Genomic DNA, 114,247 nt, shown 5'->3' on the forward strand with positions numbered 1-114,247 from the left:
AAACTGCGGCCGGGCGAGACGATCCTCGTCCATGCCGGCGGGTCAGGCATCGGTACGGCCGCCATCCAGCTGGCCCGGCGCATGGGCTGCACGGTCATCACCACCGTCGGTTCCGACGCCAAGATCGAGCCGGCCCGGGCACTGGGAGCCGACCACGTGATCAACTACCGTGAGGACCGGTTCGAGGGCGTCGTGCGCAAGCTGACCAGGAAAAAGGGTGTGGATGTGGTTTTCGAGCATGTCGGCGCCGACACCTGGGCCGGGTCCATGCTGTGCATGAAACGCGGTGGCCGGCTGGTCACCTGCGGCTCCACGTCAGGCGTCTCCACGCAGATGAACCTGATGCAGCTCTTCCAGCAGCAACTGAAGATATTCGGGTCCTTCGGCTGCCGCATGGAGAACATGGCCGATGCCATGGAGAAGATGGCCCGCGGCCTCGTTGCCCCCGTCATCGACACCGAATGCGGCTTCGAGGACATCGACCGGGCGCTCAAGCGCATGGAAACGCGCGACGTCTTCGGCAAGATCATCCTGCGCGTGGCGTGACCGGAGCCGGACGCGCGCCATGAAGATGTTCGTCTACCGCGTCCTGCGCCGCCTGAAGTTCGTCGAATACTGGATCGTCGCCCGGCTGACGCTTGGCCTGCTCTGGATCATCAAGCTCTTGCCGGCCGAAGGCTCGCTTGCCGCGCTGGAATGGCTCGCCCGCCGGTTCGGCCCCCTGTCCGGACGCCACAGGGTGGCACTCGACAATCTGCGCCACGCCTTCCCGGAAAAGACCGAAGCAGACCTCCAGGCGATTGCCCTCGACATGTGGGGCAACATGGGCCGTCTGATGGGCGAATACGTCTTCCTCGACGATATCTTTGACTACGATCCCGCACACCCGGAGAGCGGCCGCGTCACCGTCGACGGCGCCGAGGTCTTCGAGAAACTGCTGCGGGACAAGGACAGACCGGCGATTTTCTTCACCGCGCACATGGGCAATTTCGAGCTTCTCCCGGTGGCGGCCATGACCTATGGCCTCGAAGTCACCGCGCTGTTTCGTCCGCCCAACAACCCCTACCTTGCCGAGCGGCTCCTGGCCGCCCGCCATACGGCCATGGGAGCCCTCGTTCCCTCGCGGGCCGGCGCTTCCTTCGCCCTTGCCCGTGTCCTGGAAAACGGTGGCAAGGCGGGCATGCTGGTCGACCAGTTCTTCATCCGTGGCAGGATCGTCGAATTCTTCGGCCGCGAAGCATCGACCAGTCCCCTTCTGGGCAAGCTGGCGCGCCAGTTCGATTGTCCGATCCATCCCGCCCGTTGTGTCCGTCTCCCGGGCGGGCGCTTTCACCTCACCCTGTTTGACGCCATCGATCCGGTACGCGACGCATCCGGCCGGGTTGACGTCCATGGCGTGACGCAACAGGTGACCTCCATCGTGGAAGACTGGATCAGGCAGGATCCCGGCCAGTGGATGTGGTTTCACAAGCGCTGGAAGAATTCCCCCCGGGCACGGCGCTAGGGCAAATTCCTTGCTGTCAGGTCCGCAGGCAACAGCCCGGCAACCCGCTACAATAGCAATCCGCGCCGCGTTCCCGTGAGCAACCCCTGGCCGCATTAACAGGATGTAAACTGCTTTTGGTTGTATTTATCCATATATACAACCTGGAGTTTTTCCAAATGTCCGGATCAACCGAAGTCGGCGCGCCGCGGCCCGTTCCCGTTATCATTGCCTCCCACCCTCTCGCCGGCTTCTGGCCACGGTCGACACCGGAACGGCCATGGTGCTTCCGCCGTTCCGGCAAGGCCCAGTCACCGGTCGAGAGGCTCCTGGAACAATTCCTCGAAGATCCGAGGTTCTCCCCGCCGGTCCTCGTCGTGGGCGAACTCTCGGTCCGCGCCGCTACAGAACAGACGGCAAGCTGGCGTGAACGCGGCGTCCACGTGCTCGCCGTCCCTGCCGACACGCGCAACGGCACAGCGGCCGTGCTGGCAGCCCTCGAGATCGCGGCGCGCAAGCGGCGCGCCCTCGTCGCCTACCTTCCGGCGAGCCTTGAGATGGACGATGGCCTTTCGCCCGTCGATGCCTTGGCGCGGGGAACGGCCATGCTGCCCCGGAACAGGATGGCCATGATCTACACCCGCCATGCGCGACCGGGCGATCGCGGAATCGGCTACGTGACAGGCAGCTTCCTTGGCGGGAGCCTTCACGAAGCCCGATCCGTCCTGCCTCCCAGCGCGGCCGAATCGCGCGAACTGGCCATGGCCGCCAACGACCTGCACATCCCCACCGGACCGGTGGTCTGCCGCCTCGACACCCTGATCGAAATGGTCCAGCACGTCGCGCCCATGCTGTTCAAGTCGGCCATCAGCGCGCTTCAGCATGCCGACCGGACCGGCATGATCATCCGGCCGCACCCCGGGTTTCTTTCCCTCGTCGCCGGTTTCGGCGTCGGCGACATCATGGCGTCGCAGCGTTCCGGCGTCGTGCTGAACACGCTTGGAGAGCATATGCGGACACTTCGCGGCTGGGCAGACATCGATCCCGCTGAGGAAAGCGGCGCCGCCCCCATTCGGATCGGCGTCGCCGGCCTGCCGCAACACCGGATCATCCAAGGGTCGGCGGGGATATTCATTTGCGCGAAGGGCCAGGAATCCGAAGCCAGCCGCTTCTACCCGTCGCCCGGATCGAGCGACTTTGCCCGTTCGCCAGGCTCGCACCTGCGAAACTGGGGGACCGAACAACTCGTGGAAGAGGAATATGGCATCCGCATTCTCAGGCTCGAGGTCTCGCCGGGAATGGTGCTGCCGCCGGAATGCCATTTCAGGCGGCGCGAAACCTGGTCGATCAGTTCCGGCAACGCGATCGCCACTGTCGACAACCGGGTCGAGAGCATGGTGGCCGGCGACCATCTGACCATCCCACAGGGCGCCATTCACACCCTGCGCAATGTCGGGTCGGAACCGCTCGTGCTCTACGAGTGCCGGATCGGCGCATACCTCGAGGACGATGACCGCATTCGCACAACGTCCCTCTCCCGGATGGCAGAGGTATGAGACGTCATCGCCCGTCGCGGGACTATACCGCCTCCATGCAGAGGAGGCGGCAGTTCTTTCCGGGTCAGTTGGTGATCACGATCCGCACGTTGCGCGGGCCCACTTCCTTGGCCATGGAAAACAGCTTGGCTGCATTCCCGGGCGCGAGGCGTACGCAACCATGCGACGCCGGACGCCCCAACCGCTTGACGGCACCGGTTCCATGAATGGCATAGCCGCCGCGGAAGAAGATCGAGTGCGGCATCGGCGAGTTATGATATTTGCGCGAATACCACATCTTGTGCATGCGCGTGGGACGGTAGGTTCCTCGCGGCGTATAATAACCGGAGCGCGCGGTCGAAACCTTCCACCGGCCAACAACCGTGCCGTACTTCTTGACCGTCATCGTCTGCGAAGAGATGTCGATATGTGCAACAAGGCTCGCAGCGAGAGACGTTGCCACACCCCCCATGATCAACATGGCGGTGGCGACCAGGACTGCACCGAATTTACGCATGGACATACACCCTCTTACCTATCATCTTCTTTTCTCACCCTATCTAACGATACGCAAAATTGCTGTGATGATCATTACACAATTGGGTGACGTATCGCATTTGCGCTACAATTTTGCCGTCATGGTTACCATTGAAGGTTGATGAACGACGGGGCTTGAAAAAAATCCGGCGCCGCCGTCAAATCCCGCCATGACAGAACCGTTCAAGAAAAGAATCGCCGATCTGGTTGCCGAGCGGCGCGATGTGCTGGTCGATCTGACGCGCGACCTCATCCGCTTTCCCACGGTCAACCCGCCTGGCGAGGCCTATCGGCCCTGCGCCGAGTTTGTCGGGCGTGAAATGGAACGCCGCGGCTTTGCCGTCGAATATATCCGGGCCGAAGGGGAACCCGGGGATACCGACGCCTATCCGCGGGTGAACGTTGTCGCCAGGCGCGAGGGCGGCCGGCCGGGGCCGACCGTCCATTTCAACTCGCACATCGACGTCGTCGAAGCCGGCCACGGCTGGTCGGTCGATCCGTTCGAGGGCGTGGTCAAGGATGGCCGGGTCTATGGCCGGGGCGCCTGCGACATGAAGGGCGGACTGGCCGCGTCGATCGTCGCGGTCGATGCCTTCCTGGCCCTCTACCCCGAATTTCCCGGCGCCATCGAGATCTCGGGCACCGTCGACGAGGAGTCCGGCGGCTTCGGCGGCGTGGCCTATCTGGCCCGCAAGGGCTACTTCTCCCGCCCGAGGGTCGATCACGTCATCATTCCCGAACCGCTCAACAAGGATCGCATCTGCCTTGGCCATCGCGGCGTCTGGTGGGCGGAGATCGAGACCAAGGGCGAGATCGCCCACGGTTCCATGCCGTTCCTCGGCGATTGCGCGGTCCGGCACATGGGCGCCGTGCTGTCGGCCTTTGAGGAGGATCTCTTTCCCGCCCTCGACCGCAAGCAGACGCGCATGCCCGTCGTGCCGGAAGGCGCCCGACGGTCGACCCTGAACATCAATTCCATCCATGGCGGCCAGACCGACGACTACAGCGGCCTCCCCTCGCCAAATGTCCCCGACAGTTGCCGCCTGACCATCGATCGCCGGTTCCTGCTGGAAGAGGACATCGCCGAGGTCAAGCGCGAGGTTGTCGCCATCCTGGAAAGGCTGAAGCGGGAACGCCCGAAATTCGACTTCTCGATCCGCGACATCATGGAGGTCCTGCCGCTGATGACGGAAAAGGACGCCCCGGTGGTGCAGGCGGTGACGGAAGCCGTGCGCGAGGTGTTCGGCCGCGATCCCGACTACGTCATTTCACCTGGCACCTACGACCAGAAGCACATGGCCCGCATCGGCCATCTCCACGATGCCATCGCCTATGGTCCGGGCATTCTCGACCTGGCCCACAAGCCCGACGAGTGGGTCGGCATCGACGACATGGTCGAATCGGCGACCGTCATGGCGCTTGGCCTGGCTCGACTGCTGTTCGCCGGCCAGTCCGAGCGGCCGGGATGAATGACCCGTGCGGATTGAAATCCTGCTGACAATCACGCCCATTGCTGATTAACTTCGCGCCAGGGCCGCCTGACGGCCGCGGAAAAACAGGGGAAACAGGTGAGGTCTTCGATGAAACCGATGAAATCCATTCTGGCAGCAAGCCTTTTCGTGCTGGCAACCGGCGTGTCCGCCTTTGCCGCACGCAGCGATCTCGTTCTGGGCATCGTCCTGGAGCCGCCGCATCTCGACCCGACTGCATCGGCCGCTGCCGCGGTGGACGAAGTGGTCTACGCCAACGTGTTCGAAGGCCTCACGCGCATCGGGCCGAACGGCCAGGTGGAACCCGCCCTCGCCGAGAAATGGGACATCTCCGAGGACGGCAAGACCTACACCTTCCATCTTCACACCGGGGTGAAGTTCCACGATGGCACGGGCTTCGATGCGGAAGACGTGAAATTTTCTCTCGATCGCGCCCGTGCCGATGATTCCACCAACGCCCAGAAGGGTCTCTTCGCTGCCATTGACAGCGTCGAGGTGGTCGACCCTGCGACGGTGAAGGTCATGCTCAAGCAGCCGCAGGGCGCCTTCCTCTACAACATGGGCTGGGGCGACGCGGTCATGGTGGCGCCGGAATCCGCCGGAACCAACAAGGAAAAGCCGGTCGGCACCGGTCCGTTCAAGTTCGAGAACTGGGCGAAGGGCTCGTCCATCACCATCGTCAAGAACCCCGACTACTGGGGTGATGCGGTCGCACTCGACAAGGCGGAATTCCGCATCGTGCCGGATGCCGCGGCCGCCGTGCCGGCCCTGCTTTCGGGCGATGTGCAGGCCTTCCCGCAGTTCCCTGCGGGCGATGCCCTGCCGCAGGTCCAGGCCGACCCCCGCTTCAAGGTCGTGATCGGCGCCACCGAGGGCGAGACCATCCTCGCCACCAACAACAAGAAGCCGCCATTCGATAACATCAAGGTGCGTCAGGCCATTGCCCACACGCTCGACCGCAAGGCGATCATCGCCGGCGCTTCGGCTGGCGGCAACGGTGTGCCGATCGGCTCGCATTTCTCGCCGGCCAACAAGGATTACATCGACCTGACAGGCACCTACCCGCACGACATTGCCAAGGCCAAGGAACTGATGAAGGAAGCCGGGCTCGAGAACGGCTTCAAGGCCACGATCAAGCTGCCGCCTCCGGCCTATGCCCGCGATGGCGGCCAGATCATCGCCTCCGAGCTCAAGGAAATCGGCATCGACCTGGAAATCATCCCGGTGGAATGGGCGCAGTGGCTGGAGCAGGTCTTCAAGGGCAAGGACTACGACCTGACCATCGTTTCCCATACCGAGCCGAACGACATCGGCATCTACGCCCGCAAGGACTACTACTTCAACTATGACAATCCGGAGTTCGACAAGGTCATCGCCGACCTCGACGTGACGGCCGATCCGGCCAAGCGGTCCGAACTGCTCAAGACCGCCCAGACCATCCTGGCCAAGGATGCCGTGAACGGCTTCCTGTTCGAACTGCCGAAGGTCGGCGTCTGGGATGCCAAGGTCGAAGGCCTCTGGGAAAACTCCCCGATCCAGGCCAATGACCTGACCAAGGTCCACTGGGTCGACTGAGATCCGGCCATGAGACCGGCCGCCGCGCATCCAGCGGCGGCCGCTTGCAACGCTCCTTCCCGCCCGCGATGACCGCCTATCTGCTCAAGCGCCTTGCCATCGGCATTCTCACGCTGCTGTTCGCCTCCGTGGTTGTTTTCGCGGTGCTTGAAGTCGTGCCCGGCGATCCTGCGCGCCTGATGCTGGGCATGAACGCGACCGAGGATGCGGTCCAGGCCCTGCGCGAACAGATGGGCCTCAACCTCCCGCTCGTAACGCGCTACGTCACCTGGCTTGCGGCCTTCGCGACCGGCGATTTCGGCCGCTCGCTCACCTATTCGGTTCCCGTCATCGACCTCGTCGCCGAACGCCTCGTTGTCTCCCTGCCACTCGCCCTTCTGGCCCTGGCCCTTTCCACCGTGATCGCCATTCCCGCCGGACTGTTCGCCGCTGCCCGGCGGGGCCGCTTTGCCGACACGGCCACCATGGGACTGGCGCAGGTGGGAGTCGCCATTCCCAATTTCTGGCTGGCGCTGCTTCTCGTCTATGTCTTTGCCGTCTGGCTGCGCCTCGTGCCGGCCGGCGGCTTCCCGGGCTGGGGCAACGGCTTCTGGGCCGGCATCAAGGCACTGCTGATGCCCGCTGTCGCACTTGCCCTGCCCCAGGCAGCCATCCTGGCCCGCGTCACCCGATCCGCGCTCATCGAGGTGCTGGGCGAGGATTACATCCGCACCGCCCGCGCCAAGGGCCTGCCACGCAGGCGGGTGCTCTGGCGCCATGCCCTGCGCAACGCACTCATCCCGGTCCTCACCATCATGGGCCTGCAGTTTGCCTTCCTGCTCGCCGGCACGATCATCATCGAGAACGTCTTCTACCTGCCGGGCCTCGGCCGCCTGCTCTTCCAGGCCATCACCCAGCGCGACCTGATCGTGGTGGAAAGCGTCATCATGCTGCTGGTCGCCGCCGTCATCGTCGTCAATGTCCTCGTTGATCTCTCCTATGCCGCCGTCGACCCGCGCCTGAGGACCCGCCGATGACCACGACGACGCCCGACGAAGCCGAGAACTGGCAGGCGCTGGCCGTCAAGGCGCTGAAGAACCGTTCCTTCCTGCTCGGGCTGGTCATCACTCTTCTGGTCGCGCTGATGGCCTTGGTCTCCTTTTTCTGGACGCCCTTCGACGTCACCGACCTGCCGGTGACCAACCGCATGCAGCCGCCGACCGCCGAGCACTGGTTCGGAACGGACCATTTCGGCCGCGACATCTTCTCCATGATCATGGTCGGCGCCCGCAATTCCATCGCCGTCGCCTTCGTCGCCGTCGCCATCGGCATGGGACTCGGCGTGCCGCTCGGCTGCTGGGCCGCCGCCCGGCGCGGATGGGTCGACGAGGCGCTGATGCGCTTCAACGATGTCATCTTCGCCTTCCCCGCCCTGCTCTCGGCGGTCATGATCACGGCCATTTTCGGCCCCGGCGCGATCAATGCCATCATCGCCATCGGCATCTTCAACGTACCGGTCTTCGCCCGTGTCGCCCGGGCGGGTGCGCTGTCCATCTGGCCGCGTGAATACATACTTGCCGCCCGCGCATCAGGCAAGAACGCGACCCAGATCACCGTCGAGCACATCCTGCCGAACATCGCCTCCATCCTGCTGGTCCAGGGCACCATCCAGTTCGCCCTCGGCATCCTCGCCGAGGCCGGCTTGTCCTATGTCGGCTTTGGCGCACAGCCGCCGATGCCAAGTTGGGGGCGCATGCTGTTCGAGGCGCAGACACGGATGATCATCGCCCCTCACATGGCGATCTTCCCCGGCCTCGCCATTGTCGTCACGGTGCTGGGCCTCAACCTGCTTGGCGACGGTCTGCGCGACCTGCTCGACCCGAAGACCAGGCGGGAGCGCTGAGCGATGGCGCAAACCCTGCTGCATATCGAGAACCTCTCGCTTGCCATCGGAAAGGCAGACATCCTTTCCCATGTCGACATGCGCATCGACCGTGGCGAAGTGCTGGGACTGGTCGGCGAATCCGGTTCTGGCAAATCCATGACCGCGCTCGCCATCATGCAACTCCTGCCTCATGCCGCGCACGCGTCCGGGCGCATCCTTTTCGATGGCGCCGATCTGCTGACGCGCACCGAAGACCAGATGTGCGCCCTGCGTGGCGATGACATCGGCATGGTCTTCCAGGAACCGATGACGGCGCTGAACCCGGTCAAGACGATCGGCGAACAGGTGGCCGAAGGCATCCGCTGGCATACCCGCTGCTCGCGCGCCGAGGCTGAGGAGCGCACCCGTGCCATCCTCGACCGGGTCGGCCTGCCGCAGTCAAGATTCCCGCTCTCGCGCTTTCCCCACGAACTCTCCGGCGGCCAGCGCCAGCGCGTTGTCATCGCCATCGCCTGTGCCCTGAAGCCGCGGCTGCTCATCGCTGACGAGCCGACCACGGCGCTCGATGTCGTCCTGCAGGCGCAGATCCTCGACCTGCTGCGCGACCTTGTCGAGGAAAACCGCATGGGCCTGCTGCTGATCAGCCACGATCTGGCCGTGGTCGCCGACATGGCGGACCGGCTCGTCGTGATGCGCCATGGCAAGGTCATGGAACAGGGCGAGACGGCCTCGACGCTCAAGCGCCAGGAACATCCCTACACCCGCCAGCTCGCCGAGGCATCGATGCACGTGCCGGCGGCGCGCCAGGCTGCCCCGGCCCGTCCGCGAACGGACGATGCCGGTGGCAATGCATCGCCGGAAACTCCCCCGCTCCTCGCCGTCGACAAGGTCGTGCGCGACTACGCCGGCCGCCGTACGTCCCTTTTCTCCCGGCCGGCGCCTTTCCGCGCCGTCGATGATGTCTCATTTTCCATGGAGCCCGGCCATTCCGTGGCGCTGGTTGGCCGCTCGGGCTGCGGAAAATCGACGCTGGCCCGGATGATCCTGGCGCTGGACCAGCCAACCGGCGGCGCCATCCGCCTTGCCGGACAGGACCTCTCCCATCTTGAGGGCGAGGCGCTGCGCCCATTCCGCCGCCGCATGCAGGTGGTGTTCCAGGATCCCTACGGATCCTTCAACCCGCGACACAAGGTGGAACGCCTCGTCGCCGAACCGCTTCACCTGCTCGACAGCCAGCCGTCACGCAGCGAACGCCGCGAACGCGTGGCCGAAGCGCTTGCCGAAGTCCACATGCCGCCCGACAGCATGGATCGCTACCCGCACGAATTCTCCGGCGGGCAGCGTCAGCGCATCTCGATTGCCCGCGCCGTCATCACCCGGCCAGACCTGATTGTCGCCGACGAGCCTGTGTCGGCACTGGACGTTTCCATCCGCGCCCAGATCCTGGACCTCTTTGCCGAGTTGAACGGCAAGCTGCGCCTTGCCTACCTCTTCATCACCCACGACCTGACAGTCGCGCGTGCAATCACCGACGAGGTCATGGTCATGCATGAAGGCCGGATCGTGGAACGCGGCAGCACGGCGGACGTGCTGTCGGCGCCGCGCCATGAGGCGACAAGGGCGCTGGTGGACGCGGCACCGGATCTCGAGCGCGCGATAGCCCGGCGCCTGTCCCGCGCCTGACAGGTCAGGCCGCGCCGGAGTCCTCGTTGAGCTTCTCGATGGTCCGGCGGATCAGTGCCGCTTCGCGTTCGTCGAGATTGTGGTCGGAGCGCGCGATCGCTTCCATGTGCTCGACCAGCGCCTTCTTGCGCTCGTAGGGCATGGCCCTGAAGATCTCCGCCGCCTGCTTGCCGGATGTCTCGTAGCCGAATTCGTGCAGGTACCGGACCACTTCGGCGAAGCTGTCCGGCTCGATCCCGAACGCTTCCTTGGCGATGCGCTTGAGCATCTCCATTTCCGACTGTTCCACCTTTCCGTCGGCCAGCGCGACGCGGAACAGCAGCAGGAGTTCGGCCGTGATCGAGGGATCCCTCGCGACTTTCTTCACTGCCGGATCGCCTTCGAAAAAGGCCACCAGCTTTTCCAGGATTCCGGACGTCATGGACATGTCCCCCTCTTCCCGCGCGAACACGATTCCCCCCGAACCATGCTAACCGCTGTTTTCCCTTGCGCAAGATGGCCGGTCGTGCTGCAAACCGCCGTTCCGCGCGTTTCGTCGCGGCCACGGATGCATCATGATCGACCTGACCCTTGAAACCGCAGCCCTGCTTGCCGCTGCCGCCTTCGTGGCCGGCTTCATCGATGCCATTGCCGGCGGCGGCGGCCTGATCACGGTTCCCTCGCTTCTGCTGGCCGGCTTCGATCCCGTCGTAGCACTCGGCACGAACAAGCTGCAGAGCCTGTTCGGGTCCGGATCGGCGACGCTCGCCTATGCCTCGAAGGGCCACGTCGACCTGAAGCGGCAACTGCCGGCAGCGGTGGCGTCCTGCCTCGGCGCCATCGGCGGCGCGCTGCTGGCCACCGTGCTGCCCGGGTCGGTGCTCAAGGCCGTCCTTCCAGTCCTGCTGGTCGCCATCGCGCTCTATTTCGCCTTCAAGCCGGCCCTGTCCGACATCGACCGCGCCCAGCGCATCGCCCCCTTCCTGTTTTCCTTCACCGCGGTCCCGCTGATCGGGTTCTATGACGGCGTGTTCGGCCCGGGCACCGGGTCCTTCTTCATGCTCGCCTACGTCGGACTGGCCGGCTACGGCGTCTTGAAGGCGACCGCCCATACCAAGGTGATGAATTTCGCCTCGAACATCGGCGGCTTCGCTGCCTTCACCGCTGTTGGCGTGGTCGCGTGGAAAGCCGGTCTCGTCATGGGCGCCATGCAGTTTGCCGGCGCCCGCCTTGGCGCCCATTTCGCCATGCGGAACGGCGCCCGCATCATCAAGCCGCTTCTGGTCATAACCTGCACGGTGCTCGCCGCCCGCCTTGTCATGGATCCGGAAAACCCGTTGCGCCTCATCTTCTCCTGAGCGGGCGCACATCGGTTGTGCGGCAATTGTGTACGGGCAACCCATGTTGCTTGCCGCCCGCCTTGGTCTAGACTTGGCAACAAGAGGAATTCGACGTTCGGGAGGATGCCATGGACGCAAGTGTCGATATGAATGCCGGCCAGTTCGAACTGAACGAGGACCAGCGCGCCATCCAGGAAATGGCCCGCGCCTTCGCCGACGACCGCGTTGCCCCCAATGCGCTGGAATGGGACAAGGCCCGTCACTTCCCCGATGATGTCATCCGCGAGACCGGGCCCCTTGGCTTTGGCGGCATCTACGTGCGCGACGATGTCGGCGGCTCCGCCCTTTCGCGCCTGGACGCCGTGCTCGTCTTCGAGGCCCTGTCGACGGCCTGCCCGGCCTTTTCGTCCTTCATCTCGATCCACAATATGGCCGCCTGGATGATTGACACCTTCGGCAACGAGGAACAGCGGCAGCGCTTCCTGCCGAAACTGACGTCGATGGAACTGCTTGCCGGCTACTGCCTGACCGAGCCGGGTGCCGGGTCGGATGCAGCCGCGCTGAAGACGAAGGCCATCCGTGATGGCGACCATTACGTGATCAACGGTGCCAAGCAGTTCATTTCCGGCGCCGGCGCCAATGACATCTACGTCGCCATGGTCCGCACCGGCGGTGAAGGCCCGTCCGGCATTTCCACCATCGTCGTCGAGAAGGGAACGCCGGGTCTCTCCTTCGGTGCGCCCGAGAACAAGATGGGCTGGCACATGCAGCCTACCGCCCAGGTGATATTCGACGATTGCCGCGTCCCCGCGGAAAACCTGCTGTCAGACGAGGGAATGGGCTTCAAGATCGCCATGGCCGGCCTCGACGGCGGCCGGCTGAACATCGCCGCCTGTTCGCTGGGCGGCGCGACGAGCGCCATCGAGAAGGCCGTTCAATATGCCTCCGAGCGCAAGGCCTTCGGCAAGGCGATCAACCAGTTCCAGTCGCTGCAGTTCAAGCTGGCCGACATGGAGATCGACCTCGCAGCGGCCCGCCAGTTGCTTTACACCGCCGCCTCAAAGCTCGACCGCAAGACGCCTGACGCGTCGAAATGGTCCGCCATGGCCAAGCGGTTCGTTACCGACGCCGGGTTCCAGATCGCCAATGACGCGCTCCAGGTCCACGGCGGCTACGGCTATCTTCACGACTACGGCATGGAGAAGCTGGTGCGCGACCTGCGCGTTCACCAGATCCTCGAAGGCACCAACGAGATCATGCGCATGATCGTCGCCCGGCACATGATCGGCCGGTAAGCGAATCCAGGCGCGACAGGAGGAGACGAACATGACCACGATCGCATTCATCGGCCTCGGCAACATGGGCAACCCCATGGCCGCCAACCTCGTCAAGGCCGGCCACCAGGTCCAGGGCTTCGACCTTGTACCCGAGAACCTGCGCATCGCCGGCGAGAACGGCGTGACCGTCATGGCCAACGCCGCCGCCGCCGTGCGCGAGGCGGACGTCATCATCACCATGCTGCCGGCCGGCAAGCACGTGCTCGCCGTGTACAACGATATCGTCGCTGCAGCCGACCGCGCGGCCCTTTTCATCGATTCCTCCACGATTGACGTCGACTCCGCCCGCAAGGCGCATGCCATCGCCGATGCGGCCGGCATGCAGTCGCTGGACGCCCCGGTTTCCGGCGGTGTCGGCGGTGCAGAGGCCGGAACGCTCACCTTCATGTGCGGCGGCAGCGCCGAGGCTTTCAAGCGTGCCGAGGCCTATCTCTCCGTGATGGGCAAGAAGGTGGTTCATTGCGGCGATGCCGGCAACGGCCAGGCCGCGAAGATTTGCAACAACATGATCCTCGGCATCTCCATGATCGGCGTCGGCGAGGCGTTCGCGCTGGCCGAAAAGCTCGGCCTTTCCCACCAGGCGCTGTTCGACGTCGCCTCCACCTCCTCCGGCCAGTGCTGGTCGCTGACCACCTATTGCCCTGTTCCGGGACCGGTCCCCTCTTCACCCGCCAACAACGGCTACAAGCCTGGCTTTGCCGCCGCCCTGATGCTGAAGGATCTGCGCCTTGCCCAGGAAGCCGCGCAGGGCGCCGGTGCCTCCACGCCGCTCGGCGCCGAGGCTGCACAGCTCTATTCGCTGTTCAATGCGCAGGGCAACGGCGACACCGATTTCTCCGGGATCATCAACTTCCTGCGGGGCCGCGAAGGTTGACGGCCGTTAACCGTGGTAAACGGGAAAATCCTAAAAAAACGCGCGATTTAGATTTGCTTAAGCCCTCGCTAACCTGCCGGTAACAATACCCGTTTAAAAGGGACGTCAAGGCGGATGAACAACGCCTTGCCGCTCCGGATCAGGTACTGCGTACCGGAGCAAAGCGTTCCCTGGCCCAGCGTGTTTTTCGGGCGGGAGCCATGCGTAGAGAATGGCAAAGCCGCGCATCGTCGCCATTGGCACGGGCGCGGTTTTTGCCATCTCGCAACGCCCCCGCCATCGCCGGCCAGGCCATGTGCAGCCGAAGGCTATCGCCCGGAACCGGGCCGCTCAGCGCTTGCGCAAACGGTCATAGTTACGGCGCACCGTCTTGGACGCAGGCCGGACCGCCGCCTTGGATGCCCGCGTCACCGAATTGGCGACGAGGTCGGCCGGGTGGCGCCCGGCCAGGACGTGCGGCCAGAACTCCATGGTCGACCGCCACAGCGAGAATTGTGCCTCCCAGAGCCCTTCGATGCCGGCGCGCACCTTTTCGGCGACCGCCTTGCGCGCCTCCCCCTGGCAGAGGCTCCCCCCGGCCGCCTCGGCAAACAGCACCGGCAGCCGCAGGGAGATGACCAGGGGTGCTAGAAGCAGGTCGGCGGGTGCGCCACCTGGCAGGTTGACCTTTCCGGACGATGGTCTCACGCGCGTGTTTCCTTCTTCTTCGCAAGCGTCATGTGCCGCGTTTCCGTCAGGCGGCCTGGCCTGCGAGATCCGCGGCCGCCAGGTCCAGTGCCTTGAGGATCCTGTCGATCGCCAGGTCGATCGTTTCCCGCGTCCAGATCAGCGGCGGCGACAGGATCATCGTGTCACCGACAGCGCGCAGCATGAGGCCGTTGGCGATGGCATGGTCACGAATGCACACGGCAGCAACTCCCCCGCCTGGAAAGCGTTCCCGTGTCTGTTTGTCACGGACGATCTCGATCGCGCCCATGAGACCGGCCGACCGCGTTTCGCCGACGATCGCGTGCGGGGCGACCCGCTGTGCCAGTTGCTCGGCGAAATAAGGCCCGGTGTCGTCGCGCACCCGCTCGATCAGGCCTTCGCGCTCGATGATTTCCAGGTTCTTCAGCGCCACCGCGCAGGCCACCGGATGTCCCGAATAGGTGTAGCCGTGGAAGAATTCACCGCCCTTGTCGACCAGGCTCTTGGCGATCCTGTCGCCAACGAGCAGCGCCGACAGGGGCTGGTAGCCCGAGGTCAGGGCCTTGGCGGTGGTGATCGTGTCCGGTTCCAGTCCGTAAGTCTGCGCAGCGAACCAGTTTCCCGTCCGGCCATAGCCGGTGATGACCTCGTCGAGCATCAGCAGGATGTCGTGCTTGCGGCAGATCCGCTGGATTTCCGGCCAGTAGCTGTCCGGCGCGATCTTCACGCCGCCCGCCCCCATGACCGGTTCGCCGATGAAGGCGGCCACCTTGTCGGCGCCGTGCTCCAGGATGGCTTCCTCCACCGCCCGCGCCGCGCGCAGGCCGAAGTCGTGTTCGCTTTCGCCGGCCTGCCTGAGTTCGAAGCCATAGGGCGGCATCACGTGGACGATGCCCGGCACCGGCGCGCCGAGCTGGCCGTGCATCGCGCTCATGCCGCCAAGCGATGCACCCGCCACGGTGGAGCCGTGATAGGCCCATTGCCGCGAGATGATGATCTGCTTCTCCGGCTTTCCTTCCAGCGCCCAGAAATGCCGCACGAGGCGCAAGGCCGTGTCGTTGGATTCCGACCCGGACGATCCGTAGAAGACCTGGTTGACGTTTTTCGGCGCCAGTTCGGCCAGCTTTTCCGCCAGCAGGACAGGTGTCGGCGTCGTGCAGCGGAAGAAGGAATTGTAATAGGGCAGTTCCTTCATCTGCTCGAAGGCAGCCTGGGCCAGCTCGTCGCGGCCGTAGCCGACATTGACGCACCACAGGCCCGCCATGCCGTCGAGAATCGCGTGGCCCTCGCTATCGTGGATATAGGGACCATCGGCGCTGACGATCATGCGGCTCCCCGCGGCGCGCAGGTCCTTGTGATCGGTGAACGGATGGAGATGGTGGGCAGCATCCATGGCCTGAAGCTGCTCCAGGGAAAAATTCCGATATGTCATGGGGATATCCCCGCTGCTTGAATCAAGTCGACAGAAGGTGGATCAGGATGTCAGGCAGGGCTTCCGGGCGGGGAATAGCCGATGCGGGCGCAAAGGCGCAGCAGTTCGGCATGAAGCGTCCGCGACGAGGGTTTCGATGTCATGCTTGAAGTTTTACGGTCAAAACCCGGTGCGGGGCAAGGGACCCGACCGTCGCCGGCGTTTTCGGATCGATCCGCCAGTTCAAAGGAATGATCGCGGTACCGGCAGGTGAAATGCCCCCATTCCGGCCTGCCGGCCCCGCAACCCTTGCACACATCCGCCCGAACATGCCTTGCCCAGGCTCGTATCGCGGAGATCGCCGGCGGGCTGACTTGCCCCATACGCCCGCCGGCGCGCCCCCGCACGGGCCCGCACGCCCGTCCTGTCGGCTGGACTTCCGGATCGGAGAGATCCAGCCCTTCGCTAAATGCTAATCAAGGTTCATGCCAGAAAGGAATCCCGGGAATCCGGGCGTGACACCGCCTTTCCGCGCACCGATCCTTTGCAATTTGCAAAAGGCTTCGCGAATCGAAATGCGATTGGAAAATGAGCGCCGGTTCAGCCGCGCCGGATGAACGACTTGTAGACGAAGCCACGGCGTCCATTGTGCGTGATTTCGCACCACCCGCGGCAGCGGTGAATGGTGATCCGCGCTTTCGCCGGGATCACTTCGAGCACATCGGCGTCATTGTCCGGCTCGGCACGCATGTTGACATATTCGCGGATCGTGCCGTTCGTGGCGGGCTTCTTCACCGCGGGCCGTTCGGTCGGCGCGGGAACGGCGGCGTCCTGCGCGGCCGCCGGTTCCTGGTCGACCGGTGCCAGGGCCGAAGTAAGCGAGGCCTTGTCGACGCCGGGGCCGGCGTCCTGTGACGCGAGAACCTTCTCCAGTGCCCGCCGGCCGTTCGGTTTCGGTGCTGTCATGTTCTGGGCCCATCGCGGATCATCGGCCGACAGCCCGCCGGCCGGGTTGGCGATCGTGCCATCCGGCGACACCGCCACCGTCTTCACCGCCTTCGGGGTAAGCGTTCCGGAGGTCATCGCCGGTGCCTCGGTCCGCGCAGCCTTGGCCGGAACTTGCGCCGCGGCTTCCGCGTTCCGTTCGGCGGCCGGCGGAGAAGCCGGAACTGGGGCAGGCACCGGTTCGGCAGAAGCGGGCTCGACGGCCGTTGCGGCCACGGTGACCGACTGCTTGGCCATCATCACGTTGCCGCTTCCCTTCGGACTGCCACCGTTGACGAAGGCGATCGCCCCGAAACCCGCGAGAACGGCGAGCACCGCGCCCGTGGCAAGATATCCGGCAAAACCGAACCCCGGCGCTTCGGACGGTTCGGCCTTGGCATGGAAATGGTTCGGCCAGTGATTGGCGAAATCGGTCATAACGCAACTCCCTTGCACCCTGAGGGCGTCATTCTTCTCGACAGCTTCCCGCACCCGTTCGTGTTCGGTCGCACAGGAATATGGCGGCACAACGGACTCAATCGGGCAGCGAGACGGCAGAATCGTCTCTTTACTGTTTTTTAGGGCTTTGCCATCGTCGGACCTTCAAGGAGCATGAGCATGCACGACCCCCTCGGAAATCCCGTCAGTGCCGCAGGACCCGCCGCCCGGTCGGGAATCGACGACTTCGTGACCGGCTTCCTCGGCTATCATCCGCGCGCCGCCAACATCCTCGCCGCCGCGAACGAGGAACCGGAAAGTCCGCTCGCGCAGACCTATGCCGGCCTGCTGTGGATGTTCCTGGAAAGCCCGGAGGCGGCGGCCAGCGCCGCGCCCTTCATCGCGGCCGGAAAGGCGCTCGAGACCAAGGCCAACGCGCGCGAGATTTCGATGCATGCCGTCCTGACCGCATGGGCAGCCGGCGAGCTACTGGAAGCCGAGGCCCGCATCGCCGCCCATCTTGGCCACTGGCCGCGCGACCTGGTGGCCATGAAGCTCGGCCAGTATCTCGCCTTCAACCGCGGCGATGCACCCGCCATGCTGCGCCTGGCGCGATCCGTCGAGCGCGAGAACGGCGCCAACGCGAATTTTCACGCCATGGCGGCATTCGCCTTCGAGCAGTGCCACCTGCTCGACAGGGCGGAGGAAGCCGCCAGCCGTGCGCTGGAAATCGATCCGGCCGAGCCATGGGCCCATCATGCCCTCGCCCACGTCATGCTGACCCAGGGCCGCGTGCCGGAAGGAGCCCGTTTCCTGGACCGGGTCTCGTCCTCATGGAATGGCCTAAACTCCTTCATGTATACCCACAACTGGTGGCACCGCGCCCTCTTCGCCCTGTCGCTGGGCGATGAGGATGCCGTCTTCGCCATGTATGATGACCACTGCTGGACGATGGAAAAGGCCTATAGCCAGGACCAGATCGGCGCCGTCTCGCTGCTCGCCCGCATGGAAATGGCCGGGATGGATGTCGGGGACCGCTGGGCCGACCTCGCCGCCTGGCTGAAGCCGCGCCATGCCGACACGGTCAATGTCTTCCTGACCCTGCAGTATCTCTATGGCCTGAAGCGGGCCGGGCTGGCCGAGGCAACGGACCTGGCCCGTGCCATCGAGGAGCGCGCGATGGGCAGTCAGCCGGATCGCTCCAATGTCTGGCACGATGTCGCCCGCCCCGCCGCGCGCGCCATCCTCGCGCACCTGGAAGGCCGGCACCAGGAAGCGGTGAACGACATGCTTGTCGCCCTGCCCCGCATGGCGAGCGCGGGGGGCAGCCACGCCCAGCGCGACCTGTTCGAACAGATCCTTCTCGATGCGCACATCAAGGCCGGCAACCTGGTGGAGGCCCAGCAGATGATGGAAATGCGCCGCATCTGCGACCCCGCCGGCATCCCGCTGAATCGGGCGCTGGCGGGAACCTACCGGGGCCTGGGTCTCGAAACGGAAGCGCGCGAGGCCGAAGCCCGCCGTTACGCGGGAACCTGACAGGCAGGACGCCATCGCCTCCTTGCAATGATATAAAGACTTGTTTATGTGGTTATGACATTCTCCAGATTTCAGGATTACCGCGATGACCAATCCGCTTGCCGACCTGCTGGCCGAAAAGGGCGTTCTGCTCGCCGATGGCGCCACCGGCACCAATCTCTTCGCCATGGGGCTGGAATCCGGTGATGCTCCGGAGTTCTGGAACGCCGACCATCCCGATCGCATTACCAAGTTGCATCAGGATTTCGTCGATGCCGGCTCCGACATCATCCTGACCAACTCGTTCGGGGGAACCCGCCAGCGGCTCAAGCTCCACAACGGCCAGGACCGCGTCCACGAACTGAACATGAAGGCCGCGCTGATCGCCCGCGCCGTCGCAGACAAGGCCCCGCGCAAGGTGATCGTGGCCGGGTCTGTCGGTCCGACCGGTGAATTGCTGCAGCCGCTCGGCGCCCTGACCCACGACGACGCGGTGGATGCGTTCGCAGAGCAGATGCAGGGCCTCAAGGACGGTGGCATCGATGTCGCCTGGATCGAGACGATGAGCGCGCCCGAGGAGATCCGCGCCGCCGTGGAAGCGGCCAACCGCGTCGGCCTGCCCTACGTCTACACCGGCTCCTTCGACACCGCCGGCCGGACCATGATGGGCCTGCACCCGAAGGATATCCACCATGTCGCCGACGGGCTTGGCCAGGCACCGGTGGCTGTTGGCGCCAATTGTGGCGTCGGCGCCTCCGACATGCTCTCCACCCTTCTCGACATGTCCGCCTCCGACCCCGAGGCCGCCATCGTCGTCAAGGCAAACTGCGGCATTCCGGAATTCAAGGGCACCGAAATCGTCTACTCCGGCACGCCGGACCTGATGGCGGAATATGCCCGCCTTGCCATGGATGCCGGCGCCCGGATCATCGGCGGCTGCTGCGGCACGCGTTGCGAGCATCTGTCTGCCATGCGCCAGGCTATCGACAGCCATCGGACGGACCACCGCCCGACCATCGATGAGATCGTCGAGAAAGTCGGACCGATGCGCAACAAGCAGGCGGATGAAAGCGGTGCCGGCACCGGCGACAGCGGCGGGCGCGAACGGCGTGGCCGCCGCCGCGGCTGACGATTGAAAAATCTTGGGAAAGGCCGGCAGGACGCCGGCCTTTTTCATATGCGGATTTCAGCGCTGCAAAATGCCGAATGGCATGACGAACCGGCTGGACAGGGCCGCTCGAATGACTAACCTTCCGGTCAGGTCGAAACCAGTCGACCATGGGAGGTATGACAATGATCCTGAAGAAATCCGTCCTCGGACTTGCCGCTGCGGCCATGCTCGCCGTTTCGCCCGCCCTGGCCGAAGACCGTATTTCCATCGGCACCGGTGGCACCGGCGGCCTGTTCTACGTGATCGGCGCCGGCATGGCGGAGATCATCAACAAGCATATGGACGGCGCGACGGCCCGGGCCGAAGTCACCGGTGCGTCGGTGGAAAACATCCGCCGGGTTGCCGCTGACCAGCTCACCTTCGGCTTCTCCTCGGCATCAACCCTTTACGAATCGACCAAGGGAACCGGCCCCTTCTCCGACGGCGCGCTGCCCATGTCCGCCATCGCCTATCTCTATCCGGCCGTCATGCAGATCGCCACGCTGGAAGGAAACGGCATCAAGACGCTGGACGACATGGCCGGCAAGCGCATCAGCCTCGGCCCGCCCGGATCCAACTCGTCGGTCCTGTGCATGCGCATCCTCCAGGAAAAGGGCGTGTTCGACCAGGCCAACGCCCAGTTCCTCTCATATAACGAGAGCACCAAGGCACTCGTCGACGGCAACATCGACGCCGCCTGCGTCCTGGCTGGCGCACCGGTCGCCGCCCTAATCGATCTGGATGCCAAGGCCGACATGGTCATGGTGCCGGTGGATGACGCGACCATGAAGGGACTGGTCGGGAAATACCCGTTCTACCAGCCCTACGAGATCAAGGCCGGCACCTATTCCGACCAGAAGGAAGCCGTCGCTGTCGTCAACGACCCCGCCACGCTTTTCACCAAGACCGATGCCGACACGGGCCTCATCGAACGGATCACCGGAACGATCTTCTCCAACCTGGATGAACTGCACGCAGTGCATCCGGCAGCCAAGCGGATCCTGAGAGAAACGGCGACCAATGTCCCGGTCGCCCTGCATGCCGGTGCCAAGGCCTGGTACGACGCCAATCCCTGATCGGACGGGACCATGCTGAAGCAATGGATCGGGCGGATCGCGCTGGACGGCGCGATTCGCGGCAACCGGGCGGAGACGATCACCGTTTCCGCCCTTTTTGTCGTTCTCGCCGTCGCCATCACGGCGCTCGTCATCTACGGCGCCTACTTCGGCCTGATCACCGCGCTGATCCTGCGCTCGGCCTTCTTCTCGCTGGCGGCTTGCGCCGGCCTTCTCTGGTGCGGGCTCAAGACACGCCCGCTCCCCCTTGCCATCATGCTGTACGTGCTGGCGATCCTCGTGCTCCTGCCGGGCTACCATCTCCAGCAGTCCTACCTCGACATCATCATGCGCGGCGCCATGGCCACGCCGCCGGATCTCTGGCTGTTCGTCATCCTGATGGCTGCCATCCTGATCCTCACGCGCCTGACGCTCGGATGGGCGCTGGTATTCCTCGTGCTGGCCGCCCTCGCCTATGCCTGGTTCGGTGACCTCATCCCCGGCAAATACGGCCATGGCGGTTATGACTTGCGCCGTCTGACGTCCACCCTCATGCTCTCCACGGAAGGCATTTACGGCCTGCCCATGGGCGTGGCGGTGGAATACATCTTCCTGTTCGCCCTGTTCGGTGGCGTCCTCATGCGCATCGGCGCCGGCGAGGTCTTCGTCGATATCGCCCGCGGCCTGACCGGGCGCGTACAGGGTGGTCCTGGCCTCTCGGCGGCGCTGTCGAGTGCCCTGCTTGGCACGATCAACGGCTCGGCGGTCGCCAATGTCGTCACAACCGGCACCTTCACGATCCCGCTGATGAAACGGGCCGGTTACACGCCGCGCCTGGCAGGCGCTATCGAGGCCGCCGCCTCCTCGGCCGGCCAGATCCTGCCCCCTGTCATGGGCGCCGCGGCCTTCCTGATGGCCGAGATCCTCGGCGTTCCCTACGGCCAGATCGCGCTCGCAGCGCTCGTTCCAGGCCTCCTCTACGTGCTCGCCCTGATGATCGCCGTGCGCCTGGAAGCCGGCCGGCTCGATCTCCAGCGCGACCCCGGTGCCGGACTGGCGCTCCTCGTCGGGACATTGACCAAGCGTGGCTACCTGCTCGCGCCGCTGGTCGGCCTCATCGCCCTGCTCGTCATTGGCTTCACGCCGACGCGGGCCGCCGTCATCTGCATTGTCATCGCGCTGGCGCTGTCGCCGTGGCGAAAGGAGACCCGGATCGGGATCACCGACCTGCTCCTGATCTGCCGCGACACGCTGACGGCGACCCTCCCGATCATCGTCGCGGTCGCCGCCGCCGGCGTCATCATCGGTGTGCTCAACCTGACCGGGCTGGCCCTGATGATGTCCGGCATGATCCTGGAGGCTGGTGAAGGCAACATCTGGCTGATCCTCGTGCTGACAGCCGTGGCATCCTTCATTCTGGGCATGGGCCTGCCGACGTCCGCGGCCTACCTGCTCCTGGCTGTCCTCGTGGCACCGGCCCTGACCCGGCTCGGCGTCGAGCCGATCGTCGGCCACATGTTCATTTTCTACTACGGCCTCGTTTCGGCCATCACGCCGCCGGTGGCGCTGGCGGCCTACGCGGCAGCATCCATATCGGGCGCGGGTGCCAACGAGACCGCCGTGGAAGCGATCCGCCTGGGCTTCGTCAAGCTGCTGGCCCCCTTCCTGTTTGTCACCATGCCCGGTCTTCTGATGATCGGCGGGACGGTCGAGATCACCGCGTCCATCGTCCTGGCGGTTGCCGGCCTTTCAGCCCTGACGATCGCCTTCGCCGGCTGGATCAACCGGCCCATGGCCGGCTGGGAGCGACTGGCGCTGACAATGGGAGGTCTGGCCGCGCTGTGGCCCGTCCCCGTCGCCGACGTGAGTCCGGCCACGCTGCTGGTTCGCGCGGCCGGGCTGATCGTCGGCGGATACGTCGTCTGGCGCTGCGTCACTTCTCCCGGGCGTCCCGGCCGAACACCGGTACATCCGTGAATTCATGCAATAGCGTGTTTCCGCAAACGACGCGGACGGACTCGTAGGCTTCCTGCCCCGGCAGGATCACGCTGACGCCCCCCTGCACGACGACCTGGGAAACGATCCGGTTTTCCGGTTCGCGCGTTTCCAGCACCACGATCTGCGTCGGTGGCATGGACCTGGTCGTGGGGCCCGCACGCAGCGAGACCATGTAGCCAGGAGTTGGCAAGGACAGGGAACCACGGACGTACAGCATCAGGCGGCCGTTGGAGTATGGCGTCTCGGCAAGCCAGGCCTCCCAGCCCTGCGAGGAAACCACCGGGCAGATGTCATTGGCGGCCCGGGCTGGCAGGCTTCCCGCCGAACCTGAAAGAATGGCCAGCGCAGCAGCAGCGAGGACGATTTGTCTCTTGATCGGCATGGTCGTTATCTCTTTTCCGGTGTCGGCCGGAGACCTGTTTCATATTCGGCGCAACAGTCAGCAATGGAGAGGCGGCAACCGCATGTCGTGTCGCCGCCCCTCATCCCTGTCACTTCGCGCTGTCGAGCGTCTTGGCGATCTGGACCAGGCGCAGGAACTCCGACCGGTAGCCATAGGGATCGTCGCCGCGGGCACCGGCCGCCAGGGTGGCAATGGCGTCCCAGCCGGTATCCGCGACCTGGCTGGTCTTCCTCAGCTTCTGGCCGAAACCCGCCACGGCCACAGAGAACCGCAGGTCGTTCGACCCCTGGTCCAGCGAGGCGATCTCGTTGGCCGAGGTCACGGGCTGGGTGATCAGTTGCGACGTGTCGCTATCCGGCTTCTTGTAGCGGATCTTGACGAAGCCGTACTCGTCGCTGGAATTGCCTGCGCCTGCCTCCGCTGCATCGCTCTGGTAGCGAAGGTCGTCGATCTGTTGCGCCGGGCTGCCCTTGGGCGTGATCTCGTAGATCGCCGTCACCGAATGGCCGGACCCGATGTCGCCGGCATCCTTGCGGTCGTCATTGAAATCCTCGCGGTTCAGAGCCCGCGTTTCGTAACCGACGAGCCGGTATTCGGCGACGGTGGCCGGGTTGAACTCGACCTGGATCTTCACGTCCTTGGCGATCGGGAACAGCGTCGAGGTCGCCTCCTCGACCAGCGTTTTCTGCGCTTCGCCGAGCGTATCGATATAGGCCGCGGTGCCGTTTCCGTTCTGAGCCAGGACCTGCATAAGCTGGTCATTGTAGTTGCCGCGCCCGAAACCGAACACGGAAAGGAAGATGCCCTTCTCCCGCTCGGCCTCGATCATGGTCTTCAGATCCTTGTCGGACGAGGGACCGACGTTGAAATCGCCGTCGGTGGCGAGCATGACGCGGTTCACGCCGTCCTTGACGAAGTTCTCCTGCGCCAGCCGGTAGGCCGTCTCGATCCCGGCCGCGCCGGCCGTGGAGCCGCCTGCCCCGAGCGCGTCGATGGCAGCCAGGATCTTCGCCTTCTCGGAGACTGACGTCGGCTCCAGCGCGACGCCGGCCGATCCGGCATAGGTGACGATGGAGACCTTGTCCTTCGCATCAAGCTTGTCGAGCAGCAGCCGGAACGAGGTCTTGAGCAGCGGCAGCTTGTCCGGCGCGTTCATCGAGCCGGACGTATCGATGAGGAACACGAGATTGGCCTGCGGCCGCGTTGCCGGCTGCACGTCATACCCCTTGATGGCGATATGCATCAGCTTGCGATGCTCGTTCCAGGGCGACGGCGCCACCGTTACCGTCGGCTTGAACGGCTGCTCCGCGCTGTCGGCGGCAGGCCAGTCATAGGGGAAGTAGTTGACCAGTTCCTCGACCCGCACCGTGTCCGGCGCCGGCAGGCGCCCGGCATTCAGTTGCGAACGGACGAAGGCATAGGACGCCGTGTCCACGTCGATGGAGAAGGTGGAAACGGGGCTTTCAAGAACCGCGCGTACGGGATTGTTGTCAAAGGATTCCAGCCGGTCGCGATCTTCCATCGGCGTGGCCGTATCCGGACTGACCGGCAGGCCCTGAACCATTTGCTTCGCGGCTTCCCCGCCCTGGCGAGAACTCTTGGCAGCGCTATGCCCGACGCCCTGCTGCAGGAACGAATCGCGGGCAGCACCGGTTGCCCCGGGGGCCTGGCGCAGCATCACCCGCCCCGGGCCGAACGTGGAGACGCCTGGCGCCGGCGACGGCGCCGGTTCCGCCGCGATTTCGGGCGCTTGCGGCGTGGCGGCCGGCTGGCCGGAGTTGAGGTTCATCAGTCCGCCAATGCCGCCCGACTGCTGCTGCGTCTGGGTCAGCGGCGACGTGTCCATCATCTGCCAGGCGAAATAGCCGCCGAACGGCAGGACGAGGATGGCCGCGGCGATCGGGCCGGCGAGGGTCTTGGGGGTCATGACTTTTCTCCATGCTTGGGTTGCGATGGAGATGAGACGTCCCGGCTTTCCTGATCCTTGGGGCACGGCCTGATTTTTTTCGCCCGCCTCGTCGTCGGCCGCGGCATCGAACGCTTCCATGGCGGCCAGGACGGCGCGCTCGCGGGCTTCCGCGCGCGGCGCTTCGAGGCCGTGTCCGGCCAGTCGCTTGAGCTTGTCGTCGCCTGTCATGGCTGGGTCTCCCCGTCGGGCCGCAGCAGGGCGGCCAGACGCTTCTTGGCTTCGTGAATGTGCCAGGAGACCGTGGCCTCCTTGCATTCGAGCACGCGGGCGGCCTCCGCGTGGGTCATCTCCTCGGCATAGACGAGGAGGACGGCATCCCGCGTCTTGTCGGGCAAGTCATGAACGGCAGCCCAGAGCGCGCCCGTCTCGTCCTCCGGCGGCCAGTCGGGCTTGCCCGGCTGATGGTCGACGAGCGCCTGCACCGCCAGCGCATCAGCCCGCCGTGCCTCGCGGGCTACCATCCGGTGATGATCCCGCGCCGCGTTGATCGTCAGGCGGTAGAGCCAGGTCGAGAAACGCGATTCGCCGCGAAAGCCGCGGATCGCCTGGCCGAGCTTCATGCAGACGGACTGGGCGATATCCTCGGCGTCGTCGCGATTGCCCGTCCAGCGCAAGGCCACCCGGTGGATGATGTCGTAGTGATCGTTGACGAGGCGCGCAAAGGCGGCACGATCGCCCCTGGCAGCCGCCAGCGCCGTTCCCTGTGCATCCGGACCTTGCGCGGTTTCTTCCGTCATCACCTGCATCATCGAACATTGGACGCCACGGGCAAAGCGATCCTTGGGTTCAGGGTGAAAAATCTCCCTCAGCCGAGAAAGGCTGCCTGGTGGAACCGCTGCTGCACGCCGGAATAGCGATGGTCACGCCCCACAGGACAGGCGTTGCGCGCCAGGCAGCCGCTGTTCCGGCAGAGGCCGCCCGAAGCTCCGCGGACATGCGAGCGGCAGGTGTCCACCTCGAACCCCTGCGGCGAATAGGCGGCGACCGGGCATGTCGCGAGACAGGGCTTGGCGGCGCAGGAATCGCAGGCGTGGCTCACGGTCCCGGCGGGACTGATAGCAAGCGCCTGCGAAAACAGCAGTGCACCGCGATAGCCATGCCAGGGTCCGAATACCGGGTGCATGAGCACGCCGAGCGGTGACGGCCGCAAGCCCTCCGCCCGCATCGCCCATCGCTGGAACGGCAGGTAGGGCGGATCGGAGGGAAACACCGCGCGGGCATCGCAGTCGCGCGCCACGCTCTCGAGAACCTGTTTGGACCAGCCATCCAGCGGATGGGCCATCCCCTCCGGCTGCAGGTCCCGCCATCGCTCGAACGGCTCCCAGATCGTTCCGCCGCCATGTCCGACAAGCAGGACGCTTCCTGCCGGCCCGCCATCGGGACCGTCCGGCGGGATATCATGTGCGCCGAAATTGAACCCGCCGCGCAGGATCAGGCCGTGCGGCGACAGGGCAGCGCCAATTGTCTGCAGGAGGGACGCGGCCGCCGAAGATGCGGTAGGTATCCGGTTCACCCCTTCAGGGTTTCCTCGAAAAGGGTCAGCAGGCGTTTCCAGTGCCGCTCGGCACCCGGCTCGTCGTAGACGCCGTGGTCGGGAATGCACCAGCCGTGCCGGCACGTCGGGTAATTCTCCAGCAGGTAATCGACGCCGGCCTCACGGTAGACCTTCGCGAACAGGGCCGACTGGTCCGGCGGAAAACTGCCGTCATCGCCCGCGACGCCAACATGAATGCGCCCCTTGACCCGGTCTGCCGTAAGGTGCGGGCTGTCCGGAATGTCGCCGGCCAGGTTGCCGCCATGCCAGCTCGCAGCGGCCGCGATCCTGTCCGGGTAATGCGAGGCGGCATTGAGCGCCCGCGCCCCGCCCATGCAATACCCGGTCACACCGACGGGACCGGTCAGCCCTTCGGCGTCGAGCGCACGCAGGAAATAGGCCGTGTCCTCGATGGTCACCGCCTGCGGCGTCGCCGCCAGCATGGACTTCAGGAGCGGCCCGCGTTCCGGGTCCGAAAACGTGGTCTTGGCGTCGAACGGGGAGCGGTCCTCGCAGCGGTACAACAGGTCCGGCAGTAGAACCGCGTAGCCCTCTCCGACGAGCCGCCCGGCCATGGCATCGAGCGACGGCCGGGGTCCGAATGCATCCATGAAGAACAGCACACTCGCCGGCGAAGGGGTGTCCGGCAGGAACAGCTTGGCCTGGCAATGGCCGGCCGCGGTCTCGATGGAAAGTGTCTTCACATGCATCGGTCATCTCCGTTTCGCCCGGCCCGCGTTCATAGGGCGGGCCAGGGTGACGCGGAGACTAGAGCAATTCCAGCGAAAGTGGAAACCGGTTTCAGGCCCTAGTCCCGGACGGGCCGGCGCCAGACTTCATCGTGGATGATCGAAGCGATCCTGGCGCGGCCGTCGGCCTCACCCTTTCAGGTGAAGGCGTCGGGCATCGATTCCTTCTTCCTGGCAACGAAGTCGTTCAGCCCTTCCAAGAGGCCGGGATCGATGAACGGTGCCTCGTAGGAGTCCAGCCACTTCGCGGCCAGTTCGTTGGCGCGCTGATGCGCCGGCTTCTGCCCTTCGGCCTGCCATTGCTCGTAGGAATTGTTGTCGGCAATCGAGGAGCGGTAGAAGGCCTGCTGGAAATTGGCCTGGGTGTGGGCGCAACCGAGGTAATGCTGGCCCGGGCCGACCTCGCGGATGGCGTCCATGGCCTGGCCGTTCTCCGACAGGTCGACCCCCTCGGCCAGCCGCTGCATCATGCCGAGCTGGTCGATGTCCATCATGAATTTCTCGAAGGACGACACGAGACCGCCCTCCAGCCAGCCGGCCGAATGCAGCGCGAAGTTCGTTCCGGCGAGCACGGTGGAATTGAGGGTGTTGGCGCTTTCGTAGGCTGCCTGCGCATCGGCGACCTTCGAGGCGGTCAGCGATCCGCCGGTACGGAACGGCAGGCCCAGCCGGCGCGCAAGCTGCCCGGCGCCGAAGGAAACCAGCGACGGCTCCGGCGTGCCGAAGGTCGGTGCGCCCGACTGCATCGAGATCGAAGAGGCGAATGTGCCGAACAGGACCGGTGCGCCGGGACGGACAAGCTGCGTGAAAGCCGCGCCGGCCAGCACTTCGGCAAGCACCTGCGTCAGCGTTCCGGCGACTGTCACCGGGCTCATCGCACCGGCCAGGATGAAGGGCGTGACGATGCAGGCCTGGTTGTTGCGGGCATAGACCTTGGCCGCGCCGAGCATGGTCTCGTCGAAGACCATCGGCGAATTGGCGTTGATCAGGTTGATGACGACGGTGTTGTTGTCGACAAAGTCCTCGCCGAACAGGATCTTGCACATGTCGACGGTGTCCTGCGCCCGTTCGGGAGCCGTCACCGACCCCATGAATGGCTTGTCCGACAGCGTCATGTGCGCCAGCACCATGTCGAGATGGCGCTTGTTGACCGGCACGTCGACCGGCTCGCAGACCGTGCCGCCGGAATGGTGCATGGACGGTGCCATGTAAGCCAGCTTCACGAAATTGCGAAAGTCCTCGATGGTCGCATAACGGCGGTTGCCGTCCAGGTCGCGCACGAAGGGCGGACCGTAGACCGGCGCGAACACGGTCGCGTCACCGCCGATCTGCACCGACCTGGCGGGGTTGCGCGCGTGCTGAGTGAACTTGGATGGCGCCGTCTTCAGGAGCTCGCGGCACAACCCCTTGGGAAACCGCACCCGCTCGCCCTTCACGTCGGCGCCGGCATCGCGCCACATCTGCAGCGCCTCCGCATCGTCACGGAACTCGATGCCGATTTCCTCCAGGATCGTGTCGGCGTTGGCCTCGATCAACGAGAGGCCCTCCTCGCCGAGAACCTCGTAGACCGGGATCTTGCGGGTCACGTAGGTCAATGACAGGCCCGGCCCGCCGCCGGCACGCGCCGCGCGCCTTGCAGCCGCGCCGCCGCCACGCTCTGCGCGTCCGCCTCGTCCGCGCCGCTCGACGGCTGCTTCCGTCGTGATGTCGTCTGCCGAATTCTCTGTCATGGGGCGTCCGCTCCGTAAGATTCCGCGCCCGTTTGCACCGGGGCCTTCTGACCTGATTTTATGAAGGCGGGCGGGTCATTGCCTGCCCCAACCGCGTCAAGGACTGGCTGACAGGCGACACGGCCCGGATCACATGCTCTCTTGCAACATTCCACGCCGCGCGATATCCGAAAGAAGTGCATGGCGGTCGCAATTCGCATTCGCCTGCGTCGCATTTTGTGCATCGCGGACAGCCGCTTCGCCGGATAGTTGCGAAAATGCGCGGGCGCTGGGTCTGCGCAGGAATTTTTTGAGGGAATGTGACAATGGCCGGTGACGACGACATCATCCTGTCGGAACTCGATGACGAGGAACTCGTCCAGCAGATGATGGACGACCTCTACGATGGCCTGAAGGAGGAAATCGAGGAAGCCACGCAGATCCTGCTGGATCGCGGCTGGGTGCCTTACGATGTCCTGACCAAGGCGCTGGTCGAAGGCATGCGCATCGTCGGCGAGGACTTCCGCGACGGCATCCTGTTCGTGCCCGAGGTGCTTCTGTCGGCCAATGCCATGAAGGCCGGAATGACGATCCTGCGCCCGCTGCTCGCAGAGACCGGCGCGCCCAAGCTCGGCACCATGGTGATCGGAACCGTGAAGGGCGACATCCACGACATCGGCAAGAACCTCGTCGGCATGATGATGGAAGGCGCAGGCTTCGACGTCATCGACATTGGCATCAACAATCCCGTCGAGAACTATCTGGACGCCATCGAGAAGCACAACCCGGACATTCTCGGCATGTCGGCCCTCCTGACGACCACCATGCCCTACATGAAGGTCGTCATCGACACGCTGAAGGAAAAGGGCATCCGCGACGACTACGTGGTCCTGGTGGGCGGTGCGCCGCTCAACGAGGAGTTCGGCAAGGCCGTTGGCGCCGATGCCTATTGCCGCGACGCTGCCGTTGCCGTGGAAACGGCCAAGGACTTCATGAAGCGCAAGCACAACCAGGCCGCGGCCGGCTGAAAGGCGGACTGTCTCATCGCCTTGAGCCGTGCCGGTGCGCCGCTTGCGCCAACCGACGGGAGAATGATGCGATGACCAGAATGCCCCGAGTGCTTGTCACATTCGCCGTGGCGCTCGCCGCCACGGCTGCCATGGCGACCGGCGAAATCATGTCGCTGATGACGAAGTCGGACAGCCAGAGGCTGGAAAACTTCGATACCACGCGCGCCCGGGCCATCGCCGTGGCCAGATCCGAGGGTGCGCCGCAGGACATCAAGACCCTCAACCAGATCCTGGAAGGCAAGCCGCAACCCTTTTCCACGGCGGATCTGACGGGCAACTGGCAATGCCGGGTCACCAAGCTCGATGGCCCGGTCTCCCTCGTCGTCTATTCTTGGTTTCGCTGCCGCATCACCGATGACGGTTCAGGCTGGCGGCTGGAGAAGCTGACCGGGTCGCAGAGAACGACAGGCCGTTTCTTCACCGAGAGCGATACGCGCCTGGTTTACCTGGGTTCCGGCCATTATTCCTACGAGCAGCCGCTTGCCTACCCCCAGAACAACGAGCGCGACGAGGTCGCCTATGCCTATCTCCTGGATGACGGCCGGCTCCGCATGGAGTTTCCCGCCCCGCACCTGGAATCCAAGTTCGACATCCTGGAACTGAAACGGTGACGGACCAGCCGACCGGCCCCGGCCGTGACGGCATTCGCGTGATCGCCTGCGGCGCCATCGCACGGGAAATCGTGGCGATCTGCGAAGCCAACGGCCTCGACCACATCGACCTGACCTGTCTGCCCGCCATCTGGCACAACACCCCGCGCAAAATCGGCCCCGCCATGCGCCAGAAGATCGCCGAGGCGCGAGCCGAGGGCTTCGAGCGGATCTACATCGGCTATGCAGAATGCGGGACACAGGGCGAACTGGACCGAATTTGCGAGGAGGAAGGGCTGGAAAGGATTGCCGGCCCCCATTGCTATGCCTTCTATAGCGGCACCGAGAAATTCCTGCGCGACAGCGAACAGGATGTCACGGTCTTCTACCTGACCGACCTGATAGCCCGCCAGTTCGAGGCCTTCATCGTTGAACCTCTCAAGCTGGACCGCCATCCCGAACTGATCGCCATGATGTTTGGCAATTACACGAAGCTGGTCTATCTCGCCCAGACCGACGATCCCGCGCTGGATGCCAAGGCCCGGTGGGCTGCTGATTTCCTGGGACTGGATTACGAGCGCCGCCTCACCGGCTTCGGCGACCTCACCGGGGCGCTCCTCAACGCGGCATCAACCTGACTTGTGGTTTTCACAAACCGGGCCTATGTGACAATTCTCGTCGCCCTGCAGCAATTCCGGCGCAAGCGGGAACCGGTTTCGCAACCGGGATTGCGGAAAATGCGAGGCGATAGAGCATTGGGGCGATTCAACGGGGAGCGGAAACGCTCTTGAGCGTCCGGATTGGGAAGAGCCGGGAAGAGATGGACCACCACTTGCCAGCCGAGCAGCCGCGCCAGGATGCGCCACGCCGCCTCTCCACGGTTCTGCGCGACCTGGCGGCATCGACCGAGGGCCCAGTTTCGGTCGCGGCCATCCGCGATGCCCTGGGCGACCGGTCCTTTGCCGCCATGCTCATCGTCTGCGGCGCGGTCAATCTCCTGCCCCTCCCGCCGGGAACGTCGGTCGTGCTGGGAATCCCCCTCGCCATCGTGTCCGCCCAGATGATCTTCGCCCGCCAGACCGTCTGGCTACCAACTTTTGTCCTCTCCAAGAGCCTGACCCGCGACAAGGTTGACTACGCAGTGGCAAAGCTCATCCCGGGACTGGAGCGCCTCGAGCGGATCATCCGTCCTCGTTACTGGCCGATGTCGCGGGGCCAGGCAGACCGGATGCTGGGCCTCGCCATCTTCGTTCTCGCGGTCGCGGTCATCCTCCCGGTTCCCCTGGGCAACTGGCTCCCCGCCTTTGCCGCCACCCTTCTGTCGCTGGCGCTCTCCGAGAGAGACGGGATCCTGCTCGGCATAGGCGCCGCCATCGGCGTGGCTTCCATTGCCATCATCGTCGCGGTCATCGGGGCGGCTGGTGCAGCGGCCGGCTTCATTGCCGGCATGGTCGGCTGACGGCGCTTTCTTCATCCTGTCGCTTTTGAAATTTCACGCGTCGCGCCGCAACCAGCGACGGCGCTCTGCCTCCGCAATTGTCAACCTCGAAAGAAATGGATCCGGACCATGGCCGACCTCGTTATCGTATATTGGCGCGACATTCCCGCCCAGGTGATCGTGAAGCAGGGTCGCAAGACCGCGCGGCGGGAGCTGTCGCCGCGCTTTGCGGAGGCCATCGACATGGCCGCCATGCGCGCCGGCGCATCCGATACGGATGCCTACCTCGAAGAGTGGCGGCGGGCAGACCCCGTCGCCGTTGGAGACGACCTCGAAGCCGAGGCAGAAAAGGCCGCAGCCGACCTGGAAGCCGCATGGCCGAAGGACCGTCTCGTTTCACTGGTTCAATCGGGAGGCCGAAATGGCAGCTGAACCGGCGGCAGGGGCCGCAACCGCCAAGCCGAAAGCGGGCAAGAAGCCCGCGACCGCCTACGTTCCGGCCGGCGTTTCACCGGTTTCACGGGCGCGCAAGGCCTATACCATCCGCCTGTGGTCCGTGCGCCATGCCCGTTTCCTCGAATGGGTATATGCCAGGTTCTCGGGCATGTTTCTCACCCTCCACCCGCTCTGGAATGCCGTCGGCTACCAGCGCGCCGAAGCGCCGGTGAAGTTCGTCGAGAAACGGGTAAAGGGTCTTCTCTTCGACTGCCGCATGTGCGGCCAGTGCATCCTGTCCTCCACCGGCATGTCCTGCCCGATGAACTGCCCCAAGCAGTTGCGTAATGGGCCGTGCGGCGGTGTTCGCGCCAACGGCCACTGCGAGGTCGAGCCCGACATGCCCTGCGTCTGGGTACAGGCCTGGAAGGGCACGGAGCCGATGCGCGAGGGCCGGACCAACATCATGAACGTGCAGAAGCCGGTGGACCAGAGCCTGCGCGAAACCTCCGCCTGGCTGCGCGTGACCGCCAACGCCGCTGCCGGCAAGGAAGCCGCAAGGAATCCCGCGCAATGATCGACTCGCCCGACACCAACCCGCTGGACCCCTCCGCCCCGCTCGATCCCCTGCCCGGCCACGTCTCCCGCGGCCGACTGGAGCGCGTGCTGCGCCGTGGCGAATTCGCCGTGACGGCCGAACTCAACCCGCCCGACAGCGCAGACCCGCAGGAGGTCTATGACCGCGCCGCCATTTTCGACGGCTGGGTCGACGGCATCAACGCGGTCGATGCATCCGGCGCCAACTGCCACATGTCGTCGGTCGGCATTTGCGCCCTGCTGACACGGATGGGCTACGCGCCGATCATGCAGATCGCCTGCCGCGACAAGAACCGCATCGCCATCCAGGGCGATGTGCTGGGCGCGGCCGCCATGGGCGTGGCCAACATGCTCTGCCTGACAGGCGACGGCGTGCAGGCGGGCGACCAGCCCGGCGCCAAACCCGTGTTCGATCTCGACTGCATGTCCCTGCTCGAAACCGTTCGCACCATGCGGGATGAACAGCGGTTCCTGTCGGGCCGCCCCATCACTTCGCCGCCGCATGTCTTCCTCGGCGCCGCGATCAATCCCTTCGCGCCGCCCTACGACTTCCGCCCGCATCGCCTGGCCAAGAAGATCGCCGCCGGCGCCCAGTTCGTGCAAAGCCAGTACTGCTATGACGTGCCCATGCTGCGCGAATACATGAAGCGCGTCGTCGACATGGGCCTGCACGAGAAGTGCTTCATCCTGGTCGGTGTCGGTCCGCTCGCGTCGGCAAAGACGGCCAAGTGGATGCGGTCGAACGTTCCCGGCGTGCACATTCCGGACGCCGTCATCAAGCGCCTTGAGGGCGCGGAGAAGCAGAAACGCGAAGGCAAGCGCCTCTGCATCGACATCATGAACGAGGTCAAGGAAATCGAAGGCGTCTCCGGCGTTCACGTCATGGCCTACCGGCAGGAGGAATTCGTTGCCGAGATCGTGCATGAATCCGGCGTCCTGAAAGGCCGCAAGCCCTGGCACCGCGAAAGCCGGCCGGACGACGCGGTCATTGCCGAGCGCCTTGAGGAAATTATGGCGGAGGAAACCGAACGGCCCGCTGCCATCGTCGCCGACGTGGTCGACAGCAATTGACAACCCGTCCCGCAAGGGGCTTGAAGCTCAAGAGATAACGATATAAAGAAGTCTTTATATCAAAGGAGACACGCATGACCCGCACGATCGTTGCATCCGCGACCCGCGAAGTCGTCATCGGATTCGACCAGCCCTTCTGCGTCATCGGGGAACGGATCAATCCGACCGGACGAAAGAAACTGGCCGCCGAGATGGTGGAGGGAAACTTCGAGACGGTGAAGAAGGATGCGCTCGAACAGGTCGCCAACGGCGCGACGATGCTGGACGTCAACGCCGGCGTCACGGCGGTGGATCCGAACGCCACCGAGCCTGCGCTGCTCGTCCAGACGCTCGAGATCGTGCAGAGCCTCGTCGACGTGCCGCTGTCGATCGATTCGTCGGTATCGGCCGCCATCGAGGCAGCGCTGAAGGTCGCGAAAGGCCGCCCGCTGGTCAATTCCGTGACCGGCGAGGAGGAGAAACTCGAAGCAATCCTGCCGCTTTGCAAGAAGTACGACGTGCCCGTCGTCGCCATCTCGAATGACGAAACGGGCATTTCGCAGGACCCGGATGTCCGCTTTGCCGTCGCGAAGAAGATCGTCGAGCGTGCCGCCGACTATGGAATCCCGGCCCACGACATCGTCGTCGATCCGCTCGTCATGCCCATTGGCGCCATGGGCACCGCAGGCAAGCAGGTTTTCGCCCTGCTCCGCCGCCTGCGCGAGGAACTCAAGGTCAACACCACCTGCGGCCTGTCGAACATTTCCTTCGGCCTGCCCCACCGGCACGGCATCAATGCCGGCTTCATTCCGATGGTGATCGGCGCCGGCATGACGTCGGCCATCATGAACCCCTGCCGCCCGCAGGAGATGGAAATGGTGCGCGCGGCAAACGTGCTCAACGGCACGGACCCGGATTGCATGCACTGGATCCGCACCTACAAGGACTACAAGCCCCATGCCGGCGGCGCGCCGGCGCCCGCCCCTGCCGCGCCCGCGGCATCGGCCGGCGGTAGCGGACGCCGCGGTGGTCGTGCAGCGCGCCGCGCGGTTCAGGGCTGAGGCCGGACGGGTGGCAGCCCCTGCGTTTGATCCCGGTGATGGCCTGGACGGCGGAACCCTCCGCCCGTCAGGCCCCCATGACGAGATCGAACAGCGTGATGGTTGCCGCGCCGCCCACGAAGGTCGCCAGATTTCCGACGATCATGTCGTCTTCCATGCCCGGCGCGAACCGGGCCAGGGCGACGGTCGCCACCAGCGATCCGATCATCGCCAGCCCCAGGTAGTGGGGATGGCGGGCCCAGTGGCCCTTGATGACCCGCACGAGAAAGAACGCCGAGAAAATGGCGGACAGCATGGTGAATGGCATGGCGGTGCCTCCTCCGGAAAGGACGGCAGAATGCCGGAAAAACGCTGCGGATCGCTTAACCGGACCGTCGGGATTGTCTCGATGACCTGTTCGCACGCAGTGACGGCATGACCGGACAGGCCCCATTCGTTCTCTTCATGCCGTCGGGCAATCGCGGCCGCCTTGCCAAGGGCGCGTTCCTGCCCCGCACCGCGCACGGGGGACAGATATGACGAACCAGAAGAACAGCGCTTTCGAATACGCCAAGAAGATTTCCGACTATTTCGCGATGGCGTTGCGGGTCGGCATAGGCGCGGGCGCGGCGTTCGGCCTGTGGGAACTGGCCGGCCATGGAGGAGATACGCGGCTGCAAAACGAAGTGGCAGCGGTGGTCATCGGCGTTTGCACGGCCTACCTTGCCCTCGTCTTCATTGTCTCGGTATTCTATGATTTGCGCGGCATCGATTTCCACGCCGCCCGCCGCCGCGACATCTGGGTAGACGTCGTCGCGCCACTGGTGGCTCTTTGTCTGCTTGTTTCCCTCGTCTATTTCGCACGCACCTCCACCCAGATGATGATGTGAGCACCATGTCCGACCCTCTCGTTCTCTTCATGCCGTCGGGCAAGCGCGGCCGTTTCCCGAAGGGAACCCCGGTTCTTGATGCCGCCCGCGAACTCGGCGTCTACGTCGAAAGCGTCTGTGGCGGACGCGGCATCTGCGGGCGCTGCCAGGTGGAAGTGCAGACCGGCCAGTTTGCCAAGCACGGCATCACGTCGGAGGCCGGCAACATCTCCGCCTGGTCGGCCAAGGAAGCGCGCTACACGGAAAAGCGCGGTGCCCTCAAGGAAGGCCGCCGCCTCTCGTGCTCGGCGACGATCGAGGGCGATCTCGTCATCGACGTGCCGCAGGATGCCGTCGTCAACGCGCAGGTCGTTCGCAAGAAGGCGACCGACCGGATCATCGAGCGCAATCCCGCCATCAGCCTCTGCTACGTCGAGGTCGATGAACCCGACATGCACAAGCCGCTCGGCGACCTCGACCGTCTCAAGGCGGCCCTCGGCCGCGATTGGGGCTATGACGACCTCGTCGTCGACTTCCGTCTCGTTCCCCAGGTGCAGGCAATCCTGCGACAGGGCAAATGGGCGGTCACCGCGGCCATTCATCACGATGCCGACACCGACCGTCCGGTGCTGATCGCGCTCTGGCCAGGCCTCAAGAACGAGGCCTGGGGCATTGCCTGCGATATCGGATCAACCACCATCGCCATGCACCTGGTTTCGCTGCTGTCTGGCCGGATCGCGGCGTCCTCGGGCGCTTCGAATCCGCAGATCCGCTTCGGCGAGGATCTGATGAGCCGCGTCTCCTACGTCATGATGAATCCGGAAGGCCGGGAAGCGATGACCGTCGCCGTCCGCGACGCGATCAACGACCTGATCTCCAAGGTCTGCGAGGAGGCCGGAGCGGACCGCGCCGACATTCTTGACACCGTCTTCGTCGGCAACCCGGTCATGCACCACCTTTTCCTCGGCATCGACCCGACGGAGCTTGGCGGCGCGCCGTTCGCGCTTGCCGCGTCCGGCGCCCTTGCCCTGAAGGCGGCCGAGATCGGGATCGGCGTCAATGCAGGTGCCCGCACCTACATCCTGCCCTGTATCGCCGGCCATGTCGGCGCCGATGCCGCCGCGGCCACCCTTTCCGAGGGCCCCTACCGGCAGGATCGGGAAATGCTTCTGGTCGATGTCGGCACCAATGCCGAGATCGTGCTTGGAAATGATCGCCATACTGTCGCCTGCTCATCGCCCACCGGCCCCGCCTTCGAAGGCGCTGAGATTTCCGGCGGGCAGCGCGCGGCGCCCGGCGCCATCGAGCGCGTGCGTATCGACCCCGAAACGCTGGAGCCACGGTACCGCGTGATCGGCTCGGACCTCTGGTCCGACGAAGACGGCTTTGCCGCGTCGCTGAACGGCACCGGCGTCACGGGCATCTGCGGCTCGGGCATCATCGAGGTCATTGCCGAGATGTTCCTCGCCGGCGTCATCTCGGAAGACGGCGTGGTCGACGGATCGCTGGCCTCCCGGTCGCCGCGCATCGTCGAGCAGGGACGCACCTTCGGCTACGTGTTGCAGGAGGCCAATCCGCGCATCGTTGTCACGCAGAACGATGTCCGCGCCATCCAGCTCGCCAAGGCGGCGCTCTATGCCGGTATTCGCCTGCTGATGCAGAAGAAGGGCATCGACAGCGTCGACATGATCCGCTTCGCCGGCGCGTTCGGATCCTACATCGATCCGAAATACGCCATGGTGCTGGGCCTGATCCCTGATTGCGACCTCGACCAGGTCAAGGCCGTCGGCAACGCTGCTGGGGATGGTGCCCTGATGGCGCTGCTCAATCGCGGGCACCGCCGCGAAATCGAGACGGCCGTCTCGCGCATCGAGAAGATCGAAACCGCGCTGGAGCCCGATTTCCAGCAGCTCTTCGTCAACGCCATGGCGCTGCCCAACAAGGTCGATGCGTTCCCCCGCCTCGCCGCGGCGGTCAAGCTGCCCGAACGCAAGGTCCTTTCGGAGGTCTCCGACGGCGGCAGCCGCCGCCGTGGCGGAAGGCGCGCCCGCTGACGGTCAGGCGGGCGCCGTCATGCCGCCGCCTTCATCGCGAAACAGGCGCGCAGGTGATCCGCGGCAGCCGCGACGGCGGAATTGGCATCGTCGCGCACCATGAGGCCAAGCTGGTAGGTTCCCAGCGGCGGCAGGTTGTCGCCCGGGCGCGCTGCCACGATCGGGTCGGAGATCGATGACGCCGGCATCGGCGCCACCGCCAGATCGGCCAGGATGGCCGCACGCTGGCCCGAAATATAGGCCGTCTGGAAGGCAATCCGGTAGTCGCGGCCCATCTTCTCCAGCCCGCTCAGCGCTGCACCGCGCCAGGAACAGCCGTCTTCCCACACCGAAACCGGGACAGGTTCCCTCGATGCCGCGCAGCCGCCCTTGAGGCAGGCCCAGACCAGCGGTTCCTCCATCAGGAGTTCAACACGCTTGTCCGCGGTGTAGACCCCGCAGGTGACCATGGCGAGATCCAGTTCCCCCTTGCCCATCCGCTCGATCAGGTGGTTCGTGTTTTCCACCATCACGTTGACCGTCACGCCGGGATGGCTTTGCGCGAACCGGCGCAGCATGTCGGGCAGATAGCGTTCCGACACATCGTCCGGTGCGCCCAGGCGCACCTCGCCTGCCACTTCCGGCGCGACGAACTTGGCCACCGCTTCGGAATTGAGCGCAAGGATCCGCCGCGCATAGGCGAGCAGCATCTCGCCGTCGGCGGTCAGGTAGACCGAACGGCTGTCGCGCACGAACAGCGGCTTGCCAAGCAGATCCTCCAGCTTCCGGATCTGCATGGAAACGGCCGAGGGCGTACGAAGGACCTGGTCCGCGGCCTGCGAGAAGCTCCCCGTCTCGGAGATGGCAACGAAGGTCCGCAGGATATCCGTGTCGAGAAGAAGGGCATGCGGTCTCATGGGTCTATCTTTCAATTTTTCTGAATGAAGTGACGATATCTTTTCGTTTGATTGAATCGAAGTCAAGCACCATTCTTGGATCATCGAAAACGAACCGATGGAGAATTCGGATGCCCCGCACCAGCACCCTGTCGCAGCTTGTCCGGCGTTATCGCCAGTACCGCGAAAGCCGCCTTCTCGAAGGCCTGCCTGCCGAGATCAGGAAGGATTTCGGCTATCTGCCGGAAAGAAGCCGTCACGCCACGGGCCTGTGACGCCCTGCCGCAGGCACCACCAGCGCGACGTCGCAACGGGACGCTCCGGCGTCGCGGCAAATGCTCCCCGGGCCGCGAAATCGGCCTACTGGCAACGCCAATAATCCGGACCTGCGGCAAAACGAGCGCCAGGTAATGGTCCGGCACAAGATGACGGAGATGAACGATGTTTGACTTTCGCACGGCGCTGAAGCGCTACGAATCCTACCGCGCCCACAAGCGGACCCGCGAAATCCTGGAAAGGCTGCCCGCCCACCTGCAGAACGATGTCGGCTACCCGCATCGCCTGCGGAACATCCGTTGATGTTGAAAGGCACGCCGGGATATTGAAACGCCGCCCTTTCCGGGCGGCGTTTTCGGATCCGGCAGTCATTGGGAAGGACCCTCAGAGCCCCTGCCCGAACTCGTCGGCGAGAGATGCCACGACCTGGCACAATGCCTCCTGCCGGTCAGCCCCGGCGTCGATGGCCTGCGCGAAAACGGCACGCTGGCGATCGGACGAGGAACCGGAATCGAGCATCGTCCTCAAGTGGGCGACTTCCGCCTCGCAGCCGAAATGCGCCGCGTCCTCGGCCGTCAGTTCGATCATCTCCTCCAGCAGGTCCGCGAACGGCACGATCTCGCGCCGGCCGAAGTCGATCAGCCCTTCGGATGTGCCGTAGCGCTGGGCCCGCCACCGGTTTTCGCCGACAAGGAACCGGTCGTAGATCCGCCAGCGCTGGTTGCGGCGCCGAAGCCGGGTGAGTTTGCGGATCAGGCAACGCGCCATGGCCGCGATGGCAATGGCATCGTCCAGGCGCGGGCTGACATCGCAGATGCGCGACTCCAGCGTCGGAAACCGCGACGACGGGCGGACATCCCACCAGATCTTCGTCGCGTCCTCGATGATGCCGCACCCGGTGAGGATGCCGACCGACCGCTGGAATTCCGAGTACGAGGCGAAATCGGGCGGCATGCCCGTTCTTGGCAGGTTGTCGAAGACCGACAGCCTGTAGGACGACAGCCCCGTATCGTCTCCCTTCCAGAACGGCGAGGAACAGGACAGCGCCAGCAGGTGCGGCAGGAAATAGCTGAACTGTCCCATCAGGTCGATGCGCGCCTCGTCGTCGTCGATGCCGACATGGACATGCATGCCGCAGATGAGCATGCGCCGCACTACGCCCGCCAGGTCCCGCTCCAGCCCGCGGTAGCGCTCCTTGTCCGTGAAGTGCTGCTTGTGCCAGTCGGCAAAGGGATGGCAGGAGACGGCCAGCGGCCTGAGACCGTAGCGGGCGGCCACATCGGCAATGGTGCGTCGCAGGTGGGCCAGGTCGGCCCGTGCCTCCGCGACGGTCCCGCAGACGCGCGTCCCCACCTCGATCTGGCATTGCAGGAATTCCGGCGAGACCTGCGTATCCAGTTCTCTCGCACAGTCCAGCATCAGGGCATCGGGCGCCGCTGCCAGGTCCAGCGTCTCGCCGTCGACGAGGAGGTATTCCTCCTCGATTCCTATGGTGAAATCCCCGCCTGCATCCGCCATCGCAACCCCCTCCGGCTAATGAACAATATCGAGTTCCGCAGTTTTGCAGATTGTTCCGGATCGCCGCTTGACTCAGGACAATCGCACCGCCAAACCAGCCTTGACCATGCCCGAAAGATCAGGTGGACTCCAACTTTCGCCTGCTTCGCCAGGTTGCGGCAGCAGGAACGTCGACTCACGGGGGAGCAGGCCGAGTGGGCAAAACGACCAAACGGACAATCGTCTTTTTTCTCGTTCCGGAATTCTCCATGATCGCCTTCACGACAGCGATCGAACCGCTGCGGCTGGCAAACCGGATCCTCGGCGAGGAAGCCTACACCTGGCGCCTGTCATCGATCGACGGACATCCCGTTGCCGCCTCCAACCGCGTCGAATGTGCCGTGCAGACCAGCCTCGAGCAGGAACGCCGCCTGATGACCGGCGAAGGACGGCCGTCGATGATCTTCGTCTGCTCCGGCCTGAACGTGGAAACCCATGTCACGAAACCGGTCAACGCCTGGCTTCGCGAGGAATTCAACCGAAACGTGACCATCGGCGGCATGTGCACCGGCGCTCATATCCTCGCCTCCGCCGGCCTTCTGTCCGGCCGTCGCGCCGCCATCCACTGGGAGAACCTGCCCGGCTTTTCCGAAGCCTTCCCGAAGGTGGACGTGCACGCCGATCTCTTCGAGGTCGACGGCAACATCTGCACCTGCGCGGGCGGAACCGCATCCCTCGACATGATGCTCGATCTCATCCGGCAGGATTTCTCCGAGGGTCTCGTCAATTCGGTCTGCGAACAGCTGCTCACCGACCGTGTCCGCGCATCGACGGATCGCCAGCGCCTGCCGCTGCGGGCGCGCCTTGGCGTCCAGAATGCGAAGGTCCTGTCGATCATCGAACTGATGGAAGCGCATCTTTCCGAGCCGCTGTCCCTCGTCGAGATCGCGGACCACGCAGGGCTTTCGCGCCGCCAGATCGAGCGCCTTTTCCGGCTTGAGATGGGCCGCTCACCGGCCCGCTACTATCTGGAAATCCGCCTCGACAGGGCGCGCCATCTCCTCCTGCAATCCAACATGCCGGTCGTCGAGGTGGCGGTCGCCTGCGGCTTCGTATCGGCATCCCACTTCTCCAAGTGCTACCGCGAGGTCCACGGCCGGTCGCCCCAGCAGGAACGTGCCGAACGCAAGAGCCGCCAGACGACCAAGTCCGCCTCCTGACCGGTCCTGCATGCAAACCGCCGTAACGGCCCCGGAGGCATCACCGGCCTGTGCCGCTCATGCCGCTCTTGGCATGAACCTCAATTTTCCTGGTAGAGCTGGAACCGCCTCTGCCAGATCCTCTCGCCGATCAGGCAATCATAGGGTTCTGTATCCTCCAGCGCAGGGCCGGCAACCCGGATCACCGGGCTGCGCTGCACGCCGGCCAGTTCGAGCACCAGCTTGCGTCGGATCGCCTCGGGAAACTGCTCCCAGCCATCGACGGGCACCATGAAAGCCCCCGGTCCGCCGATGACGCACCGCGTGTAGTAACGGTCCAGGTCGGGAATATCGAACGAACCGTAGGGAGAGGAATCGAGTGTCATCAGCGGAAGGCCGTTGATGATGATACCGCGGTCGACCGCGTCGTCACGTGCTTCGGTCACCGGCCGGCCCTGGTTGTTGGGCCCGTCGCCGGAAATGTCGATGACACGTTTGAGGCCGCGAAATCCGTTGTCGTCGAAAAGCCCGGCGGAATAGGCGATGGCGCCGGAAATCGAGGTTCTCCGCATTCCACCGCCGGCATTGGCAGTCAGGGTCGAAGCGAACGCGCGCGCATCCTCTGCCGTCTCGATCATGGTCCACGGCACGACCTGGCGCTGGGTGTAATCCCCGGCCCACTCGATGTAAGTGACGGCGATGCGCCCATGCAGCCCCTGGCGAATGGCACCGACGACGGACGGGTCCGTAATGGCCGCTGCATAACCCTTGCGCTGGATCTCAAGTTCGAACGGCATCATCGAAAGAGACACATCGACGGCCAGGACGAGTTCCACGTCGACCACCTGCTCGCTGGCAGCCGCCGGACTGCTGCCCTGAGTGGCAGCAGCACCGAAGAGAAGGAAGGCGAACCGCAACAGCGTCTTCATTCAGGAATGATGCGCCGGATTCGCGATATTGACCATGGGAAATTGCATTGACAGCGGCGCCGCGCCTTTTCCCGTGATCACCGGTCAGCGGTCACGATGCCCTTCTGCCGTGAGAGCCGTCTGCGGCTCTGGCTGTCGCGGGCGCGCAAGGCGTCCTCGGCGCCGGGAATGTAATCGCGGGTCAGGGGAACAGCTGTCTTGTCGAGCGCCAGCTGGAATTGGAAGACACACAGGTCGCCCCAGCGGAAGGCAGCCTCCGACGCAGCCAGGTAAAAATCCCACATCCGGCAGAACCGCTCGTCGTACATGTCCTTGATCCTGTCCCGTGACGCCAGGAAATTGGCGCGCCAGGCCTTCAGCGTTTCCGCATAGTGCAGGCGCAGCACCTCCAGGTCAGTCAGCACGAGACCGGTTTTTTCGAGGATCGGCGCGACTTCCGACAAGGCCGGGATGTACCCCCCGGGGAAGATGTACTTGCGGATGAAACTGTCGGTGACGGTCGGCGGCCCGGAGCGCCCGATCGTGTGAACGAGCGCAACGCCGTCATTCTTCAGCAACTGGGCAATCTTTTCGAAATAGGTCCGGTAGTGGTTCACCCCGACATGCTCGAACATGCCGACCGAGACGATCCGGTCGAACTGGCGTGCCACGTCGCGGTAGTCCTGCATCTCGAAGCGGACATGGTCGTCCATGCCCTCGTCCTCCGCCCGCTGACGTGAAACGCTCAATTGCTCGGTCGAAAGCGTGACACCGAGGACGTCGCAGTTGAGGTGCTTCGCCAGGTAGAGGGCCAGGCCGCCCCAGCCGCTGCCGACTTCCAGCACGGATTGTCCCGGTTCAATGCAGAGCTTGGCGGCGATGTGACGCTTCTTGGCAAGCTGGGCATCCGCAAGCCCCTGCCCCGGATGCTCGAAATAGGCGCAGGAATACTGCAGGTCCGGATCGAGGAACAGGCGGTACAGTTCACCCGACAGGTCGTAGTGATGATGAACGTTCTTGACCGACTGCTTGGCGGTGTTGATCTGGAAAAGGCGCCGCATGACGTAATCGAGACCGGCCCGCAGGCGCGATGTCGATCCTGACATGTGGACATAGTCGCCGTTCGAGAAGGCCATCTGGAGCAGGTCGAGCAGGTCGCCCTCCAGCATGTCCGCATCGCCGTCCATGAAACCCTCGGCAAAGCCGAGCGAGGGCTCCGACATCATCCGGCGCAGGACCGAGCGCTTGCGAACGATCACCGCGACCGGAAGTCCGGAGCCGTCTCCGAACACACGTGTCTTGCCGGATGGGAAAGTGACCCGGAGATTGCCTTTACGGATGTAGCGCGACAGCGCGCCTGTGATCAGATGTTCCATGCCCACCTCCGAAACAGGGTCGGACGTTGAGGCCCCCTCTTCACAATAACGCTGGCAAGCAGAAATGTTCCGGTGCCGCACCATGCTTCCTGCTCACCGTATCGAAAAAGTTAACGCATCGGTTTCGGGCGTCAAGTCTGCGGCGAAGGCAAGCCGGCCGGCGGCCGGCCTGCGCATGGTGCGGATACGTCAGGTCTTGGGCTTGGCATTCTCCGGATCGTAGAGCGGCTCGTAGCCAACGCCCTGCACGGTCACGGGGTAGGTCTCGCCGAAATACTCGATCAGCAGTTGCCGCCCCTTCTCTGCATAGGCATGCGGAAGATAACCGAGGGCGATATTCTTGCCGATCGAGGGTCCGAACGCGATCGAGGTCGTGTAGGAGCGCCGGCCGGCACTGTCGACCAGCACGTCTTTCGTATCGGGGTCCATGATCGGGCAGGTCCCGACCGGGTAGCGGGCGACACCGTGGGAATCCACATTCTCGTCCATGACAAGCGTGCACAGGGTCGCCGGCTGATGCTCCCGCTCCCGGATCTTCAGGTAAGCCTCCTTGCCAACGAAGTCGGCCGGTTTCACCTTCGGTCGGGCCAGTCCACCCTCGATCAGGTTGTAGTCGGTCAAAAGGTCCGCGTTCTGCAGACGGAGGCTCTTCTCCATGCGCCGCGAGTTGGCATAGGTCTCCACGCCGAAGGGCATGATATCGATGGACCGGAGCGCATCCCAGACAGCCAGCCCGTCCTCGAACCGGAAGTGCAGTTCCCATCCCTGCTCACCGACATAGGAAATCCGGAAGGCCGTCACGGGCACACCGCCGATCCTGATCTGCTTGATCGTCGCAAAGGGAAAGTTGGCAACCTCCAGCGCGTCGGGGTCATCGACGACTTTCTGCAGGTTGACGCGCGCGTTCGGCCCCCAGACGCCGATGCACCCGTAATCCGTGGTCCGATCCTCGACGGTCACGTCGAAGCCCTTGTCCTGCGCCAGGCGTTTCAGATAGGCAAAGTCGCGCGGACCGGCGTCCGCGCCGTCGATGACGCGATAGCGGTCTTCCATGCGGATGACGGTCAGGTCTGCCCGCACGCCGCCGCGCTCGTCGAGGAAGTGCGTGTAGATGCCGCGCCCGACCGGCGTATTGCCGCCGACCTTGGCCACGCAGACATATTCCATGAAGGCTTCGTGATCGGGCCCGGACACGTCGTAGACTGCGAAATGCGACAGGTTGACCATGCCGCAATCGTCGCTCATCGCCAGGTGCTCGGCATTGGAGACGCGCCAGAAATGGCGGTTGTCCCACTCGTTTTCGCGCACGGGAACCCGGTCCGCGTACTTTTCAAGCAGATGGTTGTTGGCCGCGTAACCGTGCGCACGCTCCCAGCCGCCCAGTTCCATGAAATGCGCGCCAAGCTCCTTTTCCCGTTCCCAGAACGGCGACCGGCGGATGTTGCGGCCTTTGCTGAACGGCTCCCGCGGGTGAACCGCCGGATTGTAGACCTTCATCGCCGTTTCGGAGCAGCGGTCATGGATGAACTGCTCCTCCATCTGGTGCGGATAGAAGCGGGCGAAGTCCGCACCGTGGATGTCGATGTCGGTGTGGCCATCCGTCATCATGTCGGCGATCAGCTTGCCGTAGGCCGGTCCGTCCTTCACCCACACCGCCACGGCGTACCACAGGCCGCGCACCGTCTGGCTTTCGCCGAACGAGGCGCCGCCATCCGTGGTGACCTGCAGCAGGCCGTTGAACGAATGGCCTTCGTTGTAGCCCAGCTCGCCGAGGATCGGGGTCAGCTCGATCGCTCGCTCCAGCGGCTCGAGGATCTGTTCCATGTCGAGGTCGCGCTGCGACGGCGAAAGCCGCGCCTCGTGTTTCTGAAGGATGTCGCGCGGATGAACGAGACGCGGCTCCTTCTCTTCATAGTAGCCCCATTCGATCTGGCCGCCCTCCGGCGTCTTCGGATCGCCGGTATCGCGCATGTAGGCCGAGTTGCCCTGGTCGCGAAGAAGCGGCCAGCCAATGTCCTTGCCGGTCCCGGCAAACTCGTTGTACGGGCCGAAGAAGGTCAGCGGGTGGTCGATCGGCATCACCGGCAGGTCTTCACCGGCCATGGCGGCAATCAGGCGGCCCCAGAGGCCGGCGCAGACGACAACGTGATCGGCCATGATCGTGCCGCGTGCCGTCTGCACGCCCTTGATCCGCCCGTCCTCGATAACGAGCCCGGTGCAGGGCGTGTTGGCAAGAACATTGAGCTTGCCGCTCGCTTCGGCCGCATCGACGAGCTTGCCGACCACGGTCTGCGAACGCGGAATGACAAGCCCGGCATCGGGATCCCACATCGACCCCTGGACCATGCTTTCCTCGATCAGGGGAAACTTTTCCTTGGTCTCGGCGGCGCTGATCATCGACACCCGTGTGCCGAAGGCCTTGCCCGACGCAACCTTGCGCTTGAGTTCGGCCATGCGCTCGTCATCGCCGACCCGCGCCACCTCGAGCCCGCCGACGCGGGCGTAGTGCCCCATCTTCTCGTAGAAATCGATGGAGTAGAGCGTCGTCCAGGTGGAGAACAGGTCGTGCGAGGTCGTGTAGCAGAAATCCGACGCATGGCTCGTCGAGCCGACATCGGTGGGCACGGAAGACATGTCGATGCCGACGATGTCCGTCCAGCCCCGCTCGATCAGGTGGTGAGCGACGGATGCCCCCACGATCCCGCCCAGGCCGATGATGACGACTTGCGCTTTTTCTGGAAACTTGGCCATGCCCGCTGCTCCGCATTCGCAATGATGGTTTCGGCAGAGCATAGAGATCGACCGGCCCGTCCCAAATCCTGTTTGCGACACGCAAAAAACCTCTGGCGACTTTGCGCACGCCGTAAACCATTCCGGTTAACCGCCTTCCCAGTCGAAACTTTTTTGATACCGCTAAAATGTTAGTTTGAATGCATGCTCTCGACACTCGCACATGGCAGTCCAGCACCTGCGATCCGGGCCGGCCGGCTCGAAATCGCGATCGCTCCGGCAACCGACGTTGCGGGCGCGGGCTATGCCGACGTGTTCGGTGAATCCCGGGCGACAGCGTTCCAGCACCCGCTCTGGCTTTCGCATTTCTACGGCACGCTCGCGCCGGCACGGGAAGCCACGCCGGTACTCGTCGCCGGCATGCTGGACGGACGCCCGAGTTTCTACCTGCCGATGATCCGCCGCCGGATGTGGGGCACCACCTTGCTGGAAGCCGCCGACCTCGGCGTCTGCGACTACTGCGCGCCCGTCATTCGCGAATCCGATCGCGGCACCCTCGGGGAGACCGGCGATCTGGCGGCACGCGTGGCACAGGCCTCGGGCCATCATGACATCCTGCGCATCCGCAACATCCGGGAGGACCATTGCCCGGATTGGCGGCTGTTCTTTTCCGCCCCGGCGAGGCGCCTGGACTTCTCGTCCCACGAGACCGGCCTCGGCAGCGACCATGAGATCTGGTCCGGGCGGGCTTACACCGAAAGCTTCGCGAAATACCTGAAACGGCGGAAGAACCGGTTCTTCCGCCAGCCTGGCGCCCGCCTGGTCACCATCGGGAACGCGGCGGAGGCATGCGAGGCGATCGGGCGCCTGGCGGAACTGCGGCAGGGCCGTTTCGAGGGCGACATGATCGCCATACCCGCCGTCCGCAGGTTCTACGCGGAGATCGCCGAGGCCGGCGTGGAAAACGGCTTTGCGTCGGTCTACCGGCTCGAGGTCGGGAGCGAAACCATCGGGCTTGTCTTTGGCGTGAACCACGGCGGACGGTTCCTGTACCTGCTGATCGGATGCGACTACGAGAAGCACGGCCGGCACTCGCCGGGCCTCCTGATCTACGACGGCATCATCGAGCAACAGGGACGGTCGGGAGGCCATGTGTTCGATTTCACGATTGGCGACGAGCCGTTCAAGGCCGATTTCGGCACACGTGCCATCCCGATCCACGCGATGGAAGCGGCACGCACCGTCCAGGGGCGGCTGGCGCTCCTTCTGCAGCCGCTGCACCAGCAGGCGCGCCGGCGCCTGGCTGCTGCCATGCAGGGGGGCCATGCGTGACGACCCGTCCGGATTTTCTTGAGAACTCCATCATCATCGGCGCCCATCCCGACGATGAACTGTTGTGGTTCAACTCGATCCTCAGGCAGGCGGATAAGGTCGTGATCGTCTTCTGCGATTTCTGGGCCCATCCCGGACTGGGCGCCGCGCGCAAGCGCGTGCTGGCGGAATTTCCCCATCCCGATGTGCATTGTCTCGGCATCGATGAGCCGGGCAGCTACGGCTGCGCCGACTGGGTCCGCCCCACGCCGGACAGGTTCGGCCTGGCATTTCGCCAGCGCGCGGCGCTGCGCGATGTCAAGCGGCAGGTCAAACGGGCGGTCAACCGCCTCGTGCCGAGAGGCATTCCCGTCGCGCCGGGCCGCATTCGCACGATGTACGAGACCAATTACACCCTGATCCGCGACCGGCTGCGCCCTCTCCTCCGGCCTGGCATGAACTTGTTCACCCACAATCCCTGGGGCGAATATGGCCACGAGGACCACGTCCAGGTCTTCCGCGTCCTGCAGCATCTGCAGCGGGAGATCGGCTTTCAGCTTTGGATGTCGAACTACTGCACCGAGCGGTCTTTGCCGCTCGCCACGCGCTATTTCCGGTCTGCGCCGGACGGCTACATCCGCCTTCCGGCCGACAAGGCCTATGCGGACCAGGTTGCCGACCTCTACCGCAAGCACGGTTGCTGGACCTGGGCCGACGACTGGTCCTGGTTCGACGACGAATGCTTCATGAAAGCTCCGGCAGAGGGCGCTGCTCCCGCGGCGCACCGCCACCTGATGCCGCTGAACCTGTTCACCATTGAGGACGAGGCGCCGCGCTCGTGGTTCGGACGTGTCATCGGGCGCCCTCAGGCCACTGCAGGCGTTTGACGGTCCGGGCGTTCAGCCTGCGCGGCGCTGCGCGATCAGGTCGCGCGCGCGGTCGCGGGTTTCGGCGAGCATGAGCAGAAGGGCCGGCACCAGCATCGGGAAATAGGTCCGCCCGTCATGAAGCGGGAAGATGATGAACTTCAGGGCGATGGCGCCAAGCGCTGCGCCGATCAGAGCCGTGCGCATCCGGCTGAAACCGAGACCGCCCGACGTCAGCAGCGCCCACATGGCAAGCCCGCCGAGGTAGAGACCCAGCCAGGAATCCTCGAAGGCCGACCGGACGAGGTTCCATGCGAAGGCAATCCCGTAGACTGCCATGGAGAACCCGGGCTGGAACCCCTGCATGTCTTCCTGGATCTGGTAGGTCGAGAACCACAGGTGCGGCCACCAGCCGGGATGATGGGATACGTGCTGGATCCCGAGATAGGCCGCGAGCGAGGCTAGGAGAGCCAGTGCCATCGCGCCGGCGCCAGCCTGCCGCCATAGCCAGAACGCCCCTGTCAGGCCCGCCACCAGCACGATGGAATCCGGCCGGACCGCCACTGCCAGGACGGCAGCCAGCGCACCGGCCACCGCGTGGCGGCGGTCGAGCAGCAGCAGCGCCGCGCAGACCAGTGTCACGTTCAGGAGATCGGGCGTTTCCGCGGTAGCCAGCGAGGGAAAGCGGGCGACCATGAGCAAGGCGACGACGAGCGGCGCAAGATTGAGCATCCGGACCGCCGCAAGCCACCAGGCGAGCACGGCGAAGAGACCGGCGGCAGCGGCCAGGTTGATCACGTAACCGGCGTGCATGGCGCCTGTGACCGGAACCAGCCAGGCGACAAGCTGCACGTAGAGCCACTTGATCTCGTACATGCCGAGCTGCGACTGGAAGGCCAGAGGATCGGTGAACTGCCGCACCCGGTATGCATCGCCCTCCGCCAGAACGGCGAACCGCTCCGGGGACGTTCCCAGCCTGACGGCTTCCCAGACCGCGTGGTGCAGGTCGCCGGGCATGGGATAGCGATCCTCCCAGGCGGCGCCAAGATAGGCGATCATGTCCCAGGCATGCACGGGCCGAAGCCAGCCGATCACCATGACGGAGAGGAAGAAGCCGGCCAGCAGGGCCAGTCCGAGAGCCGCCCCGTGGCAAACCCAGATACGCCCCGACCTTTGCAGGATGCCGGCAATCAGGTCCAGGAGCACGCCCCGCACGTCGAAGCCGCCCTGCCCGCTGATCGGCCGTTCGGTCTCCATCGCCATCGCGTCAGCTCACCTGGCTCTTGATGAAATCCTTGACGATGCCGGTGACCCCTCGGCCCAGCAACTCGTCAAGTGCCGCGATGAAATCGCCGACGTGGGCTTTCGTCGCGATCAGCGGCGGTTCGAGCCGGATCACGTTGCGATTGTACTCGGTGAAGGCAACGAGCGTATCGTGATCGCGCAACAGCAATGCCCCGATGAAACCGGAAAGCGATCCCTTGAGTTTCTCGTCGAGGACCGACACCACCGGGCGCAGCATGGCCGGAAGTGTCTGGCTGAAATCATGGAACTCCAGCCCCACCATGAAACCCTTGCCGCGAACATCCTTGACAAGGCGCGGGTATTTTTCCTGCAGCCGTTTCAACTCGTCGATCAGGTAGCCGCCCGTCACGGCTGCATTGTCGATGAGATCGTCATCGTAGAGCACGTTCAGCGCCTCGATCGCGGTCACACAGGCCTCGCCGATGCCGCCAAAGGTCGCCTGCGCATGGATCATGGCGGTCTTCGGGGACCCGTAGGCCTTCATGTAGAGGTCGCGCCGGGCGATCATCGCCGCCATGGCGGTCTTGCCGCCGCCGAGCGACTTTGCCAGCGCCGTGATGTCCGGCACGACGCCGTAGTGATCGAAGGCATAGAAGCGCCCCGTCCGGCCATAGCCGCATTGCACTTCATCCGCCACCCAGAGGACGCCGTAGCGGTCGCACAGCGCCCGGAGCTTCGGCCAGAAACCGTCCGGCGCCTCGATGATGCCGCCCCCGCCCTGGATGGTCTCCAGGACCACAGAACCGATTTCGGGATCGGATCGAAACGCGTTTTCCATCGCCTCGATGTCGCCGAACGGCACACGCACCGTGTTGCCGACGAGCCTGAATTCACCGCGGTAAAGCGCGCCGTCGGTAATGCCGAGCACACCCTTCGTCTTGCCGTGGAAGGAATTTTCCGCGTAGACGACTTTCGGGCGCTTCGGACCGGCGGCCCGTTCCGCGAGCTTGATCGCCGCCTCCATGGCCTCCGAACCCGACGACCCCAGGAAAACCATGTCGAGATCCCCGGGCGAAACTTCGGCCAGGTTCTTCGCCAGGGCGGCAGCATATTGCGACATGAAGGCAATCGCGATCTCATGGCGCTTCTCGTCCTGGAACTGTTTGCGGGCCGCGAGGATGCGTGGATGGTTGTGCCCCAGCGCGAGCGATCCGAAACCGCCAAAGAAATCGAGGATTTTCCGGCCGTTCTGGTCCGTGTAGTACATCCCCTCGGCACTCTCGATCTTCACCTTGTGAAAGCCGAGCAGCTTCATGAAATGCATCTGTCCCGGGTTGATATGCGCCATGAACGCCTCGGCCATCCCCGGCGCATCCATGGCCTTCGCGTCCGCGACCGTCATCAGCCTGGGACGGGAGAGCGAAACGGGAGCCAGGTCAGGAGCAGCCACGGTCATTTTCGAGTTCGAGCCTGCTTGCTGGGTCATCACGGTCACGGTCCTGCTCCTCATTCTGCCGGGGCATGGGTACGGGCGTCGGCGGCACCGGCCGAACGTCCGGCCCGGTATTCGCTGTAGGCTGCATTCAGCATGTCGGCGTCCCGGTACCGCGGCACCCAGCCCAGCTCGCGTTCGCCCTTCGAGACATCGAGCAGGCATTCCTCGTCCGCGATCAGGTATTGCTCCGGATCCATCAGCGGCATGTTGAGAAGGTCAAGCAGGTCGAGCGTCCGCTTCACTGCCCATCCCGGCGTCGGCAGCAGGATGGAACGCGAACCGGCATGCCGGATCAGGTCGCCGAGCAGATCCCGCACCGGCGGCGGGTTGAGCGAACCGAGATTGTAGGCCTCGTTCGGCACCCCTGCCTTCCACGCAAGCCGCGCCGCCTCGGCACAGTCGAACACCGAGATGAACTGGTACGGGTTGCGGCCGGAACCGATCATCGGCACCGGCAGGTTCAGGTCGATCAGCTTGAACAGCTTCGCCAGGATGCCAAGCCGCCCGGGTCCGATGATCAGGCGCGGCCGGAACAGCGTGATGTTCATGCCCCGCTCGCGCCACGCGTGCGCCAGCAGTTCCGTTTCCCATTTCGACCGGCCGTATTCGCCCAGGGGGGCAACCGGATGGTCCTCGGTCATCGGCGTCGCCAGCGTATGCCCGTAGATCATGTCGGTCGTGAAATGCACCAGGTTTGAAGCACCCGCCCGGTCCATTGCCTCGATGAGGTTGACCGTGCCGTGGTAGTTGACCGGGAAGAAGAAATCGTGGCGCTTTGCACGCACCTGGATCGGCGACAGCATCTTGGCCGACAGGTTGTAGACCATGTCGTCGCTCCGCAGGCCAAGCGCGGCGAGATCGTCCGGCCGTGTCACGTCGCAGGCGACGTATCGCGCCTGCGCATAATGCGCCAGCGGCGACTTCACGATGTCTGCAACGACGACCTCGTGGCCCTCGGCAACGAGCTTCGGAGCAAGATGGCGGCCGACGAAACCGTCGCCACCGATCAGGATGTGTCGCATCAGCTCACCTCGTTTGACTGGACATGGGAAGGCGGCAGTTTCACCGCCTCGCCCGGGTGCGGTGCGCGCCCGCTTTGAGCGATCAGCACCGTGCCGATGCAGATGAAACCGATCCCGGCAACGCGCAGTGCGTTCAGGTCCTCGCGGAAAACGTAGTAGGCAAAGACGGCGACCGCGACATAGGCGAGGCTGAGAAACGGATAGGCGAATGACAGCTCGACCTTGGACAGCACGAACAGGTGCGACGCCATCGAGACGACGAACATGCATAGCCCGAAGAAGACCCACGGGCTGAAAACGATCTGGAGAATGCGCAGCAACGGATTGACGCCGGCGAGGCTGATCTCGCCGATCTGCATCATCCCATACTTCAGCATCAACTGTGCCGCAGCATTCGTCATCACCGTGAACAGAATGAACGGTATGAATTTCATCGCCTGTCTCCTGCTGCCGGAACATTGGCACGGGACGGAATAAATTTCCGTGAAGTCATATACTTAAGCGTAATTAAGGATTCACTTTGTGAGCGCAGGCCGATCATTCGGCGGCCTCCCTGGAGAACTCCGCCTGCATCAGCCTGCCGGCGGTGCGGCGCCAGAAATCCGACAGGAACGCCGGATCACGCCACCGCTCCAGTTCGACCCATGCCGGGAATGACGCCGCGAAGGTTGCCGGGCTCATCCGGGCATCCTTGTACGGATTGACGGCACCTCCGGCGTCGAGCGTGATCCGGTCGAGCAGGTCGAGAAGCGCTTTTGTCTTTTCCCCCCGGTTCGCGAAGTCGAGCGTCAACGTGTAGCCCGGACGCGCAAACGACAGCAGACCGGTCTGCGGCATGGTGCCAAACCGCTTGAGCACGGTCAGGAACGACCCCTGCCCCGCCGCGCGCGCCGCGGCCAGCAGGGCGGGCACGGCAGTCCGGGCCGCCTCTTCGGGAATGACGCTCTGGTGCTGGTAGAGGCCCTTCGGGCCATAGGCGCGGTTCCAGTGTCCGACCGCATCCAGCGGGTAGAAAAAGGAGCGCCAGCCCGAGAGATGGACGCGCCCGGCCTTGCGCACCTGGCCTGCGCGGTAAAGGTGGTTGAAAACGGAGAGAAACGGCCTGCCGATGACCGGCACCGGAGGCTGGAACGGAACCGAAAGACGCGGTTTGCGGACTGCTCCGTCCAGGTTCCCATTCGAAGCGTGATTGCCGGCGAGCAGGACCCCGCGCCCCATGGCCGCACCGGCCGCCAACTGGTCGATCCAGGCCACCGCATATTCGTTGGTGCGGTCGATCGCTTCGGCCCGGTCGAAATAGTCGGAAAGGCAGGAAAACGGGATGACCGTCTCATCGATATCGAGCGACGCCACCTTCATCAGCCGGATTTGCGCCGACAGCACGAGACCGGTCAGGCCCATGCCGCCGACCGTCGCAGCGAACAGGCCGTCGGGCGCATCACGCGAACAGGTCACGATCCCGCGGTCCGAGCGCAGGATCCGGAGCGACACCACGTGCGCGCCGAAGCTGCCCCGCCTGTGATGGTTCTTGCCATGGACATCATTGGCGATGGCACCGCCCAGCGTCACGTGCTGGGTGCCCGGTGTGACCGGTAGAAACCAGCCGTGCGGAGCGCATTGGGCGATGATCTCGGCCAGCGTCGTTCCCGCTTCAGCCTCAAGAAGGCCGGTCTGCGGATCGAACGAAAGGATGGCACTGTGATCCCGCATGGCAATCAGCGTGCCTGTATCATTGTGACAGCTGTCGCCGTAGGAGCGGCCGTTGCCGAAGCCCAGGAACCGCCCCCCGGCTGCGGGACCGGCCAAAAGGGCAGCCTGCCCTTCATCCGCGGAGATGCCCGGCCGCCGGACATGCCGCAGATTGCCGAAACTCTGGTAATCCTGCCGCGCCATGGAACCTACCGTGCCGCCAGGAAGATGAGCGCCACGCCGGCCGCGGCCATGAGCTGGCTCCGCCAGTCGTTCATGATGAAAACCACCGGGTCGTCGTGCATTTCGCCCCGGCGGGCGAGAACCCAGATTCGCAGGATGATGTAGAGGACGATCGGGGCCAGCGGCCAGATCAGCCAGGGCGCGCGGTACAGTTCACGCACGGCGCTGGAGTCGATGTAGAGCGCGAGAACCAGCGTCGCGGCAAAGGCGGACCCCAGGCCGGCTTGCGAAATGACCTCGAAGTCCTCCCGCCGGTACCCCCTGCCCGCGACCGTCTCGCCCTCCGCCTGCACCGCGTCCTGCAGTTCGACAAACCGCTTGACCAGGGCCAGGGAGAGGAAAAAGAAGACCGAGAAGGCCAGCAGCCAGAAAGAGACGGTGGTGCCGGTCGCAGCCGCGCCGGCGAGCAGGCGGACCGTGTAGAGTCCTGCCAGGGTCAGGACGTCGATCAGCAGCATGCGCTTCAGGAAGACCGAATAGGCCGACGTGGCGACCAGGTAGGCACCCAGGATGCCCCAGAACTCCACGTCGAGCGGGGCCGCGGCCACCACGGCGACCGAAAGCAGGACTGCGATGGTCCGCATTCCGTAGGCGATGGAGATCTGGCCGGACGCCAGCGGCCGGAACCGCTTCGTCGCATGGCGGCGGTCCAGGGGCAGGTCGAAACAGTCGTTTGCGATGTAGATGGCGGAGGCCGTGGCCGAGAAGGCCACGAAAGCGAGAACGCACTCCAGGATCATCGCGGGATTGAAATACTCGTGGCTGAGGATCATGGGAACGGCGATCAGCAGGTTCTTGGCCCACTGATGAACGCGCATCATCCTCGCGACCGTGCGCACCATCACGGTCTCGCCACTGACGCGACGCGCGTCGTTTTCCCCTGCCCATCGCGCGGCGGCCCGGTCGGGTGCCACGACAACCGCCTGGCGCGCGGCATCGAAGATCGCGATATCCGCCCGGGAATTTCCCATGTAGTCGAATCCGCCGTCGCCGAAGGTCTCGACGAGGAGATTCCGCTTGCGCGCCGACGTGAGATTGACCGCCTCCGAAGAGGCCAGAACCTGGTCGAAAAGGCCGAGATGCGCTGAGATGGCCTCGGCAAACCGGCGTGGCGATCCCGTTGCCAGTATGACCGGGCGCCCGGCGGCCTTCGCCGCCCTGATCTCGTCGACGATGCCGGCGCGATAGGGCAAGAGGGTCGGATCGAGGGAGATTCGCCGGGCGATTTCCCACTTCAGTGACGCCTTGCCGCCCTTGAACAGCCAGTAGGGCAGCAGGAAGAGGAACAGCGGATTGTGGCGCGCAAGCTGGAACAGACCTTCCCAGAGGAGATCCGTCGCGATCAGTGTGCCGTCGAGATCGACGGCCAGGGCAATCGTCTTCGCGTCGCTCCGCGCGTCCATGCCGCTTCCCCGCATACATTCCTTTTTTAGGAAATTTAGCGGGAATAAGCTGCGAAACGGCTAATGGAAGCCGCAAAGGAATATTCGTGGGACCGGTTTTCCCGCCCGTGGTCAATGACCGGTTAAGCCGTGCCGGCCACGTTCGTTCGCGGAGAACGGCGGCCGCGCCGCAGCGCAGCCGCGATCCGGGCTTTTAGCGGAACACCGCCTTGCCATTCGAAATGTCGATCGTCTCGTCGCCCTTCAGGGCTTCACGGTCGCCATTCGGCATGGTGAGAAAGCAGCCGTTCGGGCAGATCGACACCGATTCACCGGCATTGACCGATATTTCACCCTTGCTCCCGCCTTCCGTGACAATAATCGTCCTAGGATCAGCGTCCTTGTTCGTAAGACTTGCCGCGAAGACTGTTCCCGAGAAGGAAACAAGGGCAAGAGTTGCTATGATGATCTTCTTCATATTTGCGCGGTGCTTGCACCGTCCCTGATTTCTGCGCGGAGCTTGTCCGCATGACATGTGAGAAAGGATACAGTGACAATCTGAATGGCGTCTGAACGGGCGCATCGAAATGCCTTCAGCGCGTCTTTCCCTTTGTTTCGGCATCGCCAGGCGTCGCGGCGGCATCGTCCCCGGCCGCATCTTGCTCTCCGTCCTGCGTGCCCTTCCGCGTCAGGATTTCGGCAACATTGGCCTTGTCGCCCGGCAATCCGCTTCGGATATGGATATCTTGTTGCGGGAACGGAATTTCAATACCCGCCTCCTTGAACGCGGCATGGATCGCCATGCGCAGATCCGTTTCGACGATCAGGCAGTCGAACACGTCGGCCAGGTAGACCCGAAGCTCGAAATCGAGCGATGACGCCCCGAACGCAGCGAAATAGACCATCGGTTCGGGATGGCGGAGCACGAGGCGATGCTCGTTGGCCAGCCGCAAGAGAATGTCGCTGACCTGCTTGGGATCGCTGTTGTAGGATACGCCGACGGCGATCTCCACGCGCCCAAGGTGATTGCGGTGCGTGCGGTTGCCGACAGCTTGGTTGATCAGGTCGGAATTGGGCAGGATGATCGTCTGGCGCTGGAAGGTTTCGATTTCCGTCGCCCGGACGGAGATCTTCTTGACGAGCCCCATGTAGGACCCGGCCTCGATCCAGTCGCCCACCTTGAACGGCCTTTCGGCCAGAAGGATTAGGCCTGAAACGAAGTTCGACACGATGTTCTGCAGGCCGAAACCGATACCCAGCGACAGCGCACCGGCGACGAGCGCCAGGTTGGAAAGGTCGATCCCCGCCACCGAGATGCCGATCAGCACGGCAATCGCGATGCCGAGATAGCCGATCGCGGTGCGGATGGAATTGCGGACGCCGGCATCGAACCGGCCCCGGCTGAGAACATTGCCGTCTAGCCAGCCCTGGAACCAGCGCGTGGCGAAATAGGCGAAGATGAAGACGACGATGCCGGAAAGGATGCCGACCAGCGAGAAGGAGACGTTGCCGATCGTCACCTCGGTTGCCAGGCGCAGGGTCCACGCCCGGATGTCGGCGTACTGGAATCCCCATTGCAGCAGGATCAGCGGAATGCCGATCAGGAGGACCATGAAATTGATCGTCAGGCTCGCGACCAGCCCGAGCTGGTCGAGCGTGGTCGGGTCGCCGCGCCCCGCGCCGGCAATGAACTTCCCGATCATGGTATGGGCGAAGCTGCCCTCTTCGGCGATGGCCTGCGCCGCCTTGAACCCCAGATACATGGTCGCCAGGATCGCGCCGGTGAAGACCACCTGCTGGCCGAGAAACTGCGCGAAGCCGACATAGCCCAGCAATGGCGCGATGACGGTGATCCCGCCTATCCCGAAAAGCAGGACGCGAACGGCGTTCGGCCATGGTTTCGGAACGCCCTCGCTGTCGACGATCGGCTTGAGGAAACCGGTCGCCACGATCAGAAGACCAAGCAGGACGGTCGTGAACATCCCCTTGGCAACCGTCAGGCTCAACGGCGACATCATGACATCGTTGATGGTGTTGAGGACGTAGTCGAGGCCGGTGATGAAGGCCATCGCGGTGGCCAGCCAGTAAAGCACGCGTGCCGGGCGGGTCTCCACGGTGACCAGCCGCCAGGCCGGCATGGCAGGCTTGAGCACGGCACGCGCCAGCCGGTTCACGAAGACGACTACGCCCGCCATCTCGAAAATGGAGAACAGGATACGGTCGATGCCGGACCGCAGAACCTGGAAAACATCCAGCAGCAGGTAGGTCGCACCAAGAAAGACGGCGAATGCGAGCGACGGCAGGAGCGTGGACCAGAACGCCGTTGAGAGACGCTGCAGGTAGCCCGGTTCCGCGACGGTCGGGTCCGGGTAGATGGCGCTCGCAAACACGCGCCGTCCGCCGATCAGCAGAACAGCGGCACACAGCAGCGCGAAGAAGGTTGCTCCGACGACCGATGGGGCCTTGTAGGTCGTGACGAAGCGCATCCAGTTCGAGATCGATCGCCAGAGCTGCTCCAGCTCAATCCGGAAGTCCTTCACGGTGGCGCCGAACAGGCTGTAATCGATCTCGTAGCGACGCGTCAGCGCTTGCGTGAACAGGTCACGGCGGATCGTGTTGATCTGGTCGGCAAGCCGGTTGGCAGCCAGTGAACTGTTCTCCGCCTGCCCGAGCAGTTCGTTGATCTTGGCCTTTTCCGCGATCAGCCGGTTGCGCTCCTCGGTCACCGCGGCAGGCTCTTCGGGCTGCCCCTCCGCCGGTGGCTTGCCGATCTGCTCGAGCCGCGTGTTGATCTCGGTCAGCCGCGGCCGGAAGGCGACCGATTCGTTCAGGAGATCGCGGGCGGCCGCTTCCGCCTTGAGCTGCAGTTCGACCAGGGCGCTGTCGTTCTCCCGCACACTGTCGACCCGGCTTGTCAGGCCGTCGATCTCCTTGATCAGCTTGTCGATCGCGGGCCGCTTCTCGGAAATGAACGAATTCGCATCCGATTGGGCCAGGGCGCCGTGATGCCCGAAGACGAGCACCAGACCCGCGACGAGCGCCGCGAGCAGAAAACGGCCGGCCGGAAATACGAATGGGCGCTGCGGCATGGTCGTCTCGGTCTACACGTCAGTCACGGAACACGGTCCATTCGTCCAGCGGCGCCCGTTCGGACCGCAGGCGGTTTTCCGGCTTGCTTTCATCCTCGTAGCCCAGCGCGATGCCGCAAACGACCACTTCGTTGTCCGGGATGTCGAGCAGGGGACGGAGCTGCTTGTGATACGGGGCAAAGGCCGCCTGCGGGCAGGTATGAAGCCCCCTTCCCCGCGCTGCGATCAGGATGTTCTCGAGGAACATGCCGAGATCGATCCAGGAGCCCCGTTCCAGGCGGCGGTCGATCGTCACGATCAGCCCGACCGGCGCATCGAAAAACGTGAAATTCCGGTCGTGCTGCGCACGCATCTTGTCCACGTCGCGCCGGCCGATTCCAAGAAGGCCGTAGAGCGCAAACCCAACGGCGCGCCGGCGGGATAGGTAGGGCTCGAAGAACTGGTCAGGATAGTATTTGTACTCGTCCCATTCCGCCTTTTCGGCGCGAATACCCGAGGTCAGGATCGCATCGGCAATCGCCTGCTTGGTCTTCCCGGTCGCCACATAGACCTTCCACGGCTGCATGTTGGTGCCGGACGGCGCGCGGGCCGAGATCTCCAGGATGTCCCGGATGGTCTGGGTCGGAACTGCGTCGGGCAAGTAGGCGCGCACGGAACGCCGCGACGAAATGGCCTCGTCGACGATCGATGTCTCGTCAACCGTCAGGTTCTGGCGGTGCGGTGCGTTCATTACCATGGCTCCCCAACGGCTGCTGTCCGGAACGATCAGGACGGGCTCAGGCTAGTCTTTTCACACGATTATACGCATATCGCAATCGAACGGGCGGCCCGGCACCTTGAAGCGGCGGGCGGCGTTGCGCGCTTGCCTGGCTGCGCCATGCGACAGGAACCTGTCAGGGCGCCTGCCGTGCAGGAATTGCCGTCCGCTGGCGGTGAGCCAAGCGACGAAACACCGGTCATGCTGGCCTGTCGGATTTGTCACATTCATCTGAAAAGGGAATTGGTGGGTGATGTAGGGATCGAACCTACGACCCGCTGATTAAGAGTCAGCTGCTCTACCAACTGAGCTAATCACCCGACCGATGCCGGGCGATATAGCCCGCGGATTCAATGCTGTCCAGCCCCAATTCGGCTTCGATGAATGTTTTTTGAAACGGGTCCTTGTCAGGCGAAAAGCGTCCCTTCGGCCACCTTGACCGCATAGCCGCCGATCCGCCCCGCAAGCAGCGTCGCATGCTCGACTTCGATCTCCAGGTGAATGAAGGACGGCCGCCCCATCTCGATCCCCTGCTCCAGGATCATCCGGTGGCGGCCGATGGACGGTTCGTCGAAATGCACGATGGCACCGATGAAGGCCGCGGCCGCGGATCCGGTCGCCGGATCTTCGGGAATGCCGTGCGGACCGGCAAACATGCGCACATGGAAATGGCTGTCGTGGTTGACCGTATCACGGCAATAGACATAGGGATTCGGCGCGTCGAGCGGTTCCGGATTGCCCAGCGCCGCCAGCCACACCGTGTCGTTCAGGCGCGCGCGTTGCGCCACGCCCAGGTTGCGCACGGGAATGCACACATAGGGAACGCCTGCCGACCACGCGCTGACCATGTGATTTTCAAAACCGATTTCCTGCGGATCAAGTCCGAGCGCCGCGGCAGCGTCCGCCTTGGTGACCGGGCACGGCTGGCGCTCGGGAAGCCGTGGCAGGTCGAACTCAGCGAAGGTCCCCGTCCCGTCCCGCTTGACCGCGGTCCGCACCGCTCCGACCTTCTCTTCGAGCACCAGCAGTGCCGGTCCGTGGTCGAGGCGCCCGTCCTGCTGGGCCAGGGCGACGGCTGCTCCGACGGTCGGATGCCCGGCGAACGGCAGTTCACCCGTGGGCATGAAGATGCGCAGCGCGGCATTGTGCATCTTGCCCTCGGGAGGAAACAGGAAAACCGTCTCCGAAAGGTTGAATTCGCGCGCGATGGCCTGCATGCGCGATGTGTCCAGCCCCTCGCTGTCGAACACCACGGCAAGGGGATTGCCGGCCAGTGCTTCAGAGGTGAACACGTCATAGATTGCATACGGCCTGGACGTCACGATCGGTACTCCGGATGTTGGACTGGTTCGGGCATCATGCCACGCGGCGCGCGCCTTGGCATCGGGTTTCATGCTTGCGTGAATGACGGTTCCCGGCCCAGCCAATCCAGGATCGGGATCATCTGGCGGGCCAGACCGTCCGGCAGCGTGCCGCCGGGTTCGAGGATCACCGGCCCGACGATCTCCGGGTCGGGGTCCTGACGGACGTGATCGTTGATTGCGCGGCACAGGTTCTCGGCGGTCCGGTCAAACCGGTACCGCCGCATCAGGACGGAATAGCCATCGTCGCGCCAGAGGCGATAGCCAGCCGCGGCATCGGCTTCCGACAGGTCCAGGCCCACTTCCTCGGCCACTTCCCGGCGCATGTTCCCGTCTATATCCACGCGCCCGTCGACGATGTCCGCCGCATCCACCGACCCCGCCGCGAAATAGCATTTCCCGGCATTGACGGTTCGCGGTCCCATGCGGATGGCGATGAATTTCCGGTCCGCCGATTCCAGGATCGCATGGGCGAAGACGTGATCGGCCAGGCCTTCCTCCGGGTGGCGGATCCAGTGCAACAGCGTGGCGTAGCGCACCAGGTGACAGCGGGCGGCAAGGATGCCCGGCGCGGAAAGCCCGGCGGAGGAAACGAGGGTCACCCGGCCATCGAAGAGATGCGGATTGGCCGCCTTCTCGAACAACCAGTTCTCCTCGATCTCCGCGCCTCGCAGGACTTCGAACGGATGCGGTCCGTCATCCAGTTCGATGACCACGTCGGAGAGCGGGATCATCTGCCGCATGGGAATGGCATCGATCATCTTCAGGCCATGTCGAGGGTCATGACGAACGGGCAGTGATCCGACGCCTTGGGCCTGTCCCACCCGGTCCGCGGGAAACGCTCGATTTCCTGCGCCGGAGGAAAGACGGTCCGCCACGGCTGGCCGGCCCGGATGATTTCGGGCACCTGCTTGCCGTTGCGCTCCGAGAGCCGGGGCGAAAGCAGCAGATAGTCCAGCTGGCACAGGTGCCGCTCTTCGGGGCCGCGGGTATGGTACAGCGTCCACCGTTCCATCGCAGGCAGTCTCTGGCCGGAGTCGATGGCGAAACCGTCCTCCAGGAAGACATCGAGACAACTCGTCGTCTCGCCGACCGGCGTGAAGTCATAGCCTTTGCGACGGTCGCCCCCGATGATGATCCGCTCCCTGTAATCGTTGAAATCTCCGGCAATGAGCCAGCGCTTTCCATCGGTCCGGCCGTCAAACTTGTCGGAAATGATCCGTCGAACCGCCTTGGCCTCGGCCATGCGGACCGGCATCGTGTACTCGCGCCCGGGAATGCCGTCGCGGCTGGTCCCCATCGATTTGAAATGGATGGCGAAGATCGTCAGCGGCCGGCCACCGACCGTGAGGTCGATCTCAAGGCAGTCCCGGCGGAAAATCCGCTCATGCGCATCGATCCCCATGTCCTTCAGGACTTCGGTATGCAGGCCCAGTTCGCCGAAAGTGACATGGGCATGGCTCTGCATCGCCTGGAACTCGATCGGCTGGCCGTCGTGGGTTTCGTCGCGCATCATCACCGCGACGTCGATGCCCCGCCCGTCATTGCCCGGCGCCAGGTATTTGTGCCGGTATCCGGACCCGACCATCTTGAAGAGATAGCCGTATTCGAAAGCGTGCAGGGCATCGAGATTGTCGACCTCCTGCAGGACCACGATGTCCGCATGGGTTTCGGCGATCGCCAGGGCCGAAAGCTGGCGGGTATCGTCGGTATGGGCAATGGTCCGCGCCGCCTCGAGGCGCTGGTACTGCTCCTCGTTCTCGATCTTGTAGAGCGCCAGGGTCCGGTCCTGGTTCAGATTGTTTCGGTATCCCGAAAAATCGAACCGGTTCATCAGGTTTTCAATATTGAAGGTTGCAACGCGAAGAGACATGCATGCGAGTTTGGCCTGCAAAGCCAGTGGCCGCAAGAGCGTCTTGCGGGGATAGGACCGTTACGACGCGGCCCCTCTCCCGCCGCCGCCCTTTCCGGTCCTTCCTGCCGCAGCAGGTCCGCCGGTCAGGAGACAGGCTTCTGCGTTACGGCGTGGACCTGCGAGGCGGCTGGGCCCTCCATGGTGATGGCCTCGGTCCCGTCCGCCATGATCAGCGACAGCACGCGAACCGGATCGTCATGCAGCACCAGTTGGCCGCTTGCCGGGATCTCGATCAGGTTTGCACCTTCGGTCCTCTCGCACAGGTCGCGGACGTGATCGATTCGAACCACGCCGTCCCGTTGCCCGTGAATGAGCGTGAAGGGTACCTTGCAGCCCACGAGAAGATCGCTCCAGTCGCGCACCGCATGCCACATCTCGATCTCGAAACCGGCATGCCCCTGCCGCGTCGTCGCCCGGTACGCGCGGCGCATGATGTCACGGATGTCGGCGCGGCGCGACACGGCTCCATCGATGGTGCCTTCCGGGTAAAGCGCATCGATGAACGAATCGATCCCGTTCGAGGCGATCTGGGCGATTCCCGCCTTCAGCAGCACCGGCAGGATCTTCGGCAAGTGCCGCGCCGTGTAGGCGACGAACCGCTGCCGTGGCGGCATGTCACGGATCTGCGCTTTCGTCGCGATGGGAACGCCTGACGCGATGCCGACCAGCTTGCGGACCTTGTGCGGATAGAGCCCGGCAAAGCAGGCCGCGTACATGAACCCCGACGCCTGACCGGCGATGATTGCCCCGTCGTGGCCGAGGTAATCGAGAAGCACGGCAACGTCGCGGGCGTGTCGGTACGGTGCCATGGCCGCCTTGCCGGTGTGCGGCGAGGATTCCGCGTAGGACGGACGCCACGGCATGATCAGCCGGAGATTGAGCGCCTCGAGGGCCGAGGACGCAGCAAGGGAAAGCTCGTTTCCGCTCAGCATGCCATGCATCAGCACCATCGGCGCGCCGGTGAGCGGGCCGGCAAAAGCGACATGCATGCATCGGCCGTCCGGCAGGTCGAACAACATCGAATCGTCGCCGTGATCCGGCCGTTCAGGCACAGCCCGGTTGCCGGTCGCCAGGGCCATGCCCGCGATCAGCCGCACGAGGTCGAGCTGCGATCTCTGCCCGGTTTTCCGCAAAAGCGATTTCGCCTGTGTTCGCAGCGTCTGCAGGGAGCGGTGCTTTTCCTCCGCCATCTCGGCCAGCGTCTGCCCTTCGATCCACCCCCTTGCGATCGCCATTTCCGCCGGCGTCAGTTCGAACAGCGCACCCAGCTGGCTGGCGGTGCTCTCGTCCCAGTTGAGGCCCGCCGCGACCAGCTTTCCCGCGGCAGAAGAGGTGTTCCCGTCGCCAAGTGTGCAATAAAAGAGAAGATACTGCCGGTCCCCGTCCCGGTCCCACGCCATCCCCGCCAGCCGGCTGACCGGCTCGTTCAGTGACGGCATCTTGAGCGCCTGGCGAAGAGCGCCCAGCGACCTTGGCTCCATGCAGAGATGCGAAATGTCCTGGCCGGCCAGATTGCCGAAGGCGCTCCTGGCAGCGCGGTTGAGGGCAATGAGAATGCCACTTGCCGAGACAAGCATGGCCGGTCCCGGATCCCGCTCCAGCTCTTCCATCGGATCGTCCGGAGCACCGGTGTCCTTGCCCATTCGCGCCATGATCGCTTCGGCAAACTGGAAATGGCGCTCAAGCCGCTCCGGCAGGACGGGCGGCCGGTCATCGTCCTGGGCCAGTTCCTGCTCGAGCAGGGTGCCCCAGGCATCCATCAGCGCGTCATACCGCTCCGGATCTGCCGCCGCTTCGTAAAGACTGTCGATGAGTCGGTCGTCAGGATCTGCCATCATCTACCTGTGGACGCGCCGGGGTCGCGGCTTATCAAACCACCTACCCCATTTGGGGTAAGTACAAAACGTCACAGGTGAATAACATGGGAGATGTGAGGACGAGACAAGTCCCACGCATTGGGTTCGAGTCCTCCCAAGCCCGCATGACAAGGCCCCACCTGACAGGATTGGGAGGATTTCACAACCGGCTCTGTGCGCCCGTCGCACAGAGCTTTTTCTTTGCATGTCAGGACTTGAAGGAAATCCCGGCCCGCGTCGGCGTACGCCATCTGACGGTCGCGATGCGCGGCTGATGACCGGTGATCTGGATCTCGAATTCGGACGGAATGCCTGCCGTGTCCCCCATGCTCAGCAGCGCGCCGCGATCCGACATGTTGCGTACCACGGCGTCCAGCACCGAATATCCGTTGTTGAAACGCAGGACGGCCCCCTTGAACGACCGGGTCCGTGAGATGTCGCGTCGCTCGACCGTGTCGGTGGCTTCCACCTTGGGGGCTTCAAAAGCCCGGTTCGCCGTTCCAAAAGTCTGCTGCATTGTCATTGCCCCATCTTTCCGTTTGCACACGCATGTTGGCTGGAAGTGACAAATGCAGGTTTCAGGCCAATTGAATATGAGACCTGGGTCCCGGGAATCGCGGCGCATACGGTGCCTTCCCGGCCGCCGCCGGAAAGCCCGACGTATCGAAATGGAACACCGTCCCGTTTCAGGACAGCATCTGCCCCGAATCGGGACAACGGTCTCGCAGCCTGGCGCAGCACCCCTTGAGCGCTGCCCCGTCCCCCGAAAGCGGCATTTTCAGGGATTGTCGAGCGAGGTGATTATCGCGATGCAATCAGCCCGGAAAGCCGCTTGATCCCCTCGTCGATCATCGCTTCAGAGGCGCAGGAGAACGACAGGCGCAGCGTGTTGGCTCCCGAACCATCCGCGAAAAACGCCTGGCCGGGAACAAAGGCGACCCTTGCCTTCGAAATCGCCGCTTCAAGCAGGCGGGCGCCGTCCATGCCCTCCGGCAGCGTCACCCAGACGAACATTCCCCCTTCCGGCCGGGTCCACGACACGCTCTTCGGCATGTAACGCTGCAAGGCTGCCAGCATGTGATCGCGGCGCTTGGAATAGGTCTCCCGGACACGCGCCACCTGCCCTGCGAACCCGTCGCGTGCGACCTCGTTCATCACCATCTGGTTGATCGTCGAGGTATGCAGGTCACCGGCCTGCTTGAGGATGACCATACGCGCGACGATATCCTTTGCGGCACAGACCCACCCGATCCGCAGCCCCGGCGCCAGGGTCTTGGAAAAGGAGCCGCAGTAGACCGTACGGCACTGATCGATGTGACCCTTGCGCTCGATTTCCATTGCCAGGATCGGTGCAATCGCTTCGCCGTCGTAGCGCAACGACTGGTAGGCACCATCCTCGATCACGGCGATGTCCAGTTCATCCGCCAGGTCCAGGATGCGGTTGCGTTCCGCGGCAGTCATGGTCTGCCCCGTCGGATTGGAGAAATTGGCGGACATGTAGGCAAACTTCACGGCCCCGCCCCGCTCCGATGCCGTCTTGCGGTAATCATCCGCCGAGCGATTGCCCATCGGGTCGAGGCGATCGTACGAAGGTTCGTAGGCATTGAACGCCTGCAAGGCGCCGAGATAGGTCGGCCACGTGACAAGTGCCGTGTCGGCAGGCGACAGATAGAGCTTGCCGAGGTAATCGAGCGCCTGCTGCGATCCCGACGTGATCACGATATTGTCGGTCGAGCACTCGATCCCGATGGCAGCCATTTCGCCGACGAGCCATTCCCGCAGTCCCCGATGACCTTCGGAAGGCGAATACTGCAGTGAAGCCGCCTGCATTTGCCCGTCGAGCACCTTGCCGTAGGCGGCCTTGAAGGCGTCCGCCGGGAACAGGTTGGCATCGGGAATGCCACCGGCAAAGGAGATGATGTCCGGCTGATCGAGGAGTTTGAGCAGTTCGCGGATTTCGGATGCCTTCATCCGGGCCTCGCGGGAGGCAAAGTGGTTTTCGTGCGCCATGATCAGCCGCTCCTGAAAGAAAGTGTCGCGGGATATGCGCCTCCGGGAATTTTATGTCAATAGTACTGACCTAGTTTGAAGGCGGGATGCACGAAAAAGGGCCGCGGCTGAGAACCGCGGCCCTGATTTTCGGCGCTTCGAGCAGTCGCTTGATGCGATCAGTTCTTCGCCTTGTCGACGAGCTTGTTGGCAGAAATCCACGGCATCATGCCGCGCAGCTTCTCGCCGACTTCCTCGATCTGGTGGCTGTCGTTGACGCGGCGGATGCCCTTGAAGCGGGCGGCACCCGAATGCCACTCCTGCATCCACTCCGAGGTGAACTTGCCGGTCTGGATGTCCTTGAGCACCCGCTTCATCTCTTCCTTCGTCTCGGGCGTGATGATGCGCGGACCGGAGACGTATTCGCCCCATTCGGCGGTGTTGGAGATCGAGTAGTTCATGTTGGCGATGCCGCCCTCGTAGATGAGGTCGACGATCAGCTTCACTTCGTGCAGGCACTCGAAATAGGCCATCTCGGGAGCGTAGCCGGCTTCCACGAGCACTTCGAAACCGGCGCGGATCAGTTCGACGAGACCGCCACACAGCACGACCTGCTCACCGAAGAGATCGGTCTCGCACTCCTCGCGGAAATTGGTCTCGATGATGCCGGAGCGGCCGCCGCCTACGCCGCAGGCATAGGAAAGGCCGAGATCGAGCGCGTTGCCGGAGGCATCCTGGTGGACGGCCACGAGGCACGGCACGCCGCCGCCCTTCACGTATTCGCCGCGCACCGTGTGGCCCGGGCCCTTCGGCGCGATCATCAGCACGTCCACGGAGGCCTTCGGCTCGATCAGGCCGAAGTGAACGTTCAGGCCGTGGGCAAAGGCGATGGCTGCGCCGTCGCGGATGTTTCCGGCAATCTCGTTCTTGTAGATGCCGGCCTGCAGTTCGTCCGGGGTCGCCATCATCATCAGGTCCGCCCAGGCAGCGCCATCGGCGACGCTCATGACCGTGAAGCCGTCGGCTTCCGCCTTCTTGGCCGTGGCTGAGCCCGCGCGAAGCGCGACACGCACGTTTTCACAGCCCGAGTCCTTCAGGTTCAGCGCGTGGGCGCGACCCTGCGAACCGTAGCCGATGACGAGAACCTTCTTGCCCTTGATGAGATTGAGATCTGCATCGCGATCATAATAAACGCGCATCGTAAACTCCTGTTGCTTCTCGCGTCGTTTCCTCCGCCGCGCGGACGCAATGCCCGCCGGCCGGTGCTCAATCCCGCGCTGTCGTTCCGAACAGCGCGAGAAACCTGTCGGCCGCGCGCTCCGCGCGGCGTTCGATGTCGTCTTTGCCGAGGTTTTTCTCCTCCCCCAGCAGCATCCGGATCTGGATATCGCCAACGGCCAGTCCGAAAAAGGCCGAAAAGGCATCCTCGACCGCCTCGAATTGCAAAAGCCCCTCGTCCCTGCCAAGCCGGAACAGCGGCTCCAGGCGTCTCGCCATCGCATACGGCCCGTTGCGAAGCACGATGTCACCCAGCCTGCTCTTGTCCGTACCGGCATGGCCGATCGCCGCGCGGTTGAGCGCGATGGAAGGTTCCCCCGAAACAACCGTCAGCCAGCTCGCAGCGAAGTCGCGCAGCGCATCGCGAAGTTCCGAACCGGTCAGCCTGGATTGCGGAAGCGCCGGGCTCTTCACCTTCGAGGCCTGCCAGCGCACCGTGGCCGTCAGCAGGCCGTCACGATCCCCGAACCACTTGTAGAGCGTCTCCTTGGAGCACCGCGCCTCTCGCGCCACGCGCGCCGTCGAAAGGCTGCCGCCCTCCTTGACCATCAGGGCCAGGACGGCATCCAGGACCTCGCGCTGGCGCGGCGTGAATTCGGCTTCGGACTGGGCTCGTGCGTTCATGCGCAGTGCTGTACCGTACGGTACGGTACAGCGTCAACTCAAATCCGAACCCGACCGGGTTTCAGGAAATGACGGCGTCAGACGCAGTACTCCACGGCACGAAAAAGCGCCCTGAAACAAAGGCCGTCAGACCTCGATTTGCGTGCCGATCTCGACCACGCGTCCCGTCGGCAGCCGGAAGAAGCTGGAGGCGTCGGCGGCGTTGCGCGCCATGGCGATGAACAGGCGGTCGCGCCACACGGCCATGCCGACCTTGCGGGAAGCGATCAGCGAGCGCCGCGACAGGAAATAGGAGGTCTCCATCGGATTGTAGACGAGCCCCTTGTCACGGCACGTGGCCAGCGCCTTGGGAATGTTGGGGTCTTCCATGAACCCGTAACGGACTGTGACGAGGAAGAGCCAGTCATTGTAGCGCTTGATCGCAACCCGTTCATCGTCGGGAACGACCGGTTGGGACTCTGTCTCCACGGTCAGCACGATGTTGAGTTCATGCAGGACCTTGTAGTGCTTGAGGCTGTGCAGCAGCGACGTCGGCGCGGTCTCGGAATCGCTTGTCAGGAAGACGGCCGTACCCGGCACGAACTGCTTGTCGCTTCGCACCAGCGATTCGACGAGCTTGGGCAGCGACATCTCGGACTTGCGCGTCAGCCGGAAGAGGACCGCGCGCCCGTCCATCCACGTCCTGATCAGCAGGAAGACCACCAGCGCAATGGCGACGGAAACCCAGCCCCCCTCGGGGATTTTCATCAGGTTGGCGCTGAGGAAGGTCACGTCGACGAGGAAGAACGGCGCGATGACGGCCGCCACGACCAGCTTCTTCCACTTCCAGCCGGCCAGCATCACGATGGCCAGGAGAAGCGTCGTGACCAGCATTTCGCCGGTGACGGAAATGCCGTAGGCGGATGCCAAACGCTCGGAAGACCCGAAGCCGAACACGAGAAGCAGGACTCCGGCCAGCAGCATCCAGTTGAGCTGCGGCAGGTAGATCTGCCCGGATTGTTCCGCGGACGTGTGAACGATTTCGAAGCGCGGCAGGATGTTGAGCTGGACAGCCTGGCGGGTCAGCGAGAACGCCCCGGATATCACCGCCTGGCTGGCGATGACGGTCGCCATGGTCGCCAGGATCACCATCGGTATGAGGAACATCTCCGGCATCATCTGGAACAGCGGCTGATCGACGGCGGCGCCGGAATGCAACAGCCATGCCGCCTGGCCGAAATAATTCAGCAGGAGGCAGGGAAAGATCACCAGGAACCAGGCCAGGAGGATCGGCTTGCGGCCGAAATGGCCGAGGTCGACGTAGAGTGCTTCCGCGCCGGTCACGGCCAGGAACGCAGCACCGATGACAGCAAACGCGACATTCGAGTGATTGATCACGAAATGGATCGCCGCAACCGGACTGAGGGCACGGAAAACCGAAAGATCATCGACCACGTGCACGGCACCTGAAATGCCGAGCACCAGGAACCACACGAGCGTCAATGGTCCGAACACGGTGGAGACCTTTCCCGTGCCGAACCGCTGGATCATGAACAGCGTGACCAGGATTGCGGCGGTAACCGGTATGACGACATGCGAAATGGCCGGCGCCGCCACCTCGAGGCCTTCGACGGCCGACAGCACCGAGATGGCCGGGGTGATGACCGCATCACCGAAGAAGAGCGATGCGCCAGCCGTTCCGAGAAGCAGGATGACCCACCGGCGCTTGCGCATGACGCGGCTGGCGAGCGCCATGATGGAGAGCGTGCCGCCCTCGCCCTTGTTGTCGGCGCGCAGCACGAGAAGTGCATACTTGATCGTGACGACGATCGTCAGCGCCCAGATGATGATCGAGAGCGCGCCGATGATTTCCGTGCGGGTCGGCAGCGCATCGCCGGCAGCCGCGCGCACCGTTTCCCGCAGCGCATAGATCGGGCTTGTTCCGATATCGCCGTAGACGACCCCGATGGCACCGAGTGCCAGCGCGACCGTGGAACCCGAATGATGACCGGCTTCGCCGGCGTTCGTCTCTCCGCCCGTCTCGGACGGATTGGATGTCGCATTCGCGTTTGTCATGTCGACCGTCTCCCGAACGGCTAGGCCAACTAGACCGATGTTCGCTGCAGTGCAACCACCAAATCCGGCTATCGTCCAAGCGCGCCGAGGAACCGGCGAACCGATTCCGCCATGCCGAATTCCAGCGCATCGGCCGTCAGTCCGTGTCCGATCGAGACCTCCTTGAGGTTCGGCATGGCCTTGACCAGCGACGGGAGGTTGGCGACGGTCAGATCGTGCCCGGCATTGACGTCCAGCCCGAATTCGCCTGCCATGCGCGCGGTTTCTTCCAGCTTGCGGATCTCGACGACTGCCCGGTCGGGATCGTCGTGGCAGGCGCCGTAGGGGCCCGTGTAGAGTTCGACGCGATCGGTCCCCGTCGCGGCTGCCGCTTCCACCTGCTCCCGTGTGGCATCCGGATCGCAGAAAAGCGAAACCCGCATGCCCTTGCGCTTCAGTTGCGAAACAGTGTTTGCCAGCATGTCCCTGTTTGCCTTGAAATCCCAACCGTGATCGGACGTCGGCTGGGAAGGATCGTCCGGTACCAGCGTAACCTGTTCAGGCTCGGCTTGTTCCACGAGTGCCAGGAAGTCTTCGGTCGGATAGCCCTCGATATTGAACTCCGCCTGCGGAAACTCGTCATCGATGAGCGCGCGGATGGCCGGCACGTCGGAAAAGCGGATATGGCGCTGGTCGGGCCGCGGGTGAACCGTCAGGCCGTGAGCGCCCGCGCCCAGGGCAATACGCCCGAGGCCGGTCACGCTCGGCCATGGCAGGTCGCGGCGGTTGCGGAGCATCGCGATCGCGTTCAGGTTGACGGAGAGTTTGGCGGCCATGGCTGGTATGTCCTGTCTGGGTGCGGCACAAGGTGGTCTTGGCGCAAAGGCGCGGCAACCGTATTGTAGCGTTGGTCGCGCAGGCAACCATTTTTCAGGTGTTAGTCCGATGTATCAACCGAACACATCGATCCGCAAAGTGGACGAGCATCTGCTTCTGGCCGCGGTCGGCTGGCTGACCGTGGCAGTTGTCATGGCGGTCTACACCGGCATGGCGGCCGGCACGCCCGGACTTGTCCACGCCTATGTCTTCATGGTCGGCTTTTGCGCAACGGCGATCATGGGGCTGACCTACCGGCTCTTCCCCGGCATGAAGGCGTCCCGGTTGGCCAAGCCGCAACTGTGGACGTGGCTCGCCGGCACCGCCCTCCTCTTTGCCGGCCGCCTGGTGCAGGACCTGGGCGGGGCCGATGGCCTGTTCCAGTTCGCTTCCGTCCTGGCCGCCGCAGGAGCAATTCTCTTTGCTGCCGTCTTCCTGGGCGGCCGCGTCATCCGCCCCGATCTCTGAATTTCCGCCGTTTAATGTCTTGTTGACCAAAAAGGGCGATGATTTGTGCCGGACTTTCGCGCGGGCTTGTCTTTCGGCCGCGAGAATTACGAAATCGGGATCGTTGAGGATGAGGGACCAGTCATGCCGAAACTGGCGGATCTGCTAAGGATCAGGAAAGCGAAGGTCGTGGCGCCGTCCGCTCCGGTCGTCGATGATGCCCAGCTTCGGCGTCGCGTGAATTCCGTCCTTTCCCGGCCGACCCGTCATGATCTGAAGCCACCGACTCTGTCGCACGACGATTACTTCTTGGCGGGCCAGGGTGATCCGCAAATGCCGGAGACGGCCAGCGATGAGATGGCATGGAAAGACGACGCCGCAAGGGATGAAGGCCAAGCCATCGCCCGGGAGCCGTCGTCCGCATCGGCGCCGGAAGCCATCGACGTCCCGCCAGTCATCGAGTCCGGCGAAACTGACCACACCGACGATGTGCCTGAATCGGCGGAGCAGGACTGGGAACCGGTTGACCAGGCGGAAGGCCCGGAGGCAGTTGCCACCGCGGACGATGAGTTGGAGACCCTGCGCGAAAAGCTGACGGAACGGCTCGCCGCGCTGCGCGAGGACGCCGGGCAGAACCGGGCCGATCAGGAAGGCACGGCCATGCCGGACGCGGCTCTGCCGATAACGGCAACTGCCACCGACGAGGTCTCTGCTCCCGACGATGATGGATTGCACGCCGATCCGGTGCCAATTGCCATGACGGAGGAAAGCACCGCGGACGAGGAAGTCATCATGGACGCCGGCGCATGGGTGTCGGAGGAAGCGTCTTCGCAGCAGCCACAGGTTCCCGCGAACGGGATCCGGGAAGACCAGGAAGAATCCCGGTCCATCGAGGCACCGTCCATCGCGCCGGAGGCGGACGAACTCCTCCTCCCGGTCCAGGAGCATCCGGAGACATCGCACGAGGAACAGCCCCGTGCAGAGGTCCATGATTTGGATGGTCCGGAGGAGGTTCAATCGCCGGCCGAAACCATGTCACCCGTGGCTGGCGAACAACCGGAGACCAGCAGCCCGGTCGCGGCATCAGCGCCCGCCCCGGCAAGCAAGGTCTTGCCTGTTCGCGATGTCATCCTGCCGCAATCGCTTGCCCTTTCGGACGAGTATCCTGCCGTCTTCGAACTCGCGGTCCAGATTTCGGACTACCTCATGTTTGAAGCGGGATATTTCCCGGAGGAATTGCCCCGCGAGTCGGTGAACGCCTGGTGCATGAACTTCCTGTTGAAGAATCTCGATGAAGGCGGTCTTGGCTCCTTCGTCTACAACGCCTGGGGACAGCCGGAAATCTGGTCCGCTTGCTCCGAAGGCCTGGAAAAGTGCGGCGCGCAGGCGCATCTTTATGCACTGGAGGCCCTCAACGACCTGATGGCGCGAGACGCTGCGCTGGCAGAGGCGCTCGAAGAAAGCCCGGAAGCGGCCGCGGATCACGATGCCTTGTCGACGATCGAGGCAGATCTGCGCCAGGCGGAAGCCGACGAGCCCGTTGCCGGCCTCGCCGGACGATGGCTGCTCCAACTGCCGAACTTGAACATCGTGCCCGACGACGACCTCCAGTACACCGTGACAGCGCTCGGCGAAAAATCGGCTCTGAAGAAGCGGCGCAGCGAAAACGACAGCGAAGCGGCCGGCTAGTTTCGCGGCGGCACCCGCACGGTCGCGCGACCGGTCACTTCAATCCAGCCAGGCGGGTGGACGCTTGAAGGGTCCGCCAAAGCGTGAAAGCCAAAGGCTGCGGGCAATCCGCCTGGCGGCCGAGACGACATGCGGCGCCGCTTCGGGATGGAAAACCTCCGCCGCCGTCTGCTCGAACAGTGCCAGCCAGATCCGGAAGTCGTCCTCCCTCAGGTCGTCGATGGTCATGTGCGCGGCGACCGGCTGCCCGACATACTCCGATGTCTTGAGAAGAACGGAGCGCCAGAACGCCTTCATGCGGTCCAGGTGGTCGGGCCAGCGCCCCTCCACCCGGGCTTCGAAAATGGGCGCAAGCCTGCGGTCTTCACGGATCACACCGTAGAATTGATCCACGAGCGCGGAGATCTGCTCAGGCGTTATCGATGCGAAACGGGCTTCGGGAATTCGCGGAGGACGCCCGGAAAAGGATTCAAGTGACATGGCTGTTTCAAACGGATTCCAGAAAATGATTTTAGTTTTGTAGTTTCAACTCTACACAACCCTAGTACGTAACGCGATGCAAAAATCAATCACATTTTCGAAACACCGCTCGCCATCGGGAGGCGAATCGGGCAGGGAAAGTCATGCGGTTTTCTCCCGAACAGGACGAGGCGCTCACGCGCGTTGACAAGTGGTTGCGGCAAGGCTCTTCGCCGCTGTTTCGCCTCTTCGGATACGCGGGAACCGGCAAGACGACGCTTGCGCGCCATTTTGCCGAGAACGTCGACGGAGACGTCCAGTTCGCGGCATTCACCGGAAAGGCGGCGCAGGTCCTGAGGTCCAAGGGCGCGACCAACGCCCGGACAATCCATTCCCTCATCTACCGGCCGCGGGGCGAAGAGGCCGTCGAGGACGAGACGACGGGAAAGACGTCGATTTCCCCGACCTTCTCGCTCAACAGGCAGAGTCCCGTCGCGCGAGCCAAGCTGATCATCGTCGACGAATGCTCCATGGTCGACGAGGCCCTGGGGCGCGACCTCATGAGTTTCGGCACGCCCATCCTGGTCCTCGGCGATCCCGGGCAGTTGCCACCCATCTCGGGCGGCGGCTTTTTCACCGAGCACGAACCCGATTACCTGCTCACCGAGATCCACCGCCAGGCAAGGGACAATCCGATCATCAGCCTGGCTCTGGACGTCCGCGAGGGTCGATCGCTCCAGTATGGCGACTTCGGAGAGGCCCGTGTCATTTCGAAGGCAGAGGTCACGCAGGACCTTGTTCTCGATGCGGACCAGGTGCTGGTCGGCACCAACCGGACCCGCCGCCGCTATAACGCGCGCCTGCGAGAACTCAAGGGATTCGAGGGGCCCCTGCCCCAGGCCGGCGACAAGATGGTCTGCCTGCGTAACGATCCGGCCAAGGGATTGCTGAACGGCTCGCTGTGGAAAGTGATGACGGCCAGCAAGGAAACCGTGAAACCGGGCATCAACCTGCTCGTCTCGCCCGAGGAGGACGATCCGGATCGGGGAATCGCCAAGATCAAGCTGCTCAAGGCCGCGTTCGAGGATCCCGAAACCGAAATCCCCTGGCAGACGAAGAAGCGCTACGACGATTTCGACTACGGTTACGCGCTGACCGTGCACAAGGCACAGGGCTCGCAGTGGAACAACGTCGTCCTGTTCGACGAGAGCTACGCGTTTCGCGACACGAGAGAACGCTGGCTCTACACCGCGATCACCCGCGCCGCTGAGCGTCTGACGGTCGTCAAGTAGCGATGACCGGCAACGGCTGCCTTTGGGCAATTGCAGCCGCCATGACTCCTGCCCGGCCGATCACATGCCCTGGTCGCCCCGGTTCAGGGCGGCAATACCCGTCCGGCAGACCTCGATCAGACCGAGCGGCGCCATGATGGCGATGAACTGATCGATCTTTGAAGGCTTGCCGGTGATCTCGAAGATGAAATGGCTGACATTGGCGTCGATGACCGAAGCGCGGAAGGCATCGGCCAGCCGCAGCGCTTCCACGCGCTTGTCACCTGCCCCGGCGACCTTGATGAGCGCAAGCTCGCGCTCGACCGGCTTGTCATTGCCGAGTTCCCTTGCCCGCACGGTCAGGTCGACGACCCGGTGAACGGGGACGATACGCTCCAGTTGCGCCTTGATCTGTTCCAGGACGTGGGGCGTTCCCTTGGTGACGATGGTGATGCGCGAGCGATGGCGCTCCTGTTCCGTTTCCGAAACCGTCAGGCTCTCGATGTTGTAGCCGCGGCCGGAAAACAGACCGATCACGCGGGCCAGGACGCCCGGCTCGTTGTCGACGAGAACCGAGAGCGTGTGGCTTTCCGGCTTTTCATGGCTCTTTTCGATGAAATAGGCGGAACCGGTGGGCTGCAATTGCGCGTTCATGATCGTCTTCCCTTCAGGCAACACGTGATGTCTTATGCGCCGACTGGCGCGCGATGACCAGTCCGGCGAGGATGACCCCGAGCGCGATCAGGGCGCGCGGATCAAGATGTTCTCCAAGCAGGGCAACGGCCCAGAAAACGCCGAACAGTGGAACCAGCAGATTGATCTGGCTGAAAAAACCCGCCCCCTGGCGTTCAAGGACGGTGAACACGATCAGAGATGCCAGCGCCGTCGGGAACAGGGCCAGAAGGATGATCGCCACGGTGCTCGTCGCACCGGGGTTGATGGCGTTCCAGTCTTCCGTCGCCAGCGAGAATGGCAGCAGGGTGGCCGCCCCCGCGACGAGCAGCGCCGCGGCTGCGGCGCGTCGGGGCTGGCCGAGCATGGTTTTCGTCAGCACGGCGTTGATCCCGTAGGACACAGCCGCGCCGAGGATCGCGAGCTGGCGCACGCCATCATCCCCGAGCCGGTAGAGGACGGACGGACCGACAAGGATGACAAGCCCGATCAGCCCGACGATGGCACCGGCGATCTTGCCTGTCGTCAACGGTTCGTCCCTGGTAAGGAAATGCGCCAGGAGAAGCGTCGCGATCGGCATGACGCCCATCAGGATCGAGGCAAGCCCGGCATCCACCACCTGCTGGCCCCAGGCGATGAGGCTGAATGGCAGCGAGTTTCCGAAGATGCCAATAAGTATCAGCATGAACGCCACCCGCGGTGTCCAGCGGATGCGCTCCCCGAGTGCCACCGCGACCCCGACCATGAGCGCGCCGGCGATAGCCAGGCGAACCATGCTCATGAAGGCGGGCGGATAGTCGCCGACGGTCTGCTTGACGAGCGAAAACGAACCGCCCCAGAAGGCTGCCAGCAGAAGCAGCAGGCCATAGTCGGCCCAGCCAGGCAGGTCCCTCGCCTTCATGACATGGCTCGCATGTGGGCCGGCTTGACCACCTGGTGCAGATAGAGGCCGAAGCGGTTGAATTCGGCCTGCCCCATTCCCTTGAGCTGCATGAGCGCGCCGATGCGCTGGGCAACACGGCGGGCAATGATCGAAGCCCTCACATCGGCCTGGCCTCCGACCCGCCTGGCACGCCCTTCCTCGACGCTTTTCGAAACGGCGAAGTCCTGCGCGGCGCAGGTCTTGGCCAGGAGAATAGGCGCCCTGGGGTCCCTCGCCTTTTCGTAGCACTGGAAGACGGTATCCATCGCCGCAAGCGTTCCCTGCGCCTTCTGGAGACGGCCGACCCGCTCCACGGCATCCACGATCGGATCACCGCCACTCGGCGCGGCAGAACGCGGGCGCACCGGCGCATCGGCCCGCGTTTCTCCCGGCACTCCAGCCTTCTTCTCGTCGGCGGGCACCGGACCCCGGACAGCTTCGGCGTCTGGTTTCGCCTTTGCTTCGAGACGGGCGGACTCCAGCGTTGTCGATGCCCCGTTGCCGCCGGCCGTCTGGCAGGCGGTCAGCATAAGCAGCAACAGGGGAAGGAGCCAGCCGCGCCTGTTCACGTTACACCAGCGCCTTGCCTTCCGCGCCGATGGCATTGGCAACCGCTTCGTCGGTGGCCTCGTCGGGCAGGAGCATTTCGTTGTGTGCCTTGCCGGACGGGATCATCGGGAAGCAATTGGCAAGGTTCGCCACTTCGCAATCGAAGATGACCGGCTTCTTGACGTCGATCATCTCCTGGATCGCGTCATCGAGATCGCCCGGCCTGGAGCAACGGATGCCGTGCGCGCCGTAAGCCTCCGCAAGCCTGACGAAATCCGGCAGCGCCTCGGAATAGGAATGGGACAGGCGGTTTCCGTGCAGCAACTGCTGCCATTGGCGAACCATGCCCATGTAGTGGTTGTTCATGATGAAGATCTTGATCGGCGCCCCGTACTGCACCGCTGTCGAGATCTCCTGCATCGTCATCTGGACGGACGCGTCGCCTCCGATATCGATGACGAGTGCATCCGGATGGGCGATCTGAACGCCGAGCGCCGCCGGCAGGCCGTAACCCATCGTCCCCAGTCCGCCCGATGTCATCCAGCGATTGGGCTTCTCGAATCCGTAGAACTGCGCCGCCCACATCTGGTGCTGGCCGACTTCGGTCGTGATGTAGGTGTCGCGATCCTTCGTCAGTTCATACAGCCGCTCGACGGCATATTGCGGCATGATGACGGAATCGTTCGGCGTATAGGCCAGGCTGTTTCGCGCTTTCCAGCGCGCGATCTGCTCATCCCAGGTTTTCAGGGCCGCGCGATCGGCATTGGCGGTGGCACGCCACAGCCTGACCATGTCCTCCAGGATACGCCCGGCGTCGCCGATGATCGGTATGTCGACGTGAACGTTCTTGTTGATCTGCGATGCGTCGATATCGATATGGATCTTCTTCGAATTGGGCGAGAACGCGTCCAGCCGCCCGGTGATCCGGTCATCGAACCGGGCCCCGATGCACACCATGACGTCACAATCGTGCATCGCCATGTTGGCTTCGTAGGTCCCGTGCATGCCGAGCATGCCGAGCCAGTGATCGCCCGAGGCCGGGTAGGCGCCCAGTCCCATCAGGGTCGACGTGATCGGGAAGCCGGTCAGGTCGACGAGTTCGCGAAGCAGGTGGCAGGCTTCAGTGCCGGCGTTGACGACGCCGCCGCCCGAATAGATCACCGGACGCTTGGCCGCGGCCATCAGTTCGACGGCCTTCTTGATCTGTTCGCGGTCGCCCTGGACACGCGGCTGGTAACTCGGCCGGGACACCTGCTGAGGCGGCATGTAGCGGCCCGTGGCGAACTGGACATCCTTGGGAATGTCGACGACGACCGGCCCGGGACGCCCGGTTGTGGCGACCTTGAACGCTTCATGCAGAATACGCGGCAACTCGTTGACATCCTTGACCAACCAGTTGTGCTTCGTGCAGGGGCGCGTGATACCCACCGTATCGCATTCCTGAAAACCGTCCGAACCGATGAGCGACGTCGGCACCTGGCCCGTGATGCAGACGAGCGGGATGGAATCCATCAGCGCGTCCTGCAGCGGGGTGACCATGTTGGTAGCCCCCGGGCCGGAGGTGACCAGTGCAACGCCCGGCTTGCCGGTCGAGCGGGCATAGCCCTCGGCAGCGTGACCGGCCCCCTGCTCGTGACGAACGAGGATGTGCTGGATCTTTTCCTGCTGGAAGATCTCGTCATAGATCGGGAGAACGGCGCCGCCGGGATATCCGAAAACGTGCTCCACGCCGTTGTCGGCCATTGCCTGCAAAACCATTTCGGCGCCCGTCATTTCACGTCCGGCGCCCGTTTCATTTTCCTGTGCCATGGTCAGTCCCGTCTCTTCACGTTTTCCAGCAGCGGTTGGTCGTTTAGCTCTATTCCGGGCAATAAAAAAGGCCCTTGGGAGGGCCTGTTTTCGCGCATGGGTGGCTGTCGCCGAAGGGTTAAGCCCTTCTGCCCATGCGCTCACGTACTACGAGGATGATGTCGGTCATGTTCATGGGCGCTATTTATTCCCCACGATGCCGAAACGTCAACAGCGCAAATGCGCCAATTGCGCTTGTTCTGGAACAAGTCGGGCACGGCGGTGCACCAGACTTTAACCAGTTGAGACTAATATGACGTCTCAAGTTCAGGGAGAAGGCATGACCGAAGTGCAGGGCGGCCAGGACAAGACAACCTCTCCAGGCGGTGCGCCACTTGTCCGGAACCGGACCGAAGGCCATGTCATCGCCTGCGATGGCGAGCGCGCGATCATCGCGGCCGAGGCAGGCAAGCAGGCAGCGGGATCGGACGATTACTGGGCCGTTGGCCAGATGATTTCGATCCGCGTCGATGACGCCCGCCTTGTCGGCCTGATCTTCAAGGTCGATGTCCCCGTGGAAACCTGGGACAATGCCGCGAAGAACATGATCCATGTTCACGTCGAGATGGTCGGACAGGTAGCGACCGACGCGCGGGGCAAGACGACCTTCTCCTCCGGTATCGCCAATTATCCCTTCATGGGCGCGATCGCGCACCGGATCAGGTCCGCCGACCTCCAGGCAATCTACGCCAATGTCTCGCCCAACGCGGTCCAGATCGGTGAACTCACGCAGGAGCGGAGCATCCCCGCTCTGCTCGACGTCGACAGGCTCCTCGCGCGCCACTTTGCCATCGTCGGGACGACAGGTGTCGGCAAGTCGACGGCGGTCACGCTCGTTCTCAGAAAGGTCGTCGAGAAGCGGCCCGATATCCGCGTCCTGCTGCTGGATCCGCATAATGAATTCACGACCGCATTCGCGGATCAGGCGATCACGGTCGATGCGAACCGGCTGGATCTTCCCTTCTGGATGTTCCGGTTGGAGGAGTTCGCCGAGGTCGTGTTCCGCGGCCGTACGCCCGTTCCCAACGAACTCGATGCCCTGCGCGACCTGATTCCGGTCGCCAAGGAGCGGTATCGCCGCAGCGAGGGCGGCGGCGGCGCGGCATCGGTCCTCAAGAAGGAACGCGACACGACGGCACTGACGGCCGACACGCCGGTACCCTACCGGATGGTCGATCTGCTTTCCCTGATCGACGCCCGCGCCGGAAAGCTTGACGGCAAGGCAGATCGTCCACATCTCCGCGCGCTGCACAACCGCCTGGAAGCCCTGCTCAACGATCCCCGCTTCCGCTTCATGTTCGGCTCGAAGACGGTGAGCGACACCATGCCCGCCATCCTGAGCCACGTTTTCCGGATTCCGCAGAACGGCAAACCGATCTGCGTGTTCGACATGTCGAATCTTCCGTCGGAAGTGGTCAACTCGGTCGTGTCGGTCTTCTGCCGGATGTCCTTCGACCTCGCGCTGAATTCCGATGGTGCCTTGCAGACGCTGGTCGTCTGCGAGGAAGCCCACCGTTACATCCCCGCGTCGCAGGACGCCGGTTTCTGGCCGACCCGTCAGGCCATCGCCCGGATCGCCAAGGAAGGCCGCAAGTATGGCGTCTATCTCGGCGTCGTGACGCAGCGGCCCGGAGAACTGGACCAGACGATCCTGTCGCAGTGCAACACGATCTTTGCCATGCGGCTCGGCAACGAGCACGACCAGGAGATCATCAAGCTGGCCATCACCGGCGCGGCGCGCTCGCTCACCAATTTCCTCTCGTCGATCGCCAACAGGGAATGCATTGCCTTCGGCGAGGCTTTCCAGTCGCCGATGCGCATGGTCTTCGAGACCATCGCCGAGAAGGACCTTCCGGGTGCCCATATCTACGAGCAGCAGGCCCGCCTGAAATCCGGCAGCGCGGACATTTCCCTGCACAACATCCTTCGCCGGATCCGCAACGACGACACGGTCGAGGACGACGACGGCCCGGATTCCTGGCTCGAGGACTCCCAGTCCTTTGGCGCCGAGTTCGATGCCGATACACTCGCAGCGGCGGTGGCTGCTCCGGCAGGCGTTCTGGAAAAGCTGCAATCGGCGCCACGCGAAGGTCTCCGGAGCGCAGCCACGGCCCGTGATGCCACCGGGGCCGGCAGCCTGCGGTCCCAGTTCGCTTCTCCGCCGCCGCTCGAGGAACGCCGGGCCGGTCCCGAATTTTCCTACCAGTCTGAGACGACCGCCCAAAGACCGGCTCCCTATGGAAGCGAGGGCAGCCGGATGTTCAGGGCAAAAAGCCCGCCTCCCCCGCCGGCCCGCGAACCGTCATCGGGAGAAGGCCGCGAAGGAAACAGCCTGATCCGCGACTTCCGCTCGCGCCGCTGACGGCAGGCGGGACCATCCCCTTACCGGCATGAGACCGGGCGCAGCCCGACAATGAATCGGCAAAGCCCGACGCAAATCACGCGGGGGAAAATGCAGCCGCGGCCGGATCAGGCGGGCCAGCGTACGAAGCGCCTCGATTTTGTGAAAAATGGCGAACCTCGGTCGGGACGGCGTTCGCCTGTCTCGCTCCGCCAGCGTAAAACCCGCAGCCGTTGATACCACGCGAGAGCGGTCAGGCCGCGGTGCAAACCCGGTTCCGGCCTTCCCGCTTGGCCTTGTAGAGAACGGCATCGGCACGCCGGTAAAGCGCATCCGAATTCTCCCGCCCATTCCAGATGGCCACCCCGACACTGGTGGTGATCCGGATGCGGACATTCCCGGCCGAGATCGTGAGCTGGCCGATGGCCATGCGAATCCGGTCGGCGAACTTGGTGAGCGCATCGGAATCCATGTTGGGCGCGACGATGGCGAATTCCTCGCCGCCAAGCCTGGCCACGACGTCATGATAGCGCGTGAATTCGCGCAGGCACGCGGCAACGGCCTTCAGCACCTCGTCGCCGACATCGTGTCCGTGGGTATCATTGACCAGCTTGAAATGGTCGAGGTCGAGGATCATCAGTCCGACCGGACGATTGATCCGGCTGAACTCCTCCAGGTATTGCGCCAGGGCGTCATCGAAATAGCGCCGGTTCTGCATGCCGGTCAGACCGTCGGTCAGGGCCGCATGCTGCAGGTCCTCAGACCGCCGCGACAGCGACTGCGTCATCGCCCTGAGATGGCTTTCCTCGCGGACCTGACGGCGAAGCACCGGGTAGAAATATAGTCCGCCGAATACGACCGCGACGCCCTCGATCGTCAGGGCAATCGTCGGCAGGTTTCCAGGATGCAGCAGACCGGAGCGGAACAGCCATGCCGCCAGCAAGCCGGCACTGCCCAGGAGCAGTGCCAACAAGATGAAGAAGGCAAGTTCCGCCTTGTGAAAACGCATAACGTGCGCAACTCCTGCCACGGATCGACTGGTGGTGGTATAGAGGATTCACCTCTAAACACGAGTTAAACATCCGGCGAATGGGGTCGGAAAAGAGGATCGGCGGCGCCTCCATCCAACGGTTGTTGACCATTTGGTTAATGCGTCATTTCGGAAGCTGGTCCGGTTGGATGCGCTCCCAATCCGGTCCGAGCTGGTTGCGAAACCACGTTGATTGCCGTTTCGCATACTGATGGCTGGCCGTGATGGCATCGGCGATGGCGGAACCGGCATCCAAGTCGCCGGACAGCATGGCTGCGATTTGGCGAACCCCGATGGCCTTCATCGCGGGGAGATCCGGCGACGGAGACAAGGCCAGGAGCCGCTCGACCTCGTCAGTCGCGCCCTGGTCCATCATCAGTTCGAACCGTCTCGTGATGCGGTTTCTCAGCCAGCGGCGGTCCGGTTCGAGTACGATCTTTCGCGATGTCGCATCATCGACGAGCGCGGCACCCCGCTGCTCCTGCCAGTAGGCGATCGGCTTCCCGCTCGCTTCGACGACTTCCAGCGCCCGAAGGATACGCTGCCCGTCCCGCGGGTTGAAAGTTTCGGCGCCCGCCGGATCGAGGGACGAGAGCAGCCGGTGCATGGCTTCGGGCCCTTCGGCAACCATCTGCTCTCTCAGCCGGACCCGAAGATCGGCCGGGATATCCGGCATTTCGGACAGGCCGCCGAACAGCGCGCGGAAATAGAGGCCTGTTCCCCCGACAAAAATCGGCCGGCGGCCCTGCAGACGGTCTGTCAGGACGTCCGCCGCATCTCTCAGCCAGGCGCCGGTCGAATAGGTTTCCAGCGGACTGACATGGCCGAACAGCACGTGCGGCGCCGCGGCCAGTTCGTCAGCCGTGGGTCGTGCCGTCAGGACGTTCAGCACGTCGTAGACCTGCATGGAATCGGCATTGATGATCAGGCCACCGTGCTTTCGAGCCAGGTCCACTGCAAGAGCCGTCTTGCCGCTGGCCGTTGGCCCCGCTATCAGGATCGCATTCTCCACCGCTGTCCGCATCATCGGGATCCTGTCCATGAGCCTCGTCGCAACCCTGATCGCCAACCCGCGCGAACGCGCCCTGACACCGTCGCTTGGGGATAAGGCGTTTGCCGCCGTCGATGCAAGCGGCCTCTACTGGCTGGCCGACGGCATTGCCTGCGACATCGCCCTGAAAACCGGTACTGAAACAGAACAGGCAGAAGCCGCGCTGCGCGAGGCCATTCAGGGCGAGCCGGTGGATATCGTCGTGCAGGAGGCCGAGGCAAGGCGCAAGAAGATCCTCCTGGCGGACATGGACTCCACCATGATCCAGCAGGAATGCATCGATGAACTGGCCGAGGAAGCCGGCATCAAGAAGCACATCGCCGACATCACCGAACGTGCGATGAATGGCGAGATCGAGTTCGAACCGGCCTTGCGGGAACGGGTTTCCCTGTTGAAAGGGCTTCCCCATACCATCATCGAACATGTCGTCAACACGCGGATAACCCTGACTCCGGGCGGCAAGGAACTGATCGCGACCATGAAGGCGAACGGCGCCTACACGGTCCTTGTTTCAGGCGGCTTCACCGCCTTCACCTCGAGGGTCGCAAGGATGGTCGGCTTCGATGAGCACCGCGCCAATCTGCTGCTGGAGGAAGACGGCCGCCTGTCCGGCGCCGTTGCCGAACCCATTCTCGGCAAGCAGGCAAAGCTGGATGCACTGGAAGAGACGGCCCGCCGGCTGAACCTCACGCCGCGGGACGCCATTGTCGTGGGCGACGGGGCCAATGACCTTGCGATGATCCTGAATGCCGGAAGCGGCGTTGCCCTGCATGCCAAGCGCTCGGTTGCCGCGCAGGCCGCCATGCGCATCGACCATGGCGACCTGACCGCGCTCCTCTACATCCAGGGCTACCGCAGAACCGACTTCGTGACCTGAAGGCCTGCGCCCGCGCTGATCAGTCCATGCGGATGGTGACGAAGCGCAATTCGCCGGTCTTGGAGGACAGCATCAGCAGGGCGTTCTTGCGTCCCTGGCTTTTCAGGTCCTCGATCTTGTCCAGCACGTCCTGCGGCTGACTGACCGACTCCTGCGCGATTTCGGTGATGACATCACCTGCGACGACACCGCGTTCCGCTGCCATTGAATTCGCGTCCACGGCGGTGATCAGGACGCCGGAAACATCGTCGCTGATGCCGAAGTCCTGACGCGCGTCGCTGTCGAGTTCGCCGAGCGTCATGCCGAGCGCCTTTGCCGTCGTAACCGGCGCCTGGTCGGCATCCCCGCTCTTGCTGGCATCGTCGGCCGAAGCCAGCTTTTCGCCATCTTCCAGGCGGCCGAGGGTAACCGGAACGGTCACTTCCTCGCCCTTGCGAACGACGGTCACGTCGACCGCCTTGCCGACAGGGCTTTCGGCGACGATGCGCGGCAGGTCGCGCATGTGATCGACCGGCCGTCCGTCGAACTCGACGATCACGTCGCCGGCCAGGATCGATCCATTGTCGACCGGGCCGCCCTTGACGATACCGGCGACCAGCGCGCCGCGCGCCTTTTTCATACCGAGGCTTTCGGCGATCTCGTCGGTCACCGGCTGGATACGCACGCCAAGCCAGCCGCGCCGCGTTTCACCGAATTCGCGCAACTGGTTGATGACCGTCGTGGCAAGCTTCGACGGGATCGAGAATCCGATGCCGATCGAGCCGCCGGACGGGGAGATGATGGCCGTGTTGATGCCGATGACCTCGCCATCCATGTTGAACAGCGGCCCGCCGGAATTGCCCCGGTTGATCGCCGCATCGGTCTGGATGAAATCGTCGTAGGGCCCTGAATTGATGTCGCGATTGATGGCAGAGATGATGCCCACGGTCACGGTTCCGCCAAGGCCGAAAGGGTTGCCGATCGCCATGACCCAGTCGCCGATGCGCATCTTCGTGGAATCGCCGAACGGTACTTCCTTCAGCGGGTGTTTCGCCGGGTCGATCTTCAGAACGGCGATGTCGGTCTTCGTGTCGGTACCGAGCAGCTTGGCCGACACCTTTTCCCCGTCGTTGAAGACGACCTCGATGCCATCCGCGCCGTCGATGACGTGATTGTTTGTCACCACGATGCCTTCCCTGGCGTCGATGATGAAGCCCGAGCCAAGGGAGTTCTGCTTGCGCGGTCCGCCGCGCTTGCCCCGGTCACGGAAAAACTCGTCGAAATAGTCCTTGAACGGCGACCCCTCCGGGATGTCCGGGACCGGAACATCCTCCTCGTCACCGCCGGTGCTCTGGGTTGTCGCGACATTCACGACGGCGTCGAGAAGGTGCCCGGCCAGGTCCGCGACCGAGGCCGGACCCTGCTGCTGCGCGGCCACCGGCGCCGACACCAGCAAGGCAACGGGGGTCGCTGTCACGGCAACCGCGGCAGCGATCGCGAAAAGGGTAAGGCGCAGCGACGCGCGAACGGTTCTCGACACCATGGAAAGTTCTCCGGTCTGGAACGAAGCAGCCAACATTGCTCTGGCGTTGGAGAGAGATTAGGGCGGAAAGATCTTTTTTCACAGACCCGTTTCGAAGCTCCGGGCTGACAATCGTGTTATCCACGCACGAGCCAGACGAGAGCAACGCCGGCCGCCGCGGCGACCAGCCCCGATATCCTGAGAGCACTGTCAGGCATGATGCGAAGGTGTTCGGCCATGCGCCGCACGAGCGTCGGGAACCCGCCATAAAGAACGCCCTCGAACACCAGAAGGAGTCCGAGGGCGGTCAGGAAGTCGTTCACGAAGCCTGGCCCGTCACTCGGACGATGCCGGCGCCGTGGCCTGGCTTGCATCGCCAGCCGCCGCTGCCGGAGCCTGGCTTGCGTTGCCGGTCGCCGGGGCCGTGCCGGCAGCCGGCTGGCCGGGAGCGGCACCGGAGGGTCCATCGGCGTTCCCGAAATACCGGAAGAACTCCGTATCCGGGGACAGCACCATGGTGGTCCCTTCCTTGTTCAGGGCATTCCGGTATGCGCTCATCGAACGATAGAACTCGAAGAACTCCGGATCCTTCGTGAAGGCGTCGGCGAAAATGCGGTTGCGTTCGCCTTCGCCCTTGCCGCGAACGATCTCGGACTCCTTGCGTGCCGCGGCGACGATCTCGACGACCTGGCGGTCAGCCCGCGCCCGGATCGTCTGCGCCGCTTCACGCCCGCGCGCCCGAAGACGTTCCGCCTCGGCGAGGCGCTCAGCCTTCATGCGGTTGTAGGTCTGTTCCGAGACTTCCTGGGTCAGGTCGGTACGGCGGATACGCACGTCCTCGATCTTCAGCCCCAGAGAAGCTGCGTCGGTCGAAAGTTGCTGCGCCACTTCACGCATCATCTCGGTCCGCTCGGCCGAGAGAGCCGCCTCGAACCCGCGAAGACCGTAGACACGGCGCAACGCGGCATCCATGCGCGTGCGCAACCGCTGCTCGGCCAGCACGATCTGGCCTGAAACGGCCTGGCGGAACACCCGCGGGTTCTCGATGCGGTAGGCCATGAAGGCATCGACAAGGTAGAACTTGCCGCCCGACACCTGCACGCGGATGTCATCGAGGTTGAACCGCATGATGCGCTTCTCGATGATCTGGACGTTGTCGGCCCCGGCGAAACCGAAGGGCAGCTTGAAGTAGAGGCCCGGATCGGACTTGACATCGACGATCTCGCCGAACCGCAGGACGATGGCCTGCTGGCGGGCGTTCACGACGAAGATCGAGGAATAGATCAGGACGGCGATGACGGCGATCACGCCGCCGATGACGGGAAGCCTGTTCATTGCTGGTTCCCTCCCCGCGGCGTCAGTTCGTTGAGCGGCAGGTAGGGAACGACCCCCGATCCGCTGCTCTTCTGTTCGATGATCACCTTGTTGGAGTCACCCAGCACCTTTTCCATCGTCTCCAGGAACATTCGCTTTCGCGTCACCTCGGGCGCCTTCTTGTACTCGTCGAAGACCGAGACGAAACGCTGGGCTTCACCCGTCGCTTCCTGCACGATCCTGTTGGCATAGGCGGCCGCGTCTTCGCGGACCTGTGCCGCTTCACCGCGGGCCTGGCCCAGCTTCTGGTTGGCATACTGGTTCGCCTCTTCGCGGAAGCGGTCTTCATCCTGCTCGGCGCGCTGAACCTCGTCGAAGGCATCGGCCACCTCGCGCGGCGGCGAAGCGTCCTCGATGGAGATCGCGTTGACGTTCAGGCCGGCACCATACTGGTCCATCGTCGCCTGAACGGTCTGCCGCACATCGTCCTCGATGCCCTGGCGATCGTCGCGGAAGACGTCCTGCGCCTGGCGGCGTCCGACCACTTCACGCATCGCGCTCTCGGCGACCGACCGGAGCATTTCGTCCGGATCGGCGACGTCGAAGAGATATTCCTTTGGACTCGATACCTGGTAGGCCACGGAGAAGGTCACATCGACGATGTTCTGGTCGCCGGAAAGCATCAGCCCGGAATTCGCACGGCTGCCCGAACCGGATCCGATTGTGGTGAGTTTCTCGGCCGTCGTTGCCTTCTCGACCGTTTCAACCGGCCAGAAATGAAAATGCAGCCCCGGTTCGGAAATCTCGTTCTTGGGTTTGCCAAGCCGCAACTCGACGCCGAGCTGGTCCGGCTGGATCGTGTACACGCACTGAACCAGCCACAACGCCACGAGGCCGGCACCGATCAGTCCGAACAGGGCCGGGCCGCCCGATCCGCCCGGGATCGCCTGCTTCAAACGGTCCTGTCCCTTGCGGATGATGTCCTCAAGATCGGGCGGGGATCCCTGCGGTCCACGAGGACCCTGCGGCCCCTGCCCCCATGGGCCACCGTTGCCGCCGCCATTGTTGCCGCCGCCCCCCCATGGGCCGCCGCCTCCTCCTTGATTGCTCCAGGGCATCTATTCTCCTTTGTCCTGCATTGCCCGCAGGTCGCTCAAACCCGAATGTCCACCCGTTATAGGAAGCCGCCGATCCGCTTTCAACGACACCGGCCCGAAAGGCAAACAATTCCGGACATTAAAATGAACGGCAGGGCACCCCGATGCGCATTTGTCGCAGCGTGTCAGGGCTTGCGACGCGCCCAGACCTCGTATCGTGTCTGATGGCTGTCCCTGGGCCCGGCATGGACATCCTCGCTGGAAACCAGCTCCCAGGTGTCCGAATCAAGGGGTGGGAACACCGTGTCGCCCTCGATCTCCGCCAGCACGCGCGTCATGTGCACCACGTCGGCCAGTGCCAGTGCCTGACCATAGATCTGGCCGCCACCGATAACGCAGATGTCCAGTTCCGGCGGCTCCTCGTCAGTGTCGGCGGCATCCCGCTCCGCCGCCTTGATGTTGGCAGTCGCCAATTCCAGCGCGGCTTCCAGCGAACTCACCCGGATAACGCCCTCGGCTTCCCAGTCGAAGTCACGCGTCACGACGATGTTCAGCCGGCCCGGCAAGGGCTTGCCGATGCTTTCGAAGGTCTTGCGCCCCATGATGACCGGGCATCCCATGGTCAGCGCCTTGAAACGCTTCAGATCGGTCGAGAGATGCCAGGGCATTGTCCCCTCGCGCCCGATCACGTTATTGAGTGCCGCGGCGACGACGATGGCGAGTTCCATGGCTGCCCTTCTCCGGTCTTGAAAGGCCGGCTACTGCGCGGCCGGCTGGACGAGAAGGATGTGAATGTCCTTCTCGGGATAAAAGTCCTTCGCGGTCATCTCGAACCGGGTCGGGCCGGTTTTCTCGACCCCTGTTCCGCAGAACGAAACGAGGGTGTTGGTCGCGCCCTTGTCCACGGTCAGATGAAAGGTGCCAATCACGCCATTGGCCCAGTTTCCGCCCGACGTCAGGATGTAATCGATGCGCTGCTCCCATGCGCCGCCGGCGGCCAGCTTGCGCCGCACGGCCCGTTCGAACGCGTCGTCCATGCAGTATTTTCTCGCATACTCGTCGTAGAAGTCGCTGCGCTGGTCATCCCAGATGAAATTGAGACCTGCCGAGGCGCCGACGGCCGGCCGGTAGCGGTGCGAAACCGAAACGGCCTTTCCGGCCGGGAAACGCGCCGTCCACCAATAAGCCGACCGGAGTTCCCACCGCGCGATGACCTCGGTTACCGGCCCTTTTCCGGCATCATAGGTCTGCGATTGCACGATCCCGCGCGCGGTCCAGTCCGCAAGCACGTCCGCGGGCAGGCGACCGAGCGCAGACCGTGTCTCGTCGGCGACCGGCAGCAGCGGGATGCCACGTTCCGCCAGGTCGCCCGTCACGTCCACCCCCGCGGCGACGGCCCGCTGGTCGAGCTTCGGCACGATGGCGCGACCATCGAGCTCCACCGAGAAGCCGAGAAAGTTGTCGTTCTGCTGCTCCGGCACCGAAATGGCGCTGTCGTATTCGGCCTGGATCGCCGGCATGGGAAAGGCGACGATCGTTTCGATGTCGGTATCGCTTTCGTTGACGAAGACGTAGTCGACGGTGACTAGGTCCGCCGAGATGGCGAGATCCTCGCGCTCCAGGCGGATCAGGTCGTTCCGCCCGAGCATCACCCCGCCAGCGCCGATTTCAGCCACGGAATCATTGGCTTGAACGGAAACGCCGAACCCTTCGACCAGGATTGCCGCAATCAGGATAAGCCGCTTGAGCATGGACCACGTCTCCCTTTTTCAACCTGTTGCATGATAGCCCGGAACGGCACCGCCGCCATGATGCCCGTCAAGCCGGTGTCAGACCGCAATCGGTGCCTTGATCGAAGGGTCGGCCTGGTAGCCGACCAGTTCGAAATCCTCGTAGCGGAAGGCAAAGAGGTCATCCACGGCCGGATTGAGCTTCATCACCGGCAGTGCCCTCGGCACACGGGTCAGTTGCAGGCGCGCCTGCTCGAAGTGATTGTGGTAGAGATGCGCATCCCCGAGCGTGTGCACGAATTCGCCGGGTTTCAGGCCGGTGACCTGCGCCACCATCATGGTCAGGAGCGCATAGGAGGCGATATTGAAGGGCACCCCCAGGAAAATGTCCGCCGACCGCTGGTAAAGCTGGCAGGACAGGCGTCCTTGCGCGACATAGAACTGGAAAAGGCAGTGACACGGCGGCAGCGCCATGCTGTCGACCTCGGCCGGGTTCCAGGCGGAGACGATCAGCCGGCGCGACTCCGGGTTGCGGCGGATCTGTTCCAGCAGGTTGGCGATCTGGTCGATCGTCCCACCGCGCCCGTCCGGCCACGACCGCCATTGTGCGCCGTAGACCGGGCCGAGATCGCCGTTCTCGTCGGCCCACTCGTCCCAGATGGTGACGCCATGCTCATTGAGATAGCCTGTGTTCGTGTCGCCGGCCAGAAACCACAACAATTCGTGGATGATCGACCGAAGGTGGAGCTTCTTGGTGGTCAGAACCGGAAAACCGTCCTCGAGGTCGAAACGCATCTGGTAGCCGAACACCGAGCGCGTCCCCGTGCCGGTGCGGTCGCCCCTGTCGACACCGGTCTCAAGAACGTAAGAAAGAAGATCGAGATATTGGCGCATCCTGTCCGGCCCTAGATGATTCCGGATTGCATATTAGCGCATCGGCCCGCCAACCGAAGGCCGGAGACGCGAAATCCCCGCGATACCAACAGGAACCGGCGGCCCACGGACATGGCAAGGGGCCGCAACGCCAACCGTGCAGCCCCCTCTACGCTCTGGCAATGACGGTAATCAGAGATCGCCGAGCTTGCCGAGTTCCTTGGCAACCAGATAATAGAATGTCACGCGGGATTTCGAACGGTCGCCGCTCATCGTCTCGCAGACCTTCTGCACGGCCGAGCCGGCTGCATCTCCCGTGACGCCCAGTTTCTTGCCGCACCACTTCTCGATGACGCGATCCAGCTCGGACGGATCCGAACAGGACACCAGCGATGCGTCCCGCGAACGCAGCGCGATCCCGAGATGCTTGACGATTTTCCCCACGATGGCCTCGTCTGCCCCGGAATCGTATTTCTTCACGTCCTCGATATAGTCTGCCATGGTCGTTCTCCTCTTAGCCGCATGACGCGCCGGCAGCGGCTGTCCCCGTTGGCTCGATGATTCTGCCGGAACCGGCAGTTCACGCGCAAAGGAGGCTACAACCCGTTATCAGCAAGTCAATCCCGCAGACGACAAACGGGCAGCGTGTAACGGTGACGTCCGACCCTGCCTGCTTTCCCGCACTTTCCGTTGATTGACGCACCGGACCCTTCCAATTGTGGTGCCCACACACTATATTTGCTTTGTCAGCTTGTCTGACTATGGCGATAAACGGCCGATGGAATAAGCCATTCGGACCCGGGGGCGGTACCCGGCGCCTCCACCACAAGAAGCCGGTCGCGGCTTTTTGTGATGGGGGCGAAACAGGATCGACGAGGGTGTAAAGATCGGACTTTCGCTCGGCATGATACCACCGTTATCGGGTCACAATTATAGTTGCCAACGACAACTATGCTGAGGCTCGTCTCGCTGCCTAATGGCGGTGCGACTGCTTCGAATTAAGTCCTGACGGTTAGCCCCGTCAGGCGGGGCCCGGAGGCGCCTGGCAACAGAAGCCTCCACCTTTCCCCCAACATCAATGCAGCTTCAAAATACCTCGTTCATTGCAACGAAGCCTTTGCTTGCGGGCGTCACATGTTCTAAATCTTCGCGGACGAGGAATCGGGAACCGGCACCAATGGCGCAAGACCACATCCGCTACGACATCCTGGCGCAGGACGCGCTTCGCGGCGTGATGCGCAAGGTGCTGACCGAGGTTGCCCGCACGGGCCTGCCGGGAAATCATCACTTCTTCATCACGTTCCTGACGCGCGCACCGGGCGTCCGCATTTCATCTCGCCTGATGGAGAAATATCCCGAGCAGATGACGATCGTCCTGCAGTACCAGTACTGGGACCTCAAGGTTACAGAAACCGGCTTCGAGGTCGGCCTGTCCTTCTCGGACATTCCGGAAAAGCTGGAGATCCCCTTTTCAGCCGTTCGCGGCTTCTATGACCCGTCCGTGAACTTCGAGCTGGAGTTCGATGTCCGCCTGGAAGAACAGCCGGAAGCGGAGATCACCGAGCTGCCGGCACCGGAGAAGGCGGAAAAGCAGAACGATGACGCCGGCAAGCCGTCGAGGCCGCGCAAGGCTGCAAAGCCGAAGGCGAAAAAGGACGACGACGCTGAAGACAAGACGCCGCCGCAGGACGATGAAGCCGACAAGCCGGCAGCGGACGTCGTGTCACTGGATGCTTTTCGCAAGAAGAAATGAAACCGGCCCGGAAGGGCAAGGAAGCGAGCAGCGGTGCCATGGGTGAGGTTGTCAATCTGCGCCAGTTCCGCAAGCGAAAGGACCGGCAGTCCGCGGAGCGTGAAGCTGACGCCAACCGGGTCAAGCACGGCCGCACGAAGGCAGAAAAGACCAGGACGCGGCAGGAGCGGCAGACGCTCGACCGGCATCTCGATGGTCATCGGCTGACGCCTGACCCGTCGCGGGAATGAGCGGCGTTCGAAAGCGCTCCGTCACGATTCGCGGCCATCGCACGTCTTTTTCTGTCGAGGACGCGTTTTACGCAGAACTTCTGCGCATGGCCAGCGAACAGGCCCTGCCGTTCGCCGCACTCATCGCGCAGGTCGACGAGCAGAGGGACCGGCAGACCAACCTGTCATCGGCCCTGCGGCTGGCGGTCTTGAACGATCTCCGAGCGAAGACCGGCGCGCCGTGATTGGTCAGAACTGCTTCGGGTTCTGCAGCAGGTCTTCGATGGTCAGCCCCTCGGTTTCGAGCGCCGGCGGCGCCGGCGTCGACGGGGATGACGCGCTCTGCTGCTCCGGCGGGGCAAGCGGTGCCCGCTGCACGTCCTGCCCTGGGCCGGTCTCCCGCGCCGCTCCGGGCCTGTCCGGGTCGGCAGCCGGATCTACCGGTGCCGCGCCGTCCTCCGGGGCTTGCTCGTTCAGCCGCTGCTGCGCGGCATCTTCCGCCTTCTGGCGCGCCTCCTCCTCGGCAGCCTGCCGCTCCAGCTCCGCCCGCAGCGCCGCTTCACGCTTCCTGGCAAGGTCCGAAAAATAGGCAGATTCACGCCGAAGCCGCTGTTTTTCCAACAAAAGCGCCTGCATCGCTTCCACGCGAGCCTGTTCCTTTTCCAGCGCGCGCTGCGTCAGGAATTGCGACAGTGGCCCCGTGTCGAAGACAAGCCCCTGCTCGCTGGTCCAGCGATAGCCGACGCTGGGCTCCGAACCTGCCAGTTCATCGTCGCCGGGATTGAAGGAAAGCGTACCGCCGGCTTCCATCTGTCCGGTGGACAGGTTCGCCGACAGGTCCGCACTCAGGCTTGCTGTTCCCGCGTCAATCCTCAACGGTGGCGTCCGGATGACGCCGCCGGCAACCGTGAACGCAAAATCGGCCTCCGGCACGCTGAGGCTGCCCGCACGCAGCACTGGCAGCGCAATCTCCTCGACCTTCGCCTGGTCGATCTGCGGTCCGGCGGCATCGGCACCGGTGACGATCGAAGCATAGGCAGACGCATTGAGACCGCTGATCTCGACCGCCTTGACGTTCGCCGTTCCCGACCCGCTAAGCGAAGCGATCAGTCCCTCCGGCGTCTTCCCGCTACCGGAAATGCTGGCCGAGATATCTGCGGCGCCGCTCAGGGCATCGCCGCCGGCAATCCGCGCCAGGTCGGCGCCGTCGATCCTGACCTGCGTCGACAGGATCGCGTTGCCGCCTGTGTTTGTCAGTTCGGCAAGACCGCTGATCTTCCCGCCACCGAAATCGGCCGCCAGCGAAGACAGCCGGATCCGGTCTGCTTCAACGCCGATCCGAAGCGTCGCATTTTCCGCTTTCGGCAACCCGCTCAACGTCAGTTCACCTGCGGTGATGCCGATCTTCGCGTCCAGGGGAATGGCGCCCGCCGGAACGAAGGGATGCTGCAGCCAGGCATCGCTTCCAACCATGCTCACGCTGTCCGGGCCAAGCAGCGTGCCGACCAGCGGATCCAGAGCGAGGGATCCCGCGGTCAGGTCGCCGGTCACAGACATTCGCCCTCCCTCGCCCTTCACTTCCAGGGCCCCGGAGACATCCGTTCCCGCCACCTGCCCTTTCAGTCCGGCAAGGCCGAGAATCCCGTCGCTCCAGGTGACCGGGGTTTCCAGCACAGCCGGGAGGCCGATCTCCAGTCCTGGCAATCCATAACCCGTGGCCATCAGCCAGGGCGAGAAATCCTCGCCCTTGGCCTCGCCCTTGCCGGTCAGTTGCAGGCCGGCATCGGTCTGCCGGGCCGAGCCGCTGAACCGCATGAGCGAGGATGGCCCGGAGATCGTGCCGGAAACCGTATACCCGTCATCACGCGACCCCCGGATCTGCAGCCCCGTCTCCACCCGGCCGGCAAGACCGATCGGGAGCACCGGCGCGCCCCACGCAGCCAGGATGGCATCACCGTCCTCGTTTCGCCCCGACAGCGAGACCTGCAGGTCACCGTCGCCGTGCAGGATCGCCCTCGTGCCGACGACGCGCAGGTCCATCTGCGTCCCGCCGGCGGTGCCCTGCCCCGACACGGTTACGGCGTCGTCTTCCAGCCTTGTGTTCAGGTCGAGCCGGGCATCGCCGAGAAGGCCGGAATAGAGCGACGTGCGGGCGGCAATGCCGGAAAGAATCGCGTTCTCCGGGAATCGCCGCGAGAGGACCAAGGCAAGCCCGGCCATGTCGTCGGACAGAACGGTGACATCTGCCGCCCCCGAGCGGATCGCCGGGAAGCCGTCGAACTGGCCGGTGGCCGACAGGTTCGCCCCTTCCAGCCCTTGGATTGCGAGACGGTCGATGTCCAGGCGACCGCCCTTGAGCCGGATCGCGGTATCGAGCTTCGCGGCGGTGAGGCCCGAAAATGCGACAGGTCCGGCTTTCAGCTTCAGGTCGAGATCATCCTGGGCGAGCCGGAAATCTCCACGCTCTCCGAGAAACAGAACCGCCAGCGCGCGCAGTCCATCGAGATCAAGCCCGCCCCCATCCAGTTCGACGATCGATGCCGGCTGTTCGCCCTCCGGTGACAGCCGGTCGAAGAGGCCGGTGAATTTCACCCCGCCGAGGACGATCTCGAGGTTACGCGCGCTCTGCCTTTCCGTCGACAGGTTGACATCTGCCGAGAAGCCGGCGGAGCCAAGCCTGCGGATCGTTTCATCGACATCGTCGGTCAGCCAGGACGCAAACCCCGACGGCTGGGCAATGGCAAGGAGAAGCTTGCCATCGAAGGAAACCTCGCCGGCATTGCGCAGGATGCCTGACGCTTCCAGCGTTGTCCGTCCCGGGAGCCGCGCGGTGAAGTGCGACAGGGTCCAGCCATCCGGACGGGGTTGGGCGGTGAAGGAGAGATCACGCACCGTCGTGTCGCCCGCGACAACTGCCGGCAGGGACATGTCGATGGACCCGGCCATGGAAAACCGCGGCAGCCAGTCCAGGAACGTGCGAAAGGCCGCCAGGCGCGCGGCGAAAGATATGGGTGCACCGGCCGTATCCTTCGCGGGCAGTTGCACCTGCCGGCCTTCCAGTTTCAGCACGAAACGGGGTTCCCGGCCAAGGTCGATGAATCCGGTCCCCTCGGCGGTATAGGGATCGTCGACTGGTCCGCTTTCGAGCCGGACCGTATCGAGGGCGAGGCTTTCGTGATTGAGCGTGAACCCGCCGGAAAAGCGCAGGTCTGTCCAGGCCGCTTCCTTGTCAATGGAGATGGCGAAGGGCTGTGTCGCGGCCTCGTCCGCCGTTTCCTCGGCGCGCGGCCCCACCTGGAACGTCCCGGCGTAGCGCGGCGCGCCATCCTCGAAATAGGCATTGCCGTCGGTCTCGAGCACGACGGGGAGATCGTCGGGTTCCGCCTGAACACGCAACCGCATCCGCCCTTCCTCGGTGACCGTCCCTGTCGAGATCGAGAATGCTCCCGGGCGCCCGCCGGCCAAGGCTCTGCCGGCCATGCGCCAGGGGCCTGCCAGGCTGTCCGCCGACAGCGTGGCGTTGATATCGGCAATGGTCTGGTCGGTCCCGCTGGCAGCATGCCGCACGACCACCATGCCGTTGATGATTTGCACGTTTTCAAGCGTGATATCGGACACGCCGGCCGGCGCCTGCGGACGGATCGCCCAGTCGAGCACGCCCGTGTCGTCCACCGCGATCGTCAGGTGCGGTTCGTTGAGACGCATGTCGAAAATCAGGATCTCGCCGCGCAGGAACGGCGACAGTTCCGCGTCCATCGAGAAGCTTTTCGCCGTCATCGCGGGCGGACCGCCATCGACGCCAGCCACGCTCACATCGGAAAAGCTCACCGATGGGAACGGCAGGAGGCGGGCCGATGCCTGCCCGCCGACCGTCACCTTGCGACCGAGAATGCGGCTCGCCTCGCGTTCGAAATCGGCGCGATAGCTGGTCCAGTTGATGAACGGCGGCAGCACCAGCGCCGCCGCGAGGACGAGAACGAGCAGACCACCGATAAGGACAAAGAGCCGGTTCAGGACGACACTCCGGAAATGGGACTTGTTTCTAGCAGATTATCGCGCGCAAGGTGTCGGGAAAGAGGCATCAGGCCGGCGGCAGGACCTTTCCGGGGTTCATGATGTTGAGCGGATCGAGGGCACCCTTGATGGCCCGCATCGTGTCGACCGCCGCGCCAAGTTCCAGTTGCAGGAAGCGCTGCTTGCCCTGCCCTATGCCATGCTCCCCGGTGCATGTCCCTTCCATGGCGATGGCCCGCAGGTTCAGGCGTTCCACGAAGGCCTCGGCAGCCTCGATCTCGGCCTTGTTGTCCATGTCGAGCAGCAGGAGCACGTGGAAATTGCCGTCACCGGCATGACCGACGATGGGCGCGACGAGCCCATGCTCGGCGATGTCGGCCTCGGTTTCCGACACGCACTCGGCCAGGCGCGAGATCGGAACGCAGACGTCCGTCGAGATCCCGCGGCAGCCGGGCCGCAGGGCAAGCCCGGCGAAATAGGCATTGTGGCGCGCCTTCCAGAGCTTGTTCCGCTCTTCGGCAACCGTCGTCCAGATGAAGGGGCCACCACCCAGTTCTTCGGCGATTTCGCCGAAGGATTCGGCCTGCTCCTCCACCCCGGTGTCCGACCCGTGGAACTCGAGGAACAGGCAGGGGCTTTCCGGGTAGTCGAGGTTCGAATAGGCGTTCAGCGACTTCACGGAAAGCGCGTTCAGCAGTTCGATCCTGGCGACCGGGATGCCCATCTGGATCGTCATGATAACCGCCTGGCAGGCGGCTTCAAGGCTGGGGAACGGACACACGCCGCCCGAGATCGCCTGCGGGATGCCATAGAGCTTCAGCGTCAGCGAGGTGATGATGCCGAGCGTGCCTTCAGATCCGACCAGAAGGCGCGTCAGGTCATAGCCGGCAGACGTCTTGCGCGCCCGCTTCGCCGTGGTGATTTCGCGCCCATTGGCCATGACGGCGGTCATCGCCAGAACGTTTTCGCGCATGGTGCCATACCGCACCGCGTTCGTGCCCGACGCCCGGGTCGAGGCCATGCCGCCAAGCGAGGCGTTGGCGCCGGGGTCGATGGGAAAGAACAGGCCGGTGTCGCGGAGATGATCGTTCAGTTGCTCCCGGGTGACACCGGGTTCGACAACGACGTCAAGGTCATCCTGGCTCACCTTGAGGATTCGGTTCATGCGGGACACATCGACGGATATGCCGCCGGCCGGTGCGTTCACATGCCCTTCCAGCGACGTGCCCGTTCCGAAGGGGATGATCGGCACCCGGTATTCCATGCAGACCTGCACGATGTCCTGAACATCGGTCGAGTTCTCGGCGAAAACGACGCCATCGGGCAATTGGGCCGGCAGGTAGGTCATCGTATGTGCGTGCTGTTCGCGAATCGCGTGACCTGTCTGGAACCGCTCTCCGAACCGCTGCTTCAGAATTCCCACCGCTGCGGCGATTCCGTCGTCATTGCGTTCGGCCGCGTGCAAATCCGCCAGTGCCATTGTGTTTTCTCCCCGTTCACGAGCATTTCCGGCTGACAACCGGGCACCGCTCGCTTGATTGCAGCGGCCGCAATCTGGCATGACGAGACGACAGAGAAAAGCCGTGACCGTCCTAACGCCGGCGCCGGTGCCCTGCAAGGAGGAAGCATGACCGAAGCAAAACCGTTCATTTCATCTGTCCTTGCCGTGGAGCCCGCCTGGATCGACTACAATGGCCACATGAACATGGCCTATTACAACGTCCTGTTCGATCGCTGTGCGGACGAGGCCTTTGCAGAGTTCGGCGTCAGCGCGGACTATGTCCGGGACCGCGGCATGAGCGTCTTCACCGCGGAGATACACGTCTGCTACGTCCGCGAACTGCACGAAGGCGACAAGGTCACCGTCAGCTTCCAGATGCTCGATCATGACGACAAGCGGATTCGCGTCTACCAGGAAATCCGCCACGAGGACGGCTGGCTGGCAGCGACTGGCGAGGCCCTGTCGCTGCATGTTGACATGAGCGGCCCGAAGGTCACGCCCTTCCCGGACGACGTGAAGGAAAAGGTGCAAGCCATGCAGGCCCGCCACGCAACGCTCCCGATGCCGGAACGGGCCGGTCGCTCGATCGCGATCAAGCGAAAGCCGGAAACAGCCGCGTCCGAATGACAGCGGAAGCGGCCCGGGCCCGGGCCGCCCGTCAGCTGTAGTGGTTCTTCACCAGCGCCGTGGCCAGTTCTTCCCGGTCGATCACGCCGAGCACGTCCTCCGGCCGGGGAACGCCGGCGTGGGAACCGTCGATGACGATGGCGCAGGTCCGGTCGCGCCGGCTCATGCGCGTCACGACATCGTTCAGCGTGTTCCGGCTCGTCGCGATGACGAAATCGGTGCGCATGATGTCGCCGAGCGTCTGGTTCGTGAACCGGTCGGCCTGGTAGGGAATGGTCCCAAAGCGGACATAGCCACCGATCCTCGGACCATTCGCGACGATCACTTCCTTGACCGGGTCATGGCCCAGTTGCTCCAGGGCGGCACGCACCGGCAGGTCGGCAGAAAGGATGTGGAAATCCTTGTTCATGATTTCGCGCGCCTGCTGCACGAGCAGCATGTTCGTCGTGCGGTCGGTGGGAATGGCGCGTCCGCGCTTGCGCAGCTTGATCGTGTAAATGTCGTTGACGACCAGCGCGCGGCGGATGCCGAGCGCGATGGCAACCGCCAGCACGAGCGGCAGGATGATGTTGTAGTCCCGCGTCATCTCGAAGATCATGACGATCGCGGTCATCGCGGCGCTGGTCCCGGCACCGACCATGGCCCCCATGCCGATCATGGCGAAGACCTCGACCGACAGGTTGGCGTTCGGGAACAGCGCGATGCCGATCACGCCGATAGCCCCACCGAGCGTCGCGCCCATGAACAGGCTGGGCGAGAAGATTCCGCCCGATGCCCCGGCCCCGAGACTGACGGTCGTGGCCAGCAGCTTGCCGGCAAAGAGCAGCAGGAGAAGAACGGCCGTCAGCGTGGTGCTGGAGAGGATTTCCTGGATCGTGGCATAGCCGACGCTGAGCACGTGGTAATGCCCCATGAACATCATGTAGCCGTAGCCGAGTAGACCGACAAACGTCATGCCGATGACGTTCTGCAGGTAGGGACCGCCGGGAATCTTCTCGAAATTGTCTTCCATGAATTCCAGCACGATCACGAAAAGCCAGGCCGCGATGCCGACGGCGATGCCGGTGAAGGCCGCCAGCCCGATTTCGGTAAAATTGACGGCCGACGGCTGGGGCAACTGCTTCCAGAGCGGGATGTAGAAGGTGGCCTCGGCGCCCATGACGAGGCGGTAGGCATAGGTCGACGTCGCGGTTGCCGCGACCACCGGCAGGAAGGAGCGCGGCGAGATTTCCGGCAACAGGACTTCGACCGCGAACAGCACGCCGCCGAGTGGCGTGTTGAAGGTTGCCGCGATGCCCGCGCCGGCGCCCGCGGCCAGCAGGATGATCTTCTGGGACCGTATCAGCCCCAGCCGCCGGCCGAAGGTGGATCCGAAGGACGAACCGATCTGGATGATCGGTCCCTCGCGGCCAACGGAAGCACCTGTCCCGATCGAGATGGCCGACGCCAGCGATTTCGCCACGGCGACGATGCCGCGCACGTTTCCGCCCTGGTGGTATATGGCGTACATCACCTCCGGCACGCCATGCCCCTTGGCCTCCGGCGCGAAGGTCTGCACGATCCAGACAACGATGAGCCCGCCGATGACCGGCACCAGGATGATGCCCGCGCCCCACACGCTGGGATCGCCGTACTTGTTCGGCTCCAGTTCGGGCGAGATGATCCCGTAGAAGGAAAAGTTGTAGATCAGCGCGATGAGAAACTTGAACCCGATTGCGCCGAGCGCGGCGACGAGACCGACGAGAAACGCATAAAAGGTGAGAATGGGAAGTGTCGCTTCGCGCTCTCCGGGCTTGGGGGCCTCGGAAAGGGCGTCGGTCTTGGCTGTCGTGGTCATGGGTGCTTCGTTTCCGTTGAAAGGACGGACCGGGCTGGTGGCCTTCGGTTAGAGCAACCCGCAGGGTCAAGGCAAGGGGGGATTGCCGTAAAGTCGCTGATTTCGCGTTTTTTCCGCCAGAATGAGGGCCGGCAGGATCATTCCGGCGAACAAACGCCCTCCGCCTGTCCGTGGGCCTGCTTGCCTTTTTGCACCGGTCCGGGCCTTTCATTTCGCGCAAAGAGCGACTAGAGGAAGCCGGCAAGCGAACAACCGGGTTCCATGGCCGATTTCATTTCAACAGCAATCCTCAAGCGTGATGTCTTCTCCGAGACGCACAAGGGATATCTTGCCGGTGCGCACGACGAACCGGTGATCCGGCGCATCGTTTCGGCAGCTCCCTGGTGGAGCAGTCCGGTCGCATGGTGGCTGGCGCGCCGCGAAATCCGTGCCCTCGGAAAAGTGAAGGGCATCCGGGGCACCCCGGAATTGCTGTCCGTGGACAAGGACGGACTGTTTCGCCGCTGGTCGGAAGGCACGCCGCTGCATCTGGCCAGGCCGACCGACGCAGCATGGTATCGCGATGCGCGGCGGTTGCTGCTGGACATGCGGCATGCTGGCGTGACGCACAACGATATCGCCAAGCCACAGAACTGGCTTGTCCTGCCGGACGGGTCGGCCGGCGTCATAGACTTCCAGCTCGCCTCGGTCCACAAGCGGCGTGGCCGCCTGTTCCGCATCATGGCCTACGAGGACCGCCGCCATCTCATCAAGCAGAAGCGTGCGTTTGCCCCGCAATTGCTGACGGCGACGGAAAAGCGGATCCTGGCGCGGCGTTCGCTGCCCTCTCGTATCTGGCGGGCCACGGCCAAGCCGGTTTACAACATTGTCACCCGCGGCCTCTTCCGCTGGTCTGATGGCGAAGGCACGCAGGACCGGATCGACCTGGAAAGCCCCGGCATCAATTCCGCCTTCATGCAGCATCCCGCGGTGACCGACGTGGCGCTCGCCGTTTGCCCCCTGCCCCGCAAGGGCGTCGGCCTCTATGCCTTCGTCGAAGCGCCCGAGGGCGTCGATGCGGCCGAACTGGAAAAGCTGCAACGGCTGCGCATGCCCAGCGGCGGCGCCGACCTCATCCAGCCGGTCGCGCGGCTGCCCCGCTTTGCCGATGGGACCCCGCGCGACGATATCCTTCGTCTGATCGCGATGAACCAGATGACAGAGTTGGATGACGCTGTGAAGGGTGACCCGGACCTTGCTGCCATCGCCCGTGAAATCGCATCTGCGCGCCTGAATTTCACCGACCGCCGCCTTTCCCGGTTGGAGCGCAGCCGGAGCTGAACCTGCAGGCGCCCGGCCGCGCTGTTTGCGCTATGTTCTGGCCTTTTGGCTCCGAATCGCTACATTGCAAGGCAATGACAGATTTTCCGGATGACGACGACATTCCGTTTTTTGACGGACCGAAAGGCATGCCCCCGGCCCGCCCTGGCGGCGGACTGGCCGCACGCGCCATGGCCGCCCGCGAGCGGGAACGCCGTGCGGTGCCCTATCTGGATACGATGAACCCGGAGCAGCGCGAGGCCGTCGAGACGACCGAGGGCGCCGTTCTCGTGCTGGCCGGCGCCGGCACGGGCAAGACACGGGTCCTGACAACGCGCATCGCCCATATTCTCAACCTCGGCCTCGCCTTTCCCTCGCAGATCCTCGCCGTGACCTTCACCAACAAGGCCGCGCGCGAGATGAAGGAACGCATCGCCATGCTGGTCGGCGAGGCGGTGGAAGGCATGCCATGGCTCGGGACCTTTCATTCGATCGGGGTGAAGATCCTGCGCCGCCACGCCGAACTGGCCGGCCTGAAATCCAGCTTCACGATTCTCGATACCGATGACCAGATCCGCCTGCTGAAGCAGCTGATCCAGGCGGAAGGCATCGACGACAAGCGCTGGCCGGCCCGCCAGTTTGCCCAGATGATCGATGGCTGGAAGAACAAGGGTCTCTACCCCGAACAGATCGCCGAGGGCGATGCCCGTGCCTTTGCCAATGGCAAGGGCCGTGAACTCTATGCAGCCTACCAGGAGCGCCTGAAAACGCTGAACGCGGTCGATTTCGGCGACCTGCTGTGCCTGCCGATCCGCCTGTTCCGCGAGAACCCGGACGTGCTGGCGGAGTATCATCGCAAGTTTCGATACATCCTGGTCGACGAGTACCAGGACACCAACACGGCGCAATACATGTGGCTGCGCCTGATCGCGCAGCGCCGCCAGGTCCGCAAGGATGCGCCAGCCCGTGATATCGACGACGCCGTCGCGCCGGCCCAGCCGAATATCTGCTGCGTCGGCGATGACGATCAGTCGATCTATGGCTGGCGTGGCGCAGAAGTCGACAACATCCTGCGGTTCGAGAAGGATTTTCCCGGCGCCAAGGTGATCCGGCTGGAGCGCAACTATCGCTCCACTGCACATATTCTCGGCGCGGCTTCGCATCTGATCGCGCACAACGAGGGCCGGCTCGGAAAGACCCTGTTCACCGAAATGGCAGACCCGGACGACGCCCGGGTGCAGGTTCATGCCGCCTGGGATTCCGAGGAGGAAGCCCGTGCCATCGGCGAGGAGATCGAGGCGCTCCAAAGCAAGGGACATCAGCTCAACGACATGGCGATTCTCGTTCGCGCATCCTTCCAGATGCGGGAGTTCGAGGACCGTTTCGTCACGCTCGGGCTGAACTACCGGGTCATCGGCGGCCCGCGCTTCTACGAGCGCATGGAAATCCGCGATGCGCTGGCCTACTTCCGCGTCGTTTGCCAGCCGGCCGACGACCTCGCCTTCGAGCGCATCGTCAACACGCCCAAGCGCGGCCTCGGCGAGGCCACCGTCCGCCTCGTCCACGATACCGCCCGGGCCCGTTCGTGCCCGATGCTGCAGGCGGCCGCCGACCTTGTCGGCACCGAGGAACTGAAACCCAAGCCGCGCGCCGCGCTTCGTGACGTGGTGGAGAATTTCCGCCGCTGGCAGAGCCTCCTGGACAACACCCCGCATACCGAACTGGCCGAGCAGATCCTCGACGAGAGCGGCTACACCGGCATGTGGCAGAACGACCGCTCGGCCGAAGCGCCGGGCCGGCTGGAAAACCTCAAGGAACTGATCCGTTCGATGGAGGACTACGAGTCCATGCGCTCCTTCCTGGAGCACATTGCGCTAGTCATGGATGCCGAACGGGCCGAGGAAATGGACGCCGTGTCCATCATGACGCTGCATTCTGCCAAGGGACTGGAGTTCGACACCGTCTTCCTGCCCGGCTGGGAAGAGGGCCTGTTCCCCCATCAGCGCGCCCTCGACGAGGGCGGCCGCTCGGGGCTCGAGGAAGAACGCCGCCTCGCCTATGTCGGCGTCACCCGCGCCAAGCGCAACCTTCATATCTGGTTCGTCTCGAACCGGCGCATCCATGGGCTCTGGCAATCGACGATCCCGTCGCGTTTCCTCGATGAATTGCCCGAAGCCCATGTCGAGGTGGCCGAAACCGGGTCGTCCTACGGAGGCTACGGTGCCGGCGCCATGGGCCAGTATGGCGCGAGGCGAAATCCCTATGGCGAAAGCCGTTTCGACCGCATGGGCAGCGAAGCCTTTTCCAGCACCTATTCCACGCCCGGGTGGCAGCGCGCCCAGGCCAACCGGACGGAAGCGACGTCGCGCAACTGGGGCAATCGCTCCGGGCATGCGGTCGAACGCATCGGCTATGGCGAATCGGATTCCGGCCGGGGTGCCGGACGCGGATCGCCCCGCATCCGCACCATCGAGGGCGAACTCGTCGCCAAATCCGTCAGCGATGCGCCCTCTGCCTTCTCGGTCGGCGACCGCGTCTTTCACCTGAAATTCGGCAATGGGAACGTTGCCGCCGTGGACGGCAACAAGCTGACCGTGGATTTCGACAAGGCCGGCCAGAAACGCGTACTGGACAGTTTCGTCGAAAGGGTGTGAGCGATCCGGATTTTGCTGCTATCTCTGGGCGCGAAACGTCGTTGGTCGACACGCGCCACAGGAGGAAGATTTGCGTCGGATCGGCATTTTGTTCGCAATTGGGTTTTTGTCTCTCCTGCAGACGGTCTCCGGCGCGCTCGCAGCGGACGTCTACGTGATGCGGGGTCTCATGGGTTTCCTGTTTCCCGACGTCATGTATCCGCTGGCGACAGCCATCCGCCAGAGAGGCCACCACGTCGAGATGACCTCCTACCAGGCGGCGGATCGCATCGCTCAGGAAATACTTGAAAAGAAGAGAAAAAATCCGAATCTGAAGGTCGCGGTGGTCGGCCATTCGCTCGGCGGAAACGCGGTCACCACCGTGGCACAGAAACTGGCAAACAAGGGCGTCTGGATCGACTATGCAGCGGTGGTCGATGCGCCCCATCCGGGTATTGTTGCACCATCGGTGCGCGTGGTCGACAATTTCTACCAGTTCCAGAGCCCCCGCAGCCCCGTCCTTGTCGCCCGAAATCCGCAGAAGACCAGGCTGACCCAGTACAATTTCAGGAAAGAAGAACAGGGTACGGATGGCGTAAAAACGGTCCGGAAGCCGGCCAGGGGGCATTTCACGATCGCGACCGATCCCTTTGTCACCGACCGGATCATCACCATGATCGACTGCCTGGGAAAATGACAGCCGCGACGGTCACCCGTAGCGTTCGACGAAATTCCTCAGGATGCGCGCACTGGCCCGCCCGTCGCCCTTTCGGGCATTGACCGTCAGCGCCTCGGCATCGGCCGGGTCGAAATAGCCCTTGTCGCGATAGATGCGGATCCTGAGCGCGAAGACGTCGCCATCGGCTTCAGGATGGAACTGGGTCGCGTAGACGTTGCGGCCATGGCGGATCATCTGAAACGGGCAATCGGGGCCGGAGAGCAGGTGCGCGCAGTCAGGCGGTAGCGCCTGAACAGCTTCCTTGTGGCCCACGTAGGCATCGAACTCCCCGGGCACGCCGGCCAGCAGCGGGTCGCTGCGCCCCTCCTCCGTCAGCCGTGCACGTGTCACCCCCACCGGTTCCCCGAAACGCTCCTTGGAAACAGTGCCGCCGAGGTGATGCGCCAGGATGCCGATGCCATAGCAGCAACCGAGAAACGGGATGTCACGCGCGGTGATCTCGGGCATCAGGCTCATGACCTCGTCCTCGATCCGGCATTCCATTTCCGGCTTGCCGGCACGCGGATCGGAAACGCATCCCGGGCCGCCGCCCACGATCACGCCGGCATAGCCGGAAAGGTCGAGGCCGGATGGCAGGTCCTCGCGCTCCAGGCGCACGCGGTGAACCCGGTCCGCGGCAAGTCCGCCTTTCTCGACGAAGGCCTCGAATTCGTTGTCGGAGGCTTCTGCCTCGGGACGCAACTGGATGATGAGAAAACGTTTCATGGAAGAACGCAAGCCTCGGATGCACACGCCTGCCCTATGCGGCAAGACGCTGCCGATTGCAAATCGGCACGCCGTTGCAGGTCATCCGTCCATGTAAATTTCATGACAGATTGACAGCGAAATTTGACAGATATTAACACAGGCTGACACGAATTTGGTGCATTGCACCCTGAGTTTCCGTGACAAATCCCGTGTCCTGAGGCATTTCAATCCGTGAAAGGCCCGCACGGCTACATCGGTTGTTTGCCATCCCGGCATCGCAACATGATCGTGACAGGGTTTTACAACTTGACCAGATTGGCAGAGAGAAAAAAGGACATCTGCAATGTCGTACTCGCAGGACATCGATAAGGCCCGCGCGCTCATCGGCGCAAAGAATGGCACCTGGAACGCGATCGATCCGGAATCCGTGGCCCGCATGCAGGCGATGAACCGCTTCAAGACCGGCCTCGACATTGCCCGCTACACGGCAAAGATCATGCGCCAGGACATGGCCGCCTACGATGCCGACCCGGCCAACTACACCCAGTCGCTGGGCTGCTGGCACGGCTTTATCGGCCAGCAGAAGATGATCTCCATCAAGAAGCATTTCGGCACCACCAAGAGCCGCTACCTCTACCTGTCCGGCTGGATGGTCGCCGCGCTTCGCTCGGAATTCGGCCCGCTGCCCGACCAGTCCATGCACGAGAAGACGTCCGTGCCGGCCCTGATCGAGGAGCTCTACACCTTCCTTCGCCAGGCCGACGCCCGCGAACTGAACATGCTGTTCCGTGATCTCGATGCCGCCCGCGAAGCCGGCGACACCAACAAGGCCGCCGAAATCCAGCACAAGATCGACAACCACGAAACGCATATCGTTCCGATCATCGCCGACATCGACGCCGGTTTCGGCAATGCCGAGGCGACCTACCTCCTGGCCAAGAAGATGATCGAGGCCGGCGCCTGCGCCCTGCAGATCGAGAACCAGGTCTCCGACGAGAAGCAGTGCGGCCACCAGGACGGCAAGGTCACGGTTCCGCACGAGGATTTCCTGCAGAAGGTGCGCGCCTGCCGCTACGCCTTCCTGGAACTGGGCGTCGAGGACGGCGTCATAGTTACCCGGACCGACTCGCTCGGTGCCGGCCTGACCAAGCAGATCGCCTATTCCAACGAGCCGGGCGACCTGGGCGACCAGTACAATGCCTTCCTGGATTGCGAGGAAGTCGCCGTCGATGACCTGAAGCCGTCGGACGTCGTCATCAAGCGTGACGGCAAGCTGATGCGTCCCAAGCGCCTGCCCTCCAACCTGTTCCAGTTCCGCCCCGGAACCGGCGAGGACCGTTGCGTGCTCGACAGCATCACTTCGCTCCAGAACGGCGCCGACCTGATCTGGATCGAGACCGAGAAGCCGCACATCGGCCAGATCGGCGGCATGATGAACCGCATCCGCGAGGTCGTTCCGAATGCCAAGCTGGTCTACAACAATTCTCCGTCCTTCAACTGGACGCTGAACTTCCGCCAGCAGGTGTTTGATGCCTGGAAGGAAGCCGGCAAGGACGTCTCGGCCTACGATCGCGCAAGGCTGATGAGCATCGACTACGATGCCACCGATCTGGCGGCCGAAGCCGACGAGAAGATCCGCACCTTCCAGGCCGACGCGGCCCGCGAAGCCGGCATCTTCCATCACCTCATCACCCTGCCGACCTACCACACGGCGGCGCTGTCGACGGACAACCTTGCCAAGCGCTACTTCGGCGACGAGGGCATGCTGGGTTACGTCCTCAACGTCCAGCGCGAGGAAATCCGCCAGGGCATCGCCTGCGTCAAGCACCAGAACATGGCTGGTTCCGACATCGGCGACGACCACAAGGAATACTTCGCTGGTGACGCGGCCCTCAAGGCCGGCGGCAAGGAAAACACGATGAACCAGTTCGCCGCCTGACGGTGGCGTCGGGAACCGGTTGGCCGCTCCATCGCCGACCGGTTCCGGGAGGAGCAAGAAGGGCGGGCTCGCAGGAGCCCGCCCTTTCTGCATGGCCGTTGGCGCGCGGCCGCCGGGTTTGCCGTCGTGCCACCATGGCCCCGGTCACGATGCGCACGTCGTGCCCCCTCGCCTTTTGGACGGAATGCGGCTAGAGCAGCGTGCGGATACAACAGGAGACCGGCAGACATGGACGTGAATGATTCCAACGGCGCGCTTCTGGCGGAAGGCGACAGCGTTTCCGTTATCAAGGACCTGAAGGTCAAGGGCTCGTCTTCGGTCGTCAAGCGCGGAACCGTCTTCAAGGGCATTCATCTTTCCGATGATCCGGAACTGATCGAGGTCCGCTCCAAGCAGGTCAAGGGCCTGATGCTGCGTACGGAATTCGTGAAGAAGGCCTGAGCCTTCGCATGCACGCCCCGCGCCCCAGCCACGATGTGATCGTCCTCGGTGCGGGCGCCGCCGGGCTGATGTGCGCCGGCCGGGCCGGACAGGCCGGCCTGCAGGTCGCACTCATCGACCATGCGGAGGCCCCCGGGAAAAAGATCCTGATTTCCGGCGGCGGTCGCTGCAACTTCACCAATCGCAGCGTTTCCGCGGCCAACTTCCATTCGGCGAACCCCCACTTTGCCAAGTCGGCCCTTGGCCGCTATCGCCCGGCAGATTTCATTGCGCTGATCGAGCGCCACGGGATTGCGTGGCACGAAAAGACTCTCGGACAGCTCTTTTGCGACGGCTCGGCACGCCAGGTCGTCGACATGCTCCTGAGCGAATGCCCTGCCGAAAAGGTCGAGCTGCTGCTTGGACATGCCGTTTCGGATATCCGCCACGATGGTGCCCTGTTTCACCTCGCCCGCGATAGCGCCATGCTGTCGGCGCCCGCGCTGGTGATTGCGACCGGAGGCCCCTCGATTCCGAAACTGGGCGCGACCGGTCTTGCCTACGATATCGCCCGTCAGTTCGGCTGCAAGGTGGTTGTGCCGCGTCCGGCCCTCGTTCCACTCACGCTCCCGCCGGCCGACCTCCTGTTCCGCGAACTGTCCGGCATCGCCACCGAGGTCATCGCCACCGCGGGCAAAGCCCGCTTCCGCGAAGCGGCCCTTTTCACCCACAAGGGCCTCTCCGGCCCGGCCATCCTCCAGGTCTCGTCCTACTGGAAGCCTGGCGAGGCCATTGCCGTCGACTTCCTGCCTGGCGCGCCGCCCGACTGGCTGCGACAGGCAAAAAGGGAACACCCCAGGGCGCAGGTCAAGACCGCCCTGGCCGCCCGCCTCCCCGATCGCCTTGCCGCGGCACTGTCGGAAAAGATCGATCAGCCCGGCAACCTGGCAGACATGCCGGACAAACGCCTTTCGCAGATCGAATCGCGGCTCGCATCCTGGGCCTTTCACCCCAACGGCACCGAGGGCTTCGCCAAGGCCGAGGTGACGTCCGGCGGCGTGTCCACGGACTTCCTGTCGTCGAAGTCCATGGCAACGAAACATCTGCCCGGGCTGTACTTCATCGGCGAGGGCGTCGATGTCACGGGATGGCTTGGCGGCTACAATTTCCAATGGGCCTGGGCATCCGCGGTTGCCGCAGCCAATGCCCTGGCGACAAGGAGGACAGCGTGATGACAACACTGGTTCTGGTTCCCGGCCTGCTGTGCGACCATGCCAGCTGGTCGACAATTCCCGGGCGCCTTGCGCGGCGGCTTCCCGTGGTCATGGCCGACATCACCACGCAGGAAAGCATTCCGGACATGGCCGCGAGCATTCTTGCCCGTGTTGCCGGTCCTGTCCTCGTCGCCGGTCATTCCCTGGGAGGCCGGGTCGCTTTCGAGATGTGGCGCCAGGCGCCGGGCCGCATCGCGGGCCTCGCGGCCCTGGATACGGGAACAACGGCCTACAAGGAGGGCGAGGAGAAATTGCGCGCCCGCCGCGTCGCGCTGGCGCATGAAGAAGGAATGCATGCGCTGGCCAAGGACTGGCTGCCGCCGTTCGTCCACCCGGCGCGCCATGCCGACCTGGCCTTGATGGGTACGCTGACAGCCATGGTCGAACGCATGACGCCCGAAATCCACGAGCGCCAGATCAAGGCGTTGCTATCGCGTCCGGATGCCGGGCCCGTTCTGCCGACCATCACCTGTCCGGCACTGGCGGCAACCGGCAGCCACGACCGGTGGAGCCCGCCCGCAGACCACGAGGCCATGGCCGCACAAATGAAGGACGCCGAGTGCATCACCTTTGAAGAGGCCGGGCATTTCACTATCGCCGAGCAACCGGAAACGGTGGCGGTCGCTCTGGAAAAATGGATCGGGCGCTGCCTGGCCGCCTGATCAGGCCCGTTCGGGCCGGACCATACGCTCCATCACGCCGGATTTGAAATAGAACCGGTGCGCCAGGGCGCCCCCAACATGCAGCAGGACGAGCGCGATCAGCGGGATCCGCAGGATTTCATGCACCTCGCCGGCATCGTTGATACCTCCGAACCAGGCGACAACGCCGGTAAGCGGCATGGCCAGCATCAGCAGGTAGAGAAGGACGTGGGTAGCGCCCGCGGTGAAGCGCAGCGCCGCCGGCTCATTCGCGGGCGCCTGCGGGGCACCGCGCGTGAACCGCAGCCACAGGCGCCAGAGCGCGAAGACCCCGACAGCGACACCGAACCAGACATGCGCCTGGGCCATCAGCGCTGTCGTGGAATCGACGGTTTCATTGCGACGGAATGCCCGCCAGGCCGCCACCATCCCCTCGTGAAAGATGATCTGCACGATAATGATGAGCGCGACCACCCAGTGAAGCGCGATCTGCGTGAGCGAATAACCGGACCGCTGCAAAAGTGCCATGAGGACTCTCCCTGCCTTGACATTGTCATGCAAGTTTATCGGGAAAATTGGAATGCATACAAACGGATATTTCCGGAATTCCACCGCCCGGCGCAGGCGGTGGCGAGAACACTCATGCAGCGATCGGTTTGACCGCCCGCTTGTAGAGATGCCAGGTGGCATGGCCAAGCACAGGCAGAACGACCAGCAGGCCGAGAAACACCGGCAGCGAGCCGAGAATCACGGCCAGCGTCACCACAACGCCCCAGCCGAGCATGACCGGAGGATTGGCGAGCACCGCCTTGAAGGAGGTGATCATCGCCGTGACGATATCCAGTTCGCGCTCCATCAGCAGCGGGACCGAGATCACCGTGATGCTGAACAGGATCAGCGCCAGAACCGCGCCGATGACATGCCCGATGGCGAGGAAGAGCCATCCCGTCGGCGTGGTGAAGACGATCTCCAGGAAGCGGTCCAGTGTCGAGAAGGACATGCGGCCGAGCACCAGGGCAATCAGCAGCCGCACCTGGTACATCCAGATCCAGAAGATGAACAGCATGACAAATGCCATCCAGGACAGTTCGCGAAACCTTTGCTGCCAAACGAACCCGAGGACCGCGCTCCAGGACAAGGGCTCACCTTTTTCCAGCCGCCGGCTGACCTCGTAGAGCCCGACGGCTGCGAACGGTCCGATCAGGGGAAAGCCGATGGCAAAGGGATAGATCAGCCAGGGCATCGACCAGCGCGTGATGGCCAGCACGATCACCACCCCGGCCAGCGCGAACACGCCGCCGAAGAAGAGCCCGTAAAGCGGCGCGCGGGCAAAATCGGCCGCCCCCTGTCGAAGCACGGCCTTCAGATCGGCAACCGTGATGACGTTCACCTCCGGCATCGCCGGTACGGCAGGTGAAGTGGCTTTGTTGTGATCCGGTTGCGCCATGGCCATGACATGCCTCCCATTGTCCGCGCCCCCTTCACTGAAAGGGTCCCTCCGCGCGTTAACTCCGTGGAATTGAAGGCACTCCCGGGCATGGTTGCAAGATGTATCTGAAAGAATCAATTCCGCAGTGCAGCAAGGCAGAGCGCCCCGGGCCGCAGCTGGCAGGACTAAATCAGTGGTTTAGGACCATTTTTCCACGAATTCCATCGGTTGCATCGACTGCATGTCCGGAATGGCCTGGAACAGCTTCTCATCGGGCCAGTCCCACCAAGCAAGGGCCATCAGGGCATCGCAGACAGGTTGCTCGAAACGCCGCCGGATGATTCGTGCCGGCACACCCGCGACAATCGTGTAGGGATCGACATCCCGTGTCACGACGCTGTTGGCCCCGATCACGGCGCCCGTCCCCACGGTCAAACCGGGCATGATCACCGCGCCATGGCCGATCCAGACATCGTGCCCGATCGCCACCGGCCGATCCATGCGCCGCTGGCGGAAGGCCTGGTCGACGGGAAGGAAACGGAAGTACTCGTTGGGACGATAGCTGACCTTGTGGCTCGTCACGCGCTCCGTCGGGTGTTCCAGCGCGTTGATCCGCGTATTGGCGGCGATCGAGCAGAAGGCGCCGATTGTCGCATAGGCGGCTTCGCCATGCCGTTCGAAGTAGGAATAGGCGCCGAGCGTGACATCGCGCAGGACAACCCGTTCCCCGATCACGCAATGACGCGCCAGCCGGCAGCCTTTCATGTTGGCGGTCGGGTGTATCCTGGGTTCGCTGTCGCGAAACCGGAGCGGTCCATCGTCGTCGCGTGTCATGGTGCCAGATTTACGTTGACGACACAGGCGCGGCAAGCCGCCTTGCCGGTTCCGGTCAGGGCTTGCCCTCGCTCCAGGCAACGTCCTGGCCGTACAGCGGCACCGTCGAGATCGACATTTTTGCCGACCCGTCCTGCACCTGCCGGGAATGCGCAAGGTAGATCAGCGTGTCGTGCGCCTTGTCGTAGATCCGCTTCACCACGAGCTGTTTCCAGATCAGCGACTGGCGCTGCTTGAACACCTCCTCGCCATCCTCGCCGAGGTCGATCTTGCCGATCGAGATCGGCCCGGTCTGGCGGCAGGCGATGGAGGAATTGGATGGATCTTCGAACCAGTTGCCCTTCTGCAGGCGGTCGATGATGCCGCGGTCGAAATAGGCCACGTGACAGGTCACCCCTTGCA

Annotated in this window: 105 protein-coding genes, 1 tRNA gene and 1 other RNA gene (2 of these 107 only partly in view); 47 read left to right on the forward strand and 60 right to left on the reverse strand. The window is 63.9% G+C overall.

The window, feature by feature from the left end:
* The 3 genes from CSC94_RS07160 to CSC94_RS07170 all read left to right on the forward strand — a co-directional run.
* On the forward strand, window positions 1-546 hold the 3' portion of the coding sequence (locus CSC94_RS07160; RefSeq protein WP_099305394.1) for a zinc-binding dehydrogenase. 483 nt of this gene lie to the left of the window's left edge; the window shows 546 of its 1,029 coding nt (coding positions 484-1,029); the start codon falls outside the window, past its left edge; it ends in the stop codon at window positions 544-546.
* Window positions 547-565: 19 nt separating this feature from the next.
* The gene (locus tag CSC94_RS07165; protein WP_099305396.1) at window positions 566-1,504 is read left to right on the forward strand and encodes a lipid A biosynthesis lauroyl acyltransferase; all 939 of its coding nucleotides are present in this window, start codon (window positions 566-568) and stop codon (window positions 1,502-1,504) included.
* 158 nt (window positions 1,505-1,662) lie between these two features.
* Complete coding sequence (locus CSC94_RS07170; RefSeq protein WP_099305398.1) at window positions 1,663-3,039, forward strand: cupin domain-containing protein; 1,377 nt, start codon at window positions 1,663-1,665, stop codon at window positions 3,037-3,039.
* A gap of 64 nt (window positions 3,040-3,103) precedes the next feature.
* On the opposite strand, the gene CSC94_RS07175 is transcribed toward CSC94_RS07170, so the two are convergent.
* The gene (locus CSC94_RS07175) at window positions 3,104-3,535 is read right to left on the reverse strand and encodes a L,D-transpeptidase (protein ID WP_099305968.1); all 432 of its coding nucleotides are present in this window, start codon (window positions 3,533-3,535) and stop codon (window positions 3,104-3,106) included.
* 190 nt (window positions 3,536-3,725) lie between these two features.
* Here CSC94_RS07175 and CSC94_RS07180 point away from each other — a divergent pair, with 190 nt between their 5' ends.
* The 5 genes from CSC94_RS07180 (at window position 3,726) to CSC94_RS07200 (ending at window position 10,167) form a co-directional block, all read left to right on the forward strand.
* Window positions 3,726-5,024, forward strand: a complete 1,299-nt coding sequence (locus tag CSC94_RS07180; protein ID WP_099305400.1) for an acetylornithine deacetylase/succinyl-diaminopimelate desuccinylase family protein — start codon at window positions 3,726-3,728, stop codon at window positions 5,022-5,024.
* 111 nt (window positions 5,025-5,135) lie between these two features.
* Window positions 5,136-6,620: an ABC transporter substrate-binding protein gene (locus CSC94_RS07185; RefSeq protein ID WP_099305402.1), complete on the forward strand. Its 1,485-nt coding sequence runs from the start codon at window positions 5,136-5,138 to the stop codon at window positions 6,618-6,620.
* Window positions 6,621-6,688: 68 nt separating this feature from the next.
* Window positions 6,689-7,636 (forward strand): ABC transporter permease, encoded by a 948-nt coding sequence (locus CSC94_RS07190; RefSeq protein WP_099305404.1) that lies wholly within the window; start codon window positions 6,689-6,691, stop codon window positions 7,634-7,636.
* Complete coding sequence (locus CSC94_RS07195; protein ID WP_099305406.1) at window positions 7,633-8,502, forward strand: ABC transporter permease; 870 nt, start codon at window positions 7,633-7,635, stop codon at window positions 8,500-8,502. Before CSC94_RS07190 ends, CSC94_RS07195 begins: the two co-directional genes overlap by 4 nt.
* A 3-nt stretch (window positions 8,503-8,505) precedes the next feature.
* Complete coding sequence (locus tag CSC94_RS07200) at window positions 8,506-10,167, forward strand: ABC transporter ATP-binding protein (RefSeq protein ID WP_099305408.1); 1,662 nt, start codon at window positions 8,506-8,508, stop codon at window positions 10,165-10,167.
* 4 nt (window positions 10,168-10,171) lie between these two features.
* On the opposite strand, the gene CSC94_RS07205 is transcribed toward CSC94_RS07200, so the two are convergent.
* Window positions 10,172-10,588, reverse strand: a complete 417-nt coding sequence (locus CSC94_RS07205) for a tellurite resistance TerB family protein (RefSeq protein ID WP_099305969.1) — start codon at window positions 10,586-10,588, stop codon at window positions 10,172-10,174.
* Between the two features lie 133 nt (window positions 10,589-10,721).
* Between CSC94_RS07205 and CSC94_RS07210 the strand changes: the two genes are divergently transcribed.
* From CSC94_RS07210 to mmsB, 3 genes are all read left to right on the forward strand, one after another.
* A complete protein-coding gene (locus CSC94_RS07210; protein ID WP_099305410.1) occupies window positions 10,722-11,504 on the forward strand; it encodes a TSUP family transporter in 783 nt (260 codons plus the stop codon).
* 110 nt (window positions 11,505-11,614) lie between these two features.
* Window positions 11,615-12,781, forward strand: coding sequence for an isobutyryl-CoA dehydrogenase (locus CSC94_RS07215; RefSeq protein WP_099305412.1), 1,167 nt, complete (start codon window positions 11,615-11,617; stop codon window positions 12,779-12,781).
* 31 nt (window positions 12,782-12,812) lie between these two features.
* Window positions 12,813-13,697 (forward strand): 3-hydroxyisobutyrate dehydrogenase, encoded by an 885-nt coding sequence (gene mmsB, locus CSC94_RS07220; RefSeq protein WP_099305414.1) that lies wholly within the window; start codon window positions 12,813-12,815, stop codon window positions 13,695-13,697.
* Window positions 13,698-14,027: 330 nt separating this feature from the next.
* Here the strand turns inward: mmsB and CSC94_RS07225 are convergent, their stop codons facing one another.
* The 3 genes from CSC94_RS07225 to CSC94_RS07235 form a co-directional block, all read right to left on the reverse strand.
* On the reverse strand, window positions 14,028-14,384 hold the full coding sequence (locus CSC94_RS07225) for a hypothetical protein (protein ID WP_099305416.1): 357 nt from the start codon (window positions 14,382-14,384) through the stop codon (window positions 14,028-14,030).
* A gap of 46 nt (window positions 14,385-14,430) precedes the next feature.
* On the reverse strand, window positions 14,431-15,816 hold the full coding sequence (locus CSC94_RS07230) for an aspartate aminotransferase family protein (protein ID WP_099305418.1): 1,386 nt from the start codon (window positions 15,814-15,816) through the stop codon (window positions 14,431-14,433).
* A gap of 579 nt (window positions 15,817-16,395) precedes the next feature.
* Window positions 16,396-17,217: an SH3 domain-containing protein gene (locus tag CSC94_RS07235; protein WP_099305420.1), complete on the reverse strand. Its 822-nt coding sequence runs from the start codon at window positions 17,215-17,217 to the stop codon at window positions 16,396-16,398.
* Between the two features lie 180 nt (window positions 17,218-17,397).
* On the opposite strand from CSC94_RS07235, the gene CSC94_RS07240 reads away from it, so the two are divergent.
* The 4 genes from CSC94_RS07240 (at window position 17,398) to CSC94_RS07255 (ending at window position 22,917) form a co-directional block, all read left to right on the forward strand.
* Window positions 17,398-18,756 carry a tetratricopeptide repeat protein gene (locus CSC94_RS07240; protein ID WP_205853247.1) on the forward strand — a complete coding sequence of 453 codons (1,359 nt, stop codon included), beginning with the start codon at window positions 17,398-17,400 and terminating at the stop codon, window positions 18,754-18,756.
* 85 nt (window positions 18,757-18,841) lie between these two features.
* On the forward strand, window positions 18,842-19,864 hold the full coding sequence (gene bmt / locus CSC94_RS07245) for a betaine--homocysteine S-methyltransferase (RefSeq protein WP_099305424.1): 1,023 nt from the start codon (window positions 18,842-18,844) through the stop codon (window positions 19,862-19,864).
* A 164-nt stretch (window positions 19,865-20,028) separates the two neighbouring features.
* Window positions 20,029-20,961: a TAXI family TRAP transporter solute-binding subunit gene (locus tag CSC94_RS07250; RefSeq protein WP_099305426.1), complete on the forward strand. Its 933-nt coding sequence runs from the start codon at window positions 20,029-20,031 to the stop codon at window positions 20,959-20,961.
* A gap of 12 nt (window positions 20,962-20,973) precedes the next feature.
* A complete protein-coding gene (locus CSC94_RS07255; RefSeq protein WP_099305428.1) occupies window positions 20,974-22,917 on the forward strand; it encodes a TRAP transporter permease in 1,944 nt (647 codons plus the stop codon).
* Here the strand turns inward: CSC94_RS07255 and CSC94_RS07260 are convergent.
* The 6 genes from CSC94_RS07260 to CSC94_RS07285 all read right to left on the reverse strand — a co-directional run bounded on the left by CSC94_RS07260 (window position 22,874) and on the right by CSC94_RS07285 (window position 29,323).
* The gene (locus tag CSC94_RS07260; protein ID WP_099305430.1) at window positions 22,874-23,320 is read right to left on the reverse strand and encodes a hypothetical protein; all 447 of its coding nucleotides are present in this window, start codon (window positions 23,318-23,320) and stop codon (window positions 22,874-22,876) included. The genes CSC94_RS07255 and CSC94_RS07260 overlap by 44 nt on opposite strands.
* A gap of 109 nt (window positions 23,321-23,429) precedes the next feature.
* A complete protein-coding gene (locus CSC94_RS07265; protein ID WP_099305432.1) occupies window positions 23,430-25,478 on the reverse strand; it encodes a vWA domain-containing protein in 2,049 nt (682 codons plus the stop codon).
* Window positions 25,475-26,047 carry an RNA polymerase sigma factor gene (locus CSC94_RS07270; protein WP_425356507.1) on the reverse strand — a complete coding sequence of 191 codons (573 nt, stop codon included), beginning with the start codon at window positions 26,045-26,047 and terminating at the stop codon, window positions 25,475-25,477. Before CSC94_RS07270 ends, CSC94_RS07265 begins: the two co-directional genes overlap by 4 nt.
* Before the next feature lie 68 nt (window positions 26,048-26,115).
* Window positions 26,116-26,823: a hypothetical protein gene (locus tag CSC94_RS07275; RefSeq protein WP_245408293.1), complete on the reverse strand. Its 708-nt coding sequence runs from the start codon at window positions 26,821-26,823 to the stop codon at window positions 26,116-26,118.
* Window positions 26,820-27,554 (reverse strand): dienelactone hydrolase family protein, encoded by a 735-nt coding sequence (locus tag CSC94_RS07280; protein ID WP_099305436.1) that lies wholly within the window; start codon window positions 27,552-27,554, stop codon window positions 26,820-26,822. Before CSC94_RS07280 ends, CSC94_RS07275 begins: the two co-directional genes overlap by 4 nt.
* Window positions 27,555-27,730: 176 nt before the next feature.
* Window positions 27,731-29,323 (reverse strand): trimethylamine methyltransferase family protein, encoded by a 1,593-nt coding sequence (locus tag CSC94_RS07285; protein WP_099305438.1) that lies wholly within the window; start codon window positions 29,321-29,323, stop codon window positions 27,731-27,733.
* A 305-nt stretch (window positions 29,324-29,628) separates the two neighbouring features.
* Here CSC94_RS07285 and CSC94_RS07290 point away from each other — a divergent pair, with 305 nt between their 5' ends.
* The 8 genes from CSC94_RS07290 to CSC94_RS07325 all read left to right on the forward strand — a co-directional run bounded on the left by CSC94_RS07290 (window position 29,629) and on the right by CSC94_RS07325 (window position 35,543).
* Window positions 29,629-30,330, forward strand: a complete 702-nt coding sequence (locus CSC94_RS07290) for a corrinoid protein (RefSeq protein ID WP_099305440.1) — start codon at window positions 29,629-29,631, stop codon at window positions 30,328-30,330.
* A 71-nt stretch (window positions 30,331-30,401) separates the two neighbouring features.
* Window positions 30,402-30,983, forward strand: a complete 582-nt coding sequence (locus CSC94_RS07295; protein WP_099305442.1) for a DUF4893 domain-containing protein — start codon at window positions 30,402-30,404, stop codon at window positions 30,981-30,983.
* Complete coding sequence (locus CSC94_RS07300; protein ID WP_099305444.1) at window positions 30,980-31,600, forward strand: DUF1638 domain-containing protein; 621 nt, start codon at window positions 30,980-30,982, stop codon at window positions 31,598-31,600. Before CSC94_RS07295 ends, CSC94_RS07300 begins: the two co-directional genes overlap by 4 nt.
* A gap of 149 nt (window positions 31,601-31,749) precedes the next feature.
* A complete protein-coding gene (locus tag CSC94_RS07305; RefSeq protein ID WP_245408294.1) occupies window positions 31,750-32,421 on the forward strand; it encodes an exopolysaccharide biosynthesis protein in 672 nt (223 codons plus the stop codon).
* A 108-nt stretch (window positions 32,422-32,529) separates the two neighbouring features.
* The gene (locus CSC94_RS07310; protein ID WP_099305448.1) at window positions 32,530-32,832 is read left to right on the forward strand and encodes a virulence factor; all 303 of its coding nucleotides are present in this window, start codon (window positions 32,530-32,532) and stop codon (window positions 32,830-32,832) included.
* Entirely contained in the window at window positions 32,822-33,412 is a 591-nt protein-coding gene (locus CSC94_RS07315; RefSeq protein ID WP_099305450.1) for a methylenetetrahydrofolate reductase C-terminal domain-containing protein, read from the forward strand. The genes CSC94_RS07310 and CSC94_RS07315 overlap by 11 nt, the downstream gene beginning before the upstream one ends.
* Window positions 33,409-34,503: a methylenetetrahydrofolate reductase gene (locus tag CSC94_RS07320; protein WP_099305452.1), complete on the forward strand. Its 1,095-nt coding sequence runs from the start codon at window positions 33,409-33,411 to the stop codon at window positions 34,501-34,503. The genes CSC94_RS07315 and CSC94_RS07320 overlap by 4 nt, the downstream gene beginning before the upstream one ends.
* 74 nt (window positions 34,504-34,577) lie before the next feature.
* Window positions 34,578-35,543: a methyltetrahydrofolate cobalamin methyltransferase gene (locus CSC94_RS07325; protein ID WP_099305454.1), complete on the forward strand. Its 966-nt coding sequence runs from the start codon at window positions 34,578-34,580 to the stop codon at window positions 35,541-35,543.
* A 67-nt stretch (window positions 35,544-35,610) separates the two neighbouring features.
* On the opposite strand, the gene CSC94_RS07330 is transcribed toward CSC94_RS07325, so the two are convergent.
* Entirely contained in the window at window positions 35,611-35,850 is a 240-nt protein-coding gene (locus tag CSC94_RS07330) for a hypothetical protein (protein ID WP_099305456.1), read from the reverse strand.
* Window positions 35,851-36,058: 208 nt separating this feature from the next.
* On the opposite strand from CSC94_RS07330, the gene CSC94_RS07335 reads away from it, so the two are divergent.
* Window positions 36,059-36,412 (forward strand): hypothetical protein, encoded by a 354-nt coding sequence (locus CSC94_RS07335; RefSeq protein ID WP_099305458.1) that lies wholly within the window; start codon window positions 36,059-36,061, stop codon window positions 36,410-36,412.
* A gap of 5 nt (window positions 36,413-36,417) precedes the next feature.
* Window positions 36,418-38,445 carry an ASKHA domain-containing protein gene (locus CSC94_RS07340; RefSeq protein ID WP_099305460.1) on the forward strand — a complete coding sequence of 676 codons (2,028 nt, stop codon included), beginning with the start codon at window positions 36,418-36,420 and terminating at the stop codon, window positions 38,443-38,445.
* A gap of 17 nt (window positions 38,446-38,462) precedes the next feature.
* On the opposite strand, the gene CSC94_RS07345 is transcribed toward CSC94_RS07340, so the two are convergent.
* Window positions 38,463-39,341 (reverse strand): LysR substrate-binding domain-containing protein, encoded by an 879-nt coding sequence (locus tag CSC94_RS07345; protein WP_099305462.1) that lies wholly within the window; start codon window positions 39,339-39,341, stop codon window positions 38,463-38,465.
* Between the two features lie 110 nt (window positions 39,342-39,451).
* On the opposite strand from CSC94_RS07345, the gene CSC94_RS24585 reads away from it, so the two are divergent.
* Both CSC94_RS24585 and CSC94_RS24590 read left to right on the forward strand, forming a co-directional pair.
* Entirely contained in the window at window positions 39,452-39,595 is a 144-nt protein-coding gene (locus CSC94_RS24585) for a hypothetical protein (protein ID WP_165784359.1), read from the forward strand.
* 166 nt (window positions 39,596-39,761) lie between these two features.
* Window positions 39,762-39,899: a hypothetical protein gene (locus tag CSC94_RS24590; protein ID WP_165784360.1), complete on the forward strand. Its 138-nt coding sequence runs from the start codon at window positions 39,762-39,764 to the stop codon at window positions 39,897-39,899.
* An 81-nt stretch (window positions 39,900-39,980) separates the two neighbouring features.
* Here the strand turns inward: CSC94_RS24590 and CSC94_RS07350 are convergent, their stop codons facing one another.
* Window positions 39,981-41,114 carry a carboxylate-amine ligase gene (locus CSC94_RS07350; protein ID WP_099305464.1) on the reverse strand — a complete coding sequence of 378 codons (1,134 nt, stop codon included), beginning with the start codon at window positions 41,112-41,114 and terminating at the stop codon, window positions 39,981-39,983.
* Window positions 41,115-41,362: 248 nt separating this feature from the next.
* On the opposite strand from CSC94_RS07350, the gene CSC94_RS07355 reads away from it, so the two are divergent.
* Window positions 41,363-42,313 carry a GlxA family transcriptional regulator gene (locus tag CSC94_RS07355; RefSeq protein ID WP_099305971.1) on the forward strand — a complete coding sequence of 317 codons (951 nt, stop codon included), beginning with the start codon at window positions 41,363-41,365 and terminating at the stop codon, window positions 42,311-42,313.
* 80 nt (window positions 42,314-42,393) lie between these two features.
* Here the strand turns inward: CSC94_RS07355 and CSC94_RS07360 are convergent, their stop codons facing one another.
* The 3 genes from CSC94_RS07360 to CSC94_RS07370 form a co-directional block, all read right to left on the reverse strand.
* On the reverse strand, window positions 42,394-43,221 hold the full coding sequence (locus CSC94_RS07360) for a DUF1194 domain-containing protein (protein ID WP_099305466.1): 828 nt from the start codon (window positions 43,219-43,221) through the stop codon (window positions 42,394-42,396).
* A 77-nt stretch (window positions 43,222-43,298) separates the two neighbouring features.
* A complete protein-coding gene (locus CSC94_RS07365; RefSeq protein WP_099305468.1) occupies window positions 43,299-44,576 on the reverse strand; it encodes a cyclopropane fatty acid synthase in 1,278 nt (425 codons plus the stop codon).
* A 189-nt stretch (window positions 44,577-44,765) separates the two neighbouring features.
* Complete coding sequence (locus CSC94_RS07370) at window positions 44,766-47,327, reverse strand: GcvT family protein (protein WP_099305470.1); 2,562 nt, start codon at window positions 47,325-47,327, stop codon at window positions 44,766-44,768.
* Between the two features lie 183 nt (window positions 47,328-47,510).
* On the opposite strand from CSC94_RS07370, the gene CSC94_RS07375 reads away from it, so the two are divergent.
* Complete coding sequence (locus CSC94_RS07375; RefSeq protein WP_099305472.1) at window positions 47,511-48,638, forward strand: GNAT family N-acetyltransferase; 1,128 nt, start codon at window positions 47,511-47,513, stop codon at window positions 48,636-48,638.
* Window positions 48,635-49,504 (forward strand): PIG-L family deacetylase, encoded by an 870-nt coding sequence (locus CSC94_RS07380; RefSeq protein ID WP_099305474.1) that lies wholly within the window; start codon window positions 48,635-48,637, stop codon window positions 49,502-49,504. Before CSC94_RS07375 ends, CSC94_RS07380 begins: the two co-directional genes overlap by 4 nt.
* 12 nt (window positions 49,505-49,516) lie before the next feature.
* Here CSC94_RS07380 and CSC94_RS07385 read toward each other — a convergent pair whose 3' ends face one another.
* The 20 genes from CSC94_RS07385 to CSC94_RS07480 all read right to left on the reverse strand — a co-directional run bounded on the left by CSC94_RS07385 (window position 49,517) and on the right by CSC94_RS07480 (window position 72,298).
* Entirely contained in the window at window positions 49,517-50,746 is a 1,230-nt protein-coding gene (locus CSC94_RS07385) for a hypothetical protein (RefSeq protein WP_099305476.1), read from the reverse strand.
* Between the two features lie 4 nt (window positions 50,747-50,750).
* On the reverse strand, window positions 50,751-52,184 hold the full coding sequence (locus CSC94_RS07390) for an aspartate aminotransferase family protein (protein ID WP_425356512.1): 1,434 nt from the start codon (window positions 52,182-52,184) through the stop codon (window positions 50,751-50,753).
* 50 nt (window positions 52,185-52,234) lie between these two features.
* Complete coding sequence (locus tag CSC94_RS07395) at window positions 52,235-53,245, reverse strand: NAD-dependent epimerase/dehydratase family protein (RefSeq protein WP_099305480.1); 1,011 nt, start codon at window positions 53,243-53,245, stop codon at window positions 52,235-52,237.
* Window positions 53,245-53,679, reverse strand: coding sequence for a DMT family transporter (locus CSC94_RS07400; protein WP_099305482.1), 435 nt, complete (start codon window positions 53,677-53,679; stop codon window positions 53,245-53,247). The genes CSC94_RS07395 and CSC94_RS07400 overlap by 1 nt, the downstream gene beginning before the upstream one ends.
* Before the next feature lie 103 nt (window positions 53,680-53,782).
* Entirely contained in the window at window positions 53,783-55,138 is a 1,356-nt protein-coding gene (locus tag CSC94_RS07405) for an FAD-binding oxidoreductase (RefSeq protein ID WP_099305484.1), read from the reverse strand.
* A gap of 5 nt (window positions 55,139-55,143) precedes the next feature.
* On the reverse strand, window positions 55,144-56,580 hold the full coding sequence (locus CSC94_RS07410) for a UbiA family prenyltransferase (protein WP_099305486.1): 1,437 nt from the start codon (window positions 56,578-56,580) through the stop codon (window positions 55,144-55,146).
* A 193-nt stretch (window positions 56,581-56,773) separates the two neighbouring features.
* On the reverse strand, window positions 56,774-57,037 hold the full coding sequence (locus tag CSC94_RS07415; protein WP_099305488.1) for a hypothetical protein: 264 nt from the start codon (window positions 57,035-57,037) through the stop codon (window positions 56,774-56,776).
* Window positions 57,038-57,152: 115 nt separating this feature from the next.
* A complete protein-coding gene (locus tag CSC94_RS07420) occupies window positions 57,153-59,648 on the reverse strand; it encodes a mechanosensitive ion channel family protein (RefSeq protein ID WP_099305490.1) in 2,496 nt (831 codons plus the stop codon).
* A gap of 19 nt (window positions 59,649-59,667) precedes the next feature.
* A complete protein-coding gene (locus CSC94_RS07425) occupies window positions 59,668-60,378 on the reverse strand; it encodes a nitroreductase (protein WP_099305492.1) in 711 nt (236 codons plus the stop codon).
* Between the two features lie 271 nt (window positions 60,379-60,649).
* A tRNA-Lys gene (locus tag CSC94_RS07430) sits at window positions 60,650-60,725 on the reverse strand.
* An 87-nt stretch (window positions 60,726-60,812) separates the two neighbouring features.
* On the reverse strand, window positions 60,813-61,727 hold the full coding sequence (locus CSC94_RS07435) for a PhzF family phenazine biosynthesis protein (protein ID WP_099305494.1): 915 nt from the start codon (window positions 61,725-61,727) through the stop codon (window positions 60,813-60,815).
* 68 nt (window positions 61,728-61,795) lie between these two features.
* Complete coding sequence (locus tag CSC94_RS07440) at window positions 61,796-62,527, reverse strand: NUDIX hydrolase (RefSeq protein ID WP_099305496.1); 732 nt, start codon at window positions 62,525-62,527, stop codon at window positions 61,796-61,798.
* 2 nt (window positions 62,528-62,529) lie between these two features.
* A complete protein-coding gene (locus CSC94_RS07445; RefSeq protein WP_099305498.1) occupies window positions 62,530-63,639 on the reverse strand; it encodes an endonuclease/exonuclease/phosphatase family protein in 1,110 nt (369 codons plus the stop codon).
* Between the two features lie 125 nt (window positions 63,640-63,764).
* Entirely contained in the window at window positions 63,765-65,519 is a 1,755-nt protein-coding gene (locus CSC94_RS07450; protein ID WP_099305500.1) for an alpha/beta hydrolase, read from the reverse strand.
* A gap of 226 nt (window positions 65,520-65,745) precedes the next feature.
* Window positions 65,746-66,054 (reverse strand): PilZ domain-containing protein, encoded by a 309-nt coding sequence (locus CSC94_RS07455; protein WP_099305502.1) that lies wholly within the window; start codon window positions 66,052-66,054, stop codon window positions 65,746-65,748.
* Between the two features lie 284 nt (window positions 66,055-66,338).
* Window positions 66,339-67,550 carry an aminotransferase-like domain-containing protein gene (locus CSC94_RS07460; protein WP_205853259.1) on the reverse strand — a complete coding sequence of 404 codons (1,212 nt, stop codon included), beginning with the start codon at window positions 67,548-67,550 and terminating at the stop codon, window positions 66,339-66,341.
* Window positions 67,551-67,705: 155 nt separating this feature from the next.
* The gene (gene ilvC / locus CSC94_RS07465) at window positions 67,706-68,725 is read right to left on the reverse strand and encodes a ketol-acid reductoisomerase (RefSeq protein ID WP_099305506.1); all 1,020 of its coding nucleotides are present in this window, start codon (window positions 68,723-68,725) and stop codon (window positions 67,706-67,708) included.
* Window positions 68,726-68,792: 67 nt separating this feature from the next.
* A complete protein-coding gene (locus tag CSC94_RS07470) occupies window positions 68,793-69,428 on the reverse strand; it encodes a TetR/AcrR family transcriptional regulator C-terminal domain-containing protein (RefSeq protein WP_099305508.1) in 636 nt (211 codons plus the stop codon).
* A gap of 126 nt (window positions 69,429-69,554) precedes the next feature.
* On the reverse strand, window positions 69,555-71,483 hold the full coding sequence (locus CSC94_RS07475; protein ID WP_099305510.1) for a potassium transporter Kup: 1,929 nt from the start codon (window positions 71,481-71,483) through the stop codon (window positions 69,555-69,557).
* A 68-nt stretch (window positions 71,484-71,551) separates the two neighbouring features.
* Window positions 71,552-72,298 (reverse strand): pyridoxine 5'-phosphate synthase, encoded by a 747-nt coding sequence (locus CSC94_RS07480; protein WP_099305512.1) that lies wholly within the window; start codon window positions 72,296-72,298, stop codon window positions 71,552-71,554.
* A gap of 109 nt (window positions 72,299-72,407) precedes the next feature.
* Between CSC94_RS07480 and CSC94_RS07485 the strand changes: the two genes are divergently transcribed.
* Together CSC94_RS07485 and CSC94_RS07490 are read left to right on the forward strand one after the other, a co-directional pair.
* A complete protein-coding gene (locus tag CSC94_RS07485; protein ID WP_099305514.1) occupies window positions 72,408-72,806 on the forward strand; it encodes a hypothetical protein in 399 nt (132 codons plus the stop codon).
* Between the two features lie 123 nt (window positions 72,807-72,929).
* The gene (locus tag CSC94_RS07490) at window positions 72,930-74,474 is read left to right on the forward strand and encodes a DMP19 family protein (protein ID WP_099305516.1); all 1,545 of its coding nucleotides are present in this window, start codon (window positions 72,930-72,932) and stop codon (window positions 74,472-74,474) included.
* A 39-nt stretch (window positions 74,475-74,513) separates the two neighbouring features.
* Here the strand turns inward: CSC94_RS07490 and CSC94_RS07495 are convergent, their stop codons facing one another.
* Entirely contained in the window at window positions 74,514-74,954 is a 441-nt protein-coding gene (locus CSC94_RS07495) for a group III truncated hemoglobin (protein ID WP_099305518.1), read from the reverse strand.
* 143 nt (window positions 74,955-75,097) lie between these two features.
* Here CSC94_RS07495 and CSC94_RS07500 point away from each other — a divergent pair, with 143 nt between their 5' ends.
* Window positions 75,098-76,225 (forward strand): ATP-dependent DNA helicase, encoded by a 1,128-nt coding sequence (locus tag CSC94_RS07500; protein ID WP_099305520.1) that lies wholly within the window; start codon window positions 75,098-75,100, stop codon window positions 76,223-76,225.
* A gap of 60 nt (window positions 76,226-76,285) precedes the next feature.
* Here CSC94_RS07500 and ilvN read toward each other — a convergent pair whose 3' ends face one another.
* From ilvN to CSC94_RS07520, 4 genes are read right to left on the reverse strand one after another with little or no spacing between them, the layout of a single operon-like run.
* Window positions 76,286-76,858 carry an acetolactate synthase small subunit gene (gene ilvN, locus CSC94_RS07505; protein ID WP_099305522.1) on the reverse strand — a complete coding sequence of 191 codons (573 nt, stop codon included), beginning with the start codon at window positions 76,856-76,858 and terminating at the stop codon, window positions 76,286-76,288.
* A 13-nt stretch (window positions 76,859-76,871) separates the two neighbouring features.
* Complete coding sequence (locus CSC94_RS07510) at window positions 76,872-77,777, reverse strand: DMT family transporter (protein ID WP_099305524.1); 906 nt, start codon at window positions 77,775-77,777, stop codon at window positions 76,872-76,874.
* Window positions 77,774-78,367, reverse strand: coding sequence for a hypothetical protein (locus CSC94_RS07515; RefSeq protein WP_099305526.1), 594 nt, complete (start codon window positions 78,365-78,367; stop codon window positions 77,774-77,776). Before CSC94_RS07515 ends, CSC94_RS07510 begins: the two co-directional genes overlap by 4 nt.
* Before the next feature lies 1 nt (window position 78,368).
* Entirely contained in the window at window positions 78,369-80,156 is a 1,788-nt protein-coding gene (locus CSC94_RS07520) for an acetolactate synthase 3 large subunit (protein ID WP_099305528.1), read from the reverse strand.
* 319 nt (window positions 80,157-80,475) lie between these two features.
* Here CSC94_RS07520 and CSC94_RS07525 point away from each other — a divergent pair, with 319 nt between their 5' ends.
* Window positions 80,476-82,557 (forward strand): ATP-binding protein, encoded by a 2,082-nt coding sequence (locus CSC94_RS07525; protein WP_099305530.1) that lies wholly within the window; start codon window positions 80,476-80,478, stop codon window positions 82,555-82,557.
* A 232-nt stretch (window positions 82,558-82,789) separates the two neighbouring features.
* Here CSC94_RS07525 and CSC94_RS07530 read toward each other — a convergent pair whose 3' ends face one another.
* Together CSC94_RS07530 and miaA are read right to left on the reverse strand one after the other, a co-directional pair.
* Window positions 82,790-83,545, reverse strand: a complete 756-nt coding sequence (locus CSC94_RS07530) for a GGDEF domain-containing protein (RefSeq protein WP_099305531.1) — start codon at window positions 83,543-83,545, stop codon at window positions 82,790-82,792.
* Between the two features lie 145 nt (window positions 83,546-83,690).
* The gene (gene miaA / locus CSC94_RS07535; RefSeq protein WP_099305972.1) at window positions 83,691-84,593 is read right to left on the reverse strand and encodes a tRNA (adenosine(37)-N6)-dimethylallyltransferase MiaA; all 903 of its coding nucleotides are present in this window, start codon (window positions 84,591-84,593) and stop codon (window positions 83,691-83,693) included.
* Between the two features lie 13 nt (window positions 84,594-84,606).
* On the opposite strand from miaA, the gene serB reads away from it, so the two are divergent.
* Window positions 84,607-85,494: a phosphoserine phosphatase SerB gene (serB, locus tag CSC94_RS07540; RefSeq protein WP_099305533.1), complete on the forward strand. Its 888-nt coding sequence runs from the start codon at window positions 84,607-84,609 to the stop codon at window positions 85,492-85,494.
* A 19-nt stretch (window positions 85,495-85,513) separates the two neighbouring features.
* Here the strand turns inward: serB and CSC94_RS07545 are convergent, their stop codons facing one another.
* From CSC94_RS07545 to CSC94_RS07580, 8 genes are all read right to left on the reverse strand, one after another.
* Window positions 85,514-87,016 carry a DegQ family serine endoprotease gene (locus CSC94_RS07545; RefSeq protein ID WP_099305535.1) on the reverse strand — a complete coding sequence of 501 codons (1,503 nt, stop codon included), beginning with the start codon at window positions 87,014-87,016 and terminating at the stop codon, window positions 85,514-85,516.
* Window positions 87,017-87,132: 116 nt separating this feature from the next.
* Window positions 87,133-87,318 carry a DUF2065 domain-containing protein gene (locus CSC94_RS07550; RefSeq protein ID WP_099305536.1) on the reverse strand — a complete coding sequence of 62 codons (186 nt, stop codon included), beginning with the start codon at window positions 87,316-87,318 and terminating at the stop codon, window positions 87,133-87,135.
* 13 nt (window positions 87,319-87,331) lie between these two features.
* Window positions 87,332-88,330 (reverse strand): protease modulator HflC, encoded by a 999-nt coding sequence (gene hflC / locus CSC94_RS07555; RefSeq protein ID WP_099305538.1) that lies wholly within the window; start codon window positions 88,328-88,330, stop codon window positions 87,332-87,334.
* The gene (hflK, locus tag CSC94_RS07560) at window positions 88,327-89,427 is read right to left on the reverse strand and encodes an FtsH protease activity modulator HflK (RefSeq protein WP_099305540.1); all 1,101 of its coding nucleotides are present in this window, start codon (window positions 89,425-89,427) and stop codon (window positions 88,327-88,329) included. The genes hflC and hflK overlap by 4 nt, the downstream gene beginning before the upstream one ends.
* A gap of 164 nt (window positions 89,428-89,591) precedes the next feature.
* Complete coding sequence (locus tag CSC94_RS07565) at window positions 89,592-90,134, reverse strand: dihydrofolate reductase (RefSeq protein ID WP_099305542.1); 543 nt, start codon at window positions 90,132-90,134, stop codon at window positions 89,592-89,594.
* Between the two features lie 30 nt (window positions 90,135-90,164).
* Complete coding sequence (locus tag CSC94_RS07570; RefSeq protein WP_099305544.1) at window positions 90,165-91,157, reverse strand: DUF4424 domain-containing protein; 993 nt, start codon at window positions 91,155-91,157, stop codon at window positions 90,165-90,167.
* A 78-nt stretch (window positions 91,158-91,235) separates the two neighbouring features.
* Window positions 91,236-92,030, reverse strand: a complete 795-nt coding sequence (locus CSC94_RS07575; protein ID WP_099305546.1) for a thymidylate synthase — start codon at window positions 92,028-92,030, stop codon at window positions 91,236-91,238.
* Window positions 92,031-92,201: 171 nt separating this feature from the next.
* Window positions 92,202-92,510 carry a DUF2853 family protein gene (locus tag CSC94_RS07580; RefSeq protein ID WP_099305548.1) on the reverse strand — a complete coding sequence of 103 codons (309 nt, stop codon included), beginning with the start codon at window positions 92,508-92,510 and terminating at the stop codon, window positions 92,202-92,204.
* A 205-nt stretch (window positions 92,511-92,715) separates the two neighbouring features.
* Here CSC94_RS07580 and ssrA point away from each other — a divergent pair.
* The 4 genes from ssrA (at window position 92,716) to CSC94_RS07600 (ending at window position 94,216) form a co-directional block, all read left to right on the forward strand.
* Window positions 92,716-93,072, forward strand: a transfer-messenger RNA (tmRNA) gene (ssrA, locus tag CSC94_RS07585).
* A 114-nt stretch (window positions 93,073-93,186) separates the two neighbouring features.
* On the forward strand, window positions 93,187-93,762 hold the full coding sequence (locus tag CSC94_RS07590) for an SspB family protein (RefSeq protein ID WP_099305550.1): 576 nt from the start codon (window positions 93,187-93,189) through the stop codon (window positions 93,760-93,762).
* A gap of 38 nt (window positions 93,763-93,800) precedes the next feature.
* The gene (locus CSC94_RS07595) at window positions 93,801-93,992 is read left to right on the forward strand and encodes a DUF4169 family protein (RefSeq protein ID WP_099305973.1); all 192 of its coding nucleotides are present in this window, start codon (window positions 93,801-93,803) and stop codon (window positions 93,990-93,992) included.
* Window positions 93,989-94,216 carry a ribbon-helix-helix domain-containing protein gene (locus tag CSC94_RS07600; protein WP_099305552.1) on the forward strand — a complete coding sequence of 76 codons (228 nt, stop codon included), beginning with the start codon at window positions 93,989-93,991 and terminating at the stop codon, window positions 94,214-94,216. The genes CSC94_RS07595 and CSC94_RS07600 overlap by 4 nt, the downstream gene beginning before the upstream one ends.
* A gap of 4 nt (window positions 94,217-94,220) precedes the next feature.
* On the opposite strand, the gene CSC94_RS07605 is transcribed toward CSC94_RS07600, so the two are convergent.
* Together CSC94_RS07605 and CSC94_RS07610 are read right to left on the reverse strand one after the other, a co-directional pair.
* The gene (locus tag CSC94_RS07605) at window positions 94,221-97,985 is read right to left on the reverse strand and encodes an AsmA family protein (protein ID WP_342585948.1); all 3,765 of its coding nucleotides are present in this window, start codon (window positions 97,983-97,985) and stop codon (window positions 94,221-94,223) included.
* Window positions 97,986-98,052: 67 nt separating this feature from the next.
* Window positions 98,053-99,465 carry an FAD-binding oxidoreductase gene (locus CSC94_RS07610; protein ID WP_099305556.1) on the reverse strand — a complete coding sequence of 471 codons (1,413 nt, stop codon included), beginning with the start codon at window positions 99,463-99,465 and terminating at the stop codon, window positions 98,053-98,055.
* A gap of 147 nt (window positions 99,466-99,612) precedes the next feature.
* Between CSC94_RS07610 and CSC94_RS07615 the strand changes: the two genes are divergently transcribed.
* The gene (locus tag CSC94_RS07615) at window positions 99,613-100,113 is read left to right on the forward strand and encodes a thioesterase family protein (protein ID WP_099305558.1); all 501 of its coding nucleotides are present in this window, start codon (window positions 99,613-99,615) and stop codon (window positions 100,111-100,113) included.
* 31 nt (window positions 100,114-100,144) lie between these two features.
* On the opposite strand, the gene CSC94_RS07620 is transcribed toward CSC94_RS07615, so the two are convergent.
* Window positions 100,145-101,950: a chloride channel protein gene (locus CSC94_RS07620; RefSeq protein ID WP_099305560.1), complete on the reverse strand. Its 1,806-nt coding sequence runs from the start codon at window positions 101,948-101,950 to the stop codon at window positions 100,145-100,147.
* Between the two features lie 261 nt (window positions 101,951-102,211).
* Here CSC94_RS07620 and CSC94_RS07625 point away from each other — a divergent pair, with 261 nt between their 5' ends.
* From CSC94_RS07625 to CSC94_RS07635, 3 genes are all read left to right on the forward strand, one after another.
* A complete protein-coding gene (locus tag CSC94_RS07625) occupies window positions 102,212-103,270 on the forward strand; it encodes a phosphotransferase (protein WP_099305562.1) in 1,059 nt (352 codons plus the stop codon).
* A 74-nt stretch (window positions 103,271-103,344) separates the two neighbouring features.
* Window positions 103,345-105,903, forward strand: a complete 2,559-nt coding sequence (locus tag CSC94_RS07630) for an ATP-dependent helicase (RefSeq protein WP_099305564.1) — start codon at window positions 103,345-103,347, stop codon at window positions 105,901-105,903.
* Between the two features lie 70 nt (window positions 105,904-105,973).
* Window positions 105,974-106,579: a lipase family protein gene (locus CSC94_RS07635; RefSeq protein ID WP_099305566.1), complete on the forward strand. Its 606-nt coding sequence runs from the start codon at window positions 105,974-105,976 to the stop codon at window positions 106,577-106,579.
* Between the two features lie 12 nt (window positions 106,580-106,591).
* Here the strand turns inward: CSC94_RS07635 and CSC94_RS07640 are convergent, their stop codons facing one another.
* On the reverse strand, window positions 106,592-107,326 hold the full coding sequence (locus CSC94_RS07640) for a glutamine amidotransferase (protein WP_099305568.1): 735 nt from the start codon (window positions 107,324-107,326) through the stop codon (window positions 106,592-106,594).
* Between the two features lie 325 nt (window positions 107,327-107,651).
* On the opposite strand from CSC94_RS07640, the gene CSC94_RS07645 reads away from it, so the two are divergent.
* The 4 genes from CSC94_RS07645 to CSC94_RS07660 all read left to right on the forward strand — a co-directional run bounded on the left by CSC94_RS07645 (window position 107,652) and on the right by CSC94_RS07660 (window position 111,603).
* Window positions 107,652-109,247, forward strand: coding sequence for an isocitrate lyase (locus tag CSC94_RS07645; RefSeq protein ID WP_099305570.1), 1,596 nt, complete (start codon window positions 107,652-107,654; stop codon window positions 109,245-109,247).
* A 228-nt stretch (window positions 109,248-109,475) separates the two neighbouring features.
* Window positions 109,476-109,688 (forward strand): alkylphosphonate utilization protein, encoded by a 213-nt coding sequence (locus tag CSC94_RS07650; RefSeq protein ID WP_099305572.1) that lies wholly within the window; start codon window positions 109,476-109,478, stop codon window positions 109,686-109,688.
* A gap of 8 nt (window positions 109,689-109,696) precedes the next feature.
* Window positions 109,697-110,899, forward strand: coding sequence for a BaiN/RdsA family NAD(P)/FAD-dependent oxidoreductase (locus CSC94_RS07655; RefSeq protein ID WP_099305574.1), 1,203 nt, complete (start codon window positions 109,697-109,699; stop codon window positions 110,897-110,899).
* The gene (locus CSC94_RS07660) at window positions 110,899-111,603 is read left to right on the forward strand and encodes an alpha/beta fold hydrolase (protein ID WP_099305576.1); all 705 of its coding nucleotides are present in this window, start codon (window positions 110,899-110,901) and stop codon (window positions 111,601-111,603) included. The genes CSC94_RS07655 and CSC94_RS07660 overlap by 1 nt, the downstream gene beginning before the upstream one ends.
* Here CSC94_RS07660 and CSC94_RS07665 read toward each other — a convergent pair whose 3' ends face one another.
* From CSC94_RS07665 to CSC94_RS07680, 4 genes are all read right to left on the reverse strand, one after another.
* A complete protein-coding gene (locus tag CSC94_RS07665) occupies window positions 111,604-112,110 on the reverse strand; it encodes a cytochrome b (RefSeq protein ID WP_165784361.1) in 507 nt (168 codons plus the stop codon). It abuts the gene before it with no gap.
* A 112-nt stretch (window positions 112,111-112,222) separates the two neighbouring features.
* On the reverse strand, window positions 112,223-113,035 hold the full coding sequence (locus tag CSC94_RS07670; protein ID WP_342585945.1) for a DUF2189 domain-containing protein: 813 nt from the start codon (window positions 113,033-113,035) through the stop codon (window positions 112,223-112,225).
* A gap of 174 nt (window positions 113,036-113,209) precedes the next feature.
* Complete coding sequence (locus CSC94_RS07675; RefSeq protein ID WP_099305580.1) at window positions 113,210-113,845, reverse strand: DapH/DapD/GlmU-related protein; 636 nt, start codon at window positions 113,843-113,845, stop codon at window positions 113,210-113,212.
* Window positions 113,846-113,900: 55 nt separating this feature from the next.
* On the reverse strand, window positions 113,901-114,247 hold the 3' portion of the coding sequence (locus CSC94_RS07680; RefSeq protein WP_099305582.1) for a CreA family protein. The gene runs 145 nt beyond the window's last position; the window shows 347 of its 492 coding nt (coding positions 146-492); its start codon lies off the right edge, out of view; its stop codon occupies window positions 113,901-113,903.

This window comes from Zhengella mangrovi, from assembly GCF_002727065.1.
In the GTDB taxonomy this organism is placed as follows: domain Bacteria; phylum Pseudomonadota; class Alphaproteobacteria; order Rhizobiales; family Rhizobiaceae; genus Zhengella; species Zhengella mangrovi.

Coding starts and splice junctions, on each gene's coding strand:
- CSC94_RS07260 (WP_099305430.1), bottom strand. CDS start 23,320: ATGCCGATCAAGAGACAAATCGTCCTCGCTGCTGCTGCGCTGGCCATT.
- CSC94_RS07175 (WP_099305968.1), bottom strand. CDS start 3,535: ATGCGTAAATTCGGTGCAGTCCTGGTCGCCACCGCCATGTTGATCATG.
- CSC94_RS07655 (WP_099305574.1), top strand. CDS start 109,697: ATGCACGCCCCGCGCCCCAGCCACGATGTGATCGTCCTCGGTGCGGGC.
- CSC94_RS07425 (WP_099305492.1), bottom strand. CDS start 60,378: ATGAACGCACCGCACCGCCAGAACCTGACGGTTGACGAGACATCGATC.
- CSC94_RS07255 (WP_099305428.1), top strand. CDS start 20,974: ATGCTGAAGCAATGGATCGGGCGGATCGCGCTGGACGGCGCGATTCGC.
- CSC94_RS07450 (WP_099305500.1), bottom strand. CDS start 65,519: ATGATGGCAGATCCTGACGACCGACTCATCGACAGTCTTTACGAAGCG.
- CSC94_RS07340 (WP_099305460.1), top strand. CDS start 36,418: ATGTCCGACCCTCTCGTTCTCTTCATGCCGTCGGGCAAGCGCGGCCGT.
- CSC94_RS07205 (WP_099305969.1), bottom strand. CDS start 10,588: ATGACGTCCGGAATCCTGGAAAAGCTGGTGGCCTTTTTCGAAGGCGAT.
- CSC94_RS07330 (WP_099305456.1), bottom strand. CDS start 35,850: ATGCCATTCACCATGCTGTCCGCCATTTTCTCGGCGTTCTTTCTCGTG.
- bmt (WP_099305424.1), top strand. CDS start 18,842: ATGACCAATCCGCTTGCCGACCTGCTGGCCGAAAAGGGCGTTCTGCTC.
- CSC94_RS07195 (WP_099305406.1), top strand. CDS start 7,633: ATGACCACGACGACGCCCGACGAAGCCGAGAACTGGCAGGCGCTGGCC.
- CSC94_RS07370 (WP_099305470.1), bottom strand. CDS start 47,327: ATGGCCAAGTTTCCAGAAAAAGCGCAAGTCGTCATCATCGGCCTGGGC.
- CSC94_RS07325 (WP_099305454.1), top strand. CDS start 34,578: ATGACCCGCACGATCGTTGCATCCGCGACCCGCGAAGTCGTCATCGGA.
- CSC94_RS07295 (WP_099305442.1), top strand. CDS start 30,402: ATGACCAGAATGCCCCGAGTGCTTGTCACATTCGCCGTGGCGCTCGCC.
- CSC94_RS07285 (WP_099305438.1), bottom strand. CDS start 29,323: ATGACAGAGAATTCGGCAGACGACATCACGACGGAAGCAGCCGTCGAG.
- hflK (WP_099305540.1), bottom strand. CDS start 89,427: ATGCCCTGGAGCAATCAAGGAGGAGGCGGCGGCCCATGGGGGGGCGGC.
- CSC94_RS07165 (WP_099305396.1), top strand. CDS start 566: ATGAAGATGTTCGTCTACCGCGTCCTGCGCCGCCTGAAGTTCGTCGAA.
- CSC94_RS07570 (WP_099305544.1), bottom strand. CDS start 91,157: ATGCTCAAGCGGCTTATCCTGATTGCGGCAATCCTGGTCGAAGGGTTC.
- CSC94_RS07410 (WP_099305486.1), bottom strand. CDS start 56,580: ATGGACGCGCGGAGCGACGCGAAGACGATTGCCCTGGCCGTCGATCTC.
- CSC94_RS07590 (WP_099305550.1), top strand. CDS start 93,187: ATGGCGCAAGACCACATCCGCTACGACATCCTGGCGCAGGACGCGCTT.
- CSC94_RS07200 (WP_099305408.1), top strand. CDS start 8,506: ATGGCGCAAACCCTGCTGCATATCGAGAACCTCTCGCTTGCCATCGGA.
- CSC94_RS07405 (WP_099305484.1), bottom strand. CDS start 55,138: ATGGCGCGGCAGGATTACCAGAGTTTCGGCAATCTGCGGCATGTCCGG.
- CSC94_RS07615 (WP_099305558.1), top strand. CDS start 99,613: ATGACCGAAGCAAAACCGTTCATTTCATCTGTCCTTGCCGTGGAGCCC.
- CSC94_RS07235 (WP_099305420.1), bottom strand. CDS start 17,217: ATGACCGATTTCGCCAATCACTGGCCGAACCATTTCCATGCCAAGGCC.
- CSC94_RS07270 (WP_425356507.1), bottom strand. CDS start 26,047: ATGACGGAAGAAACCGCGCAAGGTCCGGATGCACAGGGAACGGCGCTG.
- serB (WP_099305533.1), top strand. CDS start 84,607: ATGAGCCTCGTCGCAACCCTGATCGCCAACCCGCGCGAACGCGCCCTG.
- CSC94_RS07230 (WP_099305418.1), bottom strand. CDS start 15,816: ATGACATATCGGAATTTTTCCCTGGAGCAGCTTCAGGCCATGGATGCT.
- CSC94_RS07420 (WP_099305490.1), bottom strand. CDS start 59,648: ATGCCGCAGCGCCCATTCGTATTTCCGGCCGGCCGTTTTCTGCTCGCG.
- CSC94_RS24590 (WP_165784360.1), top strand. CDS start 39,762: ATGTTTGACTTTCGCACGGCGCTGAAGCGCTACGAATCCTACCGCGCC.
- CSC94_RS07250 (WP_099305426.1), top strand. CDS start 20,029: ATGATCCTGAAGAAATCCGTCCTCGGACTTGCCGCTGCGGCCATGCTC.
- CSC94_RS07180 (WP_099305400.1), top strand. CDS start 3,726: ATGACAGAACCGTTCAAGAAAAGAATCGCCGATCTGGTTGCCGAGCGG.
- CSC94_RS07630 (WP_099305564.1), top strand. CDS start 103,345: ATGACAGATTTTCCGGATGACGACGACATTCCGTTTTTTGACGGACCG.
- CSC94_RS07520 (WP_099305528.1), bottom strand. CDS start 80,156: ATGGCACAGGAAAATGAAACGGGCGCCGGACGTGAAATGACGGGCGCC.
- CSC94_RS07490 (WP_099305516.1), top strand. CDS start 72,930: ATGCCGAAACTGGCGGATCTGCTAAGGATCAGGAAAGCGAAGGTCGTG.
- CSC94_RS07350 (WP_099305464.1), bottom strand. CDS start 41,114: ATGGCGGATGCAGGCGGGGATTTCACCATAGGAATCGAGGAGGAATAC.
- mmsB (WP_099305414.1), top strand. CDS start 12,813: ATGACCACGATCGCATTCATCGGCCTCGGCAACATGGGCAACCCCATG.
- CSC94_RS07190 (WP_099305404.1), top strand. CDS start 6,689: ATGACCGCCTATCTGCTCAAGCGCCTTGCCATCGGCATTCTCACGCTG.
- ilvC (WP_099305506.1), bottom strand. CDS start 68,725: ATGCGCGTTTATTATGATCGCGATGCAGATCTCAATCTCATCAAGGGC.
- CSC94_RS07610 (WP_099305556.1), bottom strand. CDS start 99,465: ATGGCACTGGCGGATTTGCACGCGGCCGAACGCAATGACGACGGAATC.
- CSC94_RS07645 (WP_099305570.1), top strand. CDS start 107,652: ATGTCGTACTCGCAGGACATCGATAAGGCCCGCGCGCTCATCGGCGCA.
- CSC94_RS07355 (WP_099305971.1), top strand. CDS start 41,363: ATGATCGCCTTCACGACAGCGATCGAACCGCTGCGGCTGGCAAACCGG.
- CSC94_RS07440 (WP_099305496.1), bottom strand. CDS start 62,527: ATGATCGATGCCATTCCCATGCGGCAGATGATCCCGCTCTCCGACGTG.
- CSC94_RS07365 (WP_099305468.1), bottom strand. CDS start 44,576: ATGGAACATCTGATCACAGGCGCGCTGTCGCGCTACATCCGTAAAGGC.
- CSC94_RS07345 (WP_099305462.1), bottom strand. CDS start 39,341: ATGAGACCGCATGCCCTTCTTCTCGACACGGATATCCTGCGGACCTTC.
- CSC94_RS07415 (WP_099305488.1), bottom strand. CDS start 57,037: ATGAAGAAGATCATCATAGCAACTCTTGCCCTTGTTTCCTTCTCGGGA.
- CSC94_RS07595 (WP_099305973.1), top strand. CDS start 93,801: ATGGGTGAGGTTGTCAATCTGCGCCAGTTCCGCAAGCGAAAGGACCGG.
- CSC94_RS07600 (WP_099305552.1), top strand. CDS start 93,989: ATGAGCGGCGTTCGAAAGCGCTCCGTCACGATTCGCGGCCATCGCACG.
- CSC94_RS07660 (WP_099305576.1), top strand. CDS start 110,899: ATGACAACACTGGTTCTGGTTCCCGGCCTGCTGTGCGACCATGCCAGC.
- CSC94_RS07470 (WP_099305508.1), bottom strand. CDS start 69,428: ATGAACGCACGAGCCCAGTCCGAAGCCGAATTCACGCCGCGCCAGCGC.
- CSC94_RS07360 (WP_099305466.1), bottom strand. CDS start 43,221: ATGAAGACGCTGTTGCGGTTCGCCTTCCTTCTCTTCGGTGCTGCTGCC.
- CSC94_RS07445 (WP_099305498.1), bottom strand. CDS start 63,639: ATGTCTCTTCGCGTTGCAACCTTCAATATTGAAAACCTGATGAACCGG.
- CSC94_RS07390 (WP_425356512.1), bottom strand. CDS start 52,184: ATGACCGTGGCTGCTCCTGACCTGGCTCCCGTTTCGCTCTCCCGTCCC.
- CSC94_RS07525 (WP_099305530.1), top strand. CDS start 80,476: ATGACCGAAGTGCAGGGCGGCCAGGACAAGACAACCTCTCCAGGCGGT.
- CSC94_RS07210 (WP_099305410.1), top strand. CDS start 10,722: ATGATCGACCTGACCCTTGAAACCGCAGCCCTGCTTGCCGCTGCCGCC.
- miaA (WP_099305972.1), bottom strand. CDS start 84,593: ATGATGCGGACAGCGGTGGAGAATGCGATCCTGATAGCGGGGCCAACG.
- CSC94_RS07675 (WP_099305580.1), bottom strand. CDS start 113,845: ATGACACGCGACGACGATGGACCGCTCCGGTTTCGCGACAGCGAACCC.
- CSC94_RS07395 (WP_099305480.1), bottom strand. CDS start 53,245: ATGCGACACATCCTGATCGGTGGCGACGGTTTCGTCGGCCGCCATCTT.
- CSC94_RS24585 (WP_165784359.1), top strand. CDS start 39,452: ATGCCCCGCACCAGCACCCTGTCGCAGCTTGTCCGGCGTTATCGCCAG.
- CSC94_RS07510 (WP_099305524.1), bottom strand. CDS start 77,777: ATGAAGGCGAGGGACCTGCCTGGCTGGGCCGACTATGGCCTGCTGCTT.
- CSC94_RS07495 (WP_099305518.1), bottom strand. CDS start 74,954: ATGTCACTTGAATCCTTTTCCGGGCGTCCTCCGCGAATTCCCGAAGCC.
- CSC94_RS07530 (WP_099305531.1), bottom strand. CDS start 83,545: ATGCGTTTTCACAAGGCGGAACTTGCCTTCTTCATCTTGTTGGCACTG.
- CSC94_RS07315 (WP_099305450.1), top strand. CDS start 32,822: ATGGCAGCTGAACCGGCGGCAGGGGCCGCAACCGCCAAGCCGAAAGCG.
- CSC94_RS07500 (WP_099305520.1), top strand. CDS start 75,098: ATGCGGTTTTCTCCCGAACAGGACGAGGCGCTCACGCGCGTTGACAAG.
- CSC94_RS07485 (WP_099305514.1), top strand. CDS start 72,408: ATGTATCAACCGAACACATCGATCCGCAAAGTGGACGAGCATCTGCTT.
- CSC94_RS07240 (WP_205853247.1), top strand. CDS start 17,398: ATGCACGACCCCCTCGGAAATCCCGTCAGTGCCGCAGGACCCGCCGCC.
- CSC94_RS07170 (WP_099305398.1), top strand. CDS start 1,663: ATGTCCGGATCAACCGAAGTCGGCGCGCCGCGGCCCGTTCCCGTTATC.
- CSC94_RS07400 (WP_099305482.1), bottom strand. CDS start 53,679: ATGAAATTCATACCGTTCATTCTGTTCACGGTGATGACGAATGCTGCG.
- CSC94_RS07640 (WP_099305568.1), bottom strand. CDS start 107,326: ATGAAACGTTTTCTCATCATCCAGTTGCGTCCCGAGGCAGAAGCCTCC.
- CSC94_RS07625 (WP_099305562.1), top strand. CDS start 102,212: ATGGCCGATTTCATTTCAACAGCAATCCTCAAGCGTGATGTCTTCTCC.
- CSC94_RS07320 (WP_099305452.1), top strand. CDS start 33,409: ATGATCGACTCGCCCGACACCAACCCGCTGGACCCCTCCGCCCCGCTC.
- CSC94_RS07650 (WP_099305572.1), top strand. CDS start 109,476: ATGGACGTGAATGATTCCAACGGCGCGCTTCTGGCGGAAGGCGACAGC.
- CSC94_RS07185 (WP_099305402.1), top strand. CDS start 5,136: ATGAAACCGATGAAATCCATTCTGGCAGCAAGCCTTTTCGTGCTGGCA.
- ilvN (WP_099305522.1), bottom strand. CDS start 76,858: ATGAACGCGCAATTGCAGCCCACCGGTTCCGCCTATTTCATCGAAAAG.
- CSC94_RS07475 (WP_099305510.1), bottom strand. CDS start 71,483: ATGACAAACGCGAATGCGACATCCAATCCGTCCGAGACGGGCGGAGAG.
- hflC (WP_099305538.1), bottom strand. CDS start 88,330: ATGAACAGGCTTCCCGTCATCGGCGGCGTGATCGCCGTCATCGCCGTC.
- CSC94_RS07310 (WP_099305448.1), top strand. CDS start 32,530: ATGGCCGACCTCGTTATCGTATATTGGCGCGACATTCCCGCCCAGGTG.
- CSC94_RS07335 (WP_099305458.1), top strand. CDS start 36,059: ATGACGAACCAGAAGAACAGCGCTTTCGAATACGCCAAGAAGATTTCC.
- CSC94_RS07215 (WP_099305412.1), top strand. CDS start 11,615: ATGGACGCAAGTGTCGATATGAATGCCGGCCAGTTCGAACTGAACGAG.
- CSC94_RS07565 (WP_099305542.1), bottom strand. CDS start 90,134: ATGGAACTCGCCATCGTCGTCGCCGCGGCACTCAATAACGTGATCGGG.
- CSC94_RS07580 (WP_099305548.1), bottom strand. CDS start 92,510: ATGGCAGACTATATCGAGGACGTGAAGAAATACGATTCCGGGGCAGAC.
- CSC94_RS07665 (WP_165784361.1), bottom strand. CDS start 112,110: ATGGCACTTTTGCAGCGGTCCGGTTATTCGCTCACGCAGATCGCGCTT.
- CSC94_RS07280 (WP_099305436.1), bottom strand. CDS start 27,554: ATGCATGTGAAGACACTTTCCATCGAGACCGCGGCCGGCCATTGCCAG.
- CSC94_RS07375 (WP_099305472.1), top strand. CDS start 47,511: ATGCTCTCGACACTCGCACATGGCAGTCCAGCACCTGCGATCCGGGCC.
- CSC94_RS07455 (WP_099305502.1), bottom strand. CDS start 66,054: ATGCAGCAGACTTTTGGAACGGCGAACCGGGCTTTTGAAGCCCCCAAG.
- CSC94_RS07670 (WP_342585945.1), bottom strand. CDS start 113,035: ATGGCCATGGCGCAACCGGATCACAACAAAGCCACTTCACCTGCCGTA.
- CSC94_RS07620 (WP_099305560.1), bottom strand. CDS start 101,950: ATGACCACGACAGCCAAGACCGACGCCCTTTCCGAGGCCCCCAAGCCC.
- CSC94_RS07480 (WP_099305512.1), bottom strand. CDS start 72,298: ATGGCCGCCAAACTCTCCGTCAACCTGAACGCGATCGCGATGCTCCGC.
- CSC94_RS07385 (WP_099305476.1), bottom strand. CDS start 50,746: ATGGCGATGGAGACCGAACGGCCGATCAGCGGGCAGGGCGGCTTCGAC.
- CSC94_RS07290 (WP_099305440.1), top strand. CDS start 29,629: ATGGCCGGTGACGACGACATCATCCTGTCGGAACTCGATGACGAGGAA.
- CSC94_RS07575 (WP_099305546.1), bottom strand. CDS start 92,030: ATGCGCCAATATCTCGATCTTCTTTCTTACGTTCTTGAGACCGGTGTC.
- CSC94_RS07265 (WP_099305432.1), bottom strand. CDS start 25,478: ATGACAGGCGACGACAAGCTCAAGCGACTGGCCGGACACGGCCTCGAA.
- CSC94_RS07545 (WP_099305535.1), bottom strand. CDS start 87,016: ATGGTGTCGAGAACCGTTCGCGCGTCGCTGCGCCTTACCCTTTTCGCG.